Consider the following 112,547-nt stretch of genomic DNA (forward strand, 5'->3'; position numbering starts at 1 on the left):
ACCTGGTCGGCGCGTTCATCTCCACCGAGGTGGCCAAGACGATCTCCAGTGGCATCGTCGACGACGCGAAGATCACCGTGCCGGTGATCTTCGGCGGTCTGGTCGGCGCGATCCTGTGGAACCTGATGACCTGGTACGTCGGCCTGCCGAGCTCCTCGTCGCACGCGCTGTTCGGCGGACTGATCGGCGCCACCTGGATCGCTTCCGGCGCCAGCGCGGTGCACTTCACCACGGTCATTCAGAAGATCATCATCCCGGCCGTCGCCGCGCCGATCGTGGCCGGTGTGGTCGCGCTGCTCGGCACGTTCCTGGCCTACAAGATCACCGCCCGGGCGCGGAAGGGCACGGTCACCGAAGGCTTCCGGGTCGGCCAGATCGCCTCGGCCTCGCTGGTCTCGCTGGCGCACGGCACCGGTGACGCACAGAAGACGATGGGCGTCATCACGCTGGTGCTGATCACGTCCGGCAGCCTGGCCTCGGGCTCGAAGCCGCCGGTGTGGGTGATCCTGGCGGCCGGCCTGGCGATCGCGGCCGGCACCTACCTGGGCGGCTGGCGAATCATCCGGACGATGGGCAAGGGCCTGGCCGAGATCGAGTCCCCGCAGGGCTTCGCCGCGGAGACCAGCTCGACCGCCGTCCTGCTGGCCTCGTCGCACCTGGGCTTCCCGCTGTCCACCACCCAGGTCTGCTCCGGCAGCATCCTCGGCGCCGGTCTCGGCAAGCGGCTGGCAGAGGTGCGCTGGACGGTCGCCGGCCGGATGGCCGTGGCCTGGCTGCTCACCCTGCCCGCTGCCGCGGTCGTGGGTGCCCTGTCCGGTCGGGTGGCCGACACCGGCAGCCTCGGTGTGGTCATCATCGCGATCCTCGCGGTCGCGGCCGGTGGCGGCATCTACTACGCGTCCCGGCGCCGCCCGGTGACGTCGGACAACGTGAACGAGTACCCGAGCACGACCCCGGCCGCCAGCACGGCCGCGGCGGCCTGAGAGGAGTACGGCGATGCACATCGACTGGAGTGCCCTCGGTGAGGTGGCCGTGGTCAGCCTGATCTTCGGCGTCGGCCTGGCGGTGCTGTTCGCGCTCGGAGTGAGCGCGATGGCGCGGCGAGCGGTGGCGATCGACGACAAGCGGCAGCCGTCCGTCATGGACACCGGTGTTGCCGCGCTGAGCTTCGCGGCCTGCCTGGCCGCCGTGCTCTACGGGCTCTACTTGATCATCCCGCAGTTCCACTGACGCGACCTGAGAGTACGACGGGCGGTCTGGCGGCTGCCCGTCGTACGGCTTCTCAGAATCCCACTCAGCGGTTCCAGCGGCGTACTGCCTTGGCCACGTCCTTGGAGCGGATCGAGCCGAGGTTGTACTCCCATGCGGCCAGCAGCCGGTCGCCTAGTACCTCCGCGTCGAGGTACGTCCGCGGTCGCACGGCGACAGCCCAGGTGGCTGCGGTCGCGTGGCCCTGCTGGTGGAGCAGATGGTCCACTGTTGCCTCGATGCGGCCGGCCTGCTCGCCACGGAGGCCGTCTGTGGCCCATTCCTGCATGATCTGCGGGTCGTCGGCCGTCATCCGGGCCAGGTAGGTCAGCGGACCGCGCCAGAAGCCCCTGCGTCCGATGCTGTCCAGCGTCTCCAGCGGGAACCAGCCGTTCTGGTTGCGTCGCCCGTTGACCGCGGACTCGATCTCGCGAGCACGCTCCTGGGACAGCCCTCGGGTCGCCCACTCGACGAAGAACGCGCCCGCGTCCGGGATGTGCTCGGCCACGTGCGGCGCAGGCGTCAGCGCCCCGGGATCGAACAGATGCAGCTCTTCCGGCGAATCGAACAAGACCTTCCCCGCCCGCTTGAGTCCACGGGCCGCACGAGCAGGCCCGCCGCAGGGACCCCCCAGATTCCTGTTACGTCAACGACAGCCTTCGTACTCTCGTTCCGCCCCGAGGGTCAAGGTCCTGTCCGGGGTATTGACGTACGCCTAATGATTCTTGGGTTCTTGGCGTTTGGCGGCCCGGCGGGCGAGTTCCTCGCGGTCCAGCCGCTCGGCCTCCTCCGGCGTCGGTGCGCTGCCGCCGTACGCGGCCGGCAGCCACCAGGCGGTGGCCGGCTGGTCGGGGTAGGCCTGGATCGTTTCGTCCAGCATCTTGGCCATCGTCGACCGCAGGTTCGCCGTCTCTTCGGTCGCGTCGTCGTCCTGCGTCACCGTGATCGGCGCGCCGATGCTGATCGAGATCGGGCGGTGCCGGGAGAAGTCCCGCGGGTGGTCCTTGGTCAGCATCCGTTGGGTGCCCCACAGGATCATCGGGATGATCGGTACGCCGGCCTCTGCCGCCATCCGGACCGTGCCGGACTTGAACTCCTTGAGTTCGAACGAGCGACTGATCGTCGCCTCCGGGAACACACCGACCACCTCGCCCGCGGCCAGGTGCTCGAGAGCTTGCTTGTACGACGCTGCTCCGGCGTCCCGGTCGACCGGGATGTGGTGCATGCCGCGCATCAACGGGCCGGAGTACCTGTTGCGGAACAGGACCTCCTTGGCCATGAACCGAACCAGTCGTTTGCTCGGCAGAGCGCCGTACCCGCCGAGGATGAAGTCGACGTAGCTGACGTGGTTGAGCGCGATCAGGGCACCGCCGGTCCGCGGCACGTTCTCCGCGCCGGTGATGCGGACCTTCAGGTCCAGCACCTTGAACGCGGTCCGCGCGAAGGCGATGACGGGCGGGTACACGAGGTCTCGCATTCCTCGACGCTACAGGCTTCGTCCAGGGCATGGGTGATGGTTCCGCGCCTACTGCGCGGCACTCGGCACGGCACCTCGCCGCACGTGAGCAAAGGCCACGATGCTCCGCATCGAGACCTTCGCTCCCGCACGCCGATGCACCGCACCGAGCACCTGCTCGCCACGTCGCGGAACCATCACCCATGCCCTAGGGTGGCGGTCACAACTCGAAATCGCGGGAGCTCGCACCGTAGTGGGCTGAGAGGGCGGCTGGGATTCTTTGCCGGCGCCGCCGACCGCCGAACCTGTCCGGGTAATTCCGGCGTAGGGAGCAGCAGCATGGTGGATGTCAGCACGATTCGTCCGGCCGTCACCACGGGTCCGATCTCGGGCTCGGAGAAGATCTACCGCGGGGAGCTCGGCGTACCGGCTCGTCGCGTCCAACTCACGAACGGCGAACACTTCGACCTGTACGACACGTCCGGTCCGTATACGGACGCGTCGGCGCGGATCGACGTACAGGCCGGTTTGCCCGCGTTGCGGCGGGACTGGATCGCCGGGCGCTCGGGACTGACCCAGCTCGGGCATGCGCGAGCCGGGACGATCACCGAGGAGATGAGGTACGTCGCCGTCCGGGAGGGCGTCGATCCGGAGTATGTCCGGGACGAGGTGGCCCGCGGCCGGGCCGTGATCCCGGCGAACCGGCGGCACCCGGAGAGCGAGCCGATGATCATCGGGAAGAAGTTCCTGGTGAAGGTGAACGCGAACATCGGCAACTCGGCCGTCACCAGCTCGGTCGAGGAAGAAGTCGAGAAACTCGTCTGGGCGACCAGGTGGGGAGCGGACACGGTCATGGACCTGTCCACCGGCAAGAACATCCACGAGACGCGGGAGTGGATCCTGCGGAACTCGCCGGTGCCGATCGGGACGGTGCCGTTGTACCAGGCGCTCGAGAAGGTGAACGGCGATCCGGCCGAGCTGTCGTGGGAGGTGTACCGCGACACGGTGATCGAGCAATGCGAGCAGGGCGTGGACTACATGACCGTGCATGCCGGCGTACTGCTGCGGTATGTCCCGCTGACCGCTCAGCGCATCACTGGGATCGTGTCGCGGGGTGGTTCGATCATGGCCGCTTGGTGCCTCGCGCATCACCAGGAGTCCTTCCTGTACACGCATTTCGCGGAGTTGTGCTCCATTCTGCGGGAGTACGACGTGACCTTCTCGCTCGGGGACGGGTTGCGGCCGGGGTGCATCGCGGACGCGAACGACGCGGCGCAGTTCGCGGAGCTGCGGACGCTGGGGGAGCTGACCCGGATCGCCTGGGAACACGACGTACAGGTGATGATCGAAGGCCCGGGACACGTTCCGATGCACAAGATCGCCGAGAACGTGCGGCTCGAGGAAGAGCTGTGCGGAGAGGCGCCGTTCTACACATTGGGGCCGTTGGCAACTGATGTGGCACCGGCGTACGACCACATCACGTCGGCGATCGGCGCAGCCCAGATCGGCTGGCTGGGTACGGCGATGCTCTGCTACGTCACGCCGAAGGAACACCTCGGGTTGCCGGATCGTGATGATGTGAAGACGGGCGTGATCACGTACAAGATCGCTGCCCACGCAGCGGATCTGGCCAAGGGACACCCGGGCGCGCAGGACTGGGACGACACGTTGTCCAAGGCAAGGTTCGAGTTCCGCTGGGAGGACCAGTTCAACCTGTCGCTGGATCCGGACACGGCCCGGTCCTTCCACGACGAGACGCTGCCGGCTGAGCCCGCGAAGACCGCGCATTTCTGCTCGATGTGCGGGCCGAAGTTCTGCTCGATGCGGATCACCGCCGACATCCGCGCGTACGCCGAGGAGAAGCTGCACCTGCCACTCGCCGACTGAGCCGGTCTGAGCCGTCGTCCGGCCCGGATTTACCGCATCCGGGCCGGACACGGTGAGTAATTGGCTGAACCGATTCAGGTTTTGTCCTTCACTCTACGTGAATAAGACTGTAGCCTTAAGCCGTTCAGAAGGAGGAGGTGCAGGGCGATGGTCTTCGTTCTCACGGTAGATCAGCGCGGCAGCCGGAGCACGCGCGATCTCGTACCCGAGCTGCTGAACTCCCTGAACCGCCGTCCGCGTCGGACCGGACTGCTGCGGAAGTTCGAGCGGACCGCCGGCGACGAGGTGCAGGGTGTGCTCTCCGAGGCCCGGCCCACTATCGACGTGATCGTCGAGCTGCTCCGCGCAGACTCTTGGTACGTCGGACTCGGCGTCGGCGAGGTGACCCAGCCGCTGCCCCGTAGTACCAGGGCCGGCAGCGGCGACGCGTACGTGTTCGCACGGGAAGCGGTGAACCGGGCCAAGTCGAGCCCGCACCACGTCAACGTGGTCGGGGCGAATGCGGGCGTCGCGGAGCAGGTGGAGACGGTGCTGTGGCTGATGGCGTCCGTACTGCGGCGTCGGAGCGCGCGTGGCTGGGCTGTGGCGGATCTGTTGGCTGAAGGACTCACCAGGCGGGAGATCGGCGTGAAACTCGGCATCAGCCAGTCGGCGGTGACCCAACGTGCACAGGCCGCGGGGTTCGCGGAGGAGCAGCGTGGACGGGTGCTGGCGGCGGACTTGCTAGAGGCTGGGGTCGCTGCGTGACGGCTCTGGTCCTGTCGCTGACGGCCGCCGGGCTGGTCCTCGCCGTACTCGCCTGGGTGCCCAAGGCCTCCGGTTCCAACCTCGAGATCGCGATCAGCGGGCTGATGCTGGCCTGTCTGGCCGCTGCCGGGGTCCTGCTGCTCGCAGGACACGGAGTGGCAGGCTGGCCGGAGCGCTGGTGGAACGTACTGCTCCTGCTGGGCGGAGGGCTGGCAGTGACCGGCGGTGGGCCGCTGACGACCTCTGTGCTCGCCCTGGTCGACCGGAGGAACACTCGCGCCCAGTCGACACAGCAGGCCGGTGAGGTACTGCGGGGTGGCGCGCTGATCGGATCCCTCGAGCGAACCGCGATCTACGCCTCACTGGTCGCCGGCTGGCCGGAAGGCATCGCTGTAGTGCTGGCGATCAAGGGCCTGGCCCGGTACCCGGAGCTCCGCAGCCCCGACCAGCCCGCCTCCGTCACGCCGCAGGCCGTCGCCGAGCGCTTCATCATCGGTACCTTCACCAGCGTCCTGTGGGCAGTGACCTGCGCCGGGCTCCTACGCTCCCACTGACGTCAGCCCTTGATGACGACGTCGTTGACGATCTTGTCGTGCCAGGTCTGCTGCTTGTCGTCCCAGAGTGGCCAGAGGACGTTGAGGACGCAGAGCTGGTTGAAGATCTGGGCCAGCACCTCGCGACCGAGGTTCTTGCCCATGCCGATCAGCTGACCGGTCTGAGCGTCGACGATCCGCAGTCCGGTCACCTTCTTGCCGAACGACTGGCCGGTGTGGCCCTGCTGGACGATGCGGTTCCAGACCCAGACTCCGAACGCCACCAGGAACCCGGCGATCATCGCGATCCCGCCGCCGGTGCCCAGCTCGTCCTGATCGCCGTCGATGACCAGCGCGACCAGGACACCCGCAATGGACGGGACCGCGAGCAGCAACGTGTCGACCAGCGAAGCCCCTACCCGACTCGGCCAGTCCGCGAGTCGGCCGGGCGGTGCGTACCCGTACCCGCCCGGAACGCCTTGTCCGTAAGGGTTGTAGCCCTGGGACGGGTACTGACCAGGCTGGCCGGGCGGGTACTGACCGTCGTACGGCCCTGAGGGAGGGGTGCTCACGAGCTCAGCGTCAGAGCGTGATGACGTAGGTGTTGTTGATCTTGTCGGCGAACGTCTGCCGCTTCTCGTCCCACAGCGGCCACAGGTAGCCGATGTAGCAGGCCAGGCCGTCGAGGATGTGCGTGAGCTGGCGAAGGAACGTCTTGCCCACGCCGATCGGCTGGCCGGTGTCGGCGCCGACGAGCTTCAGTCCGAGCACCTGCTTGCCCACGGTCTGACCGGTGCTGCCCTGGCGGATCAGGATGTTCCAGATCGCCAGGCCGAGGCCGGCCAGGTAGAAGATGACGCCGATGATGGCGACCACTGTGTTGCTGGTGTTGCCGGCGATCGCGCCGCCGATACCGGCCGGGATGCCGATGATCAGCGAGTCGATGAACCAGGCGCCGACCCGGTTCGGCCAGGCCGCCAGGTTGCCCGGGATCCCGCCGCCGAAGCCGCCACCCGGCTGGCCGTACGGCCCGTAGCCCGGCTGCTGCCCGTACTGACCAGGCTGTCCCGGCTGCTGGCCGTACTGACCCGGCTGACCAGGCTGCTGGGGATAACCCGGCTGCTGACCGTACTGCGGCTGCTGGCCGTACCCAGGCTGCTGCCCGTAACCCGGCTGCTGCTGCCCATAGCCAGGCTGACCGCCGTACCTAGGCTGCTGCTGGCCATACCCGGGCTGCTGCCCGTACTGACCAGGCTGGCCCGGCTGCTGACCCGGCTGCCCGGGCTGGCCGTACTGACCCGGCTGCTGCGGGTCCTGCGGGCCGTAACCCGGCGGTGGGGTCGGAGTGCTCACGACGATCCCTTCTACTGAATAGCTCGAGGAGTGACTTGCAGGCTAGTGGTCCGACGGCTCAGACCCGTGGACGGATCCCAGGTGTTGAGAGTTACCGTTGTCGGGTGAGCCTCTCGCAGAGCGTCGTACTCCGGCCTGCCGGTCCGGTCCAGCCGTTGGACCGCCGGGTGTGGGGCCTGTCCGCGGTCGGGGTCGGCGGGTTCGCGCTGGCCGGGCTGTACCAGCTGTCCGGCCAGCGGATCGGGGTTCCCTGCCTCCTGCACGCCACCACGGGTCTGAACTGCCCGCTCTGCGGGTCGACCCGGATGGCGGCCGCCCTGCTGCGCGGCGATCTGGACGCCGCCTGGCACTTCAACCCCGTGATTCTGGTGCTCGGCCCGCTCCTCGGTGTTGCCCTCGGCTACCAGGTGCTTGCCTGGGCGCTCGAGTCACTGCGACTGGTGCGCCTGCCCCGGCTGTCGATGAGCCCGCGTGCCGCGGACTGGTTGCTGAAGGGCGTTCTCGTCCTGCTCGCCGTGTACGGCGTCGCCCGCAACCTGAATTGACAGCCGGGGGCGCTCGTCAGTTGCCGACCAGGCCAGTGGCGTAGCTGACCACCGACAGCACGAGCGACACGATGCCGCCGATCCAGGCGACCTTCGCCAGCGTGTCCGACCGGCCCTGCTCGCGGAACTTGCCCTGAGCAATCAGCCCGAGCACGATCGAGATCACGCCGCAGCAGAACCAGCAGACGATGCCGATGATCGCCATCACCTGCGGAGCGTTGCTCTGCGGCTGCGCGCCGGCGTCGTACCCGTAGCCGGGCTGCCCATAAGCGCCGTACTGGCCGGGCTGCTGGCCGTATTGCCCAGGCGGCTGCTGGCCGTAACCGCCCTGCTGGCCCTGCCCGTAGGCGCCTGGCTGCTGGCCGTATTGCCCAGGTGGCTGCTGACCGTACTGGCCCGGCTGACCCGGGTACTGCGACTGACCTGGCTGCTGGCCGTATTGCCCAGGCTGCCCGTACTGGCCCGGCTGCCCTGGCTGACCCGGCTGGCCGTACTGCCCAGGCTGCTGACCGTAGGGGTCAGGCTGCTGGGGCTGACCGTACTGCCCCGGCTGGCCCTGCTGCTGGCCGTAAGGGTCAGGCTGCTGCCCGTACGGGTCAGGCTGGGAGCCGTACTGGCCCGGCTGCTCGCCAGGGGTCTCAGGGGTGTCCTGCGGCCTGTCCTGGTCGTTCTGGTCGTCGCCGGGAGGTGGCGTCGGAGTGCTCACCGCGGTTCCCTTCTGAGAACGTCGTGGAATCCCCAGAGGCTATCTTTTCCACAGGTTCGCGGTCACGTCCCCACACCGGTCCCCGGAACCCTTAGGGTCTGGCTTGTGACTGAGACCCCTCGTGAACCCGCGCCCGGTCAGGACCCTGGTGGCGATCCGGACCGCCACCTCCCGGTGCAGTACCCGACGCCGCCCACTTTCGAGGCAGCCCCGCAAGCCCAGCCCCCGCAAGTCCAGCCCGGGCAGTACGGCGTGCCATCCGGTGCCTTCCCGCCGCCGGTCGGCGGTCAGTACCAGCAACCGCAGATGCCCCAGCAGGCTGGGCCGGCCGGACCGGTGCTCGTGACGATCGGCGACATCTCCGTCGAGCAGCACCGGATCGTCACCCCGGCCGGCGTGTTGCCGACCCACGGGACGAACTGGTCGGCGATGGACATGTCCCGGACCGAGGAGAAGATTCCCGCCTGGGCGATCGTGCTGGCGATCATCTTCTTCCTGGCCTGCCTGCTCGGCCTGCTTTTCCTGCTCTGCAAGGAGCGCAAGACGACCGGCTTCGTCCAGGTCACCGTGCAGAACGGCAACCGCAGCCACAACACCAACGTGGGCGTGAGCTCACCGCAACAGGCGGCCGACGTGCTGGCCCGGGTGAACTTCGCCCGGACGGTCTGCGTCTGAAACGCCGACGGCCGCCGCGATGAACCCATCGCGGCGGCCGGCAGCACAACGTCGTACGGCGTTGTTGTTTTACAGGGCGTTGTTTTACAGGTGGATCAGCCGAAGCGGCCGGTGATGTAGTCCTCGGTGGCCTTCTCGGTCGGGTTGGAGAAGATCTGCTTGGTCGGCGCCATCTCGATCAGCCGGCCCGGCTTGCCGGTCGCGGCCAGGTTGAAGAACGCGGTCTGGTCGGAGACCCGGGCCGCCTGCTGCATGTTGTGCGTGACGATGACGACGGTGAACTGGTCCTTCAGCTTCTCGATCAGGTCCTCGATCGCCAGCGTGGAGATCGGGTCCAGGGCCGAGCAGGGCTCGTCCATCAGGATCACCTCGGGCTCGACCGCGATCGCCCGGGCGATGCAGAGCCGCTGCTGCTGACCACCGGACAGACCCGCGCCCGGCTTGTCCAGCCGGTCCTTCACCTCGTTCCACAGGTTCGCGCCGTGCAGGGACCGCTCGACCACCTCGGTCAGCTTCTTGCGGTCCTTGACGCCGTTCAGCTTCAGGCCGGACGCGACGTTGTCGAAGATCGACATCGTCGGGAACGGGTTCGGCCGCTGGAACACCATGCCGACCACCCGGCGGACGGCGACCGGGTCGATGCCGCTGGCGTACAGGTCCTGCTGGTCCAGCAGCACCTTGCCCTCGACCCGCGCCCCGGGGATCACCTCGTGCATCCGGTTCAGGGTCCGCAGGAAGGTGGACTTGCCGCAGCCGGACGGGCCGATGAACGCCGTGACCGAGCGGGGCTCGACCGTCATCGACACATCCTCCACGGCCTTGAAATCGCCGTAGTAGACGTTGAGGCCACTGACCTCGATGCGCTTAGCCATATCGACTCAGAACCTCTCGTGACTATTTCGACTTGATCGAGCTGAACCGGGCGATCAGCCGGGCCAGCACGTTGAGGACAAGGACAAGCAGGATCAGTGTCAGCGCGGCCGCCCAGACCCGGTCCGCGGCCGGCTGCAGCGCCAGCTCGGTCCGGTCCTGGTTGATCATCGTCGGCAGCGCGCCCATGAAGCCGTTGAACGGGTTCAGGTTGATGTTCTTGGAGTACCCGACCAGGATCAGCAGCGGCGCCGTCTCACCCATGACGCGGGCCAGACCGAGCATCACGCCGGTGACGATGCCGCCGAACGCGGTCGGCACGACCACCTTCATGATCGTCTTCCACTTGGGTACGCCGAGTGCGTACGACGCCTCGCGTAACTCGTCCGGGACGAGTTTCAGCATCTCCTCGGTCGAACGCAGTACGACCGGAAGCATCAGCAGCACCAGTGACAACGACACCGCGAAGCCGACCCGGTTGAAGCCGAAGATCGTGATCCAGACCGCGTAGACGAACAGCGCGGCGACGATCGACGGGACACCGGTGAGGATGTCGATCATGAAGCTGACCGCGCGGGCGGCCCGGGTGCCCTTGCCGTACTCGACCAGGTAGACCGCGCCGAGGACGGCGATCGGCACCGCGATCACCGCGGTGATCAGCGACATGATCAGCGTGCCCATGATCGCGTGATACGCGCCGCCGCCCTCGCGGCGGACGGTGATGCCGCGCTGCGACTGGCTCCACCAGTCCGCGCTCAGCAGCAGGTGGTAACCCTTACTGATCACTGTGAAGAGGATCCAGACCAGCGGGATCATCGCCAGCACGAAGGCCAGCCCGATCAGCACCGTGGCCAGCGTGTTCTTGAAGGCCCGGGATCCGGACTTCCCGGACAGGTCCAGTGCCTTGCCCTCGTACGCCGGCTTGTTCTCGGCCACCGCGGTCATGACTTGGCTCCTTCGGTCGCGGTGGACGCGCCCGCGCGGCGGTTACGGCGGGGCCGCTTGTTGCCGGGGGTGCTGCGGTCGACGATGATCCGGGCCGCGGAGTTGACCAGGAACGTCACCACGAACAGCACCAGGCCGGCCGCGATGTACGCGCCGGTCTTCTCCGGCGAGTCGAACTCGGCGGCGTTGTTGGCGATCTTCGACGCGAACGTCTCGCCACCGGCGAAGATCGACGAGTTCCACGGGTCCTGGCCGTTCGGCACCGACAGGATGATCAGCACGGCGACGGTCTCACCGAGCGCGCGGCCGAGGCCGAGCATCGACGCGCTCACCACACCGGAACGCCCGTACGGCAGGACGGCCATCCGGATCATCTCCCACTTGGTCGCGCCCAGCGCCAGCGCACCCTCGCGGTGTGCGATCGGGGTCTGCTGGAAGATCTCCCGGCTGATCGCTGTGACCACCGGCAGGATCATGATCGCCAGTACGACGGACGCGGTGAAGACCACGCCGACGTTGTCGCCCGGCGGCTTCTCGAACAGCGGGATCCAGCCGAGTGCGGAGGAGAGGCCGTCGATCACCGGGCCCAGGATCGGCGCGAAGAAGAGGATGCCCCACAGGCCGTAGATGATCGACGGTACGGCGGCCAGCAGGTCGACCGCGTACGCGACCGGCTGGGCCAGTCGCTTCGGCGAGTAGTAGGTGATGAACAGCGCGACCCCGATCGCGATCGGGACCGCGATCAGCATCGCGATGATCGAGCTGATCACGGTGGTGTAGAAGAGCGCCGCGATACCGAACCGGGGCTGGTCGCCGCCCGGCTCCCAGATCCGGGAGAACAGGAAGCTGCTCTTGTCGTCGGCCAGCGACGGGATCGCCAGCGCCAGCAGGAAGATGCCGACGAACGCGACGATGAGGATCACCAGGCCACCGGAGCCGCGGGCGAGCCCGCTGAACAGGCGGTCACCGAGATGACCGACCGGGCCGAGGTCGAGCTCCTTGCCGGGTCCGCTCGGCGGCGCCCCCGACGTACCTGCCGCCGAGGCCTTGGACTCGGGGCCGGACTCGGTCATCACCTCGGCCGCTTCCTCCGCCTCGTGCTCGGCGTGTTCCTCGGCCAGACCACCGAACTTCGGGATCGGGCCGGCTTCTTCGTGGACCAGATCCTCGATCCGGGGCTGATCCTGTCCGGCGGCCGTGCCGTCCGGCCGGTCGGGCGGTGCCGTGCCGTCTGGACTACTCATCGATCGTGCTCCAAGCGCCTGAGTCGTGATTCACGTCTGGGTCTGACGAGGCGAAGCCCCGGCCGTCTTCCGATGATTCGGACCGGCCGGGGCTCGCATCAGTACTGCTTCGCGATCAGTTGATTACTCTGACTCAGCTGATTGCCTGGATGGCAGCGTCGACCTTGGTCTGGATCTCGGCCGGGAGCGGCGCGTAGTTCAGGTCGGTCAGCGAGGCCTGGCCGTCCTTGCTGACGAAGTAGCTCAGGAAGCTCTTCACCAGCGCGGTCTTCTCGGCCGGGAGACCCTTGGTGCAGGCGATCTCGTAGGTGACCAGGATGATCGGGTACGCACCCGCGGCCTTGGTCGCGTAGTCCAGCTTCAGGGCCAGGTCGGTCCCGGTGCCGGCCGGCTTCGCGGCGGCCAGGGCCTTACCGGCGGAGTCGGCGGTCAGCTCGATCGGGGTGCCCGAGCCGTTGTCGATCTGCGCGATGGTCAGCTTGTTGTCGACGGCGTACGACCACTCGACGTAGGTGATCGAGTTCTTGGTGCTCTTGACGCCCTCGGCGACACCAGCGGACTTCTCCTTGCCGGCGCCGGTGCCGGTCCACTTCTTCGCCGGCGCGCCGGTCCAGGCGCCACCGCCCGAAGCCTGCAGGTACTTGGTGAAGTTCTCGGTGGTGCCCGACTCGTCGGAGCGGAAGAAGACCGAGATCGGGGCCGACGGCAACGTCACGCCCGGGTTCAGCTTGGCGATGGCCGGGTCGTTCCAGGTCTTGATGGTGCCCTGGAAGATCTTCGCGGCGGTCGGTCCGTCGAGGATGAACTTGCTGACACCGTCGACGTTGATCGCGATCGCGACCGGGCCGATCACCATCGGCAGGTCGATGGCCGGGTTACCCGCGCAGCGCTTGGTGGCGGCGGTCATCTCGTCGGGCTTCAGCGCCGAGTCGGAGCCGGCGAAGTCGACCTGGTTCGCGTTGAACTGCTTCACACCCGCGCCGGAACCGGTCGGGTTGTAGTTCACCGTGACGTCGGCGCACTTCTCGTTGTACTTGCTGATGACCTCGTCGATCGCGTTCTTCTGCGCCGAGGAGCCCTCAGCGTTCAAGGTGCCCTGCGGGCACTCGGCGCCGGCGGACGACGACGAGCCACTCGGGCTCGAGGATCCGGACGGCGTCGGGTCACTGCCACAGGCGCTCAAGGCGAGGACGCCGAGGGATGCCACGGCGACGGAGCCGACGCGGAGCAGGCTATTGACGGACACGAGAATGTTGCCCTTCTGCGGGAATCAAAGACTTCTGAACTTCCACAGACGGTAGGGAGAGCAGGTGACCGACCGGTCCGTCGCTGGTGAACGAGCGGTGAACGGTTCCAGTAGCGTGTGCGACGACTGGCGTGCCGACAGGCGGCCAGTAGGTGAACTGAGTTAAGAGCCGTCACGCTCCGTCGATGTAAACGGCCGTTGGCTCACGTTCCGGTAACGCTCAGCGCACTGTCAGGGTGAATGCCCGACTGCCGGTGGTCTGGATCGGCAGCCCGTAATACGTCATCCCCGGGACGGCAACACGGTACTGCGTCGTCGTACCGCGCCCTGCGGCCCGGATCGACATCGTTGCCTTACCTTTAACAACCGGCACGGTCAGCACACTGCGCCAGGACTTGCCGTCCCACCGCTGCAGCGCGCCCTTCACGGTCCCGCCCGGCTTCACATCCACGGTCAGCTTCACCATCTGCCCGACCTGAGCCGTCCGCACGTTGAACCCGGCCACCGCGAAGTCCGCCAGCGTGGGGATGTACTTCGAGCCCGAGATCGCCATCGCCGTGACCGTCGAATAGCCCTTCCAGGCCGGGGCGTAGAAGCGGTACTCGCGACCGCCGACCGCGACCGGCCGTGCCTCGAATCCGGACAGGTCGAACGAGGTGTAGCGCCCGGCGTACTCCCAGGGCTTGGCGGCACTCGCCCTGGTCTGCATCGTGATCGGAATCCCCGCGCCACCGAACAGCCGGCCCTTGCCGCAGTTGCCCGGGTTGTCGCAGAGCAGCGCGCCGGCGATACCGGAGATCGTCATCGGCTTGCCGAAGACGCCGTACGCCGGTCCGGCCTTGAGGGCGAACTTCATGTCCGTGTAGTCGACCGCGTCGGGTGACGACCCGCCCCACTCGTTCGTCGCGATGACCCGGGACGTCAGCGGACGGGGGCGTGGCGGCACGACCGCGGTCGTGGTGCCGACCGGTTGCGAGAACTGCTCTGTCTTGTCGGCGGGCCTGGACCAGACCTTCACGACGACCTCGCCGACCTTGCCTACCGGCAGGTCCAGCGGATCGCCCGGCGTGCTGTCCTTCGGAGCCGGCGGGTTGGTCCAGGTGAGCCGCAGGGAACCGTCGGCCTGCGGAACCGCGGCGGTCACGGTGGGAGCCCCGGGGATGTTCGTGTCGAACCAGGGTGAGTACGCGGCTGCGCTGTCGCCGGTCGCGTCGGTCGATACCACGGCGACCCGCGCGGTCTTCCCCCACTGCACTGCCCAGTCATGGTTGAAGTCGTTGTCCGAGGTAGCCAGCCAGCCCGTGGGAACCGTTCCGTCCTGGTACTCGATGCGTACCTTGTTGGAGGCCCCAGCATCCGTCCAGCTCACCCGCATCAGGCTGGTCGCCGCGTCGGCCCAACTGACCTGCACCTCGGTCGGCGGCGCCGGTGCCGCGTGGGCGGGCACGGTCTGAACAGCGCCGAGCAGTACGGCGGCAACCGCGGTCGCGGCGAACTTGCGCATGTCTGATTCCCCCAGGTGAAGAGCGCCTGGAGGTCACCCCTGCCGCCAGTGCGAGATCGGATCTTAGCGCACGGCGCGGGGGCGTTGTCAGCTGGAGAAGTCCTCCGGGGCAACGCTGTCGAGGAACTGGCGGAAGCGTTCGAGCTCGGCCTGCTCTTCTTCGGGGGTGGCGACACCGGCCTCGCGGAGTACCTGTTCGGTGCAGCGGATCGGCGTACCAAGGCGGACAGCGAGGGCGACCGAGTCGCTCGGTCTGGCCGAGACCCGGGTGCCGTTGGCCAGCACCAGCTCGGCGAAGAAGACGGCGTCGCGCAGCTCGACGATCTCGACTGCCTCGATGTGGACGCCGAACGCCTGGATCAGGTCGCGCATCAGGTCGTGGGTGAGCGGCCGCGACGGACGCAGGCCCTGCTCCTCGTAGGCGATGGCGGTGGCCTCGACCGAGCCGATCGAGATCGGCAGGTAGCGGTAGCCCTCGGTCTCACGCAGCATCATCACCGGGGCCCGGTTGGGCGATTCCATCCGGATCCCGATCAGTGTCAGTTCTCGCATCATGGTCATGGTGCGCCCCGAACCTCTCCTCAGACCGGCACCCGGTGGGGCGCCGGTTCCTCGGGTAGGAACATACCCGTCACCACCAGTGTCACCCGGCCGCCCCGTCGGCTGTGCCTGGATCGTCACCGAGCCGTGTCGCAGTGTGCTCAGGGAGCCCTGAAGCGTTCATGGACCACGCGCCCGTCAGCCAGTCGGTGCGCGACCAGAAAGGCACCTGTGGAGAACTTGCCGACCTTCAGGCCCAGCTCCCGGGACAGCGCCGGCAGCACCGGTCGATGCGAGCAGACGACCGTCACCTTGCCCGGCCGCCACACGCGCTCGGCCAGACCACGCAGGCCGTCCGGATCAGCGTCGTACCCACGCTCGGAGATCTCCGGCCAGAGGTGGATGTGCCGGCCGATGGAGGCGGCGTACGGCGTGACTGTCGCGGCGCAGCGTTCCGCGTCGCTACTGATGATCCGGTCGGCACCCAGTGCTGCCAGTACGTCGGACAGTCGCTCGGCAACCGCCGTACCAGTGCTGGTGAGTGGGCGTACTGCGTCTTTGCCGTCCCAGTCCTTCCGCTTCACTGCCTCCGCGTGCCGGACCACGATCACTGTGGCCACGACCGGCACCACGTCGTCCAATGCGTCCAGGATGTCCACGTCACGGGGGTAGCTGAGCTGGGCGCGCGCCTTGTCCACCGGGAGCCAGTCGATCTCGTCCACTTCGTCGTTCGGCTCGAAGTCGCTCTCACTGACCGGTACGGCGGACCAGTAGTGGACCATCTTCTGGTTGATCCCGCCGTTCTTCCGGATCGGGTAGCGCTGGATGCCGAGCGGTGGACCGAGGACCACCTGCTGCCCGGACTCCTCCTCGACCTCCCGGCGCGCGGCGAGCAGCACGTGCTCATGCGCGGTCAGCTTGCCTTTCGGAAGTGACCAGTCGTCGTACCGGGGTCGGTGCACCAGCAGCACCTGGCGGGTGCCGCGGCGCTCCCGCCAAACGACAGCCCCCGCGGCGATAACAGTCGCCGGGTTACTCATGCGCTCACTCTAGGAATCGTGCTCCGTCGGTTAGCTGATGGGGTCGACCGCCCGGCGGCGTCCGCGCGTCGCGATCAGTCGCTCCTGCATGTCGCGCAGCGGCTCACCGTCCTGGCCGATCAACCGGGCCTGCCAGGTGTCGTCGGCCTGCAGCCACCAGGATCCGGTGGTCTCGTCCATCGCCAGGTCGAACATCTCGCCCAGCTCGATGACGTGGTCCGGCTCCTTCAGCTGCACCAGCACCTCGACCCGGCGGTCCAGGTTGCGGTGCATGAGGTCGGCGGAGCCGATCCACACCTCCGGCTCACCGCCGTTCTCGAACATGAACACCCGGCTGTGCTCGAGGAACCGGCCCAGGATGCTGCGGACCCGGATGTTGTCCGACAGCCCGGGTACGCCGGGGCGCAGCGTGCAGATGCCGCGAATCCACAGGTCCACGGGTACGCCGGCCTGTGACGCCCGGTAGAGCGCGTCGCAGAGGGCCTCGTCGACCAGGCTGTTCACCTTGAACCGGATCCGCGCCGGGCGACCGGCCAGGTGGTGCTGCACCTCACGGTCGATCCGCTCGACCAGCCCCCGCCGTACCGACTGGGGAGCGACCAGGATCCGCCGGTAGCCCTCGCTGCGGCTGAAGCCGGACAGGTGGTTGAACAGCTGCGCGACGTCCTCGGTGACCACCTTGTCGCTGGTGAGCAGGCCGAGGTCCTCGTACAGCCGGGCGGTCTTCGGGTGGTAGTTACCGGTCCCGATGTGGGCGTACCGACGCAGGCCGTCCGGCTCGTCGCGGACGACCATCGACAGCTTGCAGTGAGTCTTCAGACCGATCACGCCGTACACGACATGGCAGCCTGCGTGCTCCAGCTGACGGGCCCACTTGATGTTCGCCTGCTCGTCGAAGCGGGCCTGGATCTCGACCAGGACCAGGACCTGCTTGCCGGCCTCGGCGGCGTCGATGAGCGCATCGACGATCGGTGAGTCACCACTGGTCCGGTACAGCGTCTGCTTGATCGCCAGTACGTGCGGATCGGCGGCGGCCTGCTCGATGAAGCGCTGGACGCTGGTGGAGAACGAGTCGTACGGGTGGTGGACCAGCACGTCGCGCTGCTTGAGGGCGTAGAACATGTCCGCCGGGTTGGCGGTCTCCACCTCGGCCAGGTGCGGATGCGTCGACGGAACGAACCCCGGGTACTTCAGCTCGGCCCGGTCCAGGCTGGCGATCGTGAACAGTCCACGCAGGTCCAGCGGACCCGGGACCTCGAACACCTCGGCCTCGGTGACGCCCAGCTCGGACAGCAGCAGCGCCCGCACCTGCGGGTCGATCGACTCCTCCACCTCGAGCCGGACGGGCGGACCGAACCGGCGGCGCAGCAGCTCCTTCTCGAGCGCTGCCAGCAGGTTCTCCGCGTCGTCCTCCTCGACCTCGAGGTCCTCGTTGCGGGTCACCCGGAAGGTGTGGTGCTGGGTGACCTCCATGCCCGGGAACAGCTGGCCCAGGTGGGTCGCGATGACGTCCTCGAGCGGCACGAACCGGCCCTCGGCCACCTTCACGAACCGCGGCAGCAGCGGCGGCACCTTGACCCGGGCGAAGTGCTCGCCGCCGGTGTCGGGGTTGCGGACCACGACGGCGAGGTTGAGGCTCAGGCCGGAGATGTACGGGAACGGGTGCGACGGGTCGACCGCCAGCGGGGTCAGCACCGGGAACACGCGGTCCCGGAAGAACCGGGTCATGTCCTCGCGTTCGCTGTGCTGCAGCTCGTCCCAGCGGAGGATCTCGATGCCCTGCTCGACCAGCGCCGGCTGCACCGACTTCCGCCAGGTCTCGGCCTGGCGGTCCATCAGCTCACGGCTGCGGGTGAGGCTCCGGTCGAGCACCTCGCGCGGCAGCAGCCCACTGGCCGCCCTCACCGCGACCCCAGCCGCGATACGACGCTTCAGACCGGCAACCCGGACCATGTAGAACTCGTCCAGGTTGCTGGCGAAGATGGCCAGGAACTTGGCCCGCTCGAGCAACGGGATCCGGTCGTTCTCGGCCAGTTCCAGCACCCGCTGGTTGAACGCCAGCCAGCTCAGCTCGCGATCGGAAAACCGATCCACCGGAAGGTCGCCGGCCGCACTGATGTCGTACGGCGGCTCGACGTCGTACTCCCGGTTGTGGGATGCCAGCAAGTCTCCAGCCACGCCGACCAGCATCGCATCCTTTCGTGAACATGGGGTAGCCGTCCGCGCGTTCGCCGATGTGACGTTTTCGTTCCTCCGGACCACTTACTGGGGAGACGGTTGCTAGCGTCACTCCTTGTGAACTCACGACTGGACTCGGCATTCCGTGACACGGCGACCGCCGTACAGGCGAACGCGCTGACCCCGCTGTACGCCCTGCCCGCCGCCGTCCGGCGCCGCCTGGCCGGCGCACCGGTCCAGATCGACGGCAACACCCTCGATCCCGACCTCCAGTTGCTCCTCAAGGTCGAGAACCTGTTGCCTCGCACAACCAAGACCGACGCGGCGACCGCCCGCGCCAAGTTCCGCGCCCTGTGCCGGCTGATCCCCGGCAAGCCCGCCGAGCTACAGCGCGTAACGGACCTCACCGTCCGCGGCGCCGCCGGCCAGCTCGGCGCTCGCCTCTACGTCCCGCGGGACGCCGGTCGCGGTCTGCTGGTCTTCTTCCACGGCGGCGGATGGGTCGTCGGCGACCTCGGCACCCACGACGGCCTCTGCCGCGCGATCGCCGCCGACGCCGGGATCCGCGTCCTCTCCGTCGACTACCGCCTGGCCCCCGAGGCGCCCGCGCCTACCGCGGCCGAGGACGCCATCGCCGCCTTCACCTGGGCCGTCGACCACGCCGAAGACCTGGGCGTCGACCCGGGACTGGTTGCCGTCGGCGGCGACAGCGCCGGCGGCAACCTGGCGGCCGTGGTCGCCCAGCAGTCCGTACGCCGCGGCGACCTCCCGCGCCCCGCCCTCCAGGTCCTGCTCTATCCCGCTGTCGACCTGGTCGCCCGCCGCCCCAGCCGGGATCTCTTCTCCGAGGGCTTCATCCTCAGCGAGGCCGACATCATCTGGTACCGCGACCACTACACCCCCGACCCCACCCTCCGCCCCGACCCGATCGTCTCCCCACTCCGCGCCGAAGACCTCACCGGCCTCCCACCCACCTACCTCACCACCGCCGGCTTCGACCCCCTCCGAGACGAAGGCCTCGACTACGCCAAAGCCCTCACCTCAGCCGGCAACCCCCTGACCCACGTCCCCCACCCCACCCTCACCCACGGCTACGCCAACCTCCTAACCCTCCCCGGCAAAACCCGCCAAGCCCACACCCACCTCGTCAACCACCTGAGGTCAGTCCTGCATTAGCCCGCCTCTGGACGACTGACGATCACAACTCATTCGAGGCCGACAGCGTCGCCCTCATGGCCGGCTTGGCCGCGCGGAACGAACCGCTCAGCGGCCAGGGTCGACGAGTACAGGGACGGCCTCACGAACCAGGAGCGGGGTGGCTGGACCGGTGATGGGGACCGTGCCGTCGACGTACTGCCAGCCGGTGCCGGCGACGTTGAAGCGGGCGGCGTAACTGGTGGTCAACGTCAGACTGACATCACCACGCTTCATGTACTTATGCGTGATCTCCTTCGACGGGTACGGCTTCCCCGGCGTACTCGTCGTCAACGCCGGACTCCCGTCACCGAAGTGCCACGTGTAACTGATCGGCGTCGCCTCAACCTCCACCGGGAAACCGAGCAGCGACACAGTCGTCGTCGACACCTTGCTGTCGTCGGTGTAAACGATGGTGTCCAGATTGACCAGCGTCCGCCCATTCGGCTGCACCTTCACCGAAAGCCCAGGAAACACGACGTTCTTCGTCTCCGAACGCACCTGCTCCCACGTGATGTCCTCAGGCCGCGGACGCACTACCTCCGGCGGCAACGTACGTTCAGGAATCCGCCTCCCGACGCCACCAGGCTGACATCGGGTCGGACCAGGCACCGTTCCATCCGGCTGCATGAGGCCGCAGACGCCGATGTTGAGTTTGATGTCACCTCGCTCGGTGGCCGATGTCGTCAGATCATCCTTGGATCGGCGAGGTTTGGTCGGCTTGTTGGCCGGTCCGGCAGGCAGTCTGGACTTCGCCTTGCTCTTCTTTCCGGCGTTGCCTGCGGCTAGCCGGTCGGTGGTGCGTTTCGTCGCGCTGGTCGTGATGCTGTCTTTGTTCTTCCTGACCTTCACCGGCGGTGGGTTTCCAGGATTCCGCTCCGGCGCGGCTGCTGCTTGGTGCACTAGCGGAAGGTCGGCCGATGCCCAGGAGTTTCCTGGCTCCGCCAGAGTGCCGAGCAAGAGTCCTGCCGCGATACCCAAAGCCAATTTCATTGCTTCGTCTGTTTCATCTCGTACATGATCCAATTTCCACCCTTGGTGGACAGTGCGAATTCACGGGTGTACTTGGACGGTTTGCTGACCAGTGGAGCGTCAGCCTTCGTCTCTTTACTCGTGTATCCGCCGACGCTCAGAGTGGCCGATCCACCCGCGAACCCAGTCTTCCCGCGAGTCAACTCCGGTACGTCGGTGATGTGCTCGTGGTAGTCGCCGACCAACAAGCCGTTGGTCGCGTTGGATTTCGCGATGAAGGCTGCGTAAGAATTGCAATTCTCGCAGCCTGAGTCACTGGCCGCCAGAAGTGTGGTCGTGTCGCCGGTGTCCGCTGCATAATTCATGAGGTCGCTGTAATAGCGGACGAATTGTTCTGCGGCCGCGAGCGTGACCCCCTGGGCAGTACTCGGTCGATCTGGTGCAGCGGTCGGGACAGTCGATGTCGGAGGCGTCGTACCGCCCGGACTGGGCTGTGTGCTTACGGATGATTCGGCGCCCGTGCTGCCAGTGGGCGGGGCCGTGTTTGGGCGGCCGGCTTCGGGGCTGCCGCCGCAGGCGGTTAGGAGTGTGGCGGCGCCTAGGCAGGCCAGGAGTGTGGTGGTTGGCCTGTTGCGGTGTGTCACGAGTGTCAGCCCTCCGTAGTCGGACACGATCGTAACGGGCTGTGGGCGCTTGGCTCCATGTCAAAAGGTGCAGCCTGTGGACAACGTTGAGGGGCCAGGAGCCGCCCGGCTGGGGGGTTAGAGGCTCGGACGGCTCCCGGCTGTTGATGGGACGGGTGGGGGCGGGGTTTATGACGCGAAGTGAGCGAGTGACTTCGCTGTGATGTCGTTCACAGCCGCTCCAACCCCGCAGCCGGTCCACCAAGCTGCGGATCCTGAGGTGTGTTAGGCGGGGGCGTATTGGACGTCTAGGGCGGCGGTTTTGAAGCCTAGGTTGGTGTAGAGGGTGCGGGCGGCGGTGTTGGTGCCGTCTACGTAGAGGACGACGGCGTCCAGGTTGCGGTCGTCCTGGAGGTGGTGGAGGCCTTGGAGGGTTAGGGCTTTGCCCAGGCCGCTGCCTTGGTGGATGGGGGAGACAGCTACTACATAGACCTCGCCGACGCCGTCTTCGACCTTGGTCCAGTGGAAGCCGGCCACCGCGCCACTAGTGGAGTCGACGGCCAGGAAGAAGCCGTTGGGGTCGAACCAGGGTTGCTGGAGGCGCTCGGCCAGGTCGGCGGCGGTCCAGCTGCCCTGTTCGGGGTGGTCGGCGAAGGCGGCGGCGTTCACCTCCAGCCAGGCTGCGTCGTCCTGTCCGGGGACAAACGTTCGTACGGCGATCCCGTCGGGCCAGACCGGATCCGGCAGCGAAGCCCTGGTACGGCGGAGGAAGTAGAGCTCCCGTGTGACCTCGAGGTTCAGGCGGTGGGCCAGCTCGTCGGAGCCGGGGAGGCGGCCGTGTGCCCAGACGCGGGTACGAGTGCCGCCATGGTCGAGCAGCATGCGGAGGAGCGCCGTACCGAAGCCCTGTCGTCGGAAGGTTGGGGCGACGACGAGCTCCGCCGAGCCGTCCGGGGACAGGGCGCCGTACCCGACCAGGTTGCGGGCGCTCTGCAGGCCGCTGACCTCGATGGTGCCCGGATCGCCGTCGTAGGCGAGGACGTGGACGTCGTCGGGATGTTCGCCGTCGAGGTGCAGGAGGGTGCGTTCGGAGAGCGGGTTGACGCCGTCGCTGTGTGCTGCGGCGCGGGCGATTTCCGTGACGGCGGCGGCAGTGGCCGAGGGCAACGGTGAGGGAACGGCTTCGAGGGTCACGTGAATACCGTAAAAGGTCCGGCTGAGTTCATGCTCAGGTCCTGGCGGGGGCGCGCCGCCTTGGGTAGTTTTCGCGGCACCGCAAGGAATTCGCGGGACCGCTACCCGCGGTGACCCAGACGACGACGGACCAAACGGAGTTGAAATGGCCCTGACAGGACGAGACAGAGCGCGGCTGGGGGGACGGCGAGCGGTCGGACTGCTCGCCGCCGGGACGGCTGCGGTGCTCGCCTTGGCCGCGGGGGGATCCGTGAGCCAGGCTGCCGGTACGACGCGGTCGAGTGCGGCAACGCAGTCCACCGCCGACCAGGCGACCGCCGACCAATCGGCTGCAGCCCAGTCGGCGGAGACCCAGTCGCAGGCGACCGCGAGCCAGGCGGCGAAGCCGAAGCCGACCCACACCCAGATCCAGATGCTCGCCATCAACGACTTCCACGGCAACCTGGAGCCGGCGACGGGTTCGGGCGGCAACATCAACGGCATCCCGGCGGGCGGCGCGGCGTACCTCGCGACGTATCTGAAGGATCTGCGGGCCGCCGCGAAGGCGAAGGGCCAGGAGTCGGTCACGGTCGCTCCCGGTGACCTGATCGGCGCCTCGCCGCTGCTGTCGGCCGCGTTCCACGACGAGCCGACGATCGAAGCGCTGAACGGGATGGGCCTCGAGGTTGCGTCGGTGGGCAACCACGAGTTCGACGAGGGCTGGCACGAGCTGCTCCGGATGCAGACCGGCGGCTGCCTGCCGGACGGCGACGGGCAGAACAACCAGAACTCCTGCCCGGACGCGAAGCACCCGTTCACCGGTGCCAAGTTCAAGTACCTCTCCGCGAACGTGTTCTTCACCAACACCCAGAAGACCCTGTTCGCGCCGTACACGATCAAGACCTTCAAGAACGGCCAGAAGGTCGGCTTCATCGGCATGACGCTGGAGAACACGCCGAACATCGTCACCAAGTCCGGTGTCGACGGACTGACCTTCAAGGACGAGGTCGAGACCGCGAACGCGCTGGTCCCGGTGCTGAAGAAGAAGGGCGTGAAGTCGATCGTCGTGCTGCTGCACGAAGGCGGCTTCCCGGCCGACCCGAAGGCGTACAACAGCTGCCCGGGCATCTCCGGCCCGATCGTCGACATCAACGCCGGCCTGGACCCGGAGATCGACGCGATCATCTCCGGCCACACTCACCAGGCCTACAACTGCTCGCTGCCGGACAAGGCCGGTAAGCCGCGCCTCGTGACCAGCGCGTCGTCGTTCGGACGCCTAGTGACCGATGTTCGGCTGAGCATCGACAACGCGACCGGCGACGTCGACCGGGTGAACACCCTGGCGAACAACCAGATCGTCACCCAGGACGTGGTGCAGGACCGCAAGACCGCCGAGCTGATCGCGAAGTACAAGAAGCTGGTCGCGCCGATCGAGAGCAAGGTGATCGGCCACATCACCACACCCTCGGTGGTGCGGACGAACGACGACTCGCTCGAGTCCCCACTGGGGAACCTGATCGCCGACGCGCAGCTGGCCGATCCGTCCGTGGTGTCGGGCGGGAAGACTCCGGTCGCGGCGTTCATGAACCCGGGCGGCATTCGCGCCGATCTGGCGTCGACCGGTGGTGCGGTCACCTTCGGGCAGGCGTTCACCGTGCAGCCGTTCAACAACTTCCTGGTCTCGATGGACATGACCGGGGCGCAGATCAAGACGCTGCTCGAGCAGCAGTTCTCCGGGCTGAACGGGCCGGAGGACGCGAAGTTCAAGGTGCTCCAGGTCGCGGGCATCACCTACACCTGGAACCCGGCCGCCGCGGCGGGCTCGAAGGTGGTCGCAGGCTCGATCAAGATCGGCGGGCAGCCGCTGGTGGACGCGACGTCGTACCGCATCGTCACGAACAACTTCCTGTCCGACGGCGGTGACGGCTTCCCGGCCTTCACCACCGCGACGAACAAGGTGTTCGGCGGGCTCGACATCGACGCGTTCGCCAGCTACCTGACCGCGCACGACCCGTACACCCCGGTCGCCACCGACCGCATCTCGATCGGTTCCTGAGCGGCTCCGTCCCGGCGTACTTCGGTACGCCGGGACGGGACCCAGGCCCGGGCGAGGTGGACGGCTGACGGGTTTTTCGTTCCGCGAAAGGTCCTGGTACCTTGCGTATTCAGGCTTTCACGGAAGGTGAGCGATGGCGCACGTTGCTCCGACTTCGCATCGGCGGACCACTCGGACGTCGCATGGCGGGCATCGCAGCGGTGACGGGCCGGTCCAGATCACCAGCTGGCTCGGGTTGACCTTTGCATTCATCGTGGGGCTGGTGCTGTCCGCCCAGTCGCACGTCGGCGTTCACGCCGCTGGGATCACCTTGCTGGTGATGCTGGTGCCGATCACGGTCGGGACGTTCGTGGCGGCGTTCCGGCAGGGCGTCGGGTCCTGGAAGGCGGCGCTGGTCACAGCGGCCGCCCTCGCGATCACCTTGCTGAAGTTCGTCCTCTAAGAGGTCAGGCCTTCACTTCGGCGGGTTCGCGGGTGCTGGGCGGGACGACGAAGCGGTAGCCGACGTTGCGAACGGTGCCGATCAGCGACTCGTGCTCGGGGCCGAGCTTGGCGCGCAGGCGGCGTACGTGGACGTCGACCGTGCGGGTGCCGCCGAAGTAGTCGTAGCCCCAGACTTCCTGCAGGAGCTGCTCGCGGGTGAACACCCGGCCGGGATGCTGGGCGAGGAACTTGAAGAGCTCGAATTCCTTGTAGGTCAGGTCGAGCGCGCGGCCGTTGAGCTTCGCCGTGTACGACGCCTCGTCGATCACGACGTCGCCGCTGCGGATCAGCGTGGATTCGGGCTCGTCGTTGCGAGTCGCGGCGAGGCGGCCGATGACCAAGCGCAGGCGGGCCTCGATCTCGGCGGGGCCGGCGGTGTCGAGCAGTACGTCGTCCGCGCCCCAGTCCGCGTTGACCGCGGTCAGGCCGCCCTCGGTGACGACCAGGATCAGCGGAACGTCGATGCCGGTGGTCCGGATCAGCCGGGAGGCGCTCCGCACGGCGACCAGGTCGCGGCGGGCATCCAGCAGGACGGCGTCGGCGTCCGGCGCGTCCACCAGCGCGGCCACCTCGGGAGGCAGGATCCGGATCTGGTGCGGGAGCAAGGCGAGCGAGGGCAGGACCTCGGCGGAGGCCTGCAGCGCGTTCGTCAGCAGAAGCAACGTGCTCACGCCGTCTCCTTGTGCTGATCATCGGACCCTGAAACTGCGATCCGGTCCTCGTGCACGTCAGGCCCCGGCGGCGTCGTTGCCGGGGGCCTGAGACACACTGGGTCTAACAGCAAGCTGACATAATAGCCGAAGACTTAACCGCTTAGTGAGGCCCCGACCAGATGCCGGAAGTGACCATCAGGTACTTCGCTGCCGCTCGTTCGGCAGCGGGCGAGTCGTCGGCGACCGCTGAGGCCCACTCGATTCGCGACCTCGTCAGCACGGTTTCGACCGACCGGCCGGAGCTGGCGCGGGTGCTGTCGATCTGCACTTTCCTCCTGGATGGTGAGCGTGCCGACCCCGGTACGCCGCTCAGGGAGGGCGCCCTGGTCGACGCCCTCCCGCCGTTCGCCGGCGGCTGAGCCCAAAGCCTGATCCCAAGAGCCAGCGGCTGACGGCCACGGCTACCGGACCTCTGGAGAGAGCTTCCGGAGAGGTAGATTCGGCGCGTGGCGATGGAGTCGGGGACGCTACTCACTACAGTGGGGCGGGCGGGGGTCCTCTTCGGCAAGGCCTGGCCGCGCCTGTTCGCCGTGTTCCTGGTGGCCCAGTTGGCACACCGAGGTCTGCAGTGGGTGGCAGTTGAAGCCGGCGCCAAGGCGCAGGCGGCCGGCATCGCAGTACTAGCCCTGCTGGTCGTGGTTTCACTCGCCATGTACGTCACGATGTTCCTGGTCCTGCGCGGCGAGTTGCCGTTCCACCGGCGAGCAGTTGCCGAGGGCGCGCTTGCCCCGGACGGCATGGAGCCAGGTAACGAGCACAAGCCTCTCGACGCGATCGCGGCTGCGCTGCTCCCGTTCCTGGCGTTCTACGCGGCGTACAAGTTCCTTCAGAACGAGGCGCTCGACTACGAGTACAAACTCGCCGTCCACAAGGTCAATGAGACCGCGGCGACCGTTCTGACCGGCGGTACGGTGCAGCAGCCGTCGGAAGGACTGCAGTCGCTGTCCACCTGGCTGTTCATCGGCCTCGGCGTCACGGCGTACCTGCTCCGCTTCGTGTTCAAGAAGTGGAAGAAGGACAAGGAAGGGCCGGTCCGCAAGCTGTTCGTCACGTACCTCGAGGCGCTGTGGATCTTCGTGGTCGCGTACCAGGCGACCTCGGTCATCCCGCCACCCATGACCTGGTTGAAGGAACGGGTGGTCTGGCAGTGGCTGCACGACGGGTACACCTGGGTACTCGACCACGTGCTCGGCGTCGACCAGGTCCGCGAGGTGTGGGATGCGGTCACCGGCTTCGTCGCCGCCGGTGTCGGTGACCTCTGGAGTGCCGCAGTACTCCCGCTGATGTGGATCACCATGACGGCGGTCATCTACGGCCGGGTCGTGCAGAAGCCCGAGAAGCCACGCTGGCGGTTCGACCGGATCACCAACCGCTGGCAGCAGACGCCGCGCATCGTCCGCGTCGCCGGGAACTCGGTGGTCGCCGACTGGAAGGACCGGTGGACTCCGGTCGTCGACGCGTTCCGGCTGGTCGTCCGATCCGGTCTGCGGCCAATGTTGGGGTACTTCCTGGCCTGGGCGGTCGTCACGTTCGCCGCCAGCGCGGTGTGGATCGTGCTCAAGCTATGGGTGCTCGGACCGCACACCCTGCAGTTCTGGCTGGTCATCGACGAGCCACTGAACCTGCTCACCGACGGCCTGAAGATCGCACTGCAGGTCAGCCTGCTCGCTGCCGCCTACGACCGGATGATCGGCGGCCTGGCCGGCTACCTGACCACGCGGACCCGTGCGGTCCACGAGCAGTCGGCAGGCGACCACGGTGTCACCGACCTGAGCGCGGCTACCTCGGGAATGCCAGGTACTGAGGAAGCTTCGTAGCCCACGTGATCGTCGGCTGCACACTGCCGGCGACAGACGACGGTACGACGAACACCGCGACCGTCTCGAACGGCTTCCCGGCCACCGGCTTCAGGTAGTACTGCGCCGACGCACCACGCCAGCTCTCCGACTTGTCGTCGTACCCGCCGGTGCAGCCGGTCGGACGATCCTGGTAGTCGTCCGCGACCACCGTCTCGTTCCAGATCCGGCCGTCCGGTGCGCGCAGGTGAATCTGGCAGCCACCGAGTCCTTCGAGCGCGGACAGGTTGTTCACCTGCAGCCGGAGGTACACCCGGATCCGCGTGGTCCCGTCCGGCAGCGCGTCGCCCAGACCGCTCTGGGTCGGCTGCGGGTTCTCTTCGACGCTGGCGCCGTACCAGGTCGCGTTGTTGTACGACGTCCCTCCGTCCGACACCACCACAGGATCGCGAGGCTCGCCGTCGTACCACGACTTGTAGTCGCTGCGAGTGGTCCACCAACCGGCCAGGGGGATCGCCACCACCAGAGTCGCGAGCGCCGCCGTGTTCTTCCGGAACCAGCCGCGGCGGGCCCGGCGTGCGCCCGTCATGTGTCGCTCGCCGCGGTGAGAGTCACGACGTCCTCGACCTTGGGAGTGTCGGAGCCGAGCGGGATGGTGACCTGGGGCTCCAGGTCGTTCAGGATCGACTTCTCCATCACCTGGACGGTTGCCCCAGGCACCTTGTCGGCGGGCATCTCGACCACGAACGAGCCGCGGACTCCGATGTCCGGCGCGAACTCGGTGCCGGTCAGATCGACCTCGTCGAGACCGTTGCGGTTGGCACCTAGGTACGTGACGCCGTCGGCGGACTTGATCCGGACGTTCAGGATGTGGATCGGCTCGCGGGTAGCCATCACGGTCGCGTCGACCACCACGAAGTCGGTCAGCGTGTCCCGATCGGGCGTCGAATGCGGGATGCGGAGTTTCTTGCCGACCCGGACCTGGTTGACGGTCAGGTCGAACCGCGGCGTCTTCACCGCCCGGCCGATGATTCCGCCGACCGGCGTCGGGTCCTGGATGTCCTTCTGCGTCGGCGTCACGCGGTAGAGGCCGACGATCGCGACCAGGACCGCGAGGGTGAGCCCGATATTCAGGAGCTTGCGGGCGTTCACTTGCGGTTGTCCTTGACCGCGACCGTGCTGTCCGCGACGACCGCGTCTGGCAGCCACTTCTCGTGGTGGTCGAGGATCGACTCGTCCTCGTGCTCGTAGCCCTGCACGGTCAGGTCGACCTGGGTCGGGAGCTTGGCGCCCTTCGGCAGCTTCCAGACGTACGCGACGTCCTCGCCTGCGTCCGGGGTGAGGACCGGGTTCATCGTCTCGTCGCGGAGGTTGGTGGTGCCGAGCGGTACGTCGGTGTCCTTCACTCCGGGTACGCCGATCAGCCGGATCAGGTCGGACGGCGGCGTCGTACCGGTGTCGTCGGTGACCTTCAGCTTGGTCACGACCGCGATCAGGACCCCGCCGTCGTCTGGCGTGAAGAGCGGCTTCAGGTCATTCACGATGACGACGCGCTGGATGGTGACCGCGAACTGGCCTGCGTCGATCGCGGTGCCGGCGTCCACCTGCGGGGTCTCGCTGCCGGCCTTCTTCAGGCCGCCGAAGGCCGCGGAGATCGCCAGCAGGACGACGATGACGCTGATTCCCCAGGTCCGGACCGAGCGGCCGCGCACCTTCAGATCCTGGAACTCCGGGAGCTCCTCCGGCTCCTCTTGTTCCGACCCCCCGCTCCCCGTTTCCTGCACGGCGGCAAGCCTAACTAGCCAAGGGGCCGACTCAGTCGTCCGGGCGACCGCGCAGGCGCTTCGTCTGGCCTCGGCGCTTCTTGTCGTCCAAACGGCGGCGAACCGACGCTTTGCTCGGTTTGGTCGGCCGTCGCTTCCGGGGCGGCGGTGCGATCGCCTCACGCAGCAGCACAGCCAGCCGTTCCCGCGCCGCCTCCCGGTTACGCCACTGCGACTTGTACTCCGACGCGGCGATCGTCACCACGCCGTCAACCAGCCGCGACTGCAGCCGGTCGAGCGCCCGGGTCTTCAGTACGTCGCTCAACGCCGACGTACCCGCCACGTCGAAGCTCAGCTCGACCCGGCTGTCCGTCGTGTTCACCGACTGCCCACCCGGCCCACCCGACCGCGAGAACCGCCAAGCCAGCTCCCCCTCCGGAATCACCACCCCGGCCCGCACCATCAACCCAGTCTCCACGGACCCCATTGTCCAGTCCGAGGCGTGAAACGCACGGTTGAATACTGAACTGGGAGTCGTACCGTGGATAGTTGTGAGATTGGGTTTGTGGGTGCTGGCCGGGGCTGTGGTCGCCGGTGTGGTGCTCAGTGTGCTCAAGGCTTGGGTTGACGGGCGGTTTCGCGGGAAGAGCGAGGACGACGTGGAGCGGGTGACTGCGGCGGAGCTGGGTGGGGAGCTGGGCGAGCGGGCGACCCTGTTGCAGTTCTCGTCGGCGTTCTGTGCGCCGTGCCGGGCTACCCGGCGGACGCTGGCCGAGGTCGAGGGCATGGTCGACGGGGTGCGGCACGTCGAGCTGGACGCGGAGTCGCATCTGGAGCTGGTACGGCGCCTGGACATCCTGCGTACTCCGACCACGCTGGTGCTGGACAGCACCGGAGCGGTCGTGAAGCGCGCCAGTGGAGCGCCCCGGAAGCCGGACGTGATCGCCGCACTCTCGGCCGCGATTGACCGCCAAGCCAGCTGACCGGCCGTCCGGTGGGCAGCTGATGAGCGTCCGGTTGTTGCCGTCGAATGGCGGATGCACCTGGGCGTAGGCAAGACTCTCCCAGTGAGCTCTCCAGCCGGTTGGTACGACGACCCCGAGGACCCGACCCAGCAGCGGTACTGGGACGGCAGCGTGTGGACGGATCAGCGCCGCGCTCAGCAGGGCCCACCGCCGTACGAGGGCCAGTTCGGGCAGCCCGGTCGCACACCGCAGTACGGCGGCCCCGCGCAGCACGGCCAGGTCTACGGAGGCGGCCAGCCCGGCCCCACGCCGTACGGCCAGCCGAACCAGCCGACGCAGCAGCAGTACGGTCAACCAGGCCAGCCACCGCAGCAGCAGTACGGCCAGCAGCAAGGCCAATACCCGCAGTACCCGCAGCAGGCCGGCTACGGCTACCCGGGTCAGCGCGTCCACGCCACCCCCGACGGTCAGCCGCTCTCAGGCTGGTGGCGCCGCGTGTTCGCCCGGATTATCGACTCGATCATCGCCGGCATCATCGGGCTGCCGCTGACGGGCTACTTCTACTACCAGTACTCCAAGGTGCTCTGGCAGTACGTCAAAGACACCATGGACCAGGCCTCGGCCGGCACCCCGACGACCACGGCCACGCTGCCGCCCGAGGTGTACAAGTGGCTGATCCCGGCGGCCCTGATCGGCTACCTGGTCTCGTTCGTCTACGAGTACCTGTTCCTGACCAAGAAGGGCGCGACCCCGGGCAAGATGGCGCTCAACATCGCGGTCCGGCTCCGCGACGTGCCTGGTATCCCGCCGGGCGCCGCGGTGGCCAAGCGGTACGGCGTGATCGTCCTGCTCAGCGTGGTCGGCGTGATCCCGCTGATCGGCACCCTGGCCGGCTTCGTGGCCCTGCTCAACTACCTCTGGCCGCTCTGGGACGACAAGAAGCAGGCCCTGCACGACAAGGTGGCCGGCACCAACGTGGTCCGGACCTAATCCACAATGTGATCAGTTGTCTCAAATGACGGGACCACGGCGGGCTGGCCTGCCGGGGTTCCGTAGTCTCGACTCGTGGTTTACCGGACATGGCTGACGAAGCGCCGGGCAGTGGACAACTGCCGGGTGCGCTCGTCGCTGTGTCGACGCCGCTGACCAGGCGGCGTCCCGAGCGCTGCGAGACCGGTCGCTGAGCACGGTCTCGCGTACGTCGTCTTCCGCATACCCGGGCGGGTCCGGCTCGACATTCCTCCTCCTCCGGGAGTCGTCATGTCCGATGCACAGACGGCGAAGAACCAACCTCAGGTCGACCCTCGTGGACTGCGGTTCGCAGCTGGGGTGACCACAGTCCTGCTGGCGCTGACGTTGATCTTCGGCAGTCCGTGGATCCTCGCGGTCCAGACGCTGGTGTTCGCGGTCGCGGTCGCGTTCGGTGTCCAGGCGTCGCCGTACGGGCAGGTGTTCAAGCGGCTGATCCGGCCCCGGCTGGGTCGGCCGAAGGAGCTGGAGGACGCGGCCCCGCCGCGGTTCGCGCAGCTGGTCGGCCTCGCCTTCGCGGTCGTCGGCCTGGTCGGGTACCTGACCGGGGCCACCGTGCTGGGTGTGGTCGCCGTCGGATTCGCCCTGGTCGCCGCGTTCGTGAACGCGGCCGTCGGGCTCTGCCTCGGTTGCGAGGCCTATCTGCTGATCCACCGCATTCGTACGCCATCCACCGCTACCAACTGAGAAGAGGCAGCACACATGAGCAGGGAATCCGCGCTCGTCTCGGCCGACTGGGTCGAGGAGCACAAGAACGACGCCGGGGTCGTCCTGATCGAGGTCGACGAAGACGTCTCGGCGTACGACGCCGGCCACATCGCCGGTGCGATCAAGCTGGACTGGAAGGACGACCTGCAGGACGCGGTCCGTCGGGACTTCGTCAACCAGGAGCAGTTCAGCGCGCTGCTGTCCGACCGTGGCGTGAAGAACGACGACACGGTCGTGCTGTACGGCGGCAACAACAACTGGTTCGCCGCCTACGCGTACTGGTACTTCAAGCTCTACGGCCACGGTGACGTCCGCCTGCTCGACGGCGGCCGCAAGCGTTGGGAGCTGGACAGCCGCGAGCTGACCGACGAGGTCGTGAAGCGCGAAGCCACGGAGTACGCCGCGAAGGAGCCGGACCTGAACATCCGCGCCTTCCGCGACGAGGTCGGCGACGCCATCGGCGTGAAGAACCTGGTCGACGTGCGCAGCCCCGACGAGTACGCCGGCCGGCTGCTCGCCCCGGCCCACCTCCCGCAGGAGCAGGCGCAGCGGGCCGGGCACATCCCGACCGCGGCGAACATCCCGTGGAGCAAGGCGGCCAACGACGACGGCACCTTCCGCGCCGACGACGAGCTGAAGACCCTGTACGCCGACGCCGGCGTGGACTTCGGCAAGGACACCATCGCGTACTGCCGGATCGGCGAGCGCTCGGCGCACACCTGGTTCGTGCTGCACGAGATCCTCGGCCAGCAGAACGTCAAGAACTACGACGGTTCCTGGACCGAGTGGGGTTCGCTGGTCGGCGTACCCGTTGCCCTCGGCGACGAGCCCGGAAAGGCCTGACACATGTGCGGAGCAACGAAGGGCGGCCTCGACCTCAAGGGTGTCGACGTCGACAAGGAAGCCGTGATCCAGGGCCAGGTGCTGCGCGGCGACGAGCCGGTCGGCGGCGCGTACGTGCGGCTGCTGGACTCGACTGGTGAGTTCACGGCCGAGGTGCCGACGTCGGCGACCGGGCACTTCCGGTTCTTCGCCGCGCCCGGCAGCTGGACGCTGCGGACGCTGGCCCCGAAGGCCGACCCGGTCGACCGTCAGGTGGTCGCGCAGTACGGCGCGGTTGCGGAAGTAGCCGTCACCGTCTGAGCAGTCGTTCGTTACTGAAGGTGCCACCACCACCCTTGGTGGCCCACCCTGAAGAGAGCACCGAGGGGCCCGGACCTTGCGCGTCCGGGCCCTTTGGCATGTCCGAGATCGCTTACATGGCAGGGATTCCTGGTCATCCCGTCGGAGTTACGGCCCACGGCGGGAAATCTCGTGGACCGAGCAGGGATGTAACAGTTCGGTCTCGGACCGGGGTCAGCTCGTCACCTACCGCAATCGGCTGAGTTGTGTCTGTGTCCTGACCCGCACTTCGGGTCACGTCATCACTCAGGGAGGAGGGGTCAATGCGACCCCGCATCGGATACAAGAAGCTCGCTGCCGTCGGAGTCGCGGCGGTTGTCGGCGTGGCTTCTACGATCGCGCTGACCTCGGGTTCGGCGTCCGCCTCGCCGGTTTTCGGATACAGCGGTTACTCGTACGGGACCGACGTCGAATCCGGTCTGGCGAACAGCGGCCCGCAGGTCATCAGCAAGTTCGGTTGCACCACGGACGCCACCAAGGCTGACAAGAACGACATCGCCACGGCGAATGTGAACAACCAGGCGATCGCACGCTCGGTGAAGACCGACACGCACGCGTTCGACAACAAGAGCGGGACGGGCGTCACCAGCACCGCAACGGCAGCCGACATCCGCGTCGGCAACCTGGTCACGCTGACCGGCGTGAAGACCACGACGACGGCGAAGTACTCGAAGGGCCAGCTGTCGTACACCGGGGACACGACGTTCGCGGGCGTGAAGATCGGCGCGATTTCGGTGCCGTCGCTGCTCAAGCCGAAGTGGAACACCAAGATCGCGGTTCCGGGTCTCGGCTACATCGTGCTGAACCGGGTCGGCGGCGTGAAGACCGCTTCCGGCATCTACTCGTACGCGCAGGCCGTCGTGATTCACGCCAACGTGAAGAACGCCTACGTCCCGCAGGGCGTCGACGTCGCGGTGCTGAAGACCCGCGCGGAGATCTCCAAGCCGGCGACCGCACTGGTCATCGGCGACGCGTACGGCACCAAGGCCACGGCCGACAAGCTGGTCGTCTCCGACGCGACGTCCCTTCAGACCACCTGCCAGGGCACTGAGGGCAAGACGGTCCGGGTCGCGGTCGGCGAGCTGAACATCCCGAAGGTCGCCTACGTCGGCGGTGTCTACACCACCAAGAACGGCGCCATCGGGGCGAACAAGTCCTACATCAACTTCACCTCGCACGTCGCGGGCGTGAAGGTGGGCAGCCTGTCCATCGGCGCGATCGAGTCCTCCGCGTCGGCGTGGAAGACCAAGGACAACAAGGCCGGCGTGAGCTCGTCGTCGACCATTGCCTCGATCAAGGTCGGCGGCAAGTCCTACGCGGTCCCGACCGGCGAGAACAAGACGCTGAACATCCCGGGCATCGCGCGGCTGACCTTCAACCAGGTCATGCGGCAGAAGCGGTACATCTCGGTGAACGCCCTGGTGATCGACGTCTACAGCCTGAACACCAAGGTTGTCGTCGGTCACTCGGCCGCCGGCGTCGTCAGCTGATCTCAGCAGACACTCTCTGAGTCGAACCTCACCGACCCAGAACAACCCGGCCCCCGGATCCGCATGGATCCGGGGGCCGGTTCGTCTTTTCAGGCGCCTTCGTTGTTCAGGCGTCCAGGATCAGCGTGACCGGGCCGTCGTTGACCAGGGCAACCTTCATGTCGGCGCCGAAGCGGCCGCGTTCGACCTTGGCGCCGAGCGATTCCAGTGCGGTGCAGAACGAGTCGTAGAGCGGCTCGGATACCGGGCCGGGGGCCGCGGCGCTCCAGGACGGGCGGCGGCCTTTGCGCGTGTCGGCGTACAGCGTGAACTGACTGATGGCGAGGATCGGGGCCTGCTCGTCGGCCGCGGAGCGCTCGCCGTGCAGGATGCGGAGGGTCCAGATCTTCGCGGCCAGTGCGGCCGCCTTCTCGGGGGTGTCGTCGTGCGTGACACCGAGCAGGACGAGGAGACCGGGTACGTCGATCGCTCCGACCACCTCGCCCTCGACGGTGACCGATGCCTGACTGACACGCTGTACGACGGCTCTCATGGAGGACATCTTCTCGCGCGGGAGATCGTCCGGTGATCGGCGTCGTACACCGGCAAATATCCGTCTTCGATTACGATCTGGCAGGATTCGTCCTATGGCGTCGACTCTGATCACTGTTGCTCCCACCGGTGCCGAGACCGCGAAGGCGGACTGGCCGGCGTTGCCGACCACGCTCGACGAGCTGGTCGAGACCGCGAAGCGGTGTGAGTCCGCGGGCGCGGCGATGATCCACATCCACATCCGCGACGGCGAGCACCAGCCAACGCTCGATCTCGGTCGGCTGACCGACACGGTCACCGCGGTCCGGGAGAACACCGGTCTGATCGTCCAGCTCTCCACGGGCGGTGCGGTCACCGATCCGTACGACCACAGGCTCCGGGTGCTCGACGCCGTACCCGACTCCTGCTCGTTGACGATGGGGACGGTCAACTTCGGCGACGACGTGTTCATGAACCCGTGGCCGTTCGTCACGCAGCTCTACCAGCTGACGCAGGAGCGCGAGGTCGTGCCGGAGTTCGAGCTGTTCGACCTCGGTCATGTCGCGGCGCTGCACCGGCTCCTCGACAAGTACGGCCTGCCGTACGGCGGTCGCGTGCACTGCGACCTGGTCATGGGTGTCCCCGGCGGCATGCCCGGTACGGCGGACGCCCTGGTCGCCGCGGTCAACGCCCTTCCCGACGCCGTCACGTCCTGGTCCGCCACCGGCATTGGTCGTACGGCGCTACCGGTCGCGCTGGCCGCGTTGTCCAAGGGTGGCAACCTCCGGGTCGGCATGGAGGACACGCTCACGCTGGCGAAGGGTCAGCCGGTTACCCACAACGCCGAGCTCGTCGAACGCGCCGCGACCCTGGCGACGCTGGCTCAGCGCCCGCCGATGTCGCCGGACGAGGCTCGCGACCTCTTGAACGTGAAGCGCGACCGCTGAACGACGTACACCACGACCCCGGCCGCGATGATCGTTGCCTCCAGCAATAACCAGTCGCGGAGGTAGTCGCGGGGGAGCACCGTCGGGTTCACACCCTTGCCTTGTCGCAGCAGTAGCGGGATGGCGATCAGGGTTGTGATGCCGACGTACAACAAGGTCGTCCGAACGGCTCCGACGGTCCGATGGTGGTCGGGCCCGATCGACCAGCGGGTGACCAGCCAACCGATGCCTACGGTCAGCGGTACGAGGAAGGCGTCGTCGGCGAAGACCGCTCCGCCGAGCCAGATCGGCAACCGGATCAACGCCGGCACCTGGACCGCGTCGACGAGCAGCCACAACCCCCACAGCCCGAGGCCGACGCCAACCGCACCGAGAGCAAGCCGGGCTTTCATGTGATGACCTCCAGACGGTGGACCCATTTGGTTTGGAGTACGCCGGGACGGTTCGGGGCGATGATCCGCGCGGGGAAGCCGTGGTCGAGGGCCAGTTCGGTGCCGTTCAGTCGGAGAGCCAGCAGCGTGAGCGGGTCGTGGGCGAACTCCGGCGGAAGCTCACTCGTGGCGTAGAACCCGCCCTTCTCCATCGAGACGACGCGGACGCGGGAGTCGGCTCGAGCGCCGCAGAGCTGGAGCAGATCGCGGATCCGGATGCCTTCCCAGCGGGCGCCTTGGCTCCACCCCTCGACACAGGCGATCGGCAGGTCGGAGCGGTTCTGCGGCAGGGTCCGCAGGTCGTCGAGGGTGTAGGAGAGTTGCTGCGGACCCTTGACCGTGAAGCGCCAGTCCGCGTCGATCGCGGTGACGCCGGCGGCTTCCGCCGTACGGTTCACCGGCAGGCCTTGCGGGCCGACGTTCGGCTTGCGGGGCGCGAGTACGGCGATCGGGCCGAGCGCGGGGGCGGACTGTCCGACCGACGTGATGCCGACCAGCGTGGCGGCGCCGGCGACGGTCCGGAACAGGCCACGGCGGGTGAGGCCGGTGATTGCTGGGGGCAAAGACTCCGCTGGGGCCGTGCGGTCGGCCGAGGTGCGGCGCCAGTTCGCGCGGATCAGCGGCAGCTTGACGGCGAGGTGGACGAACAGAGCGCCGACGATGATCCACGCGAGCGCGTAGTGCGTCTCCTTGAACGGGAACGGCCACGGGTACCACTGCAGCGTGTTGAGGAATCCGATGAACAACTCGAGCGCCATCGCGGCGACCAGAACGAGGATCGATCCGCGTTCGAGGACGTTCTCGAGGGCCTTCCGGCTCGGCGGCCAGGGCAGCTTCGCGAACAGCTTGGGGTAGACCGTCCATAACTTTGCCACCAGCAACGGGACGGCGATCGTCCCGCTCAGCACGTGCAGCCCCTGCGTGACGCGGTACAGCTCGGCCGGACGGCTCGGGATGTGCAGCCAGCCGGGAGTGTGCTGCTGGAAATGGCTGTACAGCCCGGTCAGGAAGCAGATCACGACCGCGGTCGCCAGCCAGCGGCCGATCACCGTCGCCACCCGCGGATGGTGCAGCGGCGAGCGGAACGACTTCTCGGTCGGGGGCGCCGGGAGCTTCATAGATCCACTACAACGCAGCCCGAGACGTCTGTACGGCGTTCAGCGGTTACTGCTCGCGAACGGCGCTGGCGCGCAACCAGTTATCCACAGGTCTGCGTTCAGCGGCCGTGGGTGGCACCGGTCGGGGCATACTCTTGGCGAACTGATGAGAGGAGTGTGACGGAGTGAAGACGCAGGAGCGGTCGTTCGAGGATGACGAGCGCGCGATGGCGGATCTTGGCGAGGTCGTGGACTGGCGACCGATCTGGGGACCGCCGGCCACCGGCATGGATGCGATCCGCGCCTTGGTCAATCGCGTCATCACCGTCACCGGCTGGCGTCCCTGGGCGCCGGGCAACATCGACCCCGATCGGTACACCTGGGGCCTGGTCACCCAGCGCGAGACGGTGATGCTCGTGCTGCCGGACGCAGTACTGCCGGAGAGTCCGCGCAGCGGCTGGTCGGCGTACGAGATCGGTCCGGATGAGCTGCCGCTGGCCGAGGAAGGTCTCGACGCGCACTGGCCGGACCAGCTCGACCTCGCCCGCCGGTACTGGGGACCGCCGGTCTTCGTCGGGTCGGGGGACGATCTCCGGGTCCCGCCGGAGTGGCGCGGTCGCCGCCGCCACCTGGCGGTCTGGCTGCGACCGGGAGCCGAGATCCACCTGTATGCGTCTCAGCCCGATGCCGGCGAAACAGCCGCCGGCTTCGGATACTCCGTCTACGCCAGCGAGGTGGCTTGATGGCTGAAGGCCAGGAAGACCTGCTCCAGGAGCTCATCCAGGCGTACCACCAGACAATGCAGTTCCTGCGATCGACCCTGAGGGTGGGCCAGTCCCTTTATGCGAAATATTCCCGCGCGCAGGTAAAGCGAGCTCTCATCGAACGCGGGAACGACGAGCTGAAGCGGAACGGGAACCTCCAGCAGGCGACGCAGGGCATGAGCGCGGACGAGCGCAGCCAGCTCCTCGAGCGCCACGCCGATACGGTCCTGCAGCAGAACGACGCCCTCGAAGCGCAGGCCCGTGACCTGCGGGACCGGAATCAGGAGCTCTTGCAGCAGAACGCAGCCGGCGAGGAACGTCTCGCCGAGCAGCAACGACTCCTCGATGCTGAGAGCAACGCCGACCGCAACCGGGACGGCTTGAACGACGGCGACGTCAACGACGTTGCGCAGCGAGACGCCGTCGACGACCGTGTGGAGGACAACGCCGTCGACGACGCTGCGCAGCAACAACAGGCGCTGGATGACGCGAATGCCGATCGTGACCGGGCGGAGGCCGAGGCCGCGGCGGCCGAGCAGAAGCAGAAGGAGCAGGACGAGGCCAATCGGCGCAACCAGGAGCGCGGGGACGGTATCGACCCGGCTGCCGCCGCGGAGACGGCTGCCGGCGCGGAGCTCGCGGCCGAAGGACTCGAGGAGCTCCACGACGACGACCGAGCCGAAGACCGGCAGCAGCAGGGGCTCGACGAGAACGGCGAGCCGCTGGACCCCGCGAACGAGGCCGACAACGAGTTGGAGACCGGCACCGACGACGCCGAGCGGAGCCAGGCAGACCCGGCCGCGGCCGCGCAGGAAGGTCTCGACGCCGACGACCGTCTACAGCAGGACGACCTGGGACAGGCCGACCCCTCCCAGGACCAGCCAGGCCTGGCCAACCAGCAGGACCTAGCCGACCAGCAGGACTTGGGTGATCAGCAGGACCTGGGTGACCGGCAGGATTTGGGTGATCAGCAGGAGCCTGGGCTCGAGACGGACGACGAGCTCGGCGAGCCGGCGGTCGACGCCGAAGATCCTTCGCTGGACTCGGACGTGAATAGGGACAACGGGCAGCAGACTGATGTCGGCGCGGAGGCGGATGGCGTCGACCCGTCTGTGGCCGCGGACGGTCGGGCGACTGACGACCTGCAGCAGGACCAGTCGGATCTCGGGCAGGACGCCCAGCAGCCCAACCCGCAGGACGTCGACTCCCAGCAGCCCGCCCCGCAGGTAGACGGACAGCAGGTAGACGGACAGCAGCCAGACGGGCAGCAGGTGAGCCCCCAGCAGGCGAGCACCCAGCAGGTTGAGGCGCCGCAGGCGGAGGGTCCGCAGGCCGAGGGGCCGCAGGTTGAGGCGCCGCAGGCTGAGGCGCCGCAGGCTGGTGCGCAGGAGGTGCAGGGGCAGGCGCCTGAGCAGGGTGCCAATCAAGGCCCACAGGTGAAGGGGCCGGACACGGAGCAGGTCGCCAACGCCTCACAGAGTGCGGTCGACCAGACCGCGGACCTCGGGCAGGACGGCCAAGGCCAGAGTCAGGGCGGTCAGGGCGGTCAGGCACAGAGCGCCCCGCCGACGCCGGCCGAGGAGCCGCTGCTCGACGACAAGCGGGCCGAACGCGCGAACGGCCAGGGGCAGAACGGACCCGCCCAGGAGCTCCCGGCCAACGAGAAGGCCAACCTGGATCGGACCCGTACCGGCCACGAATCAGCTGCCCTTGCGACCCGCCGCGACGGTGGCAATGTGGCGACCACCGAACGCCCGGGCACGCCGGCCGCGCAGCGCGACGCGGATCGCACCCGGGGCGGCCGGGGCCAAGGTGACAATGGCGGCCGCGGCCGCGGCGAGTGACGCCGGCGGCGGACGCTGAGCAGTGACGGACCGGCGCGGTCTACGGGCTCCTGGAGTCTTTAGACCGCGCCGCGTTAGTAGACGATTGCTTGGGTGTTGTCGGTGAGGATTTCTTCGGTGAAGGCTGGGGCGCCGGCGATGCGGGTGCCGGGGCGGAGGTCGGACTCGGTGAGGTCGCGGCGTTTGGCGCATTGGGTGCAGACGGTGAGCTGACCACCTTCCAGTACCGCGGTCAGCAACTCAGCCAGAGGTGCGGCGTACGGCAGGTCGAAGGCCTCCGCACGTCCAGGCACGGCGAACCAGACGGCCTCTCCGGTCAGCCAGAGTGACACCGTGGCGCCGGCCGCCACTGCCGAGGCGGCGACGGTGAAGGCCTGGTTGGCGCGCTCGGGTTCGTCGGCGCCTGCGGTCAGTTTGATCACCAGCGTGCGGGACATCACGCCACGGTAGCCGAAGGCCGCCGTACCATCCTCTAGACTGACGAACGTGCTGCACGTCGTCTTCACCTCGCTGTTGATCCTGGTCTGTGTGTTCATGGGCTGGTTCTCGGCATTCGTCGTCTACCGGCTGTATCGCGGCCGCAATGCGAGCTGATTGATCCCATGGCGTTCGAGATTCCGCAGGACCTGCACCCCGACCTGATGCCGATCGCGTGGCTGCTCGGTCGGTGGGAGGGCCGCGGCCACGGCGACTACCCGACCATCGAGAAGTTCGAGTTCGGTCAGCAGATCGACTTCAGCCACAACGGCAAGCCGTTCCTGCACTACGTCAGCCAGACGTACGTCGTTGGCGAGGACGGCACCAGGGAGCGCCCGCTCGCCGTCGAGACCGGCTTCTGGCGCCCGCAGCCCGACAACAAGATCGAGGTCATCCTCGCGCACCCGACCGGCTTCGCCGAGATCTGGTACGGCGACATCGACGGCGCCAAGATCGAGCTCCAGACCGACGTCGTGGCCCGCACCGTCACGGCCAAAGAGGTCACCGCCGGCCACCGCCTCTACGGCCTGGTCAACGGCGAACTCCTCTGGGCCTACGACATGGCTGCCGAGGGCCAAGCCCTCCAGCCCCACCTCTGGGCCACCCTCGTCCGCTCCTGAGTTCTAACTCTCAGCCACCCACGAGTACTCGACTTTCGGCCGCCCGCTGCGGCCGTCGTAGCGTTGGGTCCGCAGCGCCTGCCCTTGGTCAGCAAGGTGTTCCAGGTAACGTCGAGCGGTGATGCGGGACGTCCCCAACGACGTCGCCACCTCTTCGGCGGTCCAGCCTTCGCGGTCAGCCAGCAGTTGGACCACTCGATCCAGGACCGATCCGGCCAGCCCTTTCGGGACCGACGAGACGGTTGCCGGGTGCAACAAACGATCGACCTCGTCCTGGTCCGCGACCACCTGACCGGCCTCGACTGCGCGACGCTGCCGTGAGTACGCCGTCAACCGGTCCCGCAACGTCTCGAACGCGAACGGCTTCAGCACGTACTGCACCACCCCGATCCGCGCCGCCGCCTGCACCGCGGCAACCTCCCGAGCAGACGTCACCGCGACGACGTCGGTTTGGTTGCCGAGAGCACGCATCCGCCGTACGACGTCCAGCCCGTGGCCGTCCGGCAGGTGCATGTCGAGCAGCACCACATCCACGTCACCCCGGGCGAGCACCTGCAGCGCACGTCCCGCAGTACCGGCGACTCCGATACAGGTGAACCCGGCCAGCCGTTCGACGTACGTGCGATGGGCTTCCGCGGCGACGGGATCGTCCTCGACGACGAGGACGCGTAGGTCAGGCACTCGCGCCCACCGCCCGCGGCAACCGCACCCGCACGGTCAGCGCCGGTACTTCGTCCAGCTCGGAGTCCGGGTCGACCATCAACGTCCCCTGCCACCGCTCGACCGTGCTCCGAACCAGCACCAGCCCCAACCCGTGCCCTGGTTCGGCCTTCGTCGTCCAGCCGCGCTCGAACATGTGCGCCAACTCCACCGACCCCAACTCGGCCCCGGTATTCGTCACGATCAGATCCACCGCGTCCCGGGTGGTCGCGGCCCGGAACTCCACCTTCCGCGGCGCCGGCCCACCCCGAGCGGCCTCGACCGCGTTGTCCAGCAGGTTCCCAACGACCGTGACCACGTCCTGGGCTGGCAGCCGGGTATTGAGCGCTTCCTGCCCGAGATCGAGCGAGAGCACGACCCCGCGCTCCTGCGCCTGGGCCAACTTCGCCAGCAGCAACGACGCCAGTACTGGATCGCCGACCGTACCCACGACCCGATCCGTCATCGCCTGCGCGAACTGCAGCTCCGACACCGCGAACTCCCGTGCCCGCTCCGGCCGCCCGATCTCGATCAGGCTGACCACCGTGTGCAGCCGATTCGAGGCCTCATGATTCTGTGCCTGCAGCGATTCCGCCAGACTCCGTACGGCGTCGAGCTCACCGAGCAACCGCTGCAGCTGGGTGTGATCCCGCAGCGTGACGATCCGCCCGCGGCCCGACGGCTGCTGGTTCACGACGACAACTCCTTGCGCGCCGAGGTGGAGTTCGTCGTACGCCGTCCGCCCGGTCCCGAGCAGCTCGGCCAGCGGGGCGCCGAGATGCAGCTCCTCCAACGGCGTACCCGGAGCAACGAAGCGCAACCCGAGCAGCTGCAGCGCCTCGTCGTTCGCGAGCTGGACCCGCCCGTCCAGGTCGAGCAGGATCAGCCCTTCGCGGGCGGCATGCAACACGCCCTCGTAGAAGTCGAGCATCCGCGCCAGTGACTGCGTGCCCATGCCGCGGGTGGCCCGGCGTACCCGCCAGGTGACGAGCGCGTTGCCGGCGATCGCGACCCCGAGCATCAGACTCGCGATGCCGAGCATCGAGCGCAGATCGAGCCGGGCCAGCTCCCACCAGCTCGGCGCCGGCAGCCCGCCGGCCGCGGCATCGCGCACCGCCTGCGCGCGGGATCGGCTGACGATCGTGATCCAGACCATCGCGACCAGGACGGTGACCGTGACGGTCTGCAGCCAGAGAACCTGGCGGCGCAGCTCCCACGGTCGGTGTCGCATGCGGACAGTTTGCCTCTAATCCGTACTGCGAACGATATGAACGAAACGTGCACTTCTCCTGTGCGTCACGTCACAGTTACTCACCAAGTCCCCAACACCCCTCCGCCAGGCCGATACCGGGAGTCCCACCATGTCGAGCCAGATCGAACCCCGACCGACTCCGGTCCGCAACGACCGGACCCATTTCCTCTACATCGCCGTCATCGTCGCCGTTCTGCTCGGCATCGGTGTCGGGTTCCTGTTCCCGGACTTCGCGGTCGAGCTGAAACCGCTGGGCACCGGGTTCGTGAACCTGATCAAGATGATGATCAGCCCGATCATCTTCTGCACCCTGGTGCTCGGCATCGGCTCGGTCCGCAAGGCCGCCAGCGTCGGCAAGGTGGGAGGTCTCGCGCTCGTCTACTTCCTGGTGATGTCGACGGTCGCGCTCGCCATCGGCCTGGTCGTCGGCAACCTGGTCAAGCCCGGTTCCGGCCTGAACCTCACCGACGCGCTGCGCAAGACCGGCCAGCAGCAGGCCGCCGGCGCACACGAGGGCACCACCGACTTCCTGCTCGGCATCATCCCGAAGACAATCGTGTCCTCGCTGACCGAGGGCCAGGTGCTGCAGGCCGTCTTCGTCGCCCTGCTGGTCGGCTTCGGCCTGCAGACGATGGGCAGCAAGGGTACGCCGATCCTGAACGGCATCGGCCACCTCCAACGGCTGCTGTTCAAGGTGCTCTCGATGATCATGTGGGCCGCCCCGGTCGGCGCGTTCGGCGCGATCGCGACCGTCGTCGGCGCGGCCGGCGGCCAGGCGCTGCGCAGCCTCGCGATGATCATGGTCGCCTTCTACATCACCTGTCTGCTCTTCGTGATCGTTGTCCTCGGCACCATTCTGCGAGTGGTCACCGGGGTCTCGATCTTCCAGCTGCTGAGGTACCTCGGCCGGGAGTTCCTGCTGATCGTGTCGACCTCGTCGTCGGAGACCGCGCTGCCGCGGTTGATCGGCAAGATGGAGCACGTCGGCGTCAGCAAGGAGGTCGTCGGCATCACGGTTCCGACCGGCTACTCCTTCAACCTGGACGGCACCGCGATCTACCTGACGATGGCGTCGCTGTTCATCGCCGAGGCGATGGACCAGCCGTTCTCGCTCGGGCAGCAGATTTCCCTGCTGGTGTTCATGATCGTCGCCTCGAAGGGCGCCGCCGGTGTGACCGGCGCGGGCCTCGCGACGCTGGCCGGCGGTCTGCAGTCGCACCGGCCGGAGCTGCTCGACGGCGTCGGCCTGATCGTCGGCATCGACCGGTTCATGTCCGAGGCGCGGGCGCTGACGAACTTCGCCGGTAACGCGGTCGCGACCATCGTGGTCGGCCAGTGGGTCGGCGAGTTCGACAAGGAGCAGGCGCGCCAGGTCTTTGCCGGCGAAGACCCGTTCGACGAGGTCGCCTTCGCCGCCGGCGACACCCACGCCGGCGACGTACCCGAGACAACCTCCGCCGACCGCCCGGCAGTCACCAGCGAACGGTCAGCCGACCACTAGTCCACTTCCCACCCCTCCACACGCTGCCCGCCGGGCCACAGACCGGCGGGCAGCGCTGTGCTACTTCCCGTCCAGCAGTTCGATGACGGGTGCGAAGTCCTCCAGATAGCCTGAGTTCACGGAGATGTAGCTGGCGCCGATCTCGTCGCGGCGGCGGAGCAGTTCGTCGGCCATCTCCTGCGGCGTACCGCGCAGCAGCATCAGCGAGTCCATCGCCTCGAGTTCGTCGGGGTCGACGCCGGAGGCACGCTTGGTCCAGGGCGGCAGCGGCCGGGTTCCGGCGGCGAGCAGGTTCATCGCGAGCTCGATGTCGTCGGCCCGGTCGCCGGCCAACTCACGCAACTCGCGCGCGACGGCCGCGACCTCCTCACGAGGAGTGGTCGCATCCTTGGCCAGCGAGACGATGTCGGCTCGTTCGGCCGCGAGCGCGAGCGCCTTCGGTCCGCCGGCGGCCAGCATGATCGGCGTACGGCGCTCGCCGTCGAGCTCGCGCAGCAGGTCCAGGGTCTGGATGACCTGCTCCCGCCGCTCGCGAGCCGTTCCCCATCGCAGACCGACCTCGGCCGTCTGCTGCTCGGCGACCGGACGCCCGGTCCCGATGCCGAACTCGAACCGCCCGTCGGTGAGCACGGTCAGCGTGTGCGCCTCCCAAGCGGCCTGTCGCGGCGTCCGCAGTGGCGCGGCCGCGACGAAGGTGCCGACCCGGATGTCGGCGACCGCGGCAGCCATCGCAAGCGATGAGAACGGCGCGGGGAGCTGTAGTCCGTCCGGCATCAGCACGGTCGCGAACCCGAGGTCCGCCGCCTGCCGGACCGTCTTCACCCACTCGGCACCGGTCGTTGGACTGCCCGCCACACCGAACCGGAATCGCCTGTCAGTCATCGCCTGCTCCCTCCGTCGTTGGTAAGTACAGCCTGGCTGCGAGCGGGTCTGTCCACATCCCACAACGGGAGGCGTTCGCCGTACGCCGACCGACGTACTCTGGTGACATGTCACGAAACCGCAGCCCCCTGCTGGACCGGCCCGGTGCGGTCGAGGCCGACGGACTCGACGCCGGAGTCGCGGCCCACTACGGCTCGGATCTGCGCGAACAGCGGGCCCTGGTCGCCGGTCAGGCCTTCGTCGACCTGTCCCATCGCGACGTGGTCACGATCACCGGCCCGGACCGCCTGACCTGGCTGCACGCCCTCACCACGCAGTACTTCGAGGGCCTCAAGCCGGGCACGTCGACCACTGCGCTGCTGCTGTCGCCGACCGGTCACATCGAGCACGTGATGTACGGCGTCGACGACGGTGAGACGTTCTGGCTGCACACGGAGCCCGGCGCGGCCGAGGCGTTGGTCGACTGGCTGCAGAAGATGGTGTTCATGACCCGCGTCGAGATCACGGACGTGACCGACGACTACGCGATCATCTGGCGTCCCGGGCCGGCCGAAGGTCCGCATCTAGCCCGCAGCGGCGCCGACTCGCTCGGCGGACACGAGGTCTTCCTGCCGCGGGCCGAGCTGGCCGACCTCGAAGGCACCCCGGCCGGCGTGTGGGCGTACGAGGCGCTCCGGATCGAGGCCGGCGCACCGCGGCTCGGCCTCGACACCGACGAGCGCGCGATCCCGAACGAACTCGGCTGGCTCGGCGTCGGCGTACACCTGGACAAGGGCTGCTACCGCGGCCAGGAAACAGTCGCCCGCGTCCACAACCTCGGCCGTCCACCCCGTCGCCTGGTCCGGCTGCTCCTGGACGGATCGGTCGACCACCTGCCGACCCACGGGTACGCCGTACTTTCCGGCGAGAAGCAGGTCGGTTCGATCGGCTCGGCCGCCCGTCACTACGAACTCGGCCCGATCGCGCTGGCCGTGGTGAAGCGCAACGTCGACCCGGGCACCGTGCTGGAGATCGTCGCCGAGGACCAACCCACCGTCACGGCCACCCAGGAGCTCCTGGTCGACCCTGAGATCGGCCTGCACGTCCGCTCCCGGCTGTGAGCCGAATCATTGGCAACACAGCATTTTGCACCTGTACAGTTCAGCCGTGACCGAACCTGTGATCCTGGCCGACGTGGTGCGCAGCGACTTCGTCGAGGGCCACCACCGCGGCTCCGTCGTGGTGACGAACCCCGACGGCAGCGTGAACTGGTCCGTCGGCATCGTGGCCGAGCCGATGTTTCCCCGCTCGTCCAACAAGCCGATGCAGGCGCTCGGCATGCTCCGGAACGGCCTGCCCCTGGACGGCAAGCTGCTCGCGCTCGCGGGCGCGTCCCATTCCGGCGAGCCGTTTCACCTGGACGGCGTCCACGAGATCCTCGCGAAGGCGGACCTCGACGAGACGGCGCTGCTGACGCCACCGGCGTACCCGCTCGACGACGAGGCCCGGGACGCCTGGGTGCGGGCGGGTCACGGCAAGGAGCGGATCGCGATGAACTGCTCGGGCAAGCACGCCGCCATGCTGCTGACCAGCAAGCTCAACGGCTGGTCGCTGGACGACTACCGGTCGCCGGATCACCCGCTGCAGCAGCAGATCCGGACCGCGATCGAGGACTCGGCCGGCGAGAAGGCGTCGTACATCGCGGTCGACGGCTGTGGCGCTCCGATCTTCGCGCTCACGCTGGCCGGTCTGGCGCGTTCGTTCGGACTGTTCGCGGCCGCGGCGCCGGGGACGCTCGAGGCGAAGGTGAAGGACGCCTTCCGAGCACATCCGCAGTACGCCAGCGGGAGTACGCGGGACGAGTACGAGCTGATGCGCGACACCGACGGCCTGTTCTGCAAGGCCGGCGCCGAGGGTGTGTACGCCGTCGGTCTCGCCGACGGCACCGGAATCGCCCTGAAGCTCGAGGACGGTACGCCGCGAGCCCGCAAGGTCGTCATGGCCGCCACCCTCCAGCGCCTCGGCATCACCAACGAGACCATCGAGAACCACCTCCACTTCGACCTCACCGGCGGCAGCAACGTCGTCGGCGCAGTCCGGCCACACCCACCAACCTTCAGCTGACGGGTTCGTCGAGCCGTCGTTTGAGGCGCCAGGGCCGGGTCTGGCGGTCATTTGGACAGGTAGTGTCGGACAGCCCGTAGTACACCTAAGCGTGGAAACGCCCGCGCGTACGGTGTATCGCGGGTGTACTACCTCTCGAGCTGCAGATCGCCGGCGTGTGACCGTCGTACCGCTCGGGGCGGGTGGGACAGACTCGAGCGTCCTCCAGCGGGGGGCTTCGGGGATACGCCTGCCGTCGTACGCGGACGAGCGGCGGATTTCCTATCGTGAGGAGCATGGACAACGCGATCGTGATCGGTGCCGGGATTGCAGGGCTGGCGGCCGCGGCGTCGCTGGTGCGGTCGGGCTGGCGGGTGCAGGTGCTGGAGAGCGCGCCGGAGCTGGGCGAGGTCGGGGCCGGGCTCGTGGTGACCGTCAATGGCATGCGGTCGTTGGCGATGATCGGCGCGGCCGATCGGGTACGACGGGATGGGTACGCCGTCCGCCCGGCCGGCACGCGCCGTTGGGACGGGAAATGGTTGCTCAAGGCACCTGATGGTGACGGGGAGCTGACCGAGATGATCGGGATCCATCGGCGGCGGCTGCATCGGGCGTTGGTCGATGTCAGCGAGGCTGAGCTCATCACGGACGCGGGTGTGACGACCGTCCGGCCGGGGACACCCGGTGGCGCGCAGGCCCAGGTCGAGTGGGAGTCGGCGGACGGCACGCATTCTGCGTCTGCCGATCTGCTGGTTGCGGCGGACGGGATCCGCAGCGCGGCGAGGGGCGTGCTCTTCCCGCAGGGATCGACCTACAGCGGCTACAGCAGTTGGCGGGCTGTGGTCTCCGACACCTCGACGGGGGACCGGTTCGCGATGACGTGGGGTCCGAATGCGGAGTTCGGCGCGATGCGGATCAGCGCGTCCGAGGTCTATTGGTACGGGTACGTCGCTCTGCCGTCCGGGCATCAGTTCCCCGATGAGTTGGCGGCCGCCCGGGAGTACTTCGCGTCCTGGAGTCCCGACGTACCTGCGCTGATCGACAAGACGCGTGAGGTGATCAGGCATGACGTGTGGGTGCTCGACCGGCCGTTGCCTCGGTACACAGTGGGTCGGACGGTGCTGATCGGGGACGCGGCGCATCCGATGGTCCCGACGCTGGGGCAGGGCGCGAACTCGGCGCTGGAGGACGGAGTTTCGGTAGGCGGGCTGATCCACGCCGGCGCTGATCTGGCGGCCGGGCTGCGAGCCTACGAGTCGGCGCGATACCGGCGCGGGCAGCAACTCGTGCGTCGGTCGGAGCTGATGGCGCGGGTGGGATCGCATCTCGGTCCGCGCGGTCAGGCGGTGCGGAACGCAGTACTGCGGCTCACGCCGCGACGTGCTGCCGAGCGGTCCGGGAGCAGGATCTTCGACTGGACGCCGCCGGGTTCACTTGGCGCGGAGGCGGTCGACTCGGGGTGAGGTGATCGGCAGGGGTGTGGCGGGGGTCGGGAGGTTGTAGGTGTCGTAGAGGCGGCGGCGGATAGCTTCCAGGGGGAAGGTTTCCTGGTAGATCGCCAGCTTGACTGTCACGCCCTCTAGCGTTGCTCTGAGCAACATTTCTTCGACGGCGGGGTCGGCGGCGCCGCGGGCGGTGAAGATGTCGCGGATGGCGTCCTCGACCAGCGACAGCCGGTCCGACTTGGCCTGCTCGACGCGGGCGAACACGTCGTGCGTGGTGGGCTGCATCATCAGCGTGATCGCGAGTCGCTGGATGGGCAGCGTGGTCGCGGCCGCCATCAGGGCGCCGTCGATGATCCCGGCCAAACGTTCATTTGGCGTTCCCTGGATGGTCAATATGCCGGCGATGCCGTCCAGCCAGCGGTCCAGGAGTTCGGCGGCCAGCTGTTCCTTGGTGGCGAAGTAGTACGAGACCAGGCCGCGGGAGACGCCGGCGGCGGCGGTGATGTCGGAGATCGAGGCGGCCTCGTAGCCCCTGGCGGCGAAGATTTCGAGCGCCGCGGCCAGGATGCGTTCGCGTGAGCGCGCTCGCATCTCCCGGTTGACGGTCGCCGATCTCGGCACGGTTCCTCTTCTGGTCGAGGTCCAGAAGCGCCGGACAACCCCCCACCTCGTGCCCGGCGCTCCGGGACTGACCCCCCGTTGTTTCGGCCCCTCCCCAGGCGCCGTTTATAGACTGGACGTCCAGTCAACAAAAGTCAAAGCCCGCCCGGATTTTTGGACACTCATCGTGACCGGTAAGATGGAGGCGCTGCGCCCTGTGTCGAGTGGCACGTGAATAGCCGTAGCCACCGCCTGATTCCCTCTTACTTGCTTGGAGCGCTTCCTCATGCCTGTCCGTAACGACCTGCGCAACGTCGCGATCGTGGCCCACGTCGACCACGGGAAGACCACCCTGGTCGACGCGATGCTGTGGCAGTCCGGCGCGTTCGGCGCTCACCAGCACGTGGACGAGCGGGCGATGGACTCCGGCGACCTGGAGCGTGAGAAGGGCATCACGATCCTCGCCAAGAACACCGCCGTACGGCACAAGATGGCCAACGGCGAGCAGATGACGCTGAACATCATCGACACCCCCGGCCACGCCGACTTCGGTGGTGAGGTCGAGCGCGGCCTGTCGATGGTGGACGCGATCGTGCTGCTGGTGGACGCTTCCGAGGGGCCGCTGCCGCAGACCCGGTTCGTGCTGCGCAAGGCCCTGGCACGGCAGATGCCCGTCATCCTGGTGGTCAACAAGGTGGACCGGCCGGACGCCCGGATCTCCGAGGTCGTCGACGAGACGTACGAGCTGTTCCTCGACCTGCTCGACCACGACGCGGACCAGTCCGCGCTGGACTTCCCGGTCGTCTACGCATCCGCGCGGGCCGGCCGTGCGTCGCTGACCCAGCCCGCGGACGGCGGGATGCCGGACTCCGACGACCTCGAGCCGCTGTTCGAGACGATCCTGGCCAACGTGCCGGCCCCGGAGTACACCGAAGGCGCGCCGCTGCAGGCCCACGTCACCAACCTGGACGCCTCCCCGTTCCTCGGCCGGCTCGCGCTGGTCCGGGTCCACGAAGGCACGCTGAAGAAGGGCGCCCAGGTCGCCTGGTGCCGCCACGACGGCACGATCCAGAAGGTCAAGATCACCGAAATGCTGGTCACCGAGGCGCTCGATCGGGTGCCCGGCGACTCGGCCGGCCCGGGCGACATCGTCGCGATCGCCGGTATCCCGGACATCATGATCGGCGACACCCTGACCGACCCGGACAACCCCAAGCCGCTGCCGTTCATCACCGTGGACGAGCCGGCCATCTCGATGACCATCGGTACGAACAGCTCGCCGCTGGCCGGCCGGACCAAGGGCACCAAGGTCACCGCCCGCCTGGTCAAGGACCGGCTCGACCGCGAGCTCGTCGGCAACGTGTCGCTCAAGGTGCTGCCGACCGAGCGTCCCGACACCTGGGAGGTGCAGGGCCGTGGCGAGCTGGCGCTGGCCATCCTGGTCGAGCAGATGCGCCGCGAGGGCTACGAGCTGACCGTCGGCAAGCCGCAGGTGGTCACCCGCGAGATCGACGGCAAGCGGCACGAGCCGGTCGAGCGGCTGACCATCGACTGCCCGGAGGAGTACCTCGGTACGGTCACCCAGCTGCTCGCGGTCCGCAAGGGCCGGATGGAGCAGATGACCAACCACGGCACCGGCTGGGTCCGGATGGAGTTCCTGGTCCCGGCCCGTGGCCTGATCGGCTTCCGGACCGAGTTCCTCACCGACACCCGCGGTACGGGCATCGCCCACCACGTGTTCGAGGGGTACGAGCCGTGGTTCGGCGAGTTGCGCACCCGCCCGTCGGGCTCGCTCGTGTCGGACCGCACCGGCGTCACGACGTCGTACGCGATGGTGAACCTGCAGGAGCGCGGGACGATGTTCTGCGAGCCGGGCACCGACGTGTACGAGGGCATGATCGTCGGCGAGAACTCCCGCGCCGACGACATGGACGTGAACATCACCCGCGAGAAGAAGATGACCAACGTCCGGTCGAACGCGGACGAGTTCGAGAAGCTGGTCCCGGCCCGCAAGCTGTCGCTCGAGCAGTCGCTGGAGTTCTGCCGCGAGGACGAGTGCGTCGAGGTCACGCCGGACGCGATCCGGATGCGCAAGGTCGCCCTCACCCAGCTCGAGCGCGCCAAGCTGGGCCGCAAGAGCAAGGCCTAAGTGACGAACTGGACACGGTCCGCTGCGACACGGGGTGCCGAAGTACATCGGTGTGATAAGTAAATCTTCGGTCGGTCGCGGGGGCAGGGAATTCCGGATCGTTACCAACCAGACGTGAGTCTTCGACGTCTGTACTTAGGCAAGCAACTCTTTGGGGGAAGGACGAGGGAATATGGGCATTCTGCGTAAGTTCGGCGCGACTCTGACCGCCGTTGCGTTCGTGGGCGTCGGGGCGCTTTCGGCATCCACTTCGGCCGAGGCGGCCACGCAGGTCGCGGACTCGGCGCAGAAGACGACCACGGCGCCGAAGCCGGCCGGTCTGCCGCCGAAGGCGGTGGCCAAGACCACGGCCGCGTCGTCGAACAGCAAGCTGATCGCGAAGTACAAGATCGACCGGCGCTGCCTGACCAAGGGCCGGGTCCTCTGCATCAACAAGAAGACCCGCAAGCTGGTGTACCTGGTGAACGGCAAGCCGATCCAGGTCATGGACGTCCGCTTCGGCGCGATGAAGACCCCGACCCGCAGCGGCGTGTTCAAGGTCTACCGCAAGTCGAAGAACCACGTGTCGACGCTGTACCACTCGAAGATGCCGTACGCGATGTTCTTCAGCGGCGGCCAGGCAGTCCACTACTCGTCGGACTTCAAGGCCCGTGGCTACAACGGCGCCTCGCACGGCTGCGTGAACGTCCGCGACAAGAACAAGGTCGCCTGGGTCTTCTCCCGGGTCCACGTCGGCGACAAGGTCGTCGTCTACAGCAAGTGAACTAACGCACGCACAGCGGCCGGGGACCTACTCCCCGGCCGCTGTCGCATTCCGGCAGGTTGGGATCCAGGTGAGGAGTGCGGCTGCGATCGCGTCGGCCGAGTCTTCTGGGAGGAAGTGGAGGCCGGGGACGGTGACCTCCTGCTGGTTGGGCCAGCGGCGGCACAGGTCGCGGAGCGGACCGGCGAGCAGCGCGCCCGGATCGCCGTTGATGAAGAGCTTCGGTACCTGCGACTGCGCCATCCACGCCGCGTTGGCCGCCACGATGTCGTGCACGTCCGCCGGTGTTCCGTCGATCGGGATCTCGCGGGCCCAGGTCAGCATCGGGCGCCGGCTCTCACCTGGCACGACGTACGGCGCCCGGTACGTCGCGAGCTCGTCGTCGGTGAGATCACGCAGTACGCCGCTCGGCAGGACCGTCTCGATGAACACGTTCTGATCGAGGACCAACTGTTCACCCTCAGGACCGCGGAGTCGCCGGAACAACTCGGGCGCCGGTGCGTTCGGGCTGTCCCAGGTCACCGGCGCGACGAGCGTCTCGAGGTAGGCGATTCCGCGGACCGCATCGGGGTGCCTTCGGGCCCAGTCAGTTGCGAGTACGCCGCCCCAGTCGTGGCCGACGAGGATCACCTCCCGTGTCACCCCGAGCGCTTCGAGGAGCAGCGCGACGTACCGCTGATGGTCGGTGAACCGGTACCGCTCGGCGCCGTCCGAACTGCCCATTCCCGCGAGGTCCGGAGCGATGCAGCGGGCGATCGCGGACACCGGCGGGAGGACGTCGCGCCAGAGGTACGACGACGTGGGGTTGCCGTGCAGGAACACGACCGGTGGACCGTCGCCCGCCTCGCGGTAAGCCATCCGGATCCCGGCGTCGATCGAGCTGAGCGCGGTCACGATCTGGGCTTCCTCCGGTACGCTGAGCCAACCGAACGGCCGGTGAGGACGTCCTACAAGTGTAGGGACGCGGTCTACACGGAGGGGTCACGATGCGCGGGCTGATCATTCGCAAGCTAGCGAGCGGGCTGGTCGTGGGCGGCGCGATTGCTGCACTCCTGAGTTCTGGAACGGCTGCGTCGGCGGCCCCGAACGACCTGAAGACGGTGCCGTTCGAGGTGAGCGGCGAGCTGCCGATCTACCCGAAGGCGTTGTGGAAGAACGGGTCCAGTGGGACGAACGTTCGTAAGGTCGAGGCGCGGCTGGTGCAGCTGAAGCTGCTCGAGAAGCGCTACCTGGACAACGACTTCGGGACCATGACCCGCTCTGCGGTGAAGAAGTTCCAGCAGTCCAAGGGCATTCCGCAGCTCGGGTACGTCGACCAGAACACCCTGGACCAGTTGGCCAAGGTGACTCATGAGCCGACCCAGACCGAGCTCTTCCCGCCGGCGCCGGTGGTGAGCGGCAAGAAGCTCGACGCGCGGTGCGCGACCGGAGTCGCGTTGTGCATCGACAAGACCACCCGCAAGCTGCGGTACGTCGTCGACGGGGTCGTGAAGATGCAGTTCGACGTACGGTTCGGTGCGGTGAAGACCGCGACCCGCGAGGGCAGCTTCACGGTCGGCTGGAAGAGCCGGAACCACGTGTCGAAGCTGTACGACTCGAAGATGCCGTACGCGATGTTCTTCAGCGGCGGTCAGGCGGTGCACTACTCGTCGGACTTCGCGGCCCGTGGCTACAACGGCGCGTCCCACGGCTGCGTGAACGTCCGCGACCTGGCCAAGATCAAGGTCCTCTTCGACGAGGTCCACGTCGGCGACAAAGTCATCGTCTACCGCTCGTAGTTACAGGGGGCGGGGGCCGCGGCGGCGGCGGACGCCCCAGCCGCCTCGGCCGCGGCCGGTGGCGGCGCGGAGGGCCGGGCGGGCATCGACCAGGTAGACGGCGGACGCGACGATGCCGATCAGGCCGAAGAAGCTCAGCCAGCCCTGGAAGACCTGGCTCAGCGCGAACACGACCAGGATCAGCACCCAGCCGGGCTTGGTCAGCTTGTCGGCGGCGATGAACACCGCTCGTGGCCGGAAGGCTGCATCGAGCAGCGCGACCAGCTTGAGGACGAGCAGCACCCACCAGATGACCGACAGCGGATCGCCGAACCCGGGGATCAGGCTCTGGAAGGTGATCATGCTACGAGCCTAACCGACAGACCGGGCGGCCCACCTCTGCAGAGTCGCAGCTGTGGACCGCCCGGTCCCAGGATTCACCGAAAAACAGGTGAATCGTCACCGTCGGTGGTGGTCAGTCGCCGATCTTCTCGGCGGCGGCCTCAGCAGCCTTGCCGGCCGCCTTCGCGGTCTTGCGGGCGCTGGTCGCGGCCGCCTTCGCGGTACGGCTCGCGTTCTGCGCGGTCTTCTTCGCGGTGGTCCGGGTCGCCTTGACCTTGCTCACCGTGGTCTTCGCGCTGGCCTCGAGGTCCTCGGTGGCCTGCTGGTGACGGATCCGCTCGACCAGGTCCTTGCCGCGGCCGGCCAGGTCCTCGTAGGTCTCCTCGGCCTGGCCGAGGACGGTGGTGAAGCCGGCCTGCGCGGTCTTCGGCAGCTCGCGCAGCTTGGCCGGGGCGGTGCGCGCGTCGGCGACGATCGCCTCGAAGCGCTTGTTCAGCTCGGTCTGGGCCTTGGTGAGCTCGGTCTGCAGGGTCTGCTGGTCCAGCTTGGCGAACCGGGCGGTGACGTCCTCGCTGATCGCGCGGAACTTCTCGACCGCGAGGTCGCCGGCGCCGGCGATCGCGTAGAACGGGGTAACAGGCGTACGGGTAGCCATCAGGCTTCTCCTCGGGGTGTTTTCAGCAGGTGTTAGTTGGTCGTGCGCTTGCGAGCGGAGCTCTTCTTCGCCGGCGCCTCTTCAGGGGCGGCGTTCTCCCGGACGAACGACGTGTACACATCCAGCAGGACGCGCTTCTGCCGCTCGTTCAGGGCGGGGTCGAGCAGGACGGCGTCGACCACGCCGGCGGCCTGCCGGCCGTCGGAGTTCTCGTCCGGATCGAGGATGCCGGCCCGCACGTAGAGGGTCTCCGCGGAGATCCGCAACGCTTTCGCGAGCTGCTGCAGTACGTCGGCCGACGGCTTCCGCAGGCCGCGCTCGATCTGGCTCAAGTACGGGTTCGACACACCGGCCAGGTCCGACAACTGCCGCAACGACAACTGCGCATGCCGCCGCTGCTCGGCGAGGTACTCCCCAAGGGAGCCCACCGCCCCAGCTGCTCGATCACTCAACCTGGCCATACGCCCAGTGTGCTAGCAACGTGCTTGCAATTGCAAGCACCAACCCCGTGAGGCGGCTCACGTGAGGGACTTACCGCGGAACTACTGCTCGCGGTGGACCTTGTGTTGGGCGGCTTGGGCTCGGGGGCGGACGGTGATGCGGTCGATGTTGACGTGGGCCGGGCGGGTGGCGATCCAGGCGACGATGTCGGCGACGTCCTCGGCGGTGAGGGGTTCGCGTACGCCGGCGTAAACGGCGTCGGCCTTGGACTGGTCGCCGTTGAAGCGGGTGAGCGCGAATCCCTCGCTGCGGACCATGCCGGGGGCGATCTCGCTGACCCGGACCGGCTGGTCCCAGAGCTCGAGCCGGAGGGTGTCGACGACCGCCTTCGCTCCGTGCTTGGCGGCGACGTACCCGCCACCGCCTTCGTACGCGACCTGTCCGGCCGTGGATCCCATCACGATGATCGTGCCGCGGCCGGCGATAAGGGCCGGGAGCAACGACTTGGTGACGGCCGCGACCGCGATCACGTTCACCTCGAACATCTGCCGCCACGCGTCCAGGTCCGCCTCGGCCACCGGCTCGAACCCGAACGCGCCGCCGGCGTTGTTCACCAGCACCTGCAGTTCGTCCCCGACCGCGGCGGTCAGTGCGGCGACGTCGTCGGCCGACGTCACGTCGCACTGGACCGCGCGGCCGTCGATCTCCTTCGCCAGCGCCTCGATCCGGTCCAGCCGCCGCGCGGCGCAGATCACCTCGAACCCTTCGCGGGCCAGGTAGCGCGCCGACGCGGCTCCGATCCCACTGCTAGCACCGGTCACGACGGCAAGAGGACGCTCGGAAGTCATAGCCCGAGTCTCTCAAACCCACGCGACGAGCAAGCCGGCCGTCTCAGACCCCGACCGAATGCCGTGCCTCCACCCGGACTGTCCGGCGAGCCGACGCGACCACTCCGCCCAGTGCCGCGGCGCTGACCGCCATGAAGCCCGCCAGCAGACCCAGCGTCTGTACGTCGGGGTGGATCAACGACTGCCCCCGGAACGCCTGAACGGTCACGGTCAACATCAACCCGGCGTACCCGAAGGCAACCACACCGACCACACGCGCCCGGACCCGCTCGGGCCGGAGCCACGCCACGCGGCCGGCGAGGACGTGCAGAAGCAGCACCGTGATCAGCAGGAAGTGGATCGCGTGCAGGCCAACGAAGTGCGGGATCCGCAGGTCGCCGCCGACGGTACTCCAGTGGGTCAGCGGCATACCGGGTCCACCGGGTTCGACGCCGATGCCGTGGCTGCCGGCCAGGGTGACCGGGTGACCGTACGCGTCCGTGACCTGCTCCCGCGTGCCGTTCGCCCCGACCAGGTAGAACGCGATGCCCATTCCGGTCACGGCGAGGCCGAGGCCGATCCGGATCGCCCGGTTCAGCGGTGCGTCGCCGACGCGCTGGAACAGCAGCATGATCGCGATTACCAGGCTGGCGCCGAACAGGCCCATCACGCCCGACATGAAGACCTTCTGCCCGACCTGGTTGAACGTGTCGGTGTTGGCGTTGAAGTGGCTGAACGTGCCGCGAGCAGCCTGTACGGCGATGAACCCGACGTCGACGATCCCGGTGACCGCGAACACGGTGCCCGTCCACCAGCCGAAGCGTTTCGCCTTCCGCAGCCGGGACACGAGCCAGGCCAGCGTCGCGCCGTACAGGACGAACGAGATGCTGAACTTGAACGGCTTGAGCCACACGGACTCGTTGAGGATCTCCCGGTGGTCGACGGCGAGACCGATGCTCGCGGCCACAGTCAGGCCGGCCATCGCGAGCACCATCAGCATCAACGGCCGATGCCAGGACTTCACTTCTTCGAGGACTGTTCGCATGTGTCCATGCTTTCGGCGCATAGACCTCAGCACAGGGGTGCGAATCCGCCAATCAAGGTAGGCGTAACCCCACCCTGGGAGAGACTCCAGCAATGACCAGGGTTGCAGTCAGGGCTGAGCGGATCTTCGACGGCGAACGGTTTCTCGATGAGGACAGCGTCGTCCTCATCGAGGACACCCGGATCACGGGCATCACCCGAGAGGTGCCGACCGATTGGCCGGTGCATGAGCTGCCGGGCGCCACGATCCTCCCCGGGCTGATCGACGCCCACGTGCACCTCAGCGCCGACGCCGGCCCGGGAGCCCTCGACCGCCTCGCCGACACACCCGCCGATGCAGTCGCCGCCACGATCGAGCAGTCGCTCCGCATCCACCTGGCCGCCGGCGTCACCACCGTCCGCGACCTCGGCGACCCGCACGACGCCGTACTGCGATGGCGCAAGACCGCTGCACCCGATCTGCCGACGGTCGTCGCATCCGGTACGCCGCTCACCAGCAAAGGCGGCCACTGCTGGTCATTAGGCGGCGAGGTGACGGGCCCCGAGGAGATCCGAGCCGCGGTACGACGACGTGCCGAGCAGGGCGCCGACGTCATCAAGATCATGGCCAGCGGCGGCGTCTTCACGCCGGGCACCGACACGATGAGCCCGCAGTTCACCGCGGACGAACTCGCGGCCGCGACCGCCGAGGCTCACGCGCTCGGCCTGCCGATCACCGCCCACGCCCACGCGCTGTCCGCAGTACAACAAGCCTTGGCGGTCGGCGTTGACGGCATCGAGCACTGCACCTGCCTCACCCCGCAGGGCGTGGTCATCGACGACGCGCTGTCCACCGGGCTCGCCGACGCAGGCATCGCGGTGTGCGGCACGCTCGGATCCGACCGGTCGATCGTCGTACCGCCGGCAATCCTCGAAATGGTCGCGAAGGCCGGCATCAGCGAGGCCGCCCTCCAGCAAGCGGTACGCCGGTTGTCCGACGGAGGCGTCCGGATCATCGCCGGCTCCGACGGCGGGATCGGTCCGGCGAAACCGCACGGGCTCCTCCCCGCCACGCTGGCCGAATACGTGGAGGCGGGGATCCCAGCCATCGCGGCCCTGATCGCTGGCACCTCGGCCGCCGCCGATGCGCTCCGCGTTCAGAAGGGTCGCATCCGGCCCGGTGCGGACGCCGATCTCCTAGTTGTACAAGGCGATCCGACCGACGACATCGCTACGTTGGCAACACCAACGGCCGTCTATCTCGCTGGTCACGCCTGGCGGGTCGGCAGCGCGAAGATCTGACGCAGGTTGAACTCACGCCGGCGACTGACGGCGAAGGTGACCAAGTCGGCGATGTCCGACGCGGCGAGCGGCCCGATCTGCTCGTTCATCGAGGCGATCAGCTCCTGACCCGTCTCGTCCAGATGCGTCGCCAGCTCGGTGTCCGTCAGGCCGGGCTCGATGTTCGTGACGCGGACGTCGTACGGCGCCAGGTCCGCCGGGAGCGAGGTCGACAGCTGGGTCAGAGCCGCCTTGGTCGCGCCGTACACGGCGTACCCGGGGAAGACCACGTGCGCGCCGATCGACGAGATGTTCACCAGATCGGCTGTCCGTCCTTCACCAGCAGCCTCGATCAAGTCGGGCGTGAACGCCTGGACCAGCCGGAGTACGCCGGTCAGGTTGGTGTCGATCATCCGGGTCCAGTCGTCGAGCCGGCCCGCTTCGATCGGCGCGGCCAGCATCACCCCGGCGGCGTTCACGACCAGATCCACCGTCCCCAGCCGGGCGTGGATCTGCTCGACCCCGGCATCGACCGAGGCCTGCGACGTGACGTCCAGGGCGACGCCGTACGTCCGCGGCCCGAGCTTGCCGGCCAGGTCGTCGAGCCGGTCCTGCCGCCGCGAGACCAGGGCGACCGCGGCGCCGGCCTCGGCCAGTTGGGTGGCGATCGCGGCCCCGATACCGCTTGCGGCGCCGGTGACGACAGCGTTACGGCCAGTGAGATCAGTCATGGTGTTCTCCAGGAAAGGTTTGTTGTTGCCACCGATCCTGGGGCGGATCTCGAGCCCTACCCAGGTGTCTGCTGAGCCTGGTTCTGGCAGGACCAGGTTGAGGTGGCCGGTCGGTCTGGATACTGGGGGTATGGATCGTCGTGAGGAGCTGACCGAGTTCCTGAAGTCGCGGAGGGCCCGGGTTCAGCCCGAGGACCTCGGGCTGAAGGTGTACGGCGGGCGTCGGCGTGTACCCGGGCTGCGCCGGGAGGAGCTCGCCCAGGCCGCCGGGGTGAGCGCCGACTACTACATCCGGCTCGAGCAGGGGCGGACCGACAACGTCTCCCAGGAGATCCTGGACGCCGTCGCGGACGTACTGAGCTTGTCCGAGGACGAGCGCAAACACCTTGCCCTGTTGGCGAAACCGGCCCGACGCCGGGTCAAGCGCCGTACGACGACGCAACGGATCCGGCCCGGTTTGCAGGCGCTGCTCGACTCGATGACCGACGTACCCGCTTTCGTGCTCGGACGCCGGATGGACGTGCTGGGGTGGAACCGGCTGGCAGCGGCCCTGATCGCCGACTTCGCCAGCTTGGAGCCCAAGGACCGGAACATCCCGCGGCTGGTCTTCCTGGACCCAGCTACCCGCGACTTCTACCCGGACTGGGAGGCGGTCGCGGACGAGACCGTCGGCTACCTGCGGATGTACGCCGGTCGTTACCCGGACGACCCGGAGCTCGCCGAGCTGATCGGGGAGCTGTCGATCCACAGCCCCGAGTTCCGTCAGCACTGGGCCCGGCACGACGTGAAGGACAAGACGTTCGGGACCAAGGCGCAGTACCACCACCTGGTCGGCGAGATCACCGTCCAGTACGAGACCCTGCAGCCCCCGGGCGAGCCGGATCAGCTGATCGTCACCTACACCGTCGAGCCCGGGTCGACGTCGGAACAGAATCTGCGCCTGCTGGCCAGCTGGACAGCCGACGATAGGGAGAAGTCCCGATTCCCGGCCGAAACCCCAGAGTTACCCTGACGGGGTGACCGAACCCTCCATCCGTCCGCCCCGGCGGGTCGCGATGATCAGCCTGCACACGTCGCCGATGGATCAGCCGGGTACCGGGGACGCGGGCGGGATGAACGTCTACGTGGTGGAGCTGTCCAAGCAGCTGGCCGGCCTCGGGATCGAGGTCGACGTCTTCACCCGGGCGACCGCGTCGGTGCTGCCGGCCCGGGTCGAGCTGCTGCCCGGCGTGACGGTCCGCAACGTCGCCGCGGGTCCGTACGAAGGTCTGACCAAGAACGAGCTCCCGGCCCAGCTGTGCACGTTCGCCCGCGCGGTCCTGCGCGCCGAGGCGATCCACGAGCCCGGCTGGTACGACGTGATTCATTCGCACTACTGGCTGTCCGGCCAGGTCGGCCTGCTGGCCCGCGATCGATGGGCGGTCCCGCTGGTGCACACGATGCACACGATGGCCAAGGTCAAGAACGCCAGCCTGGCGGAGGACGACGTACCCGAACCGCCCGCGCGGCTACTCGGTGAAGAGCAGGTCGTCGAGGCCGCCGATCGCCTGCTGGCCAACACAGACGACGAAGCACGAGAGCTGATTGATCTGTACGGCGCGCAGCCCGCGAAGGTCGGCGTCGTCAACCCTGGTGTCGATCTGGACCTGTTCAGCCCGGGTGAGCAGGCTGCGGCCCGGCAGGCGGTCGGTCTGCCCGCGGATGCCGTCGTACTGGCGTTCGTCGGCCGGATCCAGCCGTTGAAGGCACCCGATCTGCTGATCCGGGCGGCGGCGCGGATGGTCGAGCGCGAACCGGGTCTGCGGGAACGGTTGGTGGTGGCAATCATCGGCGGCCCGTCCGGCAACGGGATGGAGCACCCCGAGGCGCATGCCGACCTGGCTCGGGCGCTCGGCATCGACGACGTGACCCGGTTCGTGAAGCCGATGGAGCGGGCCCGGCTGGCGGACTGGTACCGAGCCGCTTCCGTCGTCTGCGTTCCGTCGTACTCCGAATCCTTCGGGCTGGTCGCGCTGGAGGCTCAGGCCTGCGGTACGCCGGTGGTCGCGGCGGCCGTGGGCGGTCTGAGTACGGCGGTGGTGGACGGGCAGACCGGGTACCTCGTCCGCGGGCACCGGGTCGACGACTTCGCCGACGCGCTGGCGCGGATCGCGACGGATCCGGGTGTCCGCGAGAGCATGGGCCGCGCGGCGGTCAAGCACGCACAGGGTTTCGGCTGGGAGCTGACCGCCCGCAAGACGCTGGCGGCATACCAGACCGCCGCACAGACGATGGCCGCGGAGATCGCGGCGGAGGTGGCCGGGTGAGAGTTGCTGCGGCGGACGTGATCCGCCAGGTCCTGACCGAGAACGAGCTCGAGTTCACCGAGAGCGAGCCGGGTGTTTTCACCGCCGACCTGCCGGGGGAGCGGAAGCTGAAGACCGGGGTGACGCTGACGGTCGGGGCGCAGGCGGTCCAGGTGCACGCGTTCGTGGCCCGGCACCCGGACGAGAACCACGAGGCCGTCTACCGCTGGCTGCTGGAGCGGAACCTGAAGATGTACGGCGTCGCGTTCGCGGTCGACCACCTGGGCGACATCCACCTGGACGGGCGCGTCCCGCTGCACGCGATCACACCTGTCGAGGTCGATCGGTTGCTCGGTTCGGTGCTCGAGTACGCCGACTCGTCGTTCAACACGATCCTCGAACTCGGCTTCGCGTCGTCGATCCGCAAGGAGTACGAGTGGCGGATCTCCCGGGGCGAATCCACTCGGAACCTGGACGCTTTCAAGGGCTGGCTGGAGCCTCGATAGACTCCGCGACATGACCTATCGCCTGATCCTGCTCCGCCACGGCCACAGCGACTGGAACGCCAAGAATCTCTTCACCGGCTGGGTCGACGTCGACCTGAACGCCCAGGGTGTCGAGGAGGCCCAGCGCGGCGGTGAGCTGATCCGTGACCGCGACCTGCTGCCCGACGTACTGCACACCTCGGTGCTGCGCCGGGCGATCCGTACCGCGAACATCGCCCTCGAGGTGGCCGACCGCCAGTGGATCGACGTACGCCGGTCCTGGCGGCTGAACGAGCGGCACTACGGCGGCCTGCAGGGCAAGGACAAGAAGCAGACCCTGGAGGAGCTCGGCGAGGAGCAGTTCATGCTGTTCCGCCGTTCCTACGACACCCCGCCGCCGGCGATCGAGCGCGGCTCGGAGTTCGACCAGGCCGGTGACCCGCGGTACGCCGGGCTGCCGTCGGAGCTGCTGCCCGCGACCGAGTGCCTGAAGGACGTCGTCGAGCGGATGCTCCCGTACTGGTACGACGCGATCGTGCCGGACCTGCGGGCGAACAAGACCGTCCTGGTCACCGCCCACGGCAACAGCCTGCGCGCGCTGGTCAAGCACCTCGACAACCTGGACGAGCAGACCATCGTCGGCCTGAACATCCCGACCGGCATCCCGCTCTACTACGAGCTCGACGAGGACTTCCACCCCGTCACCCCGGGCGGCGAGTACCTCGACCCCACCGCCGCCAAGGAAGCCATCGAAGCCGTCAAGAACCAGGGCCGCTGAGCTCCTCGAGGTCGAGCGAGCGGAGGTAGTCGCGCCGGTCCCGCAGTTGCGGATTCTGGGCGACTACCTCCGGACTGCCTTCGAGCAGCTCAAGCTCGGACCGCTGCAGATGCTTCAGGTGCTGGTCCACGGCGTCGAGATGCGCACGCAGCTCGGCACCGCTCAGCGCTGACACGTCGGTGTTGACCAGGCGGTCGGTCAGAGATTCGTCCACGCCCCGGAAGCTACCGGAACGAAACCAGCCCTCGGCAACCAGGTGGTTGCCGAGGGCTGAGTGGTTCTTCGGAGTTCAGTTGCCGTTCGGGTTCGGGGTGGAGGCGCCGGCGCCGGAGCCGGCGGCGGTGCCGCCGATGGCTACCGGGAGTTCGCCGGTGACCAGGTAGACGACGCGGCGGGCCATCGCGACCGCGTGGTCGGAGATGCGCTCGTAGTACCGGCTCAGCAGGGCCATGTCGACGGCAACCTCGACGCCGTGCGGCCAGCTGTCGTCCATCATCAGGCGGAACTGGTTGGTCCGCAGCTTGTCCATCTCGTCGTCGCTGGCCTCGAGCCTGCCGGCCGCCTCGACGTCGCGGGAGGAGATCACGTCACCGGCGGCGTCGACCATCTTGCCGGCGACCGAGCCCATCTCCTCGATCACGTCGTGCAGCTCGGCCGGGATCGCCGGGGCCGGGTAGCGCATCCGGGCGATCTTCGACACGTGCGAGGCAAGGTCGCCCATCCGCTCCAGGTCGGCGACCATCCGCAGCGCGGCGACCAGCATCCGAAGCTCGTTGGCGACCGGCGACTGCCGGGCCATCAGCTCGAAGACCTTCTCCTCCACGCCCTCACCGGCGGCATCGAGCTGGATGTCGGCCGCGATGACCTCTTCGGCCATCCGGATGTCCGCCTCCAGCAGGGCCGACGTCGACCGGCGTACGGCGGTGGACACCGTCCGCGTCATCCGTTCCAGCTCGGCGAGAATGTCGTCGAGCTGCTCGTGGTAGGTGTCACGCATTGTGTTCGAATCCGATCTGTGGTGTCCGATGCCGCCGTGGACGGGGACGAGGGCACAGCTCAGGTACCCGCCCACCGGTGACCGTATGCCGTCGAGGTTGCCGGACGGCGACGAGTGGTGAACGACCGATGAACAGTTAGGACGTCCCCCGGTCATCCGGTGATCATTCGGTCTTTCCCTCCTGGTTGCCCGCGTAGCATCGATGCCGTGGACCCCACGCTGGCTGCGGTGCTGGGCGGCGTCATCGGCGCGGCCCTGGCCCTGCTTTCGCTCGGCGCGATGATGCTTTCCGAGCGGGCCCAGCGCAAGATCCCGGAGTCCCCGGACCCGATCGTGCCCAACGGCGTCGCCACCGTTCTCTCGGTACTGCGGTCCTCCGCGGTCGTGATGGGTCCGGAAGATCAGGTGCTGCAGGCAAGCGCTCCGGCGCACGTGCTCGGCATCGTCCGGGGCGAGCGACTGGTGGTCGACGACATCCTGACTATGGTCCGCCAGGTCCGGCGGGACGGCGAGATCCGCCAGCAGGACCTGGAGATCGTCCGGGGCCGGCTCGGCGCGACGCAGTACGTCAGCGCCCGGGTGGCGCCGCTGGGCAGCCAACTGGTGCTGGTCCTGGTCGAGGACCGGACCCGGGAGCGCCGGCTGGACGCGATCCGGCGGGACTTCACCGTCAACGTCAGCCACGAACTGAAGACCCCGGTCGGCGCGCTGATCCTGCTCGCCGACGCGGTCTCGGAAGCCTCCGACGACCCGGAGGCAGTGCAGCGGTTCTCGGACCGGATGCGGATCGAGGCCTCCCGGCTGAGCCGGCTGGTCAAGGAGATCATCGAGCTGTCCCGGCTGCAGGGTGACGACCCGCTGGAGAACCCCGGCCCGGTCGACATCAACGGCATCATCGAGACCGCGGTGGACCGCTGCCGGATCGATGCCGAGGACCGCGACATCAAGATCGTGGTGAAGACCGAGCCCGAGCTCGAGGTGATGGGCAGCGAGGACCAACTCGCGATGGCCATCGGCAACCTGGTCGAGAACGCGATCAACTACAGCCCGGACGGCACCCGGGTCGCGGTCGCCGCGCACCCGATCGGCGACCTGGTCGAGCTGACCGTCTCCGACCAGGGCGTCGGCATCCCGAGCAGCGACCTGGAACGCGTCTTCGAGCGGTTCTACCGGGTCGACCGGGCCCGCAGCCGGGAGACCGGCGGCACCGGACTCGGGCTCTCGATCGTCAAGCACATCGCCTCCATCCACGGTGGCGACGTACGGGTCTGGAGTGTCGAGGGCCAAGGCTCGACCTTCACCGTGAGACTCCCGCTGCGGCTCGAACCCGCGCCGGGTCAGACCGACTCCGCCAGCCAGGAGGAGGCGGCCGTAAACCTGACGCCTACCCCGTCAGGTCAGATCGCAAAGGAGACAGCTTCGTGACCCGAGTGCTGGTCGTCGAAGACGAAGAGAGCTACAGCGACGCGCTGTCGTACGTACTGCGTAAGGAAGGCTTCGAGGTCGCCGTCGCGGAGACCGGGCCGGACGCGCTGGACGAGTACGACCGCGCCGGTGCGGACATCGTCCTGCTCGACCTGATGCTGCCGGGTCTGTCCGGCACGGAGGTCTGCCGGGCGCTCCGCAGCCGGGGCAACGTCCCGGTGATCATCGTCAGCGCCAAGGACACCGAGGTCGACAAGGTCGTCGGGCTCGAGCTCGGCGCGGACGACTACGTGACCAAGCCCTACAGTCCGCGTGAGCTGCTGGCCCGGGTTCGCGCCGTACTGCGGCGTGGCCAGGACGTCGAGCTGCTGCCGGACACCCTCGAGGCCGGCCCGGTCCGGATGGACGTCGAGCGGCACGTGGTGACGGTGGGCGGGACCGAGATCCGGCTTCCGCTGAAGGAGTTCGAGCTGCTCGAGATGCTGCTGCGGAACACCGGCCGGGTGCTCACCCGCGGACAGCTGATCGACCGGATCTGGGGCGCCGACTATGTGGGTGACACCAAGACCCTGGACGTTCACGTCAAGCGGTTGCGGTCCAAGCTGGAGAAGGACCCGTCGAACCCGGCGCATCTGGTGACAGTGCGCGGTCTGGGCTACAAGTTCGAGTCCTGAGTCACACCCCCACGGGTCGCGAGGTCTGTGGGGTTAGCTTAGGCTCTCCTTAGTTGAGGCAATCTTTTCTGAGGAGAGTTCACCATGTCCTGGTCCCGTCCCCGCAAGATCGGTGCGGCTCTCGCCGCCGTACTGGTCGCGACCACGCTGGCCGCCTGCGGCAGCGACGGCGACAAGCAGGCCGACACCTCGGCCGGTACGGCGTCCTCCGGGTTCCCGGTCACGCTGAAGAACACGTTCGGCGATACCACCATCACCAAGAGGCCGGAGCGGATCGTCACGCTCGGCTGGAACGCCCAGGACGTGGTCTACGCCCTCGGCGAGACCCCGGTCGGGATGCCGAAGGTCACCTACGGCCCGACCGCCGACGGCGTCACCGCGTGGGACGCGGCCAAGTTCGACAAGTCGAAGACGACGTTGCTCGACACCGGGGACAAGTACCCGTTCGAGAAGATCGCGGCGCTGAAGCCGGACGTCATTCTCGCGCCGTACGAGGGGTTCGACGAGGCGACGTACAAGACGCTGAGCGGGATCGCACCGACCGTCGCGTACCCAGGGGCGCCGTGGCAGACCACCTGGCAGGACCAGACCCTGCTGGTCGGTGAGGCGCTCGGCAAGAAGGCCGACGCGGAGAAGCTGATCACCGGCATCCAGGACAAAATCAAGCAGGTCGCCAGCGAGCACCCGGAGTTCAAGGACAAGACGATCACGGTCGGCTCGTTCGGCGCGGACAACTACGTCTACATGCCCGGCGACCCGCGGGTGCAGATCCTGAACGAGATGGGCTTCAAGAACGCGCCGGGCGTCGAGGCGCTGGAGAAGACCAATACCAAGAAGGAGTTCTCGCTCGCGATCAGCAAGGAGAAGGTCGCGGACGTCGACGCCGACGTACTGATCGCGTACGTCGACGGGATCGGGACCCAGAAGTTCCTGGCCGACCCGGTCTACTCGTCGCTGAAGGCGGTCAAGAGCGGCGGCGTGTACGCGCTGCAGGACCAGCAGGTGATCTCCGGGATGAGCGCGGTCAGCGTGCTGAGCGTCCCGTGGGTCCTGGACCAGGTGCTCCCCGGCCTGTCAAAGGCCGCGTCAGCCAGCAAGAGCTGAGCTTGCCGGCGAGCCTCGGCCACAGGCTCGCCGTACCAAGAAGAACGGGCCGTCCCGCGCCGGGGCGGCCCGTTCTGCTGTTTGCTACTGGGCTGCCGGCGAAGGGGAGTAGTGGTCGTCGGTGAGGACCGGGATGTAGGTCGAGACCGGGGCCGCGTTGCCGAAGGTGATGGTCACGTTGACCATCTGGCCCGGCTTCGCGCCGGTGACGATGATCGCCGGGCCGGCGTCCTCGCCACCCGGGTTCAAGGCCGACGGGGTGTCGGTCGCAGCCGCGGTCGGGGTCGTGCTCGGCGTCTGCGGCGTGGCGCTCGGCGTCGGGCTCGTGGTGGCGCCGGCCTCGGCGATCGGCGGTGAGTCGGTGCCCGGCAGCCGGAGCGCCGTGTGCGGCTCCAGCTCCACCGGCTGGGTCAGCCCGGCGAACTTGACGTCGGTCGGCTGGTCAGCGCCCGCCTGCCCGTCCTGCGTGCCGGCCGGCGCCTGCTCGATGCTGACCAGGGTGTCCGCGTCGTCGCCGTCGTTGACGATCACGCTGTGCAGTTCACCCTTGCCCTCGGCATCGGCCAGCACCAGCATGTTGCGGACCTTGAGCTGGCCGGACTCGATGTTCGTGCCCTCGGCGGCCTGGTACGGCTGCAGGGTCGGCGCATTGAAGCTCGCGCTGCACGCCGCCAGCGCGATACTGAGGGTGGCGGCGGCACCCGCCAGCGCGGTGCGCCGGGCGAACCGCGAGGACAACGTGATCGGCACTGGAATCCCTCTCGTGCAAGCTTTTTCGAGACTGTTTCCGACAGTTTTCTGACACCGTGACGCAGCCGCCTCCGGCGCCCCACAGCGTAGCCTTCGGGCCGCCCGGCCTCGACGGCGGGCTGCTCCGCGACGGTCCCGAAGTACTCTGGAAGCGTCCCTGATCGGGGGCGGAAGGCAACGGTGCGCGCGCGTACGACGCATGCAAAAGAGCGTTTGTCAAGGCGGGAAGTGGCCCCTGACCAGCGCAAACGTCCCGACCGGACCACCCGGCGCGTGGTAGGATAGATCTCGGAAAGGGGCACGTGACATATGACTTTCACAGTCGGCGAGACGGTTGTTTACCCCAATCACGGTGCGGCCGTCATCGAGGACATCGAGACCCGTCAGATCAAAGGTGAGGACAAGACCTATCTGGTCTTGAGGATCGTCGCTCAGAACGACCTGGTCGTCCGGGTCCCCGCGTGCAACCTCGATCTGGTCGGCGTGCGTGACGTCGTGGATCAGGCTGGCCTGGAGCGCGTCTTCGACGTGCTGCGTGCACCGCACACGGAGGAGCCGACCAACTGGTCGCGACGTTACAAGGCGAACCTGGAGAAGCTGCACTCCGGTGACGTGCTGAAGGTGGCAGAGGTCGTCCGCGACCTGTGGCGCCGTGAGCGTGACCGCGGTCTGTCCGCCGGTGAGAAGCGGATGCTGGCGAAGGCTCGCCAGATTCTCGTCTCCGAGCTGGCCCTGGCCGAGCACACCAACGAGGACAAGGCGGAAGCCATCCTCGACGAGGTTCTCGCTTCCTAGCTGATTCCCCATGAGTAGCGCGGTCGTGATACCCGCGGCCGGGCTGGGGCTGCGGCTGGGCGGAGAAACCCCGAAGGCATTTCGAGAGGTCGGTGGCGATTCGCTGCTGGTCCACGCGGTGCGTGGACTGAAGGCAGCGACCGCCGCCGACCTCAGCTGTTTCGTGGTCGCCGTACCTGCGGGTGCGGAGGAAGCGGTCGGCAAAGAGCTCGAGCCGTACGTCGGCGACGCGAGACTGCTCGTGGTCGCGGGCGGTGCGGAGCGGCCTGATTCGGTCCGGGCTGCGCTGGATGTGGTCCCGGTCGACGGGATCGACTGCATCCTGGTCCATGACGCGGCCCGGGCGTTCGTTCCGGCCGACGTGATCGAGCGAGTGGTCGCGGCGGTGCGAGCCGGCGCGCAAGCCGTCGTACCTGTGGTGCCGGTGACGGACACTATCAAGCGGATCGGGCCTAACGGCGAGGTCGTCGACACACCTGATCGTTCGACCCTGGTCGCCGTTCAGACGCCGCAGGGGTTCGCTCCTGAGGTGCTGCGTCGTGCGCACGCCGCCGGCGCTGCCATCGGCGTGACGGACGACGCGATGATGTGTGAGCGGCTCGGCGTGACCGTGCAGACGGTCGAGGGTTCGCCGGACGCGTTCAAGGTGACCCGTCCGCAGGACCTGTTGCTGGCGGAGGCTCTGCTGGCTGAGAGGCGGCTCCGGTGAAGATCCCACGGGTCGGCAACGGTGTCGACGTACATCCGTTGGAGGACGGCCGCCCGATGTGGCTGGCCGGCCTGCACTGGCCGGATGAGCCTGCTGGTCTGTCAGGTCATTCGGACGGCGACGCGGCCGCACACGCCATCTGTACGTCGTTGCTCACGGCAGCGAAGCTTGGTGACCTCGGATCGAACTTCGGGACCGCCGAGCCCGAGTGGGCCGGTGCCGCCGGGGTGGCCCTGGTTGCCGAGGCTGCGCGCCGGGTGCGGGCTGCCGGCTTCGAGATCGGCAATGTGACGGTCCAGATCGTCTGCAACCGGCCGCGGATCGGCGTACGCCGCGAGGAGGCCGAGAAGGTTCTCTCCGCTGCCTGCGACGCCGACGTTTCGGTGAGCGCGGCAACGACCGACGGCCTGGGCTTCCCGGGCCGCGGCGAAGGCATCGTCGCGATCGCCACTGCCCTCATCTACTGACTGGCTCGGTCGAGAACCTCGCCGTCCGCGGATCCAGTTCGTCGCCCATGACCTGGGTGAGCAGGCCGTACAGCTCCGGCCGGCGTCCACGCAGCCAGCGGCGACCGGTTGCCAACGGCACCAGGTCCAGGTCCAGGTCCGCGGTCACCACTGCCTCGGCCGGGACCGGAGTCTCGGCGACGATGCGCCCGTACGGGTCGAGGATCATCGCGTTCCCGGTCCGGAGCTCGTCGTCGTCCCGCCCGACCCCGTTGCTGAACAGCACGAACATCCCGTTGTCGTGCGCCCGCGCCGGCAGCCACCGCAGCAACCACTCCCGCCCGCTCGGCCCGTTGAACGCGGCCTCGATCGCCGCACGGTCCCCGCTCTCCCAGATCTCGAGCGGAATCGGCTTCATTCCGTGCGGGCTGCGCGAGTTCGTCCCGCCGGTCTGGTGTGGCGCGATCAGGACGGTTGCTCCGAGCAACGCGGTGATCCGGACGTTCTCGACCAGGTTGTTGTCATAGCAGATCAGCACGCCGGCCCGGAATCCCCAGGGAGTGTCGAAGACCGTGTACGACGATCCGCTCGCGATCGCTTCGTGTTCGAACGCATGCAGCTTGCGATGGACGTGGACCTCGCCGTTCGGCAGGCAGACGGCGTACGAGTTGAACAACTTGCCGTCAGCATCTTCCAGGAAGCCGACTCCGAGGCCGGCGTCGAGTTCTTTGGCCAGGGCAACGACCTGGCTGACCAGCGGTCCGTCGGCCGGCTCGGCCAGTTCGCGCAACCGCTCGGCGGTGTGGCGGCGGAGGTGCCAGTAGCCGAGCAGGCATTGCTCCGGGAACACGACTAGCCGCGCTCCGTCTGCGACCGCCTCACGGGCGAGCCGTTCGACGGTGGCGAGGTTGGCGACGGGCTGGTCGGGGACCGGCTCGAACTGGACGACGGCGGCGCGGAAGGCTGTCATGGCACCATCGAAACGCCACGGGATCCATCACGTCCAATAGCTATTGAGTGCTATTCCATATCCTGGGGTTATGGATCTTCGGCTGCTTCGGGCGTTCGTGACGGTGGCCAGGCTGCGGAACTTCGGAGCGGCGGCGGAGGAGCTGTCGACCAGTCAGCCTGCGCTGACCAAACAGATCCAGGTGCTGGAGCGCCGGGTCGGTTCGGTGCTGTTCAGCCGCGGTCGGCACGGTGCCCGGCTGACCCCGGCCGGGGAGCTGTTGCTTCCTGACGCTCTGGAGTTGCTCGAGCGGTCGGAGGCCTTTGAGCGACGGGCTGTCCAGGTGGCGTCCGGGTCCGAGGGATCGTTGGCGATCGGGTTCGGGCTGTCCGGGATCGAGCTGGCGCCGCGGGCGGTGGCGTTGTTCCGGAGTCGGTGGCCGGGAGTGACGATCTCGCTCGAGGACATGTCGTCGACGGTGCAGTTCGAGCGGTTGCTGGCCGGCAGTCTGCAGGTCGGGTTCGTCCGGCTGCCGGTGCCGGCCGGGCTCGAACACCTTCGGTTGCGACGGGATCGGCTCACCCTCGCGGTCCCGGCCGAGCAGGCGCTGCCTCGCGATCTGATCGGCTGGATCGACTCGCGGCCGCTGATCCGGCTCACCCCGGCGCGCGGGCCCGGGCTGACGGCGCAGATCAACAACCTGTACGCCGAACTCGGTTGCCACCCGCAAGTACTTCAAGAGGCAGGTGATCTGCAGACGGTGTTGGCGCTGACCGCGGCCGGGGCCGGGCCTTCCGTCGTACCGCAATCGGCCGAGCGGATCGCGCCGCCCGAGGTCCGGTTGGTCCCGCTGCCGGGTCGCGCAGCGTCCTGGTGGACCGGAGCCGCCTGGGCGACCAGGACCCCGCTCACCGAACGCTTCGTGAAAGTCGCCGGCGAGGTAGCCCGGCAGGGCGGGGTGTGAGGGCACCCCGCCCTGGTCTGGTTACTTGGTGGACTCGGCCGGCTTGCTTGGCTGGACGCCCGGCTTGGGCGCGGCGCCGGGCTTACCGGAGGCCGGCTTTCCGGGCTTGGCCGGCGGCGTGCAGCCGGCGATCGGCCCAGGCTTGGCACCTGTCGGCGGCTTCGCGCCCGTCGGGGGCTTGGCGTCCGTCGGCGGTTTCGCACCGGCCGGCGGCTTGGCGCCGGTGGGGGGCTTGGCGCCCTTTGGTGGGGTTGGGAGCTTTCCGGTCGGCGGGACTGGGGGCTTGCCGGTCTTCGCGTCCTTCGGCGGGGCCGGCGGTTTGCCTGTGGGCTGGCCCTTCGGCGGGGTAGGAAGCTTGCAGTTTGCTGGCAGTTTCCCGTTCGGTGCGGTCGCTTTCGAGCTGGCGCTTGCGCTCGGGCTCGCCGTGGTGAGCGCGACCCGCTGGGCGACCTGCGTCGCCGTACCGGTATCCGATGCGAACGCGGCCGCCGCACCGCCGCCGACGAGCGCGGCCGCGGCCAGTGAGGCCAGGACGATCTTGGTCTTCATAGCTTCCTTTCGATGGGTTCGAACGACCGCAACCCTGCCGAAGGCTTGCTGAAGCCAAGCTGAAGTCTGAAATGCCCTTCAGGTACTGCGAGTAATACTCGCTGCATGCGCCTGCTGATGGTGGAAGACGAGAGACGGCTGGCGGGCGCCCTTGCCCGCGGGCTGACCGCGGAGGGCTTCGCGGTCGACGTCGCCCACGACGGCGCCGAAGGACTGTGCCGCGCCACCAGTGCGCCGTACGACCTGATCCTGCTCGACGTGAATCTGCCCGGCCTGAACGGATACCGCCTGGTCAGCGAGCTGCGGGCCGGCGGCCACGAGACGCCCGTCCTGATGCTGACCGCCAAGGACGGCGAGTACGACGAAGCCGAAGGACTCGACGCCGGCGCCGACGACTATTTGACCAAACCGTTCTCGTACCTGGTCCTGCTGGCCCGCATCCGCGCCCTCCTCCGCCGCGGCGCACGCACCGCCACTCCGGTCCTCCGCGTCGGCGACCTGAGCATGGACCGCGGCGCCCGCCGCGTCGTCCAAGCCGGCCGGCGCATCGACCTGACCACCAAGGAGTACGCCGTACTCGAGCAACTCGTGGTCCGGCCCGGCGACGTGGTGTCGAAGGCCGAGATCCTCGACCACGTGTGGGATCTGGCGTATGACGGCGATCCGAACATCGTCGAGGTGTACGTCAGCACCCTGCGGCGCAAGCTCGGCGCGGCGGCGATCGAGACCGTCCGCGGGGCCGGCTACCGGTTGGTGGACGATGCGTAGATTCTTCGCCAGCGTCCCGGTCCGGGCAGCTCTCGGCGCCACCCTCGTAGTCGCGATTGCGTTGGTGGTGACCGGCGTCGCCTTGCTCAATCTGTTGCGGCATGACCTTGCGGACAAGGCGAATGCAGAGGCGGCGGCCGCTGCGTACCGCGCGGCGTGGGCGCTGCAGGCCGGCGTGGATCCGAGCGAGGTCGCCAAATCCGACGTACCGGTGCAGATCGAGGACGACGCCGGCCGAGTAGTTGCCGCCAGCAAGAATGTTCACCAGGTGCCCGGTCCGCCGCCGTCGAAGGCCAACGGTCTCCGGCCCGCGCCGGCGCCACCGCCAGGCAGCAAGCCGCCGGCCGCGAAGAACGCGGAGTTCGTCGAGGACGTGCGGCCGCAGGCAGGCCCACCTCCGCCACCGCCGGAGTATCGATGGGCGGCGATGGCAACCAGTGCGGTCAACGGCAAGCCGGTCGTGGTGTACGTCGCGGCGAAGCTCGACACCGAGCGGAGTGCGATCACGACCGTGCGCTGGGGCATGATGATCGGCCTTCCGCCCCTGCTATTGCTGGTGTTCGGGATGATCTGGCTGGTCGCCCGGCGAGCCCTCAAACCGGTCGAGGCGATCCGGCAGGAGATGGCGTCGATCACCGCGAGCACCGACCTGGCCCGGCGCGTCCCGGTGCCGGCGTCGCACGACGAGATCGGCCGGTTGGCGCGGACCACGAACCAGACCCTGACCGCGCTGCAGGAGTCCGTCGGCCGGCAGCGCCGGTTCGTCGCGGACGCCTCACACGAGCTGCGGAACCCGATCGCTTCCTTGCGCACCCAACTCGAGGTCGGCGCGCAGTACCCGGCCCTCCTCGACCTCGACGGCGCGGTCAACGACACCGTCCGGCTGCAGGAGTTGGCTGCTGACCTCCTCCTGCTCGCGCGCCTCGACTCCGGCGAGTCCCCGCCCGGTGAGCCGGTTGACCTGTCCGGCCTGGTCCACGAGATGGCACCTGATGCCAGCGTCACAGGCGATGTATGGATCAGCGGATCGGAGAGTCAGCTCAGGCAGGTCGTGGACAACCTGCTCGACAACGCGCGCCGGCACGCGCGTTCCGCCATACAGGTCACGCTGACGGCGGACAACGAGAGGGCTGTGCTGGAGGTCGCCGACGACGGGTACGGCGTACCGGAGGGTGAGCGGGAGCGGATCTTCGAGCGGTTCGTCCGGCTAGACGACGCTCGGACCCGGGACGACGGCGGTGCAGGTCTCGGCCTTGCCATCGCCCGCGAGATCGCCGAACGCCACGGCGGCACTTTGACCGCGCACGACGGCGCCCTCTTCCGACTGACGCTGCCTAGGGACCGGAGCTGAAGCCCGGGTTCACGACGTGCCGGCTAGCGCCGTCGGGGTAGAGGTGGGAGTTCGTACGAGTCCAGCCAGGCGGCGAACAGGTGCCGGAGCACCTCCTCGTCAGGGCTGTAGCTGGTGGCCAGCGTGATGAAGTCGGCGGTGGTGACCGAGCCGTGCCGATGGAGTTTGGTCCAGGTACGCAGGAGCTCGAAGAACGCGTCGTCGCCGAGGTGCTTGCGCAGTACGTGCAAGGTGATCGCGCCGCGCTTGTAGAGCCGGTCGTCGAACATCAGCTCCGGGCCAGGATCCGACAGCATCAGGTCCTGCGGGAGGCCCTTGAGTCGCGAGTGGGCCTTGGCAGCCTGCTGGTCGGCGGTCAGGCCGCGCGACTCCTCCGACCACAGCCACTCGGAGTAGCAGGCGAAACCTTCGTTCAGCCAGATGTGCTGCCAGCTCGCCGGAGTCAGGCTGTTGCCGAACCATTGGTGCGCCAGCTCGTGCGCGACCAGTCGCTCCGCCCCGCGCCGCCCGTCGACATGGTTGCTGCCGAACACCGAGATGCCCTGCGCCTCGAGCGGGATCTCCAGCGGGTCGTCGGTCACCACGACGGAGTACCCGCCGAACGGGTACGGCCCGAACTGCTTGCAGAACAGCTTCATCATGTCCTGCTGCCGTCCGAAGTCGTGCCGGAACTCACGGATCAGCCGGGACGGCAGCACACCACGGATCGTGACGGGCGAGGTCGCCAGGTCCACCTCGTCGTACCGCCCGATCTGCACGGTCGCGAGGTACGTCGCCATCGGCGCGGCCTGGTCGAAGACCCACGTGGTCCGGCTCGCCTTGACCCGGCGTGAGACCAGTCGCCCGTTCGCGACGACCTGGTACGGCGAATCGGTGGTGAGCGAGATCCGGTAGTGCGCCTTGTCGCCGGGGTGGTCGTTGCACGGGAACCAGGTGGCCGCGCCGCTCGGCTGGCTCGCGACGATCACGCCCTCGGTCAGCTCTTCCCAGCCGAGATCGCCCCACGGGCTGTCCTCCGGCTTGGGGTTCCCGCCGTACTGGATGTCGACGGTGAACTCGGCGCCGTCCGGCAGGTTCGCGGTGATGTAGAGCTTGCCCGCACGCTGCGTGAAGCGCTGCGGGCGGCGGCCGTTCACCGACACCTTCGACACCCGCAGGCCGGACAGGTCGAAACTGAACCGCGTCAACGCCTGGGTGGCGAAGGCTGTGATCGTTGCCTTGCCGCTCAGTCTGTTGCTGTTGACCCGGTAGTCGAGCTCCAGGTCGTACGACTCGACCTTGTAGCCGGCGTTTCCATGGGTGGGCACATAGGGGTCAACCATCAGCCCTGCCAGGGCGCGATCGGATTCCCAGCCCAGCGCGTTCCCGCTGGTACACCTTCACCACGCATCACGAGAGACACCGGGCCGATGGTAGCTCCTGCGCCGACAGTGGCGGCGGGCAGGACGATGCCATGCGGCCCGAGGGTTGCTCCTGGTCCGAAGGTGACTGTGCTCATGGAGAGAACTCGATCATGAAAAAGGTGCGTCTGCAGCACGCAACCGCGATTCACCGTGGCGCCATCGCCCAGGGTGATCAGATCTGCCTCGGGCAACCAGTACGTTTCGCACCAGACGCCCTTGCCGATCTTGGCTCCGAGTGACCTGAGCCACAGGTTCAGAACCGGCGTACCGGCGGCGGCGTTCGCGAACCACGGTGCGGCGACCAGCTCGACGAAGCTGTCGACCACTTCGTTGCGCCAGACGAACGAGCTCCAGAGCGGATACTCGACCGCGCGGGTCCGGCCGACGATCGTCCACTTGGCGACCGTGGCGATGCCTCCCGCGGCCGCTCCCGCGGCCAGGATCACCGCGCCGGACAGCAGCAGGGTCCACAACGGACCGATCCACAGGTCGAGTGCCTGGAGCGCGAACAGCACTCCGAGCGCGATCACGACCGTGAACATCATCGGGACGAACCGGCACAGCTCGACCAGAGCCCGCGCGACCTTGAGTTTGTACGGCGGGTTGAAGGTGCGACTCTGGTCGCCCTCGACGGCTTGCCGACGGAGCTTGACCGGCGGCGATCCGAGCCACGACGTACCGGCCTTGGACTTCTTCGGGGCCGCTGACAGCACCGCGACCAAGCCGTTCTTCGGGACGCTTCGGCCGGGCGCGGTCATGCCGGAGTTGCCGAGGAAGGCGCGCTTGCCGACCTTCGCGCCGGCCACGTGCAGCCAGCCGCCGCCGAGCTCGTACGACGCGATCATCGTGTCGTCGGCCAGGAACGCGCCTTCGCCGACAGTGGTCATCTTCGGCAGCAGCAAGACGGTCGAGGCCTCGACGTCCCGGCCGATCTTGGCGCCGAGGGCGCGCAGCCACCACGGCGTCAGCAGGCTCGCGTACAGCGGGAAGAGCAGCGTGCGGGCCGAGTCGAGAAGCCGCTCGGTCGCCCAGACCTGCCACCCGATCCGGCTGCGGACCGGGTAGTGACCGGGCTTGAGACCGATGCCGAGCAGCCGTACGCCGATCAGCGTGAGCACGGCCATCGTCGCGAAGCCGACGAGCGTCATCAGCGGGATCGCGGTCAGTGCCTTGAGCAGAGCGTCCGGCAGAGTCTGGGTGCCTTTCAGCGCCTGCCCGAGTACGACGAGGGCCGCGGCGGCGGCCGCGACCGGGATCAAGGACATCACTGCGGACTGAGCGCCGTACGCCGCCACCCACCACGGAGCGCGGGCCGGCCGGTGGTCCGGCCATGGGTGTCGCGCGCGGCCGAGCCTGGCCGCGGGGGAGCCGGACCAGCGTTCGTTCTCGGGGACCTTGCCGGAGACGGCCGAGCCGGCCACGATCTCGGAGTTCCGGCCGATCTCCGCGCCGGGGAGCAGGGTGCTGCGGGAGCCGACCACGGCCTCAGCGCCGACGGTCACCGGGCCCACGTGCAGCTGGTCGCCGTCGATCCAGTAGCCGGCCAGGTCGACCTCGGGCTCGATCGAGGCGCCACGGCCCATCGTGAGCATGCCGGTCACCGGCGGCAGCGTGTGCAGGTCGACGCCGCGACCGACCTTGGCGCCGAGGGCCCGGGCGTAGTACGTGATCCAGGGAGCGCCGGCCAGGTTGGCGGCGCCGGCGGCGTCGGCGAGGTTCTCGGCGGCCCACAGCCGGACGTGGACGTTGCCGCCGCGCGGGTACGTGCCGGGTTTCAGGCCCCGCAGCAGGACGCGCGCGCCGATCACGGCGATGCTCATCCGTCCGGCCGGGCTGATCAGGATCAGCCAACCGGCCAGGATCCACCACCACGACACGGTCCGCGCCCAGGGCAGCGGCTCGATCAGCTCGGCGAGCAGGTTGTTCAGCGTGAAGAGGTATACGAGCCAGCGGACGCCGACGACCGTCTGCAGGATCAGGGTCAGCGCGGTCTGCAGGAGCTGGGTGCTCTTCGGGGTCGGCCGGATCTCGCGGATCTCGACCGGCTCAGTTGCGGCCGGTCGGAACTCGTCGAGTCGTTCGGCCAGCGCACCGAGGCGGGGGTACTCGTAGATGTCGCCGACCGTGACCTCGGGGTACCGCTCGCGGAGCGCCGAGACCAGTTGGGCCGCGGCGAGGCTGCCGCCGCCGTGCAGGAAGAAGTCGTTGTCGGGACCGGTGACCGTGGCGCCGAGGACCTTGGTCCAGCACTCGGCCAGCCAGCCCGCAGTACCGCTCAACTCGGCGGCCGGGCCGTCGCTGTCCATGCCGGGTAGCGGCCAGGGGAGCGCGTTGCGGTCGACCTTGCCGGACGTCCTGGTCGGCAGGGTGTCGACGATGGCCAGCAGCGGTACGAGCGCTGCGGGCAGGGCTTCTCGAAGTCGCTCGGTCGCCTTGGCGTTATCGAAGGCGTCCGGGTCATCTGGTACGACGTACCCGACGAGCAACTGATTGCCCGCGGCGCTGTTGCGGACCGCGGCCGCGGCGCCGGAGACTCCGGGAAGGGACTGCAGCGCGGCATCTACCTCGCCGAGCTCGATCCGTCGACCGCCGAGCTTGACCTGCTCGTCGGCACGGCCCTGGAACAGCAGCCCGAGCGGGTCGGACTTGACCAGGTCGCCGCTGCGGTACGCGCGTTCCCAGCCGAGGGAGGGCATCGGGGCGAACTTCTCGGCATCCTTGACCGGATCGAGGTACCGGGCCAGGCCGACCCCGCCGATGATCAGCTCGCCCACCTCGTCGGTGGCGACTTCGTTGCCTGCGGCATCGACCACGGCGAGATCCCAGCCGTCCAAGGGCAGGCCGATCCGGACCGGCCCTTCGCCGGTGAGCAGGGCGGCGCAGGCGACGACGGTGGCCTCGGTCGGGCCGTACGTGTTCCAGACCTCGCGGCCGTCGACGGCCAGTCGTTCGGCCAGCTCGGGCGGGCAGGCCTCGCCGCCGAAGATCAGCAGCCGGACCTGGTCGAGGGCGTCCGCCGGCCAGAGCGCGGCCAGCGTGGGAACGGTGGAGACGATAGTGATGCCTTGGGCAACCAACCACGGGCCGAGGTCCATGCCGGTCCGGACCAGCGACCGTGGCGCCGGGACCAGGCAAGCGCCGTGCCGCCAGGCCAGCCACATCTCCTCGCAGGACGCGTCGAACGCGACCGAGAGGCCGGCCAGGACCCGGTCGTCAGGCCCGATCGGCTCCTTCTGCAGGAACAGGCGGGCCTCGGCGTCGACGAACGCAGCGGCCGAGCGGTGCGTGACGGCGACACCCTTCGGTACGCCGGTCGAGCCCGAGGTGAAGATGATCCAGGCGTCGTCGGTTGTCTCCGGACCCGCGGCACCTCTCGGGGCGTCCGTCGTACTCGGGGCGTCCATCCGGGCGGAGTACGGGTAGTCGAAGGCGCCGTTGGCCGCGTCGTTGTCGACAATCGGCACCTGCTGTGGGCGGGTGACGGTCAGCTCGAGCTCATCGCCGACGGTGGCCGCGACGTTGGCCTCGCCGAACACCAGCTCGGCGCGTTCGTCCGGGTCGTCCGCGTCCACCGGCACGTACGCCGCGCCGGCCTGAAGGGTGCCGAGAATCGCGACATACAAGTCGTTGTGGCCGGACGAGATCCGGATCCCGACCCGGTCGCCGGGCCCGATCCCCGCGGCCGTCAGCCGGCCGGCGAACTTGGTCGTCTGCGCCAGCAGTTCGCGATAACTCAGACTGATGCTGCCGTCATCGAGCGCCGGCTCGTCGGCGTACCTGTTGGCCGTTTCCTCCAGCACATCCACAAGCGTCCGTGCGGCCGTCGCCAACTCCCCGCGTCGCAACGTCACGGGCGGATACTACGCCGCCCAGTTACCGGCTGGATAACCCGAAGCGAACACATGGGTCACGCCATCAACTGCTTGTTCGGGCCCATTCGCCGGCGAATGTCTTGAAGGTACGGGCCGGGCGGCCGAGTGCTTGCTCCACATCCGTGGTCGGTTGACCGCCGTAGCCGTTGGCGATCGAGGCCAGGATGTTGGTGAGAAGTTCGGCGCCGGCTCGCGGAACGCCTTGAGCCACTTGCTGTTCGATGTAGTCGGCCGGAGCCATGGCGACGTACTCGACGCGGTGGTTGGTGGCCTCGGTGATGTGGTTCGTGGCTTCGGTGAAGGTGATGGCTTCGGGGCCGGTTAGTTCGTAGGTGCGGCCTTGGTGGTCGGCGGTGGTCAGGGCAGCGGTGGCGACGTCGGCGATGTCGTCGGCGTCGATGAACGGGGTGCGGCCGTCGCCGGCAGGTAGGGCGAGTACGCCGGAGAGGACCGCGGCCCGCCACGGGCCTTCGCTGAAGTTCTGGGCGAACCAGTTGGGGTGCAGGATCGTCCACTCGGCCTGGGAGTTACGGACGGTCTGCTCGACGCCGTGGAGGGGATGGTCGGGGTTCGACGCGAGGGCAGCCGACAGCAGGACCAACCGTCGTACGCCGGTCTCGAGGGCGGCCTCGGCGAAGCGGGCCAGACGGTCGCCGGGGCGGATCGTGGGTTCCATCAGGTAGGCAGCGGTGATGCCGTCGAGGGCCGGCGCCCAGGTCGAGGGGTCGTCGAGGTCTAGTCGTACGTCGCTTCCGGTGCGGGACGCCGTACGGACGGAGTGGCTGTCGTCACCGGCTGCGTGGTCGGCGGAGCGGAGGCGGGCGGCGATGCGGCGGCCGGTGGTGCCGGTGCCGCCGAGGACGAGGTACTTGTGCATGGGATCCAGCCAACTGAAGTTGGTGCAGACGATCCATGGGAGAGCGTCGCCGATCCATTTGTGATCGTCTAGCTTGGAGGGGTGGATGTCCTCAGTGACCTGTTGCAGCGAGCGCAGGCGAACGATGCGCTGGTCCGGCAGATCATCGCCCGCGGGCCGTGGTCGGTGACGTACGCCGACGTGCCGTCGCTGTCGGTCGTCGCGACCCTCGGCGGTAGTGCGTGCCTCCGGCTGGACGACGGCGTACCGCGGGATCTGGCGGCCGGCGACATCGCGCTGATCACTGGGGTGGGCAGCTACACGATCGCGGACGATCCGGCGACGCCGGCGTACTACGTGATCCGCGGCGGGCAGAAGTACACGATCGACGGGGATCCGGTGGAGGGGCGTGAGTACCTGGCGCCGCGCACGTACGGCGACGGGCTGCCGGGCGCGACGACCATGGTGCGGGGCGCTTATGAGCTCCGCGGTGACGTCGGTCGGCGGTTGCTGGCGCTGTTGCCTCCGCTGGCGGTGGTGTCGGCTACGCCGCAGACCCGTCCGGCGCTGGACCTGCTGACGGTTGAGGTCGCGCGGGAGGAGCCGGGGCAGGACGCCGTACTGCGGAGGTTGCTGGACTTCGTCCTGGTTCTCGCACTACGCGCGTGGTGCGCTTCGCCTGAGGCGAAGCTCCCGTCGTGGTACCAGGCTCTCACCGCACCCGGAGTCGGCGACGCGCTCCGCTTCATCCACGAGGACCCGGCCCACCGCTGGTCAGTCGCCGAGCTAGCCGCCAAGGTAGGCCTGTCCCGAGCCACCTTCGCCGCCCGCTTCACCAAACTGGTCGGCCAACCGCCCCTCACCTACCTAACCGCCTGGCGCATGTCCCTAGCCGCCGACCTCCTCCGCACCACAACGGCCACCATCGCCACCGTCGCCCACCAGGTCGGCTACGAAGACCCCTTCGCCTTCAGCGTCGCCTTCAAACGAACCCACCACCAGTCCCCAACAACCTGGCGTAACCAGGAGGGCTCGGTTGGCCGGCATGGTGGGGCGTAAGGCGGACCGCCACGCATGCAGAACCCGGCCCTGACGGCTCAAAAGCGCCTTATCGGAGGGGTTCTGCATGCCTGGCGATCCGCCGCTCGCCTTATCGGCTGGAAACCACGACGCTTGGCACGTCCAAGCGGTGAGGAAGAGCGCAGGACGCGGAGGCTGGTGGTCAGGAGGGGACGTTGATGGCGTTGTCGCGCGTCATGGGGGCGGTCGCAGTGATCGGCTTGGGCATGCGGCGACGCTAAGTCCGGTCGCTCGGGACCCCTCCCGAGCTCAGTCGTCCAGTACGTCGAGATCCGCCGGGACCAGCGTGGTCGTCAGGAGCAGTACCCGGAACAGGTTGTCGTTCAGCGCGTTCCCGACCGGCTCGCCGACCTCTTCACGGGTCAGACCGGGTACGCCGTCCCGTGACATGCGAGTGCGAACGTTCGAGACCAGGTGCTCCACCCGCTTGGCGGTCCAGCCCTCGGCCGGCTGCAGCTCGGCCAACTGGTCCGCGGCCTGTCGCCAGGACAGCGGCAGCGGATGCAGGTCGTGCAGCAGGTAGCGCTGGCCCACCACGGTCAGTGCCAGCTTCTCGGCCGGCGACAGCTGCCAGATGCGAGGCGGCTGGGTGGGGTCGCGTGGACGCAGTACCGGGCGAGTGCCGCTGTCGCCCACGACGTACACCTCCAGCAGGTGCTCACGTCCACTGGAGCCCTGGACGAAGAGTGGGGTGTAACCGGACGCGAGCGGCATCGGGTCCTCACCGCCGAACAGCATCTGCTCACGCGGGAACCGCACCGGCAGCCGCCCGGTCACCGCGACCCACCACTGGCCGCCCCGGTAGCTGATCGAGCCGTGCATCCGACTGACCCGCGGATCGTCCTCACCGACGCACACATGTACCTCGGGACGGTTCCGCCCGAACAGAATCGTCCGGTGCGGTCCCGGGTCGACAGTGAGCCCACCACCGACGCTCAGCACGAACATCGTGCCCGGCTGCGCGTCAGGTACGCCGCGTGCCAGGCTGGTCTGGTCCTGCGGGAGACTCCGGATCGGTTCCATCTCAGGCCTTCGGAAGCTTCAGGACGGCAGCCTGGGCCAGCTTTGTCGCCAGTCCGCACAGTGAGGCGGGCTTGGCCGAACCACCGACAGACATTGTCACCAACTCGACCGCATCCTGCCCGTTCGGGTCGACGTACGTCCGGTAGACGATCACCACCGCGCAGGTCTTCGGACCGTCGTTCTCGTTCGACAGGAACGCAGACCGCCCGCCCACGGTGATCGGCTGCCCGTCTGACGAGTCCAGCGGCTGGTTCCGGTCGAAGTACAGGTCCACCGACAGGTCACTCGTCGTACCGTCCCAACCGCACGACCAGTTCCCGAACGACGTGTCCGGATGCGGCCCGACACCAGGGATCACGGCGAGCGCCTTCTTGTCCAGCAGCGTGCAGGCGTCGACCTGCGCCAGCGACGTGGCTGGCAAGGGCGCCGTACGCCGCGGAATCGGACCGGCCTGCAGAACGCCGATCGCCTTCTGGGTAACGGCTTCCGCCATCGCGCAGACGTCCATCCCGGACCCGTCGGTGTGCTTGGCCTCCACCTGGATCTGCGTGCGGTCGGACAGCACCAGCACCCGTTCGCAGTCGTCACCGCCGGACTTCTCGCGCGTCACCGTCCGCAGGTTGCCGGTGAACTTTTGCACCGCACCTCTCGGCGAATCGGTGTAGGGCAGATTCAGCTCCGCCCGTACGTCGACCTCCTGGTCGCCGGTGCCGGTCACCACCACGTCGCACCGGTCGAAGTTGCCGTACGCCGGCTCCAGCGTGGTCTGCCCGAACCGGCTCAGCGACTTCTCGTCGATCAACGCGCACGGATCAACCGTCAACGGATCCCCGACCGGCCCGGCCGCCGGCGCCGTGGCGGACCCACTTGTCGGCGTCGGCACGGTGCTTGTCGGCGTCGGCACGGTGCTTGTTGGCGCCGTGGATGGGGCCGACGGCCCGGATGATCCCGACGGTTCGGACGATCCCGACACAGCGCGCCCGATCAGCACGCTCAGTACGACGGCAACCACGACTCCGCCGGCTGCGGCCGGGATCACCCACCGTTTGCGCCGAGGAGGGCTCAAAGGCGCCGCTCCACCGAGCTCCTCCACGACCTCAGCAACAGACGGCCGGTCTTGTGGGTCGATGGCGAGCATCCGGGTGATCAGCGGCGTCAGCTCACCGCCTCGGCGCAGCGGCTCGAGTTCTCCCCGTGCTGCACGCCGCAGTACCGCCAGCGGGTTCGGATCGCTGCCGAACGGCGAATGGCCTTCCAGCGCCGCGTAGAGCACGGCGCCCAGCGAGAACACGTCGGACGCGGTCGTCGGTTCGTTGCCGTTGGCCACTTCCGGCGCGAGGTTGGCCGGCGTACCGACGGTCGAGCTGTCGGTCAGCGTCGCCTCCGCCCACATTCGCCGGGAGATCCCGAAGTCCGCGAGCTTCGCCGTACCGTCCGGAGTGACGAGGATGTTGGCCGGCTTGAGGTCCCGGTGGATGATGCCGGCCGCGTGCACAGCCTGCAGTGCGGACGCGATCTGTACGCCGATCCGCGCGACCTGATCGGCTGGCAGCGGACCCAGTTCGTCCAGGCTGCGCGACGGCAGGTACTCCAGGACCAGCCAGTGCTCGTCGCCGTCGGACACCACGTCGAAAATCGTCACCACATGCGGATCGTGCAGCCGGGCGCCGGTCCGGGCCTCGCGACGCAGCCGTCGGCCGTCTGGGTCGTCCACACCAGGGTGCGCGCGCTTCAGTGCGACCGTGCGGTCGAGCTCCTGATCGTGGGCACGCCAGACCGAACCCATGCCGCCCGACCCGAGCGGTTCCCCCAGTAGATAACGGCCCCCGATCAGCCGGCCCGTCACTGCACTAGGTCCGCCGATACCGCGAAGGTGTCGCACGCCTTGTTGGCGCCGACGTTGAAGCCGTTCTGGATCCAGAAGCCCTGGCTGGTCGCCAGACCGTGAGTCCGCTCGTTCGCCGGCGTGTCCGACGATTCACCGAAGCTGTTGCTGGACTGCTCCTTGAACTCGTCCAGCCGGTTGGTCAGCGGGTACGACTTCTCCACTGCCTTGCTGAACACGCCGCCGAAGCAGGAGGCCTGCAACTCGTTCCGGCGAGAGCTTTCCAGTTGCTGGTCCGGGTGGTCCTGCAGGTACACCGCACGGGCGTAGAACAGGCCGCTGATCCCTTGGACATGGTGGCCGTACTCGTGCGCGATCGTCATCAGGTACGCCAGGTCCTCCTGTGGACCGAACGCCTTGTTCATCTGCTTCACGTCGACGTACATCACCTGGTTGCCGTAGCAGTAGAACGCCAGCACCCGGCCGGACAGCGGCTGGAAGTTGCCGCACGCTGTCTGGACCGGCTGGTCGAACACGACTAGACCCGGGTCAGGCTTGTCCTGCCCGAGCTCGTGGAAGATCGGTCGCCACGCGTCGTTCAGGCACTTGAACAGCTTCTGGTAGTAGACCTTCTGCGAGGCCAGGCTGCCGCTGCCGAGGTTGGCCGCAGGGCAGTTCTGCTCCGCGAGCGGACCGGTGCGGTAGATGTCGGCGTTCAGCAGGTAGTCCTCGGCGGACCCCTTCTGCGGGTTCGTGGTCGCGGTCGGCACGATCGACGGACCGGTCACGCCGGGGTCCGCAGTGTCGTCGGTGCTGCTCTTGCCGAGGATCGCGGCCATCACCGCGACAGACACGCCGATGAAGATCAGCATGACGAAACCGAACAGGATCAGCCGGACCGGACCGCCACGTTTACGCGGCGGCTGGAACCCGTTGAACTGACCTGGCGGGCCGTAGTACGGCTGGCCCCACTGACCTGGGTACTGCTGCTGCGGCGGGCCCTGCGGGAACTGGCCCTGAGGAAACTGACCGTGCGGGAACTGGCCCTGCTGCGGCGGCCACGGTGCGGGCTGCGGCGGTGGCAAGATGCCGGGCGGCGGGCCGGGTGGCCGGCCCTGCGGCGGGCCGCCGTACCCGTACGGGCTGCTCACTACTCTGGCCTCCAGGCTGGTCGGTCGAGTTCGCTGCACGAACCGGCACGAGACTACTCTCGACCCATGTCACCGAAGCGCCGCCTCCTCCCGGCTGCCCTGCTGATGTCCCTGACCGCACCGGTCGCCTGCCTGTTCGTTGCCCTCAGCCCGGTGTCCGCGCAGGCAGCCGGTCGAGCCGACGACCAGATCACGGCGTACTCCGCGGATGCGACCCTCACCAAGGACGGTGAGCTGCAGGTCAAGGAGTCGGTCGACCTGACGGCCGGCGGTACGACGTTCAGCCGCACGCTGACCACCCGGGTCCGGTCTGACTCCGACCGCGACCGCACATACGAGCTGAAGAACGTCTCGGCGACGGTGAACGGCCAGCCCGCCCAGGGCTTCGAGAACGCCAGCACTGACGACGGGCGCAAGCTGACGCTGAACGTGTCCGGTCAGTCGAAGATCGTCTACAGCTACACCGTGGACAACGTGGTCGCCGACTCGACCGAGGGCCGCGAAGTCAGCTGGCCGATCGTACAGGGCTTCGGTGTGTCGGTCCCGAAGGCCAATCTGAACATCAGCGTCCCGTTCGCGACCTGGGTGACCTGCTTCGCCGGCCGCATCGGCTCGAGCATGCCGTGTACGTCGTCCCAGCTGGCCGAGTCGGCCGCGCTGCAGATCGAGCAGAACGGCGTACCGGCCGGTGGTCGGCTGACCTTCCTGACCGGGCTGAGCGACCAGGCGACGGTGCAGGCGAACGCGCAGTACTCGACTCGCTGGTCGCTCGGCCGCGCGTTCACCGTGGACTCGACCACGATCGGCCTGGCGGTGATCGTGTTCGGCATCGGACTGCTCGGTGCGGTCGGTCTGTGGTTCTTCCGCGGTCGGGACGCCGGGAAGGTCGGAGATGGGGCGCCGGAACGTCCGGTGCTGGACGGCGCCGACGGACCGCAGTTCGCGGCGCCGGACGGCATCCGGCCTGGACAGGTCGGCACGGTGGTGGACGAGACGGCTGACGTCGTCGACATCACTGCCACGCTGCTGGACCTTGCCGTGCGCAACTACCTGACGATTGTCGAGCAGCCGCGCGAGTCGCACTTCGGCCGGCTGGACTGGGAGCTGCAGCGACTGCACCAGGGCGGTCCGGAGCTGCTGCCGTACGAGAAGGCCTTGCTGGATGCGGTATTCGCGGACGGCGACTCGGTACTAGTGTCCGCGCTGGGCCCGTCGCTGCGGCCGCGACTCAACTTGGTCCGTGAGCAGCTGTACGCCGACGTGGTCACGCAGGGCTGGTTCAACAGCCGTCCGGACGCGGTCCGGAACCGGTGGATCACCGCGGGCCTCGTGCTGCTCGGTGCAGGCGTCGTACTCACCATCGTGCTTGCGATCGTCAGCAAGTTCGCCCTGGTCGGATTCGCGGTCATGGCGGCCGGACTGGTGCTCGCACTCGTCGGCCAGGTCGCACCGGCCCGCACTGCGCGCGGTGCCGCCGTACTGGGCCGCGTGGCCGGTCTGCAGCACTACCTGGCCAACGAGTCGTCGTCCAACCTGCCGCAGAGCCACCGGCTCGAGTTCGCGTCCCGCTGCCTGCCGTACGCCGCTGTGCTCGGACTGACCGAGAAGTGGGCGCTGGAGATCGCGGCGACCGATGACGACGACGACCCCGACGCCGGCATCGGCTGGTACTCCGGTCCGGAGAACTGGCACCTGTCGGACATCGGGGAGTCGCTCAGCAACTTCGTCACCACGTTCGGCGGCTCACTGACCACCGCCCGCCGGCTCTTCGGCTGACGGGCGGCGGCCTGCGGGCTAGTTGACCCGTACGTCGGCTGCGGTGAAGGTGTTGCAGGAGTCCGGCTTCTTGTTGTTGAAGCCGGTGAGCGACCACTGGTAGTTGCTCACCCGGTTGCCGTGGTCGTGCACGCGCGGCCGGGCGTAGTCGTCACCGGAGTGGGTGATCAGGAAGTTCCAGTTGGTCAGTAGCGGGCCGCGCATCGGGATGTACGTCGCGTTCGCACCGAGGTAGACGGCGCCCAGGCAGGTCGCCTGCAGTTCGCGCCGACGGCTCTCGGTGAGCTTCTGGTTCGGGGTCATCTTCGCCTGCCGGGACACCGACGACGCGAGGATGCCGCTCAGCTTCTGCACGTGGTGCCCGTACTCGTGGGCGAACGTGTTCAGCATGATCGCGCGGGCGTAGACCGGGTTGGTCGTGTAGTACCGGTTGTCCACGCTGAACGGCAGGTAGATGGTCTCGTTCGCAGCGCAGTACGCCGCACGCACGCTGCGCTGGATGCCACACGGTGAAGGCGTCTTGCCGACGTACACAACCGCCTTGGGGTTGCGGAACGGCAGGTTGACCTTCTTCATCGCCAGCCACCAGGTGCGGTTCAGGCAGGGCAGCAGGCGGTTGTAGTACTGCTGTGCCGCGGCGACCGTGACCGGTGCAAACGGCGGCTCCACGCACTTCGACGCGGCGACCGGGCCGACCCGGTAGAGCGCACTGTTCTTGACGACCTCGTCGACCGTCGGTCCGCGCGGCGTACTCGGGCTCGGCGACGTGGACGGGCTCTCGGACTGCGACGGGGACTCCGAAGCGGGCGCCGACGACGGGGTGTTCTTGGCTTCAGCGTCGTCGCCGCCGAGGCCGCGGACGAGCAGGGTGACACCGGAACCGACCACGAGTACGGCGAGGACGACCAGGCCGATCAGGAGACCGCGGGAGACCTTCTTCTTACGGCGACGCCGGCCGCCGGGTGGTTGCGGGATCGGGATCGGCGGGTACTGCCAGGTCGGCGCCTGCTGGACAGGCTGACCCATCGGGCCGGTCTGGCCCGGCCCGCCTTGCCGGGCGGCGTGGCGGGGGCCGGACTGCTGCTGTTGCTGAGACGGGAGCGCGTTGCTCCAGGGAGAGGACTGCTGCTGCTCCTGCCCGGCGGGGCCCCAGAGATAAGAGCCCTCGGAGCGCGGACCATTCTGGTCCCGCTGGTCATGCTGCTCACCCTGCGAAGGCCCAGCCAGCCAAGCACTCGACTCAGACTGCCCAGTAGCCGACCACCCGCTACCACCCTGCCCGGACCCGGCCTGGTTGGCCTCGCCGCCGGACTCAGCCCCATCAGTCCGCAACGTCCACGACTGCGAAGCCCAAGACGACCCCGCCGAACCATCACCCTGCGCCGGCCCGGACTGCGAAGCACCGGACTGCGAAGCACCGGACGGTCCCGGACCGCCTTGCGGCGGGCCGCCCTGCGCTGGACCGGACTGCGCTGGACCGGACTGCGCTGGGCCGGACTGCGACGGGCTCGGCCGGGACTGGCTGGGCTGTGCGGGTCCGGGCTGTGTGGGACCGGATTGGGACGGGCCGGGTTGGTTGGACCAGGACGGGCTGGTCTGCCATGGGCTCGGCTGGTTCGGACCGGGCTGGTTGGGACCCGGCTGATTTGAACCCGGCTGGTTCGGGCCGGTCGGCTGCGGACCGCGCTGCTGAGGGCCGGGCTGGTTGGAGCCCGACTGGTACTGGCCAGGTTGGCTAGGGCCGGCCGGATAGGAGCCTGGCTGGTTGGGACCCGGTTGGTTCGGGCCCGCCTGGTTGGCACCTGCCTGGTTCGGGCCCGGCTGGTTGGGGCCTGCTTGGTTCCGGCCTGGCGCGTTCGGGCCCGGTTGGTTGGGACCTGGGCGGTTGGGGCCGGGCTGCTGGGGACCGCGCTGCTGAGGGCCAGTCTGGTTGGGACCGGACTGTCCTCGGCCGGGGTGGTTCGGGCCGGGCTGGTTTGGGTTTTGGGTGGAGACGGGCTGGTCGGGGTGTTCTCGGCGGTTGGGGTTCCAGCCGCCGGCGAACCAGTTGTTGGCCGGCGGCTCGGCCTGGCTCGGGTTCTGGAACTCGCGCTTGGCCTCGGTGTCACCGTCCCACCACGAACCCCCCTGGCCCTGTCCCGGACCGCCCTGCCCATCCCCGGGACCATGCTGGCCCTGCCCAGCACCACGCTGTCCTTCACCAGCACCACGCCGGCCCTGCTGCGCGCCGGGACCACGCTGATCTGCGCCGGGACCACTCTGCGCCGGACCACCTTGCTGTGAGCCGGGACCAGCCTGCGCTGCGCCGGGGCCGTGCTGACCTTCGCCGGGACCGCCCTGCTGTGCGCTGGGGCCGCGCTGGTCTGCGCCGGGGGCGGGTTGGCCTTCCCCGGAGCCGCGCTGGTCCTGGCCGGGACCGGGCTCCTGTGGGCGGGCCGGCTGATCGTCAGCCGGGTCGCTCCCCGGGGGCTGGTACCAGTTGTCCGACATCGATGCTCCTCACGACCTTGCTGGCTGACGCTCGCTGGGTGGGTGCCGAAGGCCGCCTCCCCCGGACATACTTTGCGCGATCCGGACCCACCAGGCTAGCTATCCCGGCCAGTCGTCTCGAAGTACACCCTCTGGTTCCTACTGCGTGTTCGCGGCCGATGCGGTCCAGGTGTTGCATGCGTTCGGGTTGCGGCCGTTCCATCCGCGGAGGGCCCAGTAGTTGTGGATGGCCGGTGCGCCGTGGTCGTGCGCCGGGTCGATCGTGTTCGCGATCAGCCACCGCCACTGGACCAGCGACTGCCCCGTGACCGGGTAGCTGCGCCGGTTCGCGCCGATGAAGATGTCCGAGAAGCAGGACGCCTGTAGCTCCAGCCGCCTGCTGTCCTGGAGTTCCTGGGCGTACGTCGCCCGCTCGTAACGGATCCGGCTGTACGCCGCCAGCATGCCGGTCATGCTCTGCACATGGTGCCCGTACTCGTGGGCGAACTGGTGCAGCATCCACATCCGCGCCCACACCTTGCTGTAGGACTGCGAGTACTTGTTGTAGTTCCCGACGTCCTGGGTGAGGTTCATGTAGATCGTGTCGTTGGTGCCGCAGTAGAACGGCGGACCGGTGTCACTGTGCGAACCGCACGGTGACTCGACCGTGCCGCTGAACGTCAGCACCGACGGCGACCGGTTCTTGCTGCCGGCCTTGGCGATCAGCGGCGACCACGCCTTGTTGAGGCAGCCGAGCAGGTTCTTGTAGTTGGCCCGCGCGCCGGCTGCCGTGCTCTGGCGTGACTTGGACTCCTTGCAGTTCACCGACTTCATCGCGCCGGCCTTGTACAGCTTGTTGCGCGCGACCAGGTCGGAGTCGGTGGGGCCGGGGTTCGTCTTCGGCGTACTGGTGGTCGTCTGCCTGGACGTGGTCGGCCGTGGCGCCTGCGTGGTCGGCCGGACGGTCGGCCTCGTCGTCGGCTGGATGGTGGTGCTCGGCTGGCCGGACGGCTCGGTCGAGGGCTCAGGTGTCGGGCTGTACGACGACGTGGTGGTCGGCTCGGCGTACGACGGGTCGCCGTTGTGCTTCAGTACGTGCGAGGCGATCTGCAGCCCGACCACTCCGACGATCACGACGCCGAGGATCACGAACAGCGCGATCAGTCCGCCGCGACTCTTCTTCGGCGGTCGCGGCCCACCAGGAGGAGCGCCCCAGCCGAACTGCGGCTGACCGGGCCCGAAACCCTGCCCGTGAAACGGCTGCCCAGGCGGCCCCTGGTACGGCGGTCCCTGCGGCGGACCCTGGTACGGCGGTCCTTGAGGCGGACCCTGGTACGGCGGCGGTCCCTGAGGTGGTCCTTGCCACGGCGCAGGCGGTTGCTGCGGTGGGTACTGCTGTCCGGGCGGTGGACCCCATTGGTTGCCTGACACAGTCGAGACGCTACCGGAGCCCAGGCTCAACTTACCCGGGCGGGTGAGACGGCCCAGGTGTTGCAGCTGGCCGGGTTACGGCTGGCGAAACCCGCCCGGCTCCAGGCGCCGTGGTTGGTCGTGCTGCCGTGGTCGCGCGGGTACGGCGGACGGTCGCCGCTGTTGTTCACGTCGTACAGCCACATCTGGTACGCGTACCCGTTGATCCCGTAGCTGCCGCGGTTCGAGCCCAGGAACACATTGCCCAGACAGGACGCCTGCAGTTCGAGCCGCCTGCTCAGTTGCAGCTGTCCTGCGGTGTCCGCGTCGTACCGCAGCTCCGTGTACGCCTGGCCGAGACCCGTCATCCACTGGACCCCGTGCGCGTACTCGTGCGCCATCGTGAAGCTGGTGATCATCCGGCCGAACGTCGGGTTCTGCTTGTAGAACGCGATCAGCGAGGGCGTCTCCAGATAAACAGTGTGAGTCGTCGGGCAGTAGAACGAACGACCAGGTCCACTGCCGCACGGCGTGTTCACCGTGCCGCCCCAAACGACCAGACCGGGTGAACGGAACCGGCTACCGGCTGCTGCGACCTGTCGTGGCCACGCCCGGTCGAGGCAGGCCTTGATCGACTTGGCGTACGCCAGCGCCTGCGCGCCGTTGCCCGGACCGGTCTTCGCCTGCTTGCAGTTCACCGTCCGCATCGCACCGGTCTTGTAGAGCCGATGCGTCGCGTTGTACGTCGCCGGGTTGACGGCCACCGGCTTCTTCGGCGCAGTGGTGGTCGTGGGTGCTCTGGTCGGCCGCGGCGCAGTCGTCTTCGCAGGGACAGTCGGCTCAGTAGTGGCAGACGTAGTGGTCGCCGGCGCGGCAACGGTCGGCTCGGCGCCATTGCCCTGCGTGAGCTTGACGACCAGGAACACGCCCCCGGCCGCGACCACCGCTACAAGTGCGACAACCAGCAGCGCTACGCCGCCGGACTTCTTCCGTGGCGGCTGCGGCCGCTGGGGCGGGAGCGGACCCCACCCGTACTGCTGACCGGGCGGTGGCGGCGGGGCGTAGTACTGCCGGGGCGGGGGAGGAGCCTGATAGCCCTGCTGGGGCGGCGGGCCGAATTGCCCGGGTGGTGGTCCCCATTGGTTGCCTGACACCCCGCAGACGCTATCGTGCCCGGTGTCAACCTGACCCTCTTTCTACGGTGTGATTGGGCGATGCGTCTACGTCTCCTCGGGCTCTCCCTGTGTGCCCTCGGCCTGCTCGGCCTGTCCGCTGTCCCAGCGGCGGCCGCCGGCAGCTCCGGAACCAGCGCTGCCGCCGACCCGGTGGTGACCAACTACGACAGCCAGGTCCGGGTCGAACGTGACGGCCTGCTCCGGGTCGCGGAGACCTGGAAGCTCAGCAACGTGAACGGGACCTTCACCCGGTTCATCGTCACCCGGGACCACCTGCCCGACGACATCGACCACGTCCAGGAGATCGGCGACCTGCAGGTCAAGGCCGGCGGCCAGGACAAGAAGACCGAGGTGAAGACCGACGGCGACGTCACGTCGATCGCGGTCTCGGACATCAGCAGCGGTACGGCGGAGCTCGACTTCTCGTACACGGTCAAGGGCGCGGTGGCCAAGGTCCTGGACGGGACCGAGGTGCGGTTCGCGCCGCTGACCGGGATCAACCTCCCGATCCAGCAGGCGAACGTGGTCTACAGCGTCCCTGAGGTTTCGCACGTGTCCTGCTTCGCGGGACCGATCGACAGCAACATCCCGTGCACGCTGGCGCAGATCGGCGAGACGTCCGGACCGACCTTCCAGCAGGCCAACCTGCCGCCGGGCAACACGGTCCGGATGGCGGTCGGCTTCCCGACCGGCCAGATCGCGGCCAACTCGATCGTCGAGTACCGCCACACCTTCAAGCGCGCTTTCTCCACCGACGCGGCGCAGCTGATCACCGCACTGGCTGTGCTGCTGCTCGGTGCGATCGCGCTGTTCGCGCTGTACCGCCTGCGCGGCCGTGACCAGGTCGACCCGCGACGCGTCGTACCGGCGTCGCTGTTCAGCCTCGGCCAGGACACGCGGATCGACTTCACCCCGCCGTCCGACCTGCGGCCCGGCGAGGTGGGCACGCTGATCGACGAGCGGATCGACCCGGTCGACGTGACCGCGACGATCATCGACCTGGCCGTCCGCGGTCACCTGACGATCATCGAGCAGGAGCACAGCACGGAGTACTCGCGTCCGGACTGGGAGCTGCGCCGGGTCGCCAACGCCCCGTCGGAAGAGCTGCAGCGCTACGAGAACGTCCTGATCCGGGCGATCTTCGGCGACGCCGACTCGGTGCTCGTCTCCGAGCTCGGCCGTCAGGTCCGGGCGAACCTCGAGCAGGTCCAGGACGCCCTGTACGACGGTGTGGTCAAGCGCGGCTGGTTCAGCGAGCGCCCGGACCGGACTCGGTCGCTGTGGGCAACGATCGGCATCGCCACCACCGTGGTCGGTGTGATCGCGACCGTCCTGCTGGCACTGCTGTCGACCTGGGGTCTGCTGGGTATCGCCATCACGCTGGTCGGTGTCGGCCTGCTCATCGTCGGTCGCTACATGCCGGCCAAGGCTCCGGCCGCGGGCCGCGTCCTCGGTCAGGTCGCCGCGATCCGCGGTGAGCTGCTGGAGATGGACGTCAGCGAGCTGCCGACCGACCAGCACGCCGAGCTCTGCTCGCGCGCACTGCCGTACGCCGTTGTGCTGGGCGGCTCAGAGCGCTGGATCGACGCATTGGTCGCCACTGACTCCACGCCGGACGAAGAGGACGAGGGCTTCACCTGGTACCGCGGTCCGCGCGGCTGGCACCTGCAGTACCTGCCGGACTCGCTCCGCAACCTCACCACCAACCTGACGGGTGCGCTGTTCGCCCGCTAGACGCTGTTCCCACACAGAACAGAGCCCGCCACGCCGCCCCGGCGTGGCGGGCTCTGTCGTCCAAGGATTCCTACCAGTTGTGCTGCGGGGCCGGAGACGGCGGAAGCGGTACGCCGGCCGGGTGGATGACGTAGACCAGTCCACCCGAGTGCGGCACCCAGGCGTTCTCGAACGCGGTCCGGTCGTACGTCGTCCGCACCTGGTCGTTGCTGGCGATCAGATGTGACGCCGGGTCGTTGACGATCACGTTGCCGGCCTCGTCGAACCCGACGATCACCATCAGGTGCCCGTTGGTCCCGTAGCCCGCACCCGGCAGGTCGCCCTTCTTGAACGACAGCGAGGCGACCAGTGGGATCCCAGCCTTGATGAACTGCTCCGCCTCGGTCAATGACCGCAGCCGCGTGATGAACGCATCCACACCACGACTTCCGGCGTACGCCGTGTTGAACGGCCAGTTGCCCGCCCCGTCGTAGGAGTAGTCGAAGACCGAACGGGCCGAGTGATCCACCTGTGGATCTGTGTACGACGGGTCGACCCAGGCCGTCTCGTCCGCCGTCGGACCGGCGCCCCAGTAGTCGAGCACCATCGAGGTCGACGTCGCCGAGCACCAGGCCTCGCCGCCACCGTCCCACTGCGGGTACTGGCCGATGTGCGTCTCCTGCGAGTACGTCGGTACGTCGAGGACCATCCCCTCCGCACCACCAAGGGGGCTCACGGCAACTGTTTTGTCGGACGGCAGCCGGGAGGCCATCGCACCGACGGACCGGACCACCGGCGACTGCGTCGTACCACTCAGCCGGTACAGCGTGACCTTGAGCTGCCAGCGGTCCAGCCACTGACCGGACGCGGCCTGGAAGGTGTCGACGGCAACGGATCCGTTCGCGTCGCCCTGGCTGGGCACGGAGGTCCGGTGGATGTCGCCGGCCGCGGTGTCGTCGCCGCCGGACCAGCGGCCGAGCACGTACCACTTGGTGGCGGTGCCGAGGTTCGTCGTACCTGCCATCGAGACTTCGACCCAGGTCCCGGGCGGGGTGGTCGCGTCCCAGGACGCGACCAGTTCGGTCAGCCCGAAGCCGGTGCTGACGTGTGGCGAGATCCAGCTGGTCTGGTCGTAGCTCTTGGCGGTGCCGTCGCCGAACGGATCGACGTACGACGTGGTGCCGGTCGACGTACCGAAGGTGAGGGCGCCGTCGGCGACGGTGGTGCCGGCCTGCTCGCCGGCGAGGAAGTCGTCGGTCGACGTCCAGGTGCGGTAGGCGATCTCCCGAGCGGGCGCGACCTTGACGGCCTCGCTCGGCAGGACGCCGGCGCTGAGCACAACCGCGCCGACGACGAGGGCGGTGACAGAACGGGCGGTGGTCATAACTCGACGGTAGTCCCGGTGGCAGTCGCTGTCACTGTGAACGCGTGCCGCGGTAAAAACTTACGAGCGTTTGTCCCATTCGTCTTTGAGCAGGGCGAAGACGAGCTCGTCGGTCCACTCGCCCTTGAGGTACTCGTTCCGGACGAAATGCGCTTCCTGGCGCAGGCCGAGGCGCTTCAGCAGGTTCGCCGAGCCGTCGTTGCGGGCGTCCAGCCGGGCGATGATCCGGTGCATGCCGAGCTGCTCGAACCCGAGCCGCAGCAGCTCGACCGCTGCCTCGGTGGCGAACCCGCGGCCGGTGAACTCCGGGTGGAACACGTACCCGAGCTCGCCGGTCCGGTGCTCGACGCTGTTCATGAACAGCGTGACCTCACCGACGTGCTGACCGGTCTCCCGTTGGATGACAGCGAGGCTGAGCGCTTGTCCGTCACGGTCCATCGGGATATCGGCCAGCCGGCCGACGAGTGCTTCCTTGACCTGCTCCGGCGTGCGCGCGTCGTACAGCAGGTAACGGGCGACGTCCGGGTTCGACTGCAGTTTCAGCAGGTCGTCGTAGTCGGTGTCGACGTAGCGGCGCAGTGTCAGGCGGTCGGTCTCGATCGGCAGTGAAGAGCTCACCGATCGAGACTAAGTGACCGCCGCAACAGATTTAGCCGTTCGCCAGTGCCGTCAGTCGCGACATGTCGCCGTTGAACCGGTTCGAGTCGACCGGCGACGAGGTGTACTGCCAGATGGTGTGGAACGGCCAGCCGCCGGGCAGCGTCCCCGGCGAGGAGGCGTACTTCGCCACCCACAGCGGGTTGGTGGAGTTGAACGCGGTGCTGTTACCGGTGCAGGTGCTCCACCAGTCCAGGTTGGTGTAGATCGGCACATCCCGGCCGGTCCGCGCCTTGTAGGTGTTGGCGAAGTCGCGGATCCAGGCGACCATCGACGCCGCGCTCAGCCCATAACAGGTCGCGCCGTACGGGTTGTACTCGATGTCGAGTGCGCCCGGCAGCGTCTTGCCGTCCTTGGACCAACCGCCGCCGTGGGCCAGGAAGTAGGTGGCCTGGTTGGCGCCGCTGGAGTCGTTCGGGGTGGCGAAGTGGTACGAGCCGCGGATCATCCCGACGTTGTAGGACCCGTTGTACTGCTGGGCGAAGTACGGGTTTGTGTAGTAGTTGCCTTCGGTCGCCTTCACGTAGGCGAACTTCTTGCCGGCACTCCAGTACGACGCCCAGTTGACGTTGCCCTGGTGACTCGACACGTCGATGCCTTCGACGGTGGCGTCCGGCGCCATCACGGCCGGCGCTGCTTTGGTCGTGGTGTTCTGCGTCCAGCCCATGTACGCGTCGCCGGCCTTGTCGATGCCGTGCTGACGGGCCTGCGGGGTGGGTTGGTGGGAGGCGGTGCTGCTCGGTGTGCCTTCCGGGCTGACGGGGCTTGCTTGGGCGGGGCCGATCGAGGCCAGGAACAGGCCAAGAGTCACGGCGGCACCCGTGAAAAGGGCGGACTTCACGGTTTCCTCCAGAGCGATGAGGGGCGGACAGAGCGCTCGGACAACAGTCTTCCCCCAATCCGGCAAGAAGCAACCCCTAACTCGGTGAGTTCGGTGGTTATTTACTAGAGGTCACCTCCCGCTACCCTTGATCGGTGACACTTCGCTTGTACGACACCGCGACGGCAGCAGTGAGGGATTTCGAGCCGGTCCATCCGGGCCAGGTCGGGATCTACCACTGTGGGCTGACGGTGCAGGGTGCCCCGCACGTCGGGCACATCTACAAGGAAGTGGTCTTCGACGTACTGCGGCGCTGGCTCGAGCGCTCCGGCTACCAGGTCACCGTGATCGCGAACGTGACCGACATCGAGGACAAGATCCTGGCCAAGTCGGCCGAACGCGGCATCCCGTGGTGGGCGCACGCCTACGAGTTCGAGCGCGAGCTGCACTGGGCCTACGACGTGCTCGGCTGCCGCCCGCCGACGTACGAACCGCGGGCCACCGGGCACATCCCGGAGATGCTCGAGATGATCGAGCAGCTGATCGACCGCGGCTATGCGTACGTCGCCCCGGACGGGTCCGGCGACGTCTACTTCGACGTCCGGTCCTGGCCGGAGTACGGCGCCTTGTCGCACCAGCGGATCGACGACATGGAAGCCGCCGAGGACGCGGACCCGCGCGGCAAGCGGGACCCGCGCGACTTCGCGCTCTGGAAGGGCTGGACCGACGCCACGCCGCGGACCGCCTCCTGGCCGGCGCCGTGGGGTCGCGGCCGCCCGGGCTGGCACATCGAGTGCTCGGCGATGGCGGGCAAGTACCTCGGCGAGGAGTTCGACATCCACGGCGGCGGGCTCGACCTGCGCTTCCCGCACCACGAGAACGAGTTGGCCCAGTCGACCGCGGTCGGGCAGAAGTTCGCCCGGTTCTGGATGCACAACGCGCTCGTCACCACGGCCGGCGAGAAGATGTCGAAGTCGATGGGCAACAGCGCCGTCGTGCGCAACGTGGTCGCGCGGGTCCGCCCGATCGAGCTGCGCTATTACCTGGTCCAGTCGCACTACCGGTCGGTGGTGGAGTTCTCCTTCGAGGCACTCGACGAGGCCGCGAAGAGCTTCCAGCGGATCGACGGGTTCGTCACCCGGGCCGTCGAGGTGACCGGTGGCGTCGAGCCGTCGGACGAGTTGCCGGCGGACTTCGTCGCCGCGATGGACGATGACTTGGGTACGCCGGCCGCGGTCGCCGTACTGCACAACACCGTGCGCGACGGGAACAAGCTGGTCGCCGACGGGGACTCGGCCGCGCTGCGGGACGCGCTCTCTTCGGTGCGCGGCATGCTCGCAGTACTCGGGCTGGATCCGCTGGCCGAGCCGTGGGCCTCGCGGGCCGCGGGTGGCGACGAGCTGACTGAGGTCGTCGACGGGCTGGTGAAGGCGCTGCTGGAGCAGCGGCAGGCCGCACGTGCTCGCAAGGACTATGCCGCGGCGGACGCTGTCCGCGACCGGCTGAAGGCGCTCGGCGTCGTCGTCGAGGACACTCCGCAGGGGCCGCGTTGGTCGCTCGCGGAGTCCACTACAACTGAGGGAAACTGACGTGCCAGGCAGTAGCCAGCGTAAGGGCGCCATCCGGAAGAAGCCGAAGGGGAATCCGACGGCCGGCTCCGGTGGCCGGGTTCGCCGCGGTCTCGAGGGCCGCGGCCCGACGCCGAAGGCGGAGGACCGGGTCAAGCACCCCGCGCACAAGCGGGCCAAGGCGGCCGAACGCTCCAAGGAACGCGAGCGCAGCCGGCGTCCGGTCCGCAAGGACGCCGAGGCGTCGGTCGAGTGGGTGTACGGGCGGAACCCGGTGGTCGAGGCGCTCCGGGCCGGCGTACCGGCCGCGGCCCTACATGTTGCCGAAGGCACCGAACGGGACGCCCGGCTGCGTGAGGCGCTGCTGCTCGCGGTCGAGACCGGTGTCTCCGTGCTCGAGGTGCCGCGGACGGAGCTCGACCGGGTCACCGCGGGCGGTTCGCACCAGGGCGTCGCGTTGCAGATCCCGCCGTACGAGTACGCACACCCGGACGACCTGCTGACCCGCGCGTACGCGGCGAACGAGGTGCCGTTGATCGTCGCGCTCGATGGTGTGACGGACCCACGCAACCTGGGCGCGATCACCCGGTCCGCTGCCGCGTTCGGTGCGCACGGTGTCGTCGTACCGGAACGTCGTACGGCGTCCATGTCGGCGTCGGCGTGGAAGACCTCGGCCGGTGCCGCGGCCCGCATCCCGGTCGCTCGCGCGGGCAACCTCAACCGCGCACTCAAGTCCTACAAGGACGCCGGCCTGATGGTGATCGGCCTGGACATGAACGGCGCCATCGACCTGCCCGCCTTCGACGCCGCCACCGAGCCGCTCGTGCTCGTCATCGGCTCCGAAGGCAAAGGCCTGGCCCGCCTGGTCCGCGAAAACTGCGACCTGATCGTCTCCATCCCGATGACGTCCGCCACCGAATCCCTCAACGCCGGCATAGCCGCCGGCATCACCCTCTACGAAATAGCCCGCCACCGCGCGAACTGAACAACAGAACAGCGCCCCGGACCACGACGGTCCGGGGCGCTGTTTGGTGTCTGGGTCAGTAGACGCTGACGCCGTAGCGGGAGAGGGCTTCGGTGACGGGCTGGAAGTAGGTGGTGCCGCCGGAGGAGCAGTTGCCGGAGCCGCCGGAGGTGAGTCCGAGGGCTACCGAGCCGGCGAACAGTGCGCCACCGGAGTCGCCACCCTCGGCGCAGACGTTGGTCTTGATCAGGCCGGTGACGGTGCCCTCGGCGTAGTTCACCGTGGCGTTCACTGCCTGGACCGTGCCGCTGTGCACACCGGTGGTGCTACCGCTGCGCTTGACCGCCTGGCCGACGCTGGCGTTGCCGGCCGACGTAATGTCCTGCGAGGTGCCGTTGTACAGATCCACCGTGCCGGCGTGGTTCGTGTACGACGCGCTGTACTTCACGATCGCGTAGTCGTTACCCGGGAAGCTCGACCCGTAGGTCGTACCGAGCAGCGTGGTCTTGCTGGAGTTCGAGTACCAGCTCGACGCGATGTTGCCGCAGTGACCCGCGGTCAGGAAGTAGTACGTGCTGCCGCTGCGCACGTTGAAGCCGAGCGAGCAGCGGTACTGCCCGCCGTAGATGGCGTCGCCACCGGCGATGAACTTGGTCAGCTTGCCGGACATCTTCTGCAGCGTGACCCGGTCACCGAACTGCTTGGTGACACCGGTCAGCTGGGCCAGCTTCGCGCCGGTGACCGTGCTGTCGTACGACACGATGATCCGGCCGCTCGGGTCGGTCTCCCACGCCGTACCCGGGATCGTCGCGTCCTTGCTCAGGGTCGACGTGATCGCGGTGGCGGACAGGGTGGTGGGATTGATGGGCGCGGCCGAGGCCTGCGTTGCCAGAAGTCCGGCAGCTGCAAGCCCGGCCGCGGCCAGGAGAGCGGTGGTACGGCGGAAATGGGACATGTTCACGGTTTCAGCCTCCTCACGATGAGGACGCCTTCGGGGCGGGGCGTCCTTGACTTCAACCGTGTCCAGTCCTACCCCGTATCTCCCTGAGTATTCAAGAGGTTCCGGAGAGTAGGGGAAACCTCCGCTTAGTAGATCGAGACGCCGTACACGTTGAGGGCTTCCACGACCGGCTGGAAGTAGGTCACCCCACCCGAGGTGCAATCACCGGAGCCACCGGAGGTGAGGCCGAAGGCCCACTGCCGGTAGAACAGCGGCCCGCCGGAGTCGCCCGGCTCGGCGCACACGCTGGTGCGGATCAGGCCGGCCACGCGTCCGTCGCCGTAGTTCACGGTCGCGTTCAGTCCGGTCACCCGGCCGCTGTGCAGGCCGCTGGTCGCACCGGAGCGGTACACCAGCTGGTTGAGCCCCGGGTTCATCGCCGTGGTGATGTCCTGCGAGTGCCCGTTGTACAGGTACACGCTGCCGCCCGGCGGCTTCATCTTGATGTCGGTGCGGTAGACGACCAGCGAGTAGTCGTTCCACGGGTAGCTGGCGTTGACCACCGCGCCGGTGTAGACGGCGTGGTTTTGGTCCTGGTACCAGCGGGCCGCGGCGACACCACAGTGACCGGCAGTGAGGAAGTAGTACTTACCGCGCCGCTGCACGTTGAAGCCGACGGAGCACTTGTACTCGCCGCCGAACGTCGCCATGCCGCCGCTGATGTACTTCTGCAGCTTGCCGGGCAGCTTCTCCAGCGTGATGTTCGAGGCGAGCTGCTTGGTCAGACCGGTCAGCTTGGTCAGTTTGGTGCCGGTGACGGTGGAGTCGTACGACACCACGACGGTGCCGTCCGGCTTGGTCATCCACGCCGTACCAGGGGTGTAGATCTGGTCGTTCAGCGTCTCGGTGATCGCTTTGGCGGAAAGTCGTGGCGGCTTGACCGGGTCCGCCTTGGCCGGTACGGCGGCGGCCAGGGCGAGCGCGGCAGCCGCCACCACGGCCGCGGTTCGTCGCAGAGTTTTCATGGTCATCAGCCTTCCGGGGCGTACGGCTCTGATGCGCGAGATGGCAGCAAGAGGACGGGTTCCCAACCTTAGAGGTCCAGCCGGTCAGTCCAGCCGGTCAGTCCAGCCGGAGGGAGTGCAGGACGAACGACGCGAGTTCGCGGTACGCCTCGGCGTCGTTCAGACCGGTCCGGCGGGCGATGTCGCCGCGCTGGATCGCCTGCATCGTGTGCGCGATCATCTCGGCCGCGAACGCGATGTCCACCTGGCGGAACATCTTGTTGTTGATGCCGTCCTCGATCAACGTCCGGACCCGCTCGGCCGCGATCCGTGTGTTCCGCTCGTACACAGACCTGGCAGGCGCGAACGTGGCTACGTCGTCCAGGAAGGTCCGGCTGGCCGGCCGGAGCGCGTCCGCGACGGCGTTCAGGTACGCCGCGATTCGCCGGTCGTGCCGGGTCTGCCGGGCGACCGCGGACTCCACCTGGGCGGTGGCATTCTTGAAGTAGTGCTTGACCACCTCGACGGCGAGCTGTTCCTTGCTCGGCGCCAGCGCGTACAGGGTCGTCTTGCTGCAGCGCAGCTCGGCGGCCAGGTCGTCCAGGGTGAATCGGCTGAACCCCTGCTCGAGGAACAGGATCAGGAGCCGGTCGAGCAGCTCGGACTGCCGGCGGGTCCGCCGCCCCGGAACGACTGTTGTCATATCGAGACAGCATAGAACGATACTGGATTATGTGCGTCAGTATCATTCCTAGTATCATTCTGGTAGTTGTTGAGAGGGGGTTCCCTGATGGCTGTCGACCGACTCCTGCCCACTGATGAATCCATCGACCTGCTCGCCCTGGTCCGTGACCTGTGCGAGCACGAGCTCGCTCCGCACGCCGCGCAGGCGGAGGAGAGCGAGACCTTCCCGAGGGACACGTTCCGGACCCTCGGCAAGGCCGGCCTGCTCGGCCTGCCCTACCCGGAGCAGTACGGCGGCGCAGAGCAGCCGTACGAGGTCTACCTGCAGATGCTCGAAGAGATCGCGGCCGCCTGGATGTCCGTCGGTGTCGGAATCTCCGTGCACACGATGACCAGCTACGGCCTGGCGACCTTCGGGACCGACGAGCAGAAGGACCGGCTGCTGCCGGACATGGTCGGCGGCGAACTGCTCGGCGCGTACGCGCTGTCCGAGCCGCAGGCCGGTTCCGACATCAGCTCGCTGACGACCAGGGCCGTCCGGGACGGCGACTCGTACGTGCTGAACGGTACGAAGGCGTGGATCAGCCACGGCTCGCACGCCGACTTCTACACGACCTTCGCCCGGACCTCGGACGACCCGAAGCACGGCATCTCCGCGTTCCACGTGCCTGGCACGGTCGAGGGGCTGAGCTTCGGTGCGCCGGAGCGGAAGATGGGCCTGACCGGGTCGACCACGACGCTGGTCAACTACGACAACGTCCGGATCCCGGCCGCGAACCTGATCGGCGCCGAGGGCGACGGCATGCGGATCGCATTGTCCGCGCTCGACTCCGGCCGGCTCGGGATCGCGGCCTGCGCAATCGGTCTGGCCCAGGCCGCGCTCGACGTCGCCACGTCGTACGCGAAGGAGCGTCAGCAGTTCGGGCAGGCGATCGCGGACTTCCAGGGGATCCGGTTCCTGCTGGCCGACATGGCGGCGGCGGTCGAGTCCGGGCGGGCGACGTACCTGCATGCGGCGCGGCGGCGTGACCTCGGGCGGACGTTCACCCGGGAGGCGGCGATCGCGAAGCTGGTCTGCACGGACGCGGCGATGAAGGTCACCACGGACGCGGTCCAGGTGCTCGGTGGGTACGGTTACACCCGGGAGTTCCCGGCCGAGCGGTACATGCGCGAGGCCAAGGTGACCCAGATCTTCGAAGGTACGAACCAGATCCAGCGGCTCGTGATCAGCCGTGACTTGCTCAGGAGCGTGTAGATGAAGTTCAGCCCGTCCGATGTCGCGCTGGTCACCGGCGGTGGTTCCGGGCTCGGAGAGGCGACGGTACGGCGGTTGGCCGCGGACGGACTCGGCGTCGTGATCGTCGACCTGCCGTCGTCCGCGGGCAAGGCGGTCGCGGACGAGCTGGGCGACCGGGTCGTGTTCGCGCCGGCCGACGTCACCGACGAGGCCGCGGTCACGGCCGCCCTCGACGCGGCCGCTTCGTTGGGCTCGCTGCGGGTGGTCGTGAACTGTGCCGGCATCGCGACCCCCGGCCGGGTCGTCGGCCGGAAGGGTCCGTTGCCGCTGGCAACGTTCCGGCAGGTGATCGAGGTGAACCTGATCGGAACCTTCAACGTGCTCCGGCTGGCGGCCGAGCGGATGATCGCTTCCGAGCCGACCGAGGACGGCGATCGTGGCGTGGTGGTGATGACCGCGTCGATCGCGGCCTACGACGGTCAGATCGGTCAGGCGGCGTACGCCTCCAGCAAGGGCGGGATCGTCGCCCTCACCCTCACCGCCGCAAGAGACCTTGCAGACAAGGGCATCCGGGTCGTCACGATCGCACCGGGCACCATGGAAACCCCCATGCTCGCCGGCCTCCCCGAAGAAACCCGCACCGTCCTAGAACAGCAGGTCCCCCACCCCTCCCGCCTAGGCAAACCCTCCGAGTACGCCGCCCTGGTCCGCCACATCCTCGACAACCAACTCCTCAACGGCGAGGTAATCCGCCTAGACGGCGCCCTCCGCATGCCACCCCGTTGATCCCCATCCCGGCGTACCTACTCCGCGCAGCCTCCCCATTCGCCCAACTCTGGTGGCGAATCCGCAAACCCACCACCTTCGGCGTGAAGGCCCTCGTGCGCCTCCCGGACGACCGCTTCCTCGTCGTCCGCCACTCGTACGCCGACACCCGCCGCTGGTCCCTCCCGGGCGGCGGCTACAAACCGTCCCGGGAAACGCCGGCGGAGGCAGCCGCTCGCGAGATCCACGAAGAACTCGACATCGCCTTGCCGGCCGAGGCATTCACCGTGCTGGACACAACTGTCACCACGCTGGAAGGCAAACACGACACCCTGACGATCCTCGCCGCCACCACCTCCGTCGCCGCCCTGCGGCTGTCACCGGAGATCGCCGAGGCGCGCTGGATCAGCAGCCTCGACGACCTGGGTGATGCTCCGGTCTCTCGGTGGTTGGTCAGGGCGTTGGACTGATTACCACTCGGCGAAGGAGCCGTCCTCGTGGCGGAGGATGGGGGAGCGCCAGCGGTGGGGGTTGGCGGCTGCGGCGCGGACTGCGGGTTCGTTGACTTCGATTCCTAGGCCGGGGCCTGTTGGGCGCTCGACGTGGCCGTTGGTGAAGGCGAAGACGTTGGGGTCTACCAGGTAGTCGAGTAGTTCGTTGCCGCCGCCGTACTCGATGCCGAGGCTCTGCTCTTGGATCAGGAAGTTCGGGATGGCGAAGTCGATCTGCAGGCTCGCGGCCAGGGTGATCGGGCCGAGCGGGCAGTGCGGTGCGACGGCCACGTCGTACGCCTCGGCCATCGCGGCGATCCGGCGTACTTCGGAGATGCCGCCGGCGTGCGAGATGTCCGGCTGGGCGACCGCGATCCCCGTCGTCAGAACATCCCGGAAGTCCCAGCGGGAGAACAGTCGTTCGCCGGTCGCGATCGGAATGCTGGTCGACTCGGTGATCTGCCGCAGGTCACGCGAGTACTCCGGAGTGACAGGCTCCTCGACGAACAACGGCAGCAACGGTTCGAGCAACGGGAGCAGTTGCCGAGTGCCCGCCGTACTAAGCCGGCCGTGGAAGTCGAGCGCAATGTCGACGTCGTCGCCGAGCGCGGTCCGCAGTGCCTCGACGCGAGACGCCATCCTGCGCAGATCAGCCGCACCCGGGATCGGCGGGAGCGCCTCGGAGACGTTGATCTTCACCGCGGTGAACCCGCAGGCGACCTTCGCCTGCGCGTCATCGACGAGCGCTGCGTTGTCGACGCCGTGCGCCCAGGTGTACATCCGGACCCGATCCCGCACCGGCCCACCGAGCAACTCATGCACCGGTACGCCGTGGTGACGGCCCTTGATGTCCCACAAGGCCTGGTCGATCCCGGCCAGCGCACTCGAGAGCACCGCTCCGCCGCGGTAGAACCCACCCTTGGCCATCACCTGCCAGTGCTCCTCGATCCGCAACGGATCGGCCCCGACAAGCTGTTCCATCAACGCCGCCACCGCACCCTGGACCGCCTCGGCCCGCCCCTCGACGATCGGCTCACCCCACCCGCTGATCCCCTCATCGGTATCGATCCGCAAGAACTGCCACCGCGGCGCCACCAGGAACGTCTCGTACCCCACGATTTTCACGTTTCAACCCTAGTCAACTTCCCCTGTGGACAACCGACTGACGGTGTCGGAACAGCTGTAACTTCTCTGCCGATCAACGGAAAGGCGGTGTCAGACAAATATGTACTACTCTGAATCCATGGCTGAGGTACCGATTCGTACGCTGAATCAGGAAACGGCCCGGGTGCTGGCTCGGGTGAAGCAGGGCGAGGAGATCGAGATCACCGAGCGCGGTGTTGTCATCGCGCGCCTCGTTCCGGTCAAGCCGTCGCCAACGGCGCGGCTGCTCGCCACCGGGAGTTTCCGGCCCGCTCGGCTGACCAGACCTTTCTCGCGTCCGAAGGGCGAGATCAGGACCGATCACGAGGCGGGCGAGCTCCTTGAGCAGATGCGCGACGAGGAGCGCTACTGATGATCTACCTGGACACCGCAGCGCTGGTGAAGCTTGTCCGCCGGGAGACGGAGTCGGACGAACTCGTCGGCTGGCTCAACGAGCAGGTCGATCGGATCTTCGTCTCGTCGGCGCTGGTCGAAGTCGAGTTACCCCGTGCTCTCCGGCGCTCTGAGCCGGCGCGGCTCACCGAGGTTCCGTCCGTGCTTGCGCAGATCTCCGTCTATGACGTCGACGAGACGGTCCGCGCGACTGCCGCCGGTTATCAGGATCCGCGGATCCGTTCTCTCGACGCGATTCACCTTGCGACGGCGGACGCCATTCTCGGCGATGACGTGACGTCGTTCGTCACGTATGACCGGCGTCTGCTGGCATCGGCCAAGGCGATCGGGCTGCCCGTCGTCAGCCCCGGGATGTCCTGAGGTCAGTGAGTGGGTGGGGTGATGGCGGGGCTGGGTCGAAGGGACAGTCGAGTTGGCGAACGTCGTACACGGCGCCGGCCCGGAGAGGTACTGCGTCCACGTCGCCGGCACCTGCACCTGCACCGTCTTGTAGGACTCCCACCGCCACCCGGCATCGGGCGGTCCTGGCAGGCTGACCTGCGGGTCGGTGCGCAGCTCCGAGGTCAGGGAGTGCGTTGCGACGATCGCAGTGGCGACCACTGCGGCGGCGACGACAACGGCGCCGATGGTGCGGCTGGTACGGCGGCGTCGCAGGCGAGCGTGGACACCAGCCAACAGACCGTCGTCCGAGGGCGCGTCCGCGGCGTGCTTCAACAGACCGTCGGCGATAAGTCGCTCGAAACTGTCCATCAGGCACCTCCCACCTAGTTCACGCTGGCGGGGGGCCGGATGTTGCAGGGGTTAGTCGGGTTCCGGGAGGGTTGGGGTTGGGAGGGCGAGTTTTTCGTCGGGTTTGGAGCTGAGGACGTTCTTCACGTAGGAGCGGGCGGCTTCCATCGTGTCGATCTCGTGACCGGCCTGTTCGGACAGGAACCAGCGGTGTTCGAGGACTTCGTGGAAGACCTCGGCGGGCTCGAGTTTGCGCTTGAGGTCGCGCGGTACCGAGCGGACGACGGGCTCGAAGACCTCGGTCAGCCACTGGTGGGCGACGATCTCCTCGTCCTCGTTCTGCTGGTTGGTGGCGGCGGCGTACGAGTCCAGGTCGTTGAGCAGCCGGCGGGCCTGATTCTCCTCGACATCGAGGCCGGTCAGCCGGAGCAGCCGGCGGGAGTGGTGGCCGGCGTCGACGACCTTCGGCTGGATCCGGACCTGGCTGCCGTCCCAGTCGGTGATGATGTCGATCTCGGCGACGTCGAACCCGAGCTCGTTCAGTCGCCGGATCCGCGAGTCCAGCCGGTGCATCTCGTCGTTCGAGAACTCTTCCGGTGCGGTCAGCTCCTTCCAGAGCGCCTCGTACCGCGCGGTGATCGACTCGATGGTCTCCAGCGGATCGATGTCGGCGTCGAGCAGACCGCCTTCCTGCAGGTCGGACAGTTCGCCGAACAGGTTGATCTCCGCGGTGTAGAGGTCGTGCGCGCGCTGCCCGTCGGAGATTTCCTGGTGCAGTTCGCCGGTCTCGGCGTCCACCAGGTACGCCGCGAACGCACCGGCATCCCGTCGGAACAAGGTGTTCGACAGCGAGCAGTCGCCCCAGAAGAAGCCGAGCAGGTGCAGCCGGACGATCAGCGCGACCAGTGCGTCGATCAGCCGGTTGACCGTGTCGGGGCGCAGCGTGCTGGAGAACAGCGCACGGTACGGCAGGGAGAACTGCAGGTGCCGGGTGATCAGGATCGAGTCGATCGGCTCGCCGTTGCGGTCCACGCGGTCGGTGATCACGCCGACCGGTTCGACCGACGGCGCCTCCAGGCGTTCGAGGTCGCGGAGCAGGCGGTACTCGTGCATCGCCAGGTGCTCGAGGACCTCCTTGATCGCGTACACGGTGCCGTTGACCCGGACGAAGCGGACCACGTGCCGCGAGATACCGCGCGGCAGCGCGACCAGTTGGTCCTCGGGCCAGTCCTCCAGCGGGACGTCCCACGGGAGCGACAGCAGGCCGGTGTCCGGGCGGGTGGCGACGAAACGGGGCACGGCGACCAGTCTGTCAGGAATCCTGAGGGTTCAGCGAGGCATCGCCACCCCCGCGCCCGGCGGGGCGAGCCGAAGAGGTACGTAAGTCGTTGCAAGAATTTGCGCGATTAGGCGTAGAGTTTGCGTCATGACACGACGACTTGCAGAGGTGGCCAAGAAGGTCGGCGTCAGCGAAGCCACCGTCAGCCGCGTCCTGAACGGGAAGCCCGGAGTGTCCGAGGCGACCCGCGAGGCCGTGCTCACCGCGCTCGATGTGCTCGGGTACGAGCGTCCCACGCAGCTGCGTGGAGATCGCGCCCGGCTCGTCGGTCTGGTGCTGCCGGAGTTGCAGAACCCGATCTTCCCCGCGTTCGCCGAGGTCGTCGGCGGGGCGCTCGCGCAGCAAGGTTTCACCTCCTTGCTCTGCACCCGGACGGTCGGCGGAGTCTCCGAGGCCGACTACGTGGATCTGCTTCTCCAGCAGCAGGTTTCCGGGGTCGTGTTCGCCGGCGGGTTCTACGCCCAGGCGGACGCGCCGCACGCGCATTACGAGCTGATCCAGGAGCGGAAGCTGCCGACCGTGCTGGTCAACGCGGCGGTCGACCACCTCGGGTTCCCGCAGGTCTCGTCGGACGACTACGTCGCCGCGGAGATGGCGATCGGGCACCTGCGAGCCCTCGGTCACCGGCGGATCGGGATGGTGCTCGGCCCACGGGACCACATCCCTTCGCGGCGGAAACTCGACGCGTTCATGGCCGCGGAAGAGGCGGATCCGGAGCTGGTCGAGCACACGATGTTCTCGCTCGAGGGCGGGCATGCGGCCGCGACCCGGCTGGTGAGCTCCGGCGTCACCGGCATCGTCTGCGCCAGCGACATTCTGGCCCTCGGCGCGATCCGTGCCGTCCGGCGAGCCGGCCTGCGCGTCCCCGACGACGTGTCGGTGATCGGGTACGACGACTCCGCGATGATGAACTGCACCGATCCGCCACTGACCACTGTCCGTCAGCCGATCGACGCGATGGGCCGCGCCGCCGTCGACATGCTCGTCGCCCTGATCGAGCGGGCCTCCGTCCCCGCCGACGAGCTGCTGTTCGAACCCGAGCTCGTCGTCCGCGCCTCGACCGCCCGGGCTCGCATTTAGTGTCCCGGCTGCGATGCAGCTCGGCGCTATCGGCGCCCAGGCACGCACCTCGCGGCACTTGCCCAGCGCCCACGATGCTCCGCATCGAGGCCACTGATCAAGCACCCCGATGCACGCAAGTGAACACCGCTATCGCTCGACCTGCATCGCAGACGGGACACTAGCCCCCCGCAGTACCGGCAGCCGCTGACCGATCCGGTCCGCGGCTGCTGTCGTCTGCCCTGCGGCAGGGTTAAGTCACGTTTTTGCAATCTCAGATCGAAGTATTGCACTCATGCGTCCAGTTCCCTACGGTATCCACACGATCCGAGGGAGAGGGTGGACATGACGACAACGCGCCGCGGGCTCAGCCTGCTGCTAGTTGCGGGACTCGGGCTGGTGGCCGCGTCCTGTGGGTCGGGGGACGCGAACAAGCCGGCCGCGAACGCCGACGGGCCGGTCACGATCACGGTCGGCTGCGAGCCGCCGAAGAGCAACCCGAAGGAGCGCGAGGCCTGGGAGGCGGATGTCGCGACGTTCCACACAGCGCACCCGAACATCACCGTCCAGGGCAAGGACGCGTTCCCCTGCATCAACCCCGACACGTTCCAGGCGAAGCTGGCCGGCGGGACGCAGGAGGACCTCTTCTACGTCTACTACACCGACGTACAGAAGATCATCCAGAAGAAGCAGGCCGCCGACATCAGCCAGTACGTCGGCAGCGTGAAGGAGGTCAACGACCTGCGCAAGGACGTGATGAGCACGTTCAAGGACGGCGACAAGACCTACGGCCTGCCGCGGAACAACTACAACATGGGCCTGGTCTACAACCGCAAGCTCTTCACCCAGGCCGGTCTCGACCCGGCCAACCCGCCGAAGACGTGGACCGAGGTCCAGGACGCGGCGAAGAAGATCGCGGCGCTCGGTCCGGGGTACGTCGGCTTCGGTGAGTACTCGGCCGGGAACACCGGCGGGTGGCACTTCGCCGCCGAGCTGTACGCCCGCGGTGGGTCGATGGTGAGCGACGACGGCAAGACCGCGGCGTTCAACAGCGACGAGGGCAAGGCGGTCCTGGAGAACCTGAAGAAGATGCGTTGGGACGACAACTCCATGGGCAGCAAGCAGCTGCTCCAGTGGGCGGACCTGATGCGGATGATGGGCGGCGGCAAGCTCGGCATGATGATCGGGGCGCCGGATGTGGTGCAGTCGGTCAACAACGACTTCAAGGGCAAGTTCGAGGACTACGGCGTCACCGCCGTACCGGAATCGGACGGGAAGTCGTCGCTGAGCGGTGGCGACGGGTACATGTTCAACCCGAAGGCGTCGCCGGAGAAGATCAAGGCCGGCCTGCTGTGGCTCGAGTTCCACGAGCTCACGCCGGGCAAGGGTCAGTTCGACTACGCGCGGGCGAAGTCGCAGGGCCGTCCGGTCGGTCTGCCGATCCCGGACCTGTACGGGACCAGTGCCCCGGGCACCCAGATCACTGCCCTGCGCAAGCAGTACGCAACGGTCCCGGTGGACAACTTCACGCCGTACGTCGATGCCCAGGGCAACATCACCAACAAGCTGGAGCCGCCGAAGGCGCAGGAGCTGTACGCCGTGCTGGACGTGGCGATGTCCGCCGTCCTTACCCGTAAGGATGCCGACATCAACAAGCTGCTGAGCGACGCGGAGAGCAAGGCCAACAAGATCCTGGCGAAGAACACGTAATGTCGGTGACCGAGGAGCGGATCCGTCGTCCCCACGTGGTGGGGGCGACGGAGTCGCAACCCCCAGATGACCATGGCGCACTGCGGCGAGCAGTGGGCCGGAACCTGACGGCGTACGGGTTTCTCTGTGGAGCCTTGATCTGTTTCGCGTTGTTCTCCTGGTATCCGATGATCCGGGAAGTGGTGCTGAGCTTCCAGCAGAACAACTTCGTGGATCCGGGCGTGTGGGTCGGGTTCGACAACTTCAAGTCGGTGATCGCGGATCCGGCGTTCCGGTCCGCGTGGCTGAACACGGCGGTGTTCAGCGGCATGGCGTTGGTGATCGGGTACGCCGTACCTTTCGTGCTGGCCGTGGTTCTGAACGAGTTGAAGCACGCCAAGGCGTACCTGCGATTCGTTGTCTATCTGCCGGTGATGCTCCCGCCGGCGGTCGCCGTACTGCTGTTCAAATGGTTCTACGACCCCGGAAACGGGCTCTTCAACCAGGCGCTCGGCGTCGTCAATATTCCGCCGCTGGGCTGGCTGGACTCTACTAACACAGCGCTGATCAGCCTGGTGATCGTGTCAACCTGGATGAACCTCGGCACCGGCACCCTGATCTATCTCGCTGCCCTGCAAAGCATTCCGGGCGACCTCTACGAGTCGGCGGAGCTCGACGGAGCCGGCCTGTTCAAGCGGGTCCGGCACGTGACGATCCCGCAGACCAGGCTGATCCTGCTGGTGATGCTGCTCCTGCAGATCGTCGCGACCATGCAGGTCTTCATCGAGCCGTACCTGCTGACTGGTGGCGGCCCGGAGAACGCGACCGTCACGGTCGCCTACCTGATGTACCAGTACGCGTTCAACTTCGGCGACTTCGGCGGCGGCTCCGCAC

At 68.1% G+C, this 112,547-nt stretch carries 115 protein-coding genes and 1 pseudogene (2 of these 116 only partly in view); 58 read left to right on the plus strand and 58 right to left on the minus strand.

Translation table 11 applies throughout. The features are described from left to right. Both EV650_RS28060 and EV650_RS28065 read left to right on the plus strand, forming a co-directional pair. Positions 1-983, plus strand: the 3' portion of a protein-coding gene (locus EV650_RS28060; RefSeq protein WP_134121967.1) for an inorganic phosphate transporter. It extends 154 nt beyond the left edge of the window; 983 of the gene's 1,137 nt are visible here — the last part of the coding sequence; the start codon falls outside the window, past its left edge; its stop codon occupies positions 981-983. A 13-nt stretch (positions 984-996) separates the two neighbouring features. Beyond that, positions 997-1,230 (plus strand): hypothetical protein, encoded by a 234-nt coding sequence (locus EV650_RS28065; RefSeq protein WP_134121968.1) that lies wholly within the window; start codon positions 997-999, stop codon positions 1,228-1,230. Positions 1,231-1,294: 64 nt separating this feature from the next. Here EV650_RS28065 and EV650_RS28070 read toward each other — a convergent pair whose 3' ends face one another. Together EV650_RS28070 and EV650_RS28075 are read right to left on the minus strand one after the other, a co-directional pair. Beyond that, positions 1,295-1,819 carry a hypothetical protein gene (locus EV650_RS28070; protein ID WP_134121969.1) on the minus strand — a complete coding sequence of 175 codons (525 nt, stop codon included), beginning with the start codon at positions 1,817-1,819 and terminating at the stop codon, positions 1,295-1,297. Positions 1,820-1,963: 144 nt separating this feature from the next. Then, entirely contained in the window at positions 1,964-2,725 is a 762-nt protein-coding gene (locus tag EV650_RS28075; protein WP_134121970.1) for a lysophospholipid acyltransferase family protein, read from the minus strand. Positions 2,726-3,043: 318 nt separating this feature from the next. On the opposite strand from EV650_RS28075, the gene thiC reads away from it, so the two are divergent. The 3 genes from thiC (at position 3,044) to EV650_RS28095 (ending at position 5,892) form a co-directional block, all read left to right on the plus strand. Further along, on the plus strand, positions 3,044-4,591 hold the full coding sequence (gene thiC / locus EV650_RS28085; RefSeq protein ID WP_166678301.1) for a phosphomethylpyrimidine synthase ThiC: 1,548 nt from the start codon (positions 3,044-3,046) through the stop codon (positions 4,589-4,591). 147 nt (positions 4,592-4,738) lie between these two features. Continuing rightward, positions 4,739-5,338: a transposase gene (locus tag EV650_RS28090; protein ID WP_134121971.1), complete on the plus strand. Its 600-nt coding sequence runs from the start codon at positions 4,739-4,741 to the stop codon at positions 5,336-5,338. Next, positions 5,335-5,892, plus strand: coding sequence for a hypothetical protein (locus EV650_RS28095; RefSeq protein ID WP_134121972.1), 558 nt, complete (start codon positions 5,335-5,337; stop codon positions 5,890-5,892). The genes EV650_RS28090 and EV650_RS28095 overlap by 4 nt, the downstream gene beginning before the upstream one ends. 2 nt (positions 5,893-5,894) lie before the next feature. On the opposite strand, the gene EV650_RS28100 is transcribed toward EV650_RS28095, so the two are convergent. Both EV650_RS28100 and EV650_RS28105 read right to left on the minus strand, forming a co-directional pair. After that, a complete protein-coding gene (locus EV650_RS28100) occupies positions 5,895-6,443 on the minus strand; it encodes an RDD family protein (protein ID WP_134121973.1) in 549 nt (182 codons plus the stop codon). 10 nt (positions 6,444-6,453) lie between these two features. Beyond that, a complete protein-coding gene (locus tag EV650_RS28105; protein ID WP_134121974.1) occupies positions 6,454-7,224 on the minus strand; it encodes an RDD family protein in 771 nt (256 codons plus the stop codon). Positions 7,225-7,328: 104 nt separating this feature from the next. On the opposite strand from EV650_RS28105, the gene EV650_RS28110 reads away from it, so the two are divergent. Then, on the plus strand, positions 7,329-7,769 hold the full coding sequence (locus EV650_RS28110) for a DUF2752 domain-containing protein (RefSeq protein ID WP_134121975.1): 441 nt from the start codon (positions 7,329-7,331) through the stop codon (positions 7,767-7,769). A 16-nt stretch (positions 7,770-7,785) separates the two neighbouring features. On the opposite strand, the gene EV650_RS40740 is transcribed toward EV650_RS28110, so the two are convergent. Next, on the minus strand, positions 7,786-8,475 hold the full coding sequence (locus tag EV650_RS40740; protein WP_202874951.1) for a DUF4190 domain-containing protein: 690 nt from the start codon (positions 8,473-8,475) through the stop codon (positions 7,786-7,788). Between the two features lie 105 nt (positions 8,476-8,580). Here EV650_RS40740 and EV650_RS28120 point away from each other — a divergent pair, with 105 nt between their 5' ends. Then, positions 8,581-9,150, plus strand: coding sequence for a hypothetical protein (locus EV650_RS28120; RefSeq protein ID WP_134121976.1), 570 nt, complete (start codon positions 8,581-8,583; stop codon positions 9,148-9,150). Positions 9,151-9,245: 95 nt separating this feature from the next. On the opposite strand, the gene pstB is transcribed toward EV650_RS28120, so the two are convergent. The 8 genes from pstB to EV650_RS28160 all read right to left on the minus strand — a co-directional run bounded on the left by pstB (position 9,246) and on the right by EV650_RS28160 (position 18,729). Further along, positions 9,246-10,022 (minus strand): phosphate ABC transporter ATP-binding protein PstB, encoded by a 777-nt coding sequence (gene pstB / locus EV650_RS28125; RefSeq protein ID WP_134121977.1) that lies wholly within the window; start codon positions 10,020-10,022, stop codon positions 9,246-9,248. 22 nt (positions 10,023-10,044) lie between these two features. Then, positions 10,045-10,965: a phosphate ABC transporter permease PstA gene (pstA, locus tag EV650_RS28130; protein ID WP_134121978.1), complete on the minus strand. Its 921-nt coding sequence runs from the start codon at positions 10,963-10,965 to the stop codon at positions 10,045-10,047. Beyond that, positions 10,962-12,038, minus strand: a complete 1,077-nt coding sequence (gene pstC, locus EV650_RS28135) for a phosphate ABC transporter permease subunit PstC (RefSeq protein ID WP_134122728.1) — start codon at positions 12,036-12,038, stop codon at positions 10,962-10,964. The genes pstA and pstC overlap by 4 nt, the downstream gene beginning before the upstream one ends. A gap of 304 nt (positions 12,039-12,342) precedes the next feature. Further along, complete coding sequence (pstS, locus tag EV650_RS28140; RefSeq protein WP_134121979.1) at positions 12,343-13,455, minus strand: phosphate ABC transporter substrate-binding protein PstS; 1,113 nt, start codon at positions 13,453-13,455, stop codon at positions 12,343-12,345. A gap of 220 nt (positions 13,456-13,675) precedes the next feature. Further along, a complete protein-coding gene (locus tag EV650_RS28145; protein WP_134121980.1) occupies positions 13,676-14,959 on the minus strand; it encodes a hypothetical protein in 1,284 nt (427 codons plus the stop codon). A gap of 87 nt (positions 14,960-15,046) precedes the next feature. Continuing rightward, positions 15,047-15,520 carry a bifunctional nuclease family protein gene (locus EV650_RS28150; protein WP_134121981.1) on the minus strand — a complete coding sequence of 158 codons (474 nt, stop codon included), beginning with the start codon at positions 15,518-15,520 and terminating at the stop codon, positions 15,047-15,049. Positions 15,521-15,660: 140 nt separating this feature from the next. Further along, on the minus strand, positions 15,661-16,539 hold the full coding sequence (locus tag EV650_RS28155) for an NUDIX hydrolase (RefSeq protein WP_134121982.1): 879 nt from the start codon (positions 16,537-16,539) through the stop codon (positions 15,661-15,663). Between the two features lie 30 nt (positions 16,540-16,569). Then, a complete protein-coding gene (locus EV650_RS28160) occupies positions 16,570-18,729 on the minus strand; it encodes an RNA degradosome polyphosphate kinase (RefSeq protein WP_134121983.1) in 2,160 nt (719 codons plus the stop codon). 105 nt (positions 18,730-18,834) lie between these two features. Here EV650_RS28160 and EV650_RS28165 point away from each other — a divergent pair, with 105 nt between their 5' ends. Further along, positions 18,835-19,893, plus strand: a complete 1,059-nt coding sequence (locus EV650_RS28165) for an alpha/beta hydrolase (RefSeq protein ID WP_238174496.1) — start codon at positions 18,835-18,837, stop codon at positions 19,891-19,893. An 87-nt stretch (positions 19,894-19,980) separates the two neighbouring features. Here the strand turns inward: EV650_RS28165 and EV650_RS28170 are convergent, their stop codons facing one another. The 3 genes from EV650_RS28170 to mshD all read right to left on the minus strand — a co-directional run bounded on the left by EV650_RS28170 (position 19,981) and on the right by mshD (position 22,700). Next, positions 19,981-20,904: a PKD domain-containing protein gene (locus tag EV650_RS28170; RefSeq protein ID WP_134121984.1), complete on the minus strand. Its 924-nt coding sequence runs from the start codon at positions 20,902-20,904 to the stop codon at positions 19,981-19,983. Then, positions 20,901-21,554 carry a DUF6318 family protein gene (locus tag EV650_RS41170; protein WP_369409964.1) on the minus strand — a complete coding sequence of 218 codons (654 nt, stop codon included), beginning with the start codon at positions 21,552-21,554 and terminating at the stop codon, positions 20,901-20,903. The genes EV650_RS28170 and EV650_RS41170 overlap by 4 nt, the downstream gene beginning before the upstream one ends. A 237-nt stretch (positions 21,555-21,791) precedes the next feature. Beyond that, complete coding sequence (mshD, locus tag EV650_RS28180; protein ID WP_202874953.1) at positions 21,792-22,700, minus strand: mycothiol synthase; 909 nt, start codon at positions 22,698-22,700, stop codon at positions 21,792-21,794. Positions 22,701-22,845: 145 nt separating this feature from the next. On the opposite strand from mshD, the gene EV650_RS28185 reads away from it, so the two are divergent. Both EV650_RS28185 and EV650_RS28190 read left to right on the plus strand, forming a co-directional pair. Then, the gene (locus EV650_RS28185) at positions 22,846-24,735 is read left to right on the plus strand and encodes a bifunctional metallophosphatase/5'-nucleotidase (protein ID WP_238174497.1); all 1,890 of its coding nucleotides are present in this window, start codon (positions 22,846-22,848) and stop codon (positions 24,733-24,735) included. A 133-nt stretch (positions 24,736-24,868) separates the two neighbouring features. Next, entirely contained in the window at positions 24,869-25,177 is a 309-nt protein-coding gene (locus EV650_RS28190) for a hypothetical protein (protein ID WP_134121988.1), read from the plus strand. 4 nt (positions 25,178-25,181) lie between these two features. Here the strand turns inward: EV650_RS28190 and EV650_RS28195 are convergent, their stop codons facing one another. Continuing rightward, positions 25,182-25,889 (minus strand): response regulator transcription factor, encoded by a 708-nt coding sequence (locus EV650_RS28195; RefSeq protein WP_134121989.1) that lies wholly within the window; start codon positions 25,887-25,889, stop codon positions 25,182-25,184. Positions 25,890-26,050: 161 nt separating this feature from the next. Here EV650_RS28195 and EV650_RS28200 point away from each other — a divergent pair, with 161 nt between their 5' ends. Together EV650_RS28200 and EV650_RS28205 are read left to right on the plus strand one after the other, a co-directional pair. Then, a complete protein-coding gene (locus tag EV650_RS28200) occupies positions 26,051-26,290 on the plus strand; it encodes a MoaD/ThiS family protein (RefSeq protein WP_134121990.1) in 240 nt (79 codons plus the stop codon). A gap of 93 nt (positions 26,291-26,383) precedes the next feature. Next, positions 26,384-27,748, plus strand: coding sequence for a hypothetical protein (locus EV650_RS28205; RefSeq protein ID WP_238174590.1), 1,365 nt, complete (start codon positions 26,384-26,386; stop codon positions 27,746-27,748). Here EV650_RS28205 and EV650_RS28210 read toward each other — a convergent pair. The 4 genes from EV650_RS28210 to arfB are packed head-to-tail and all read right to left on the minus strand — an operon-like array spanning position 27,711 to position 29,977. Then, positions 27,711-28,316 carry a hypothetical protein gene (locus tag EV650_RS28210; RefSeq protein ID WP_134121991.1) on the minus strand — a complete coding sequence of 202 codons (606 nt, stop codon included), beginning with the start codon at positions 28,314-28,316 and terminating at the stop codon, positions 27,711-27,713. The two genes, EV650_RS28205 and EV650_RS28210, sit on opposite strands and share 38 nt — an antisense overlap. Continuing rightward, positions 28,313-28,879, minus strand: a complete 567-nt coding sequence (locus tag EV650_RS28215; protein WP_134121992.1) for a hypothetical protein — start codon at positions 28,877-28,879, stop codon at positions 28,313-28,315. The genes EV650_RS28210 and EV650_RS28215 overlap by 4 nt, the downstream gene beginning before the upstream one ends. After that, positions 28,876-29,511: a hypothetical protein gene (locus EV650_RS28220; RefSeq protein ID WP_134121993.1), complete on the minus strand. Its 636-nt coding sequence runs from the start codon at positions 29,509-29,511 to the stop codon at positions 28,876-28,878. Before EV650_RS28220 ends, EV650_RS28215 begins: the two co-directional genes overlap by 4 nt. Positions 29,512-29,542: 31 nt before the next feature. Further along, positions 29,543-29,977 (minus strand): alternative ribosome rescue aminoacyl-tRNA hydrolase ArfB, encoded by a 435-nt coding sequence (gene arfB, locus EV650_RS28225; protein ID WP_202874955.1) that lies wholly within the window; start codon positions 29,975-29,977, stop codon positions 29,543-29,545. A 64-nt stretch (positions 29,978-30,041) separates the two neighbouring features. On the opposite strand from arfB, the gene EV650_RS28230 reads away from it, so the two are divergent. From EV650_RS28230 to EV650_RS28255, 6 genes are all read left to right on the plus strand, one after another. Beyond that, positions 30,042-30,473 carry a TlpA family protein disulfide reductase gene (locus EV650_RS28230; protein WP_134121995.1) on the plus strand — a complete coding sequence of 144 codons (432 nt, stop codon included), beginning with the start codon at positions 30,042-30,044 and terminating at the stop codon, positions 30,471-30,473. Between the two features lie 84 nt (positions 30,474-30,557). Further along, positions 30,558-31,445, plus strand: coding sequence for an RDD family protein (locus EV650_RS28235; protein WP_166678303.1), 888 nt, complete (start codon positions 30,558-30,560; stop codon positions 31,443-31,445). Positions 31,446-31,715: 270 nt separating this feature from the next. Next, entirely contained in the window at positions 31,716-32,171 is a 456-nt protein-coding gene (locus EV650_RS28240; RefSeq protein WP_134121997.1) for a DUF4395 domain-containing protein, read from the plus strand. A 15-nt stretch (positions 32,172-32,186) separates the two neighbouring features. Next, positions 32,187-33,035: a sulfurtransferase gene (locus EV650_RS28245; protein WP_134121998.1), complete on the plus strand. Its 849-nt coding sequence runs from the start codon at positions 32,187-32,189 to the stop codon at positions 33,033-33,035. A gap of 3 nt (positions 33,036-33,038) precedes the next feature. After that, positions 33,039-33,335, plus strand: coding sequence for a DUF1416 domain-containing protein (locus EV650_RS28250; RefSeq protein WP_134121999.1), 297 nt, complete (start codon positions 33,039-33,041; stop codon positions 33,333-33,335). A 302-nt stretch (positions 33,336-33,637) separates the two neighbouring features. Further along, positions 33,638-34,864 carry a choice-of-anchor P family protein gene (locus EV650_RS28255; RefSeq protein WP_134122000.1) on the plus strand — a complete coding sequence of 409 codons (1,227 nt, stop codon included), beginning with the start codon at positions 33,638-33,640 and terminating at the stop codon, positions 34,862-34,864. 106 nt (positions 34,865-34,970) lie between these two features. Here the strand turns inward: EV650_RS28255 and dtd are convergent, their stop codons facing one another. Further along, complete coding sequence (dtd, locus tag EV650_RS28260) at positions 34,971-35,396, minus strand: D-aminoacyl-tRNA deacylase (protein ID WP_134122001.1); 426 nt, start codon at positions 35,394-35,396, stop codon at positions 34,971-34,973. A gap of 94 nt (positions 35,397-35,490) precedes the next feature. On the opposite strand from dtd, the gene EV650_RS28265 reads away from it, so the two are divergent. Next, positions 35,491-36,321 carry a beta-keto acid cleavage family enzyme gene (locus tag EV650_RS28265; protein ID WP_134122002.1) on the plus strand — a complete coding sequence of 277 codons (831 nt, stop codon included), beginning with the start codon at positions 35,491-35,493 and terminating at the stop codon, positions 36,319-36,321. Here the strand turns inward: EV650_RS28265 and EV650_RS28270 are convergent. Further along, on the minus strand, positions 36,258-36,713 hold the full coding sequence (locus EV650_RS28270; RefSeq protein WP_134122003.1) for a hypothetical protein: 456 nt from the start codon (positions 36,711-36,713) through the stop codon (positions 36,258-36,260). The genes EV650_RS28265 and EV650_RS28270 overlap by 64 nt on opposite strands. Further along, positions 36,710-37,870 (minus strand): molybdopterin-dependent oxidoreductase, encoded by a 1,161-nt coding sequence (locus tag EV650_RS28275; protein ID WP_134122004.1) that lies wholly within the window; start codon positions 37,868-37,870, stop codon positions 36,710-36,712. Before EV650_RS28275 ends, EV650_RS28270 begins: the two co-directional genes overlap by 4 nt. 164 nt (positions 37,871-38,034) lie before the next feature. Between EV650_RS28275 and EV650_RS28280 the strand changes: the two genes are divergently transcribed. After that, on the plus strand, positions 38,035-38,592 hold the full coding sequence (locus tag EV650_RS28280) for a hypothetical protein (RefSeq protein ID WP_238174498.1): 558 nt from the start codon (positions 38,035-38,037) through the stop codon (positions 38,590-38,592). Further along, positions 38,592-40,457, plus strand: a complete 1,866-nt coding sequence (locus EV650_RS28285; protein ID WP_134122005.1) for a hypothetical protein — start codon at positions 38,592-38,594, stop codon at positions 40,455-40,457. Before EV650_RS28280 ends, EV650_RS28285 begins: the two co-directional genes overlap by 1 nt. A gap of 74 nt (positions 40,458-40,531) precedes the next feature. Here the strand turns inward: EV650_RS28285 and EV650_RS28290 are convergent, their stop codons facing one another. After that, positions 40,532-40,894, minus strand: coding sequence for a DsrE family protein (locus EV650_RS28290; RefSeq protein WP_134122006.1), 363 nt, complete (start codon positions 40,892-40,894; stop codon positions 40,532-40,534). Between the two features lie 165 nt (positions 40,895-41,059). Here EV650_RS28290 and EV650_RS28295 point away from each other — a divergent pair, with 165 nt between their 5' ends. Further along, a complete protein-coding gene (locus EV650_RS28295) occupies positions 41,060-41,554 on the plus strand; it encodes a heme-binding beta-barrel domain-containing protein (RefSeq protein ID WP_134122007.1) in 495 nt (164 codons plus the stop codon). A 3-nt stretch (positions 41,555-41,557) separates the two neighbouring features. Here the strand turns inward: EV650_RS28295 and EV650_RS28300 are convergent, their stop codons facing one another. Both EV650_RS28300 and EV650_RS28305 read right to left on the minus strand, forming a co-directional pair. Next, complete coding sequence (locus EV650_RS28300) at positions 41,558-42,235, minus strand: response regulator (RefSeq protein WP_134122008.1); 678 nt, start codon at positions 42,233-42,235, stop codon at positions 41,558-41,560. Then, positions 42,228-43,484, minus strand: coding sequence for a sensor histidine kinase (locus EV650_RS28305; protein ID WP_134122009.1), 1,257 nt, complete (start codon positions 43,482-43,484; stop codon positions 42,228-42,230). Before EV650_RS28305 ends, EV650_RS28300 begins: the two co-directional genes overlap by 8 nt. Positions 43,485-43,614: 130 nt before the next feature. Between EV650_RS28305 and EV650_RS28310 the strand changes: the two genes are divergently transcribed. Further along, positions 43,615-45,006: a cation:dicarboxylate symporter family transporter gene (locus EV650_RS28310; RefSeq protein WP_134122010.1), complete on the plus strand. Its 1,392-nt coding sequence runs from the start codon at positions 43,615-43,617 to the stop codon at positions 45,004-45,006. Between the two features lie 60 nt (positions 45,007-45,066). Here the strand turns inward: EV650_RS28310 and EV650_RS28315 are convergent, their stop codons facing one another. Further along, positions 45,067-45,888 (minus strand): LLM class flavin-dependent oxidoreductase, encoded by an 822-nt coding sequence (locus tag EV650_RS28315; RefSeq protein WP_134122011.1) that lies wholly within the window; start codon positions 45,886-45,888, stop codon positions 45,067-45,069. Positions 45,889-45,995: 107 nt separating this feature from the next. On the opposite strand from EV650_RS28315, the gene ygfZ reads away from it, so the two are divergent. The 3 genes from ygfZ to EV650_RS28330 all read left to right on the plus strand — a co-directional run bounded on the left by ygfZ (position 45,996) and on the right by EV650_RS28330 (position 49,433). Continuing rightward, positions 45,996-46,988, plus strand: coding sequence for a CAF17-like 4Fe-4S cluster assembly/insertion protein YgfZ (gene ygfZ / locus EV650_RS28320; RefSeq protein ID WP_134122012.1), 993 nt, complete (start codon positions 45,996-45,998; stop codon positions 46,986-46,988). 46 nt (positions 46,989-47,034) lie between these two features. Further along, complete coding sequence (locus EV650_RS28325; protein ID WP_134122013.1) at positions 47,035-47,991, plus strand: asparaginase; 957 nt, start codon at positions 47,035-47,037, stop codon at positions 47,989-47,991. Positions 47,992-48,266: 275 nt separating this feature from the next. Further along, positions 48,267-49,433 carry an FAD-dependent oxidoreductase gene (locus tag EV650_RS28330; protein ID WP_134122014.1) on the plus strand — a complete coding sequence of 389 codons (1,167 nt, stop codon included), beginning with the start codon at positions 48,267-48,269 and terminating at the stop codon, positions 49,431-49,433. Here the strand turns inward: EV650_RS28330 and EV650_RS28335 are convergent. Next, the gene (locus EV650_RS28335) at positions 49,401-50,036 is read right to left on the minus strand and encodes a TetR/AcrR family transcriptional regulator (RefSeq protein WP_202874956.1); all 636 of its coding nucleotides are present in this window, start codon (positions 50,034-50,036) and stop codon (positions 49,401-49,403) included. The two genes, EV650_RS28330 and EV650_RS28335, sit on opposite strands and share 33 nt — an antisense overlap. A 265-nt stretch (positions 50,037-50,301) precedes the next feature. Here EV650_RS28335 and typA point away from each other — a divergent pair, with 265 nt between their 5' ends. Both typA and EV650_RS28345 read left to right on the plus strand, forming a co-directional pair. Continuing rightward, the gene (gene typA / locus EV650_RS28340) at positions 50,302-52,164 is read left to right on the plus strand and encodes a translational GTPase TypA (protein WP_134122015.1); all 1,863 of its coding nucleotides are present in this window, start codon (positions 50,302-50,304) and stop codon (positions 52,162-52,164) included. Positions 52,165-52,336: 172 nt separating this feature from the next. Then, a complete protein-coding gene (locus EV650_RS28345; RefSeq protein WP_134122016.1) occupies positions 52,337-52,927 on the plus strand; it encodes a L,D-transpeptidase in 591 nt (196 codons plus the stop codon). A 27-nt stretch (positions 52,928-52,954) separates the two neighbouring features. Here EV650_RS28345 and EV650_RS28350 read toward each other — a convergent pair whose 3' ends face one another. Then, complete coding sequence (locus EV650_RS28350; protein ID WP_238174499.1) at positions 52,955-53,821, minus strand: haloalkane dehalogenase; 867 nt, start codon at positions 53,819-53,821, stop codon at positions 52,955-52,957. A 92-nt stretch (positions 53,822-53,913) separates the two neighbouring features. Between EV650_RS28350 and EV650_RS28355 the strand changes: the two genes are divergently transcribed. After that, a complete protein-coding gene (locus EV650_RS28355) occupies positions 53,914-54,705 on the plus strand; it encodes a L,D-transpeptidase family protein (RefSeq protein ID WP_134122017.1) in 792 nt (263 codons plus the stop codon). Here EV650_RS28355 and EV650_RS28360 read toward each other — a convergent pair whose 3' ends face one another. The 5 genes from EV650_RS28360 to EV650_RS28380 form a co-directional block, all read right to left on the minus strand. Beyond that, complete coding sequence (locus EV650_RS28360) at positions 54,706-55,047, minus strand: DUF2516 family protein (RefSeq protein ID WP_134122018.1); 342 nt, start codon at positions 55,045-55,047, stop codon at positions 54,706-54,708. It lies immediately after the preceding gene. A 112-nt stretch (positions 55,048-55,159) separates the two neighbouring features. Then, positions 55,160-55,681, minus strand: coding sequence for a hypothetical protein (locus EV650_RS28365; RefSeq protein ID WP_134122019.1), 522 nt, complete (start codon positions 55,679-55,681; stop codon positions 55,160-55,162). A gap of 32 nt (positions 55,682-55,713) precedes the next feature. Further along, entirely contained in the window at positions 55,714-56,142 is a 429-nt protein-coding gene (locus EV650_RS28370) for a helix-turn-helix domain-containing protein (RefSeq protein WP_134122020.1), read from the minus strand. A gap of 81 nt (positions 56,143-56,223) precedes the next feature. Further along, the gene (locus EV650_RS28375) at positions 56,224-56,970 is read right to left on the minus strand and encodes an SDR family NAD(P)-dependent oxidoreductase (protein ID WP_134122021.1); all 747 of its coding nucleotides are present in this window, start codon (positions 56,968-56,970) and stop codon (positions 56,224-56,226) included. Positions 56,971-57,013: 43 nt separating this feature from the next. Beyond that, the gene (locus EV650_RS28380; RefSeq protein ID WP_202874958.1) at positions 57,014-57,994 is read right to left on the minus strand and encodes a hypothetical protein; all 981 of its coding nucleotides are present in this window, start codon (positions 57,992-57,994) and stop codon (positions 57,014-57,016) included. Between the two features lie 92 nt (positions 57,995-58,086). Here EV650_RS28380 and EV650_RS28385 point away from each other — a divergent pair, with 92 nt between their 5' ends. Beyond that, positions 58,087-59,274, plus strand: coding sequence for an amidohydrolase family protein (locus tag EV650_RS28385; RefSeq protein WP_134122022.1), 1,188 nt, complete (start codon positions 58,087-58,089; stop codon positions 59,272-59,274). Here EV650_RS28385 and EV650_RS28390 read toward each other — a convergent pair. After that, entirely contained in the window at positions 59,241-59,984 is a 744-nt protein-coding gene (locus EV650_RS28390) for an SDR family oxidoreductase (RefSeq protein WP_134122023.1), read from the minus strand. The genes EV650_RS28385 and EV650_RS28390 overlap by 34 nt on opposite strands. A 130-nt stretch (positions 59,985-60,114) precedes the next feature. Here EV650_RS28390 and EV650_RS28395 point away from each other — a divergent pair, with 130 nt between their 5' ends. The 4 genes from EV650_RS28395 to EV650_RS28410 are packed head-to-tail and all read left to right on the plus strand — an operon-like array spanning position 60,115 to position 63,532. Continuing rightward, the gene (locus tag EV650_RS28395) at positions 60,115-60,996 is read left to right on the plus strand and encodes a helix-turn-helix transcriptional regulator (protein WP_134122024.1); all 882 of its coding nucleotides are present in this window, start codon (positions 60,115-60,117) and stop codon (positions 60,994-60,996) included. Between the two features lie 4 nt (positions 60,997-61,000). Then, complete coding sequence (gene mshA / locus EV650_RS28400; RefSeq protein ID WP_202874960.1) at positions 61,001-62,290, plus strand: D-inositol-3-phosphate glycosyltransferase; 1,290 nt, start codon at positions 61,001-61,003, stop codon at positions 62,288-62,290. Beyond that, positions 62,287-62,775: a type III secretion system chaperone family protein gene (locus EV650_RS28405; protein WP_134122025.1), complete on the plus strand. Its 489-nt coding sequence runs from the start codon at positions 62,287-62,289 to the stop codon at positions 62,773-62,775. The genes mshA and EV650_RS28405 overlap by 4 nt, the downstream gene beginning before the upstream one ends. A 10-nt stretch (positions 62,776-62,785) precedes the next feature. Then, the gene (locus tag EV650_RS28410; protein ID WP_134122026.1) at positions 62,786-63,532 is read left to right on the plus strand and encodes a phosphoglyceromutase; all 747 of its coding nucleotides are present in this window, start codon (positions 62,786-62,788) and stop codon (positions 63,530-63,532) included. On the opposite strand, the gene EV650_RS28415 is transcribed toward EV650_RS28410, so the two are convergent. Next, positions 63,513-63,746, minus strand: coding sequence for a hypothetical protein (locus EV650_RS28415; RefSeq protein ID WP_134122027.1), 234 nt, complete (start codon positions 63,744-63,746; stop codon positions 63,513-63,515). The two genes, EV650_RS28410 and EV650_RS28415, sit on opposite strands and share 20 nt — an antisense overlap. Before the next feature lie 75 nt (positions 63,747-63,821). Further along, complete coding sequence (gene phoU, locus EV650_RS28420; protein ID WP_134122028.1) at positions 63,822-64,529, minus strand: phosphate signaling complex protein PhoU; 708 nt, start codon at positions 64,527-64,529, stop codon at positions 63,822-63,824. Between the two features lie 207 nt (positions 64,530-64,736). On the opposite strand from phoU, the gene EV650_RS28425 reads away from it, so the two are divergent. The 3 genes from EV650_RS28425 (at position 64,737) to EV650_RS28435 (ending at position 67,732) form a co-directional block, all read left to right on the plus strand. Then, the gene (locus tag EV650_RS28425) at positions 64,737-65,954 is read left to right on the plus strand and encodes a sensor histidine kinase (RefSeq protein WP_134122029.1); all 1,218 of its coding nucleotides are present in this window, start codon (positions 64,737-64,739) and stop codon (positions 65,952-65,954) included. Beyond that, a complete protein-coding gene (locus EV650_RS28430) occupies positions 65,951-66,628 on the plus strand; it encodes a response regulator (protein ID WP_134122030.1) in 678 nt (225 codons plus the stop codon). The genes EV650_RS28425 and EV650_RS28430 overlap by 4 nt, the downstream gene beginning before the upstream one ends. An 84-nt stretch (positions 66,629-66,712) precedes the next feature. Then, positions 66,713-67,732: an iron-siderophore ABC transporter substrate-binding protein gene (locus EV650_RS28435; protein WP_134122031.1), complete on the plus strand. Its 1,020-nt coding sequence runs from the start codon at positions 66,713-66,715 to the stop codon at positions 67,730-67,732. An 84-nt stretch (positions 67,733-67,816) separates the two neighbouring features. On the opposite strand, the gene EV650_RS28440 is transcribed toward EV650_RS28435, so the two are convergent. Further along, positions 67,817-68,482, minus strand: coding sequence for a hypothetical protein (locus EV650_RS28440; protein ID WP_134122032.1), 666 nt, complete (start codon positions 68,480-68,482; stop codon positions 67,817-67,819). Between the two features lie 309 nt (positions 68,483-68,791). Here EV650_RS28440 and EV650_RS28445 point away from each other — a divergent pair, with 309 nt between their 5' ends. The 3 genes from EV650_RS28445 to EV650_RS28455 are packed head-to-tail and all read left to right on the plus strand — an operon-like array spanning position 68,792 to position 70,453. After that, positions 68,792-69,277: a CarD family transcriptional regulator gene (locus EV650_RS28445; RefSeq protein ID WP_130446326.1), complete on the plus strand. Its 486-nt coding sequence runs from the start codon at positions 68,792-68,794 to the stop codon at positions 69,275-69,277. A gap of 10 nt (positions 69,278-69,287) precedes the next feature. Further along, positions 69,288-69,986, plus strand: a complete 699-nt coding sequence (gene ispD, locus EV650_RS28450) for a 2-C-methyl-D-erythritol 4-phosphate cytidylyltransferase (protein ID WP_134122033.1) — start codon at positions 69,288-69,290, stop codon at positions 69,984-69,986. Between the two features lie 56 nt (positions 69,987-70,042). Beyond that, positions 70,043-70,453: a 2-C-methyl-D-erythritol 2,4-cyclodiphosphate synthase gene (locus EV650_RS28455; RefSeq protein ID WP_238174591.1), complete on the plus strand. Its 411-nt coding sequence runs from the start codon at positions 70,043-70,045 to the stop codon at positions 70,451-70,453. Here the strand turns inward: EV650_RS28455 and EV650_RS28460 are convergent. Continuing rightward, on the minus strand, positions 70,443-71,402 hold the full coding sequence (locus EV650_RS28460) for a nitrilase family protein (RefSeq protein WP_134122035.1): 960 nt from the start codon (positions 71,400-71,402) through the stop codon (positions 70,443-70,445). The two genes, EV650_RS28455 and EV650_RS28460, sit on opposite strands and share 11 nt — an antisense overlap. A 70-nt stretch (positions 71,403-71,472) precedes the next feature. Here EV650_RS28460 and EV650_RS28465 point away from each other — a divergent pair, with 70 nt between their 5' ends. Beyond that, positions 71,473-72,345 (plus strand): LysR family transcriptional regulator, encoded by an 873-nt coding sequence (locus tag EV650_RS28465; protein ID WP_134122036.1) that lies wholly within the window; start codon positions 71,473-71,475, stop codon positions 72,343-72,345. 21 nt (positions 72,346-72,366) lie between these two features. On the opposite strand, the gene EV650_RS28470 is transcribed toward EV650_RS28465, so the two are convergent. Beyond that, on the minus strand, positions 72,367-72,894 hold the full coding sequence (locus EV650_RS28470; protein WP_134122037.1) for a hypothetical protein: 528 nt from the start codon (positions 72,892-72,894) through the stop codon (positions 72,367-72,369). A gap of 105 nt (positions 72,895-72,999) precedes the next feature. Here EV650_RS28470 and EV650_RS28475 point away from each other — a divergent pair, with 105 nt between their 5' ends. Further along, the gene (locus EV650_RS28475) at positions 73,000-73,662 is read left to right on the plus strand and encodes a response regulator transcription factor (RefSeq protein WP_134122038.1); all 663 of its coding nucleotides are present in this window, start codon (positions 73,000-73,002) and stop codon (positions 73,660-73,662) included. 565 nt (positions 73,663-74,227) lie between these two features. After that, positions 74,228-75,013 carry a HAMP domain-containing sensor histidine kinase gene (locus EV650_RS41575; RefSeq protein ID WP_439648818.1) on the plus strand — a complete coding sequence of 262 codons (786 nt, stop codon included), beginning with the start codon at positions 74,228-74,230 and terminating at the stop codon, positions 75,011-75,013. Between the two features lie 23 nt (positions 75,014-75,036). Here the strand turns inward: EV650_RS41575 and EV650_RS28485 are convergent, their stop codons facing one another. The 3 genes from EV650_RS28485 to EV650_RS28495 form a co-directional block, all read right to left on the minus strand. Beyond that, positions 75,037-76,335 (minus strand): M1 family metallopeptidase, encoded by a 1,299-nt coding sequence (locus EV650_RS28485; RefSeq protein WP_134122040.1) that lies wholly within the window; start codon positions 76,333-76,335, stop codon positions 75,037-75,039. After that, entirely contained in the window at positions 76,335-80,267 is a 3,933-nt protein-coding gene (locus EV650_RS28490) for a Pls/PosA family non-ribosomal peptide synthetase (protein ID WP_134122041.1), read from the minus strand. The genes EV650_RS28485 and EV650_RS28490 overlap by 1 nt, the downstream gene beginning before the upstream one ends. A 64-nt stretch (positions 80,268-80,331) precedes the next feature. After that, entirely contained in the window at positions 80,332-81,165 is an 834-nt protein-coding gene (locus tag EV650_RS28495) for an NAD(P)H-binding protein (RefSeq protein WP_134122042.1), read from the minus strand. An 81-nt stretch (positions 81,166-81,246) separates the two neighbouring features. Here EV650_RS28495 and EV650_RS28500 point away from each other — a divergent pair, with 81 nt between their 5' ends. Further along, positions 81,247-82,203, plus strand: a complete 957-nt coding sequence (locus tag EV650_RS28500) for an AraC family transcriptional regulator (RefSeq protein ID WP_134122043.1) — start codon at positions 81,247-81,249, stop codon at positions 82,201-82,203. A gap of 270 nt (positions 82,204-82,473) precedes the next feature. Here the strand turns inward: EV650_RS28500 and EV650_RS28505 are convergent, their stop codons facing one another. Genes EV650_RS28505 through EV650_RS28515 form a run of 3 tightly spaced genes read right to left on the minus strand, consistent with a single transcriptional unit; the run spans position 82,474 to position 86,223 of the window. Then, positions 82,474-83,247, minus strand: coding sequence for an FHA domain-containing protein (locus EV650_RS28505; protein WP_134122044.1), 774 nt, complete (start codon positions 83,245-83,247; stop codon positions 82,474-82,476). A gap of 1 nt (position 83,248) precedes the next feature. Further along, positions 83,249-85,129: a serine/threonine-protein kinase gene (locus EV650_RS28510; RefSeq protein ID WP_369409965.1), complete on the minus strand. Its 1,881-nt coding sequence runs from the start codon at positions 85,127-85,129 to the stop codon at positions 83,249-83,251. Further along, positions 85,090-86,223 (minus strand): neutral zinc metallopeptidase, encoded by a 1,134-nt coding sequence (locus EV650_RS28515; protein WP_238174500.1) that lies wholly within the window; start codon positions 86,221-86,223, stop codon positions 85,090-85,092. Before EV650_RS28515 ends, EV650_RS28510 begins: the two co-directional genes overlap by 40 nt. Positions 86,224-86,289: 66 nt before the next feature. On the opposite strand from EV650_RS28515, the gene EV650_RS28520 reads away from it, so the two are divergent. Then, the gene (locus EV650_RS28520; protein WP_134122046.1) at positions 86,290-87,999 is read left to right on the plus strand and encodes a DUF2207 domain-containing protein; all 1,710 of its coding nucleotides are present in this window, start codon (positions 86,290-86,292) and stop codon (positions 87,997-87,999) included. Positions 88,000-88,017: 18 nt separating this feature from the next. On the opposite strand, the gene EV650_RS28525 is transcribed toward EV650_RS28520, so the two are convergent. After that, on the minus strand, positions 88,018-89,025 hold the full coding sequence (locus EV650_RS28525) for a neutral zinc metallopeptidase (protein WP_134122047.1): 1,008 nt from the start codon (positions 89,023-89,025) through the stop codon (positions 88,018-88,020). A 705-nt stretch (positions 89,026-89,730) separates the two neighbouring features. On the opposite strand from EV650_RS28525, the pseudogene EV650_RS41515 reads away from it, so the two are divergent. Then, positions 89,731-89,826 (plus strand): annotated as a pseudogene (locus tag EV650_RS41515) (hypothetical protein); the annotation flags it as partial. Between the two features lie 156 nt (positions 89,827-89,982). Beyond that, on the plus strand, positions 89,983-90,282 hold the full coding sequence (locus EV650_RS28530; RefSeq protein ID WP_134122048.1) for a hypothetical protein: 300 nt from the start codon (positions 89,983-89,985) through the stop codon (positions 90,280-90,282). A 345-nt stretch (positions 90,283-90,627) separates the two neighbouring features. Here EV650_RS28530 and EV650_RS28535 read toward each other — a convergent pair whose 3' ends face one another. Then, positions 90,628-91,899 carry a neutral zinc metallopeptidase gene (locus EV650_RS28535; RefSeq protein ID WP_238174501.1) on the minus strand — a complete coding sequence of 424 codons (1,272 nt, stop codon included), beginning with the start codon at positions 91,897-91,899 and terminating at the stop codon, positions 90,628-90,630. A gap of 26 nt (positions 91,900-91,925) precedes the next feature. Further along, on the minus strand, positions 91,926-93,032 hold the full coding sequence (locus EV650_RS28540; RefSeq protein ID WP_134122049.1) for a neutral zinc metallopeptidase: 1,107 nt from the start codon (positions 93,030-93,032) through the stop codon (positions 91,926-91,928). A 60-nt stretch (positions 93,033-93,092) separates the two neighbouring features. Here EV650_RS28540 and EV650_RS28545 point away from each other — a divergent pair, with 60 nt between their 5' ends. Next, positions 93,093-94,787: a DUF2207 domain-containing protein gene (locus EV650_RS28545; RefSeq protein WP_134122050.1), complete on the plus strand. Its 1,695-nt coding sequence runs from the start codon at positions 93,093-93,095 to the stop codon at positions 94,785-94,787. Between the two features lie 70 nt (positions 94,788-94,857). Here the strand turns inward: EV650_RS28545 and EV650_RS28550 are convergent, their stop codons facing one another. Genes EV650_RS28550 through EV650_RS28560 form a run of 3 tightly spaced genes read right to left on the minus strand, consistent with a single transcriptional unit; the run spans position 94,858 to position 97,648 of the window. Then, positions 94,858-96,150, minus strand: coding sequence for a C39 family peptidase (locus EV650_RS28550; protein WP_134122051.1), 1,293 nt, complete (start codon positions 96,148-96,150; stop codon positions 94,858-94,860). Positions 96,151-96,210: 60 nt separating this feature from the next. Further along, positions 96,211-96,768: a GNAT family N-acetyltransferase gene (locus EV650_RS28555; protein WP_134122052.1), complete on the minus strand. Its 558-nt coding sequence runs from the start codon at positions 96,766-96,768 to the stop codon at positions 96,211-96,213. Positions 96,769-96,799: 31 nt separating this feature from the next. Then, positions 96,800-97,648: a lysozyme gene (locus EV650_RS28560; RefSeq protein ID WP_238174502.1), complete on the minus strand. Its 849-nt coding sequence runs from the start codon at positions 97,646-97,648 to the stop codon at positions 96,800-96,802. A gap of 134 nt (positions 97,649-97,782) precedes the next feature. On the opposite strand from EV650_RS28560, the gene cysS reads away from it, so the two are divergent. Continuing rightward, positions 97,783-99,216 carry a cysteine--tRNA ligase gene (gene cysS, locus EV650_RS28565; RefSeq protein WP_134122053.1) on the plus strand — a complete coding sequence of 478 codons (1,434 nt, stop codon included), beginning with the start codon at positions 97,783-97,785 and terminating at the stop codon, positions 99,214-99,216. Position 99,217: 1 nt separating this feature from the next. Beyond that, the gene (gene rlmB / locus EV650_RS28570; protein ID WP_134122054.1) at positions 99,218-100,180 is read left to right on the plus strand and encodes a 23S rRNA (guanosine(2251)-2'-O)-methyltransferase RlmB; all 963 of its coding nucleotides are present in this window, start codon (positions 99,218-99,220) and stop codon (positions 100,178-100,180) included. 55 nt (positions 100,181-100,235) lie between these two features. On the opposite strand, the gene EV650_RS28575 is transcribed toward rlmB, so the two are convergent. From EV650_RS28575 to EV650_RS28585, 3 genes are all read right to left on the minus strand, one after another. Further along, complete coding sequence (locus tag EV650_RS28575; RefSeq protein ID WP_134122738.1) at positions 100,236-101,114, minus strand: S1 family peptidase; 879 nt, start codon at positions 101,112-101,114, stop codon at positions 100,236-100,238. Between the two features lie 131 nt (positions 101,115-101,245). Then, complete coding sequence (locus tag EV650_RS28580; protein ID WP_238174503.1) at positions 101,246-102,124, minus strand: S1 family peptidase; 879 nt, start codon at positions 102,122-102,124, stop codon at positions 101,246-101,248. Between the two features lie 97 nt (positions 102,125-102,221). After that, on the minus strand, positions 102,222-102,806 hold the full coding sequence (locus tag EV650_RS28585) for a TetR/AcrR family transcriptional regulator (RefSeq protein WP_134122056.1): 585 nt from the start codon (positions 102,804-102,806) through the stop codon (positions 102,222-102,224). Between the two features lie 87 nt (positions 102,807-102,893). Between EV650_RS28585 and EV650_RS28590 the strand changes: the two genes are divergently transcribed. Genes EV650_RS28590 through EV650_RS28600 form a run of 3 tightly spaced genes read left to right on the plus strand, consistent with a single transcriptional unit; the run spans position 102,894 to position 105,259 of the window. Continuing rightward, positions 102,894-104,042: an acyl-CoA dehydrogenase family protein gene (locus EV650_RS28590; RefSeq protein WP_134122057.1), complete on the plus strand. Its 1,149-nt coding sequence runs from the start codon at positions 102,894-102,896 to the stop codon at positions 104,040-104,042. Then, complete coding sequence (locus EV650_RS28595; RefSeq protein WP_134122058.1) at positions 104,043-104,810, plus strand: SDR family NAD(P)-dependent oxidoreductase; 768 nt, start codon at positions 104,043-104,045, stop codon at positions 104,808-104,810. After that, positions 104,807-105,259, plus strand: a complete 453-nt coding sequence (locus EV650_RS28600; RefSeq protein WP_202874962.1) for an NUDIX domain-containing protein — start codon at positions 104,807-104,809, stop codon at positions 105,257-105,259. The genes EV650_RS28595 and EV650_RS28600 overlap by 4 nt, the downstream gene beginning before the upstream one ends. On the opposite strand, the gene dgoD is transcribed toward EV650_RS28600, so the two are convergent. Further along, positions 105,260-106,405, minus strand: a complete 1,146-nt coding sequence (dgoD, locus tag EV650_RS28605) for a galactonate dehydratase (protein WP_134122059.1) — start codon at positions 106,403-106,405, stop codon at positions 105,260-105,262. It abuts the gene before it with no gap. Between the two features lie 118 nt (positions 106,406-106,523). Between dgoD and EV650_RS28610 the strand changes: the two genes are divergently transcribed. Together EV650_RS28610 and EV650_RS28615 are read left to right on the plus strand one after the other, a co-directional pair. Next, positions 106,524-106,796, plus strand: coding sequence for a type II toxin-antitoxin system Phd/YefM family antitoxin (locus EV650_RS28610; RefSeq protein WP_166678304.1), 273 nt, complete (start codon positions 106,524-106,526; stop codon positions 106,794-106,796). Beyond that, on the plus strand, positions 106,796-107,197 hold the full coding sequence (locus EV650_RS28615; protein ID WP_134122061.1) for a type II toxin-antitoxin system VapC family toxin: 402 nt from the start codon (positions 106,796-106,798) through the stop codon (positions 107,195-107,197). The genes EV650_RS28610 and EV650_RS28615 overlap by 1 nt, the downstream gene beginning before the upstream one ends. Positions 107,198-107,638: 441 nt before the next feature. Here EV650_RS28615 and EV650_RS28620 read toward each other — a convergent pair whose 3' ends face one another. Next, a complete protein-coding gene (locus EV650_RS28620) occupies positions 107,639-108,886 on the minus strand; it encodes a DUF4032 domain-containing protein (RefSeq protein ID WP_238174592.1) in 1,248 nt (415 codons plus the stop codon). Between the two features lie 106 nt (positions 108,887-108,992). Between EV650_RS28620 and EV650_RS28625 the strand changes: the two genes are divergently transcribed. The 3 genes from EV650_RS28625 to EV650_RS28635 all read left to right on the plus strand — a co-directional run. Beyond that, positions 108,993-109,985 carry a LacI family DNA-binding transcriptional regulator gene (locus tag EV650_RS28625; RefSeq protein ID WP_134122063.1) on the plus strand — a complete coding sequence of 331 codons (993 nt, stop codon included), beginning with the start codon at positions 108,993-108,995 and terminating at the stop codon, positions 109,983-109,985. A gap of 324 nt (positions 109,986-110,309) precedes the next feature. Next, positions 110,310-111,674, plus strand: a complete 1,365-nt coding sequence (locus EV650_RS28630) for an ABC transporter substrate-binding protein (RefSeq protein ID WP_134122064.1) — start codon at positions 110,310-110,312, stop codon at positions 111,672-111,674. Next, positions 111,674-112,547, plus strand: the 5' portion of a protein-coding gene (locus tag EV650_RS28635) for a carbohydrate ABC transporter permease (RefSeq protein WP_134122065.1). The gene runs 80 nt beyond the window's last position; only the first 874 of its 954 coding nucleotides appear in the window; the start codon lies at positions 111,674-111,676; its stop codon lies beyond the right edge, outside the window. Before EV650_RS28630 ends, EV650_RS28635 begins: the two co-directional genes overlap by 1 nt.

The sequence above is a fragment of the Kribbella kalugense genome, assembly GCF_004365875.1.
Lineage (GTDB): Bacteria > Actinomycetota > Actinomycetes > Propionibacteriales > Kribbellaceae > Kribbella > Kribbella kalugense.

Bases quoted from the DNA above. Each gene is read 5' to 3' on its own strand.
- EV650_RS28065 (WP_134121968.1), top strand. From the start codon at position 997: ATGCACATCGACTGGAGTGCCCTCGGTGAGGTGGCCGTGGTCAGCCTG.
- EV650_RS28075 (WP_134121970.1), bottom strand. From the start codon at position 2,725: ATGCGAGACCTCGTGTACCCGCCCGTCATCGCCTTCGCGCGGACCGCG.
- thiC (WP_166678301.1), top strand. From the start codon at position 3,044: ATGGTGGATGTCAGCACGATTCGTCCGGCCGTCACCACGGGTCCGATC.
- EV650_RS28090 (WP_134121971.1), top strand. From the start codon at position 4,739: ATGGTCTTCGTTCTCACGGTAGATCAGCGCGGCAGCCGGAGCACGCGC.
- pstB (WP_134121977.1), bottom strand. From the start codon at position 10,022: ATGGCTAAGCGCATCGAGGTCAGTGGCCTCAACGTCTACTACGGCGAT.
- pstA (WP_134121978.1), bottom strand. From the start codon at position 10,965: ATGACCGCGGTGGCCGAGAACAAGCCGGCGTACGAGGGCAAGGCACTG.
- pstC (WP_134122728.1), bottom strand. From the start codon at position 12,038: ATGACCGAGTCCGGCCCCGAGTCCAAGGCCTCGGCGGCAGGTACGTCG.
- EV650_RS28145 (WP_134121980.1), bottom strand. From the start codon at position 14,959: ATGCGCAAGTTCGCCGCGACCGCGGTTGCCGCCGTACTGCTCGGCGCT.
- EV650_RS28150 (WP_134121981.1), bottom strand. From the start codon at position 15,520: ATGACCATGATGCGAGAACTGACACTGATCGGGATCCGGATGGAATCG.
- EV650_RS28155 (WP_134121982.1), bottom strand. From the start codon at position 16,539: ATGAGTAACCCGGCGACTGTTATCGCCGCGGGGGCTGTCGTTTGGCGG.
- EV650_RS28160 (WP_134121983.1), bottom strand. From the start codon at position 18,729: ATGCTGGTCGGCGTGGCTGGAGACTTGCTGGCATCCCACAACCGGGAG.
- EV650_RS28170 (WP_134121984.1), bottom strand. From the start codon at position 20,904: ATGAAATTGGCTTTGGGTATCGCGGCAGGACTCTTGCTCGGCACTCTG.
- EV650_RS28185 (WP_238174497.1), top strand. From the start codon at position 22,846: ATGGCCCTGACAGGACGAGACAGAGCGCGGCTGGGGGGACGGCGAGCG.
- EV650_RS28190 (WP_134121988.1), top strand. From the start codon at position 24,869: ATGGCGCACGTTGCTCCGACTTCGCATCGGCGGACCACTCGGACGTCG.
- EV650_RS28200 (WP_134121990.1), top strand. From the start codon at position 26,051: ATGCCGGAAGTGACCATCAGGTACTTCGCTGCCGCTCGTTCGGCAGCG.
- EV650_RS28205 (WP_238174590.1), top strand. From the start codon at position 26,384: ATGGAGTCGGGGACGCTACTCACTACAGTGGGGCGGGCGGGGGTCCTC.
- EV650_RS28210 (WP_134121991.1), bottom strand. From the start codon at position 28,316: ATGACGGGCGCACGCCGGGCCCGCCGCGGCTGGTTCCGGAAGAACACG.
- arfB (WP_202874955.1), bottom strand. From the start codon at position 29,977: ATGGGGTCCGTGGAGACTGGGTTGATGGTGCGGGCCGGGGTGGTGATT.
- EV650_RS28240 (WP_134121997.1), top strand. From the start codon at position 31,716: ATGTCCGATGCACAGACGGCGAAGAACCAACCTCAGGTCGACCCTCGT.
- EV650_RS28245 (WP_134121998.1), top strand. From the start codon at position 32,187: ATGAGCAGGGAATCCGCGCTCGTCTCGGCCGACTGGGTCGAGGAGCAC.
- EV650_RS28250 (WP_134121999.1), top strand. From the start codon at position 33,039: ATGTGCGGAGCAACGAAGGGCGGCCTCGACCTCAAGGGTGTCGACGTC.
- EV650_RS28255 (WP_134122000.1), top strand. From the start codon at position 33,638: ATGCGACCCCGCATCGGATACAAGAAGCTCGCTGCCGTCGGAGTCGCG.
- dtd (WP_134122001.1), bottom strand. From the start codon at position 35,396: ATGAGAGCCGTCGTACAGCGTGTCAGTCAGGCATCGGTCACCGTCGAG.
- EV650_RS28265 (WP_134122002.1), top strand. From the start codon at position 35,491: ATGGCGTCGACTCTGATCACTGTTGCTCCCACCGGTGCCGAGACCGCG.
- EV650_RS28270 (WP_134122003.1), bottom strand. From the start codon at position 36,713: ATGAAAGCCCGGCTTGCTCTCGGTGCGGTTGGCGTCGGCCTCGGGCTG.
- EV650_RS28275 (WP_134122004.1), bottom strand. From the start codon at position 37,870: ATGAAGCTCCCGGCGCCCCCGACCGAGAAGTCGTTCCGCTCGCCGCTG.
- EV650_RS28285 (WP_134122005.1), top strand. From the start codon at position 38,592: ATGGCTGAAGGCCAGGAAGACCTGCTCCAGGAGCTCATCCAGGCGTAC.
- EV650_RS28290 (WP_134122006.1), bottom strand. From the start codon at position 40,894: ATGTCCCGCACGCTGGTGATCAAACTGACCGCAGGCGCCGACGAACCC.
- EV650_RS28295 (WP_134122007.1), top strand. From the start codon at position 41,060: ATGGCGTTCGAGATTCCGCAGGACCTGCACCCCGACCTGATGCCGATC.
- EV650_RS28305 (WP_134122009.1), bottom strand. From the start codon at position 43,484: ATGCGACACCGACCGTGGGAGCTGCGCCGCCAGGTTCTCTGGCTGCAG.
- EV650_RS28310 (WP_134122010.1), top strand. From the start codon at position 43,615: ATGTCGAGCCAGATCGAACCCCGACCGACTCCGGTCCGCAACGACCGG.
- EV650_RS28315 (WP_134122011.1), bottom strand. From the start codon at position 45,888: ATGACTGACAGGCGATTCCGGTTCGGTGTGGCGGGCAGTCCAACGACC.
- ygfZ (WP_134122012.1), top strand. From the start codon at position 45,996: ATGTCACGAAACCGCAGCCCCCTGCTGGACCGGCCCGGTGCGGTCGAG.
- EV650_RS28330 (WP_134122014.1), top strand. From the start codon at position 48,267: ATGGACAACGCGATCGTGATCGGTGCCGGGATTGCAGGGCTGGCGGCC.
- typA (WP_134122015.1), top strand. From the start codon at position 50,302: ATGCCTGTCCGTAACGACCTGCGCAACGTCGCGATCGTGGCCCACGTC.
- EV650_RS28345 (WP_134122016.1), top strand. From the start codon at position 52,337: ATGGGCATTCTGCGTAAGTTCGGCGCGACTCTGACCGCCGTTGCGTTC.
- EV650_RS28355 (WP_134122017.1), top strand. From the start codon at position 53,914: ATGCGCGGGCTGATCATTCGCAAGCTAGCGAGCGGGCTGGTCGTGGGC.
- EV650_RS28360 (WP_134122018.1), bottom strand. From the start codon at position 55,047: ATGATCACCTTCCAGAGCCTGATCCCCGGGTTCGGCGATCCGCTGTCG.
- EV650_RS28365 (WP_134122019.1), bottom strand. From the start codon at position 55,681: ATGGCTACCCGTACGCCTGTTACCCCGTTCTACGCGATCGCCGGCGCC.
- EV650_RS28370 (WP_134122020.1), bottom strand. From the start codon at position 56,142: ATGGCCAGGTTGAGTGATCGAGCAGCTGGGGCGGTGGGCTCCCTTGGG.
- EV650_RS28375 (WP_134122021.1), bottom strand. From the start codon at position 56,970: ATGACTTCCGAGCGTCCTCTTGCCGTCGTGACCGGTGCTAGCAGTGGG.
- EV650_RS28380 (WP_202874958.1), bottom strand. From the start codon at position 57,994: ATGCGAACAGTCCTCGAAGAAGTGAAGTCCTGGCATCGGCCGTTGATG.
- EV650_RS28385 (WP_134122022.1), top strand. From the start codon at position 58,087: ATGACCAGGGTTGCAGTCAGGGCTGAGCGGATCTTCGACGGCGAACGG.
- EV650_RS28390 (WP_134122023.1), bottom strand. From the start codon at position 59,984: ATGACTGATCTCACTGGCCGTAACGCTGTCGTCACCGGCGCCGCAAGC.
- EV650_RS28395 (WP_134122024.1), top strand. From the start codon at position 60,115: ATGGATCGTCGTGAGGAGCTGACCGAGTTCCTGAAGTCGCGGAGGGCC.
- EV650_RS28410 (WP_134122026.1), top strand. From the start codon at position 62,786: ATGACCTATCGCCTGATCCTGCTCCGCCACGGCCACAGCGACTGGAAC.
- phoU (WP_134122028.1), bottom strand. From the start codon at position 64,529: ATGCGTGACACCTACCACGAGCAGCTCGACGACATTCTCGCCGAGCTG.
- EV650_RS28435 (WP_134122031.1), top strand. From the start codon at position 66,713: ATGTCCTGGTCCCGTCCCCGCAAGATCGGTGCGGCTCTCGCCGCCGTA.
- EV650_RS28445 (WP_130446326.1), top strand. From the start codon at position 68,792: ATGACTTTCACAGTCGGCGAGACGGTTGTTTACCCCAATCACGGTGCG.
- ispD (WP_134122033.1), top strand. From the start codon at position 69,288: ATGAGTAGCGCGGTCGTGATACCCGCGGCCGGGCTGGGGCTGCGGCTG.
- EV650_RS28455 (WP_238174591.1), top strand. From the start codon at position 70,043: ATGTGGCTGGCCGGCCTGCACTGGCCGGATGAGCCTGCTGGTCTGTCA.
- EV650_RS28460 (WP_134122035.1), bottom strand. From the start codon at position 71,402: ATGACAGCCTTCCGCGCCGCCGTCGTCCAGTTCGAGCCGGTCCCCGAC.
- EV650_RS28465 (WP_134122036.1), top strand. From the start codon at position 71,473: ATGGATCTTCGGCTGCTTCGGGCGTTCGTGACGGTGGCCAGGCTGCGG.
- EV650_RS28470 (WP_134122037.1), bottom strand. From the start codon at position 72,894: ATGAAGACCAAGATCGTCCTGGCCTCACTGGCCGCGGCCGCGCTCGTC.
- EV650_RS28475 (WP_134122038.1), top strand. From the start codon at position 73,000: ATGCGCCTGCTGATGGTGGAAGACGAGAGACGGCTGGCGGGCGCCCTT.
- EV650_RS41575 (WP_439648818.1), top strand. From the start codon at position 74,228: ATGATCTGGCTGGTCGCCCGGCGAGCCCTCAAACCGGTCGAGGCGATC.
- EV650_RS28485 (WP_134122040.1), bottom strand. From the start codon at position 76,335: ATGGTTGACCCCTATGTGCCCACCCATGGAAACGCCGGCTACAAGGTC.
- EV650_RS28495 (WP_134122042.1), bottom strand. From the start codon at position 81,165: ATGCACAAGTACCTCGTCCTCGGCGGCACCGGCACCACCGGCCGCCGC.
- EV650_RS28505 (WP_134122044.1), bottom strand. From the start codon at position 83,247: ATGGAACCGATCCGGAGTCTCCCGCAGGACCAGACCAGCCTGGCACGC.
- EV650_RS28520 (WP_134122046.1), top strand. From the start codon at position 86,290: ATGTCACCGAAGCGCCGCCTCCTCCCGGCTGCCCTGCTGATGTCCCTG.
- EV650_RS28525 (WP_134122047.1), bottom strand. From the start codon at position 89,025: ATGGGTCAGCCTGTCCAGCAGGCGCCGACCTGGCAGTACCCGCCGATC.
- EV650_RS28545 (WP_134122050.1), top strand. From the start codon at position 93,093: ATGCGTCTACGTCTCCTCGGGCTCTCCCTGTGTGCCCTCGGCCTGCTC.
- EV650_RS28550 (WP_134122051.1), bottom strand. From the start codon at position 96,150: ATGACCACCGCCCGTTCTGTCACCGCCCTCGTCGTCGGCGCGGTTGTG.
- EV650_RS28575 (WP_134122738.1), bottom strand. From the start codon at position 101,114: ATGTCCCATTTCCGCCGTACCACCGCTCTCCTGGCCGCGGCCGGGCTT.
- EV650_RS28580 (WP_238174503.1), bottom strand. From the start codon at position 102,124: ATGAAAACTCTGCGACGAACCGCGGCCGTGGTGGCGGCTGCCGCGCTC.
- EV650_RS28585 (WP_134122056.1), bottom strand. From the start codon at position 102,806: ATGACAACAGTCGTTCCGGGGCGGCGGACCCGCCGGCAGTCCGAGCTG.
- EV650_RS28590 (WP_134122057.1), top strand. From the start codon at position 102,894: ATGGCTGTCGACCGACTCCTGCCCACTGATGAATCCATCGACCTGCTC.
- EV650_RS28595 (WP_134122058.1), top strand. From the start codon at position 104,043: ATGAAGTTCAGCCCGTCCGATGTCGCGCTGGTCACCGGCGGTGGTTCC.
- EV650_RS28610 (WP_166678304.1), top strand. From the start codon at position 106,524: ATGGCTGAGGTACCGATTCGTACGCTGAATCAGGAAACGGCCCGGGTG.
- EV650_RS28615 (WP_134122061.1), top strand. From the start codon at position 106,796: ATGATCTACCTGGACACCGCAGCGCTGGTGAAGCTTGTCCGCCGGGAG.
- EV650_RS28625 (WP_134122063.1), top strand. From the start codon at position 108,993: ATGACACGACGACTTGCAGAGGTGGCCAAGAAGGTCGGCGTCAGCGAA.
- EV650_RS28630 (WP_134122064.1), top strand. From the start codon at position 110,310: ATGACGACAACGCGCCGCGGGCTCAGCCTGCTGCTAGTTGCGGGACTC.